The organism is Sphaerisporangium sp. NPDC005288 (assembly GCF_040607475.1).
Lineage (GTDB): Bacteria > Actinomycetota > Actinomycetes > Streptosporangiales > Streptosporangiaceae > Sphaerisporangium > Sphaerisporangium rhizosphaerae.
This window is the reverse complement of record NZ_JBEXGT010000038.1, coordinates 1-105,494: the sequence shown is the minus strand read 5'-3', so window position 1 is coordinate 105,494 and position 105,494 is coordinate 1. Positions and strand designations below refer to the sequence as shown.

The window sequence follows — 105,494 nt, the reverse complement described above, 5'->3', positions numbered from 1 at the left end:
GGATCCTCCAGGTCCATCGCCTCAGATGCCTGGATCACCGTACTCGTCACAGGTGTCTCCTTGATCAGGAGTTACACCGTTGGTCTTACAGTCCCACACCCGACGCAACCGGATCATGTGAGCGGCATGATTGCAGTCGTTGCCGACACAAGGAGTTCGAAGGTCCGATCGGTGAAGGAACGTCGGTGGACGACCTCGGCCCGGGGGCGTCTTCTGGGCGACCATCTGGGTGACAGCGACCACGGACGGGACCGGACACCGATGGACGGGCGTGGACCGTACGCCCAGATCAGGGCCGGTATCCGCCCTGGTCAGGTCCCTGCCCGCATCGCCTTACAAGCGAGGGGTCACTGGTTCGAACCCAGTAGCGCCCACCAGCCAAAACGCCCCGCTCCTGATCACAGAAACGGGGCGTGGGAGACAAGCTGGGAGACTACGGGTTTTCGGACATCGGGAAGATCCCGTCCATCGCCCTGGCCCCCTCCTGGATGACCGGGCTGATCTGGTGGCGATAGACCGTTTCGGTGACGACGGTGTTGGAGTGTCCCACCAGCCGGGAGATGTCCTCAATCGGGATGTCGTGGTCCGACAGCAGAGACACGAAGCTGTGCCGTAGCTCCCTGGGTGCCCAGTCCTTTCCGTTGAGTCCGGCATCGTCGAGCACCTTCCGGAAGTCACGGCGCATGTTGTGGGCGGTCACGGGGGAGCCGCTGCTGGTCGAGAAGATCAGTTCGCGCGTGCCGCTCTGGGCTTGGTGCAGGGTCTTCAGCGCCTCCACGCAGCGTCTGGGCAAGGCAAGGCTGCGGCGGGATCTTGGTGTCTTGGTGTCGCCCTTCTTGCGTACCGAGCGCCAGACGTAGATGGCGAAGTCGGTGTGGTCCCAGCCGGCCTCGCCGACCGGCCGCCACGTTTTGGCCTGCTGGTCGTAGGTGACGACGTGGCTCCAGGCGATCGCCCGTACTTCTTCGGTTCGCGCTCCGGACAGCAGTGAGACCACGATGTAGGCGCGGATGCGCGGTGGGGCGGCGTCGGCAGCTCGGAGAAGGGCGTCGGCTTGGGCGAGGGTCAGTGCCTTGGAGGGTCGGCCTGCTCGTCCTTCGGGTATCTCGCACAGTTCCACGACGTTGCGCTTGACCTTGTCGCGACGCATGGCGTTCTTCACCGAGCGGTTGAGGACGTTGTGGATCAGCTTGAGCGATCGGGTTGAGAGTTCGCCGGTTTTGCTCTGCAGCCATCGGTCCACGTCTTCCACGGACAGCTCGCGGAGCTTGCGGGCGCCCAGATGGGGGATCACATGGTTGCGGGCGTAGGTCTGGTACATCCTTATGGTCGATGTGTCACGTCCCTGAAGGCCGTTTTCCAGCCAGTAGACCACCGCGTCTTTCACGGTGTAGTTGGGCGGCGGGACGGGCTGGCCGTCCTTGTACTCCCGGATGATCTCTTTCAGTTTGTTCTTGGCTTCGGTCTTGGTCTTGCCGGTGGCCTTCTTCACGATGCGCTTCCCAGCGGCGGTGTAGCCGACCGTTATCGCCGCGACCCAGCGTTGACGGGCCTCCTCCCAGAACACGCTGCCGTCTCCAGGGCTGCGTCGGGTGGTCATGAGTTCTGCGCCTCCTGTTCCAGAAGCGCGATGTAGTCGGTGATGGCTGAGGAGGGGATGAGCCGGGTGCGGCCCTGGGTGACCGAGCGGAGCCGCCCGGCCCTGATCAGTAGAGCGCGATCGCCGCGCGGACGTCCGGATCGAGGATCGGTGGCGGTGCGGCCGGCACGGCGTCGTCGGGTGAGCGTGTAGGAGCAGGCCCTGCTGCGGTTCTTGAGGCGGGCGCATGGTCGGCCGTCCGCTCGGTGGCGGTGGGGCGGCCGTCACGCAGGAGGCGGATCAGCAGCTCGAAGGAGCCGACCGCGTTACGACGGGCTCTGCGCCGAAGGACGGCCCGGAATCGGATGACTGGAAGAAGGCCCAGCGGCAGAGGACGGCCCTGGGTGCGGTACCGCCCTCTGCCAACAGGTTGTGCGGAGTTATGCGACTTTCGTCTGCAGGTCATCGGTGTCGGCCCGGATTTCGGCCGTCACGATGGCCGAATCCGTGGCAGCGTCCGGTTCAGCGGCGGTGCCAGGCGCCGACGACCGGTCCAAGGAGCGGGCGTTCACGTCGGCTGCGCCCGGTGTCGGTTCGGACATGTCGAGGGACGGGTCGTCGTGCTCGTCGTGCGTTTCCGGTGCGGTGGACGCCGCCTCGGATCCGGCGTCCTCGGTGGTGGTCTCGTCGGGGAGATCGTCGGAGGGGTTGTCACCGCGGTAGGGGACGCCGTTGGCGACGGCCTTTTCGATCGGGCTGGGCTCGTAGCCGTGTGAGGCGCCGATCTCGGTGATGAACCGCAGCCAGATGCCGGCGTCGGTTCGGGTGCAGGGGGAGTACTTGTCCTCGCGCCAGGTGTTGCGCCGTTCGCCGTCTCCGGTGATCTCGCGTTCGTAGGCGGTCGCGATCGGGGCCAGGGCGATCATCCACAGGCCCTGCTGGCTGCTCTTGGCGACGTTCAGGGCGGTAGGGCTGCCGAAGGTCTCGAACAGCTGCGAATGGCGGGCGCCGGCCAGTGCGCGGCACAACGGTTCTGGCATGGTGACGAGCTGCTCGGTCACGAAGCGGGCGATGGTGGCCGCGACGTTCTTGGGTGGGGTCTTGTGCGCCAGGAACTCGCGCAACCACTGCTGGCGCACCGTGGCGGCGGCGGCCCACGCCTTGTTCCCCTCGACCACGATCCTGCGCTCGACGGTGGGCTTCACCGCCTGCGTGGTGGGCGCGGGTTCCGCCGGGGGCGGCGGGCTGGTGGTGCCGGTCTCGGCGAACACGTGGCCGTAGCGTTCCGGGTCGAGGCAGTACTGGTTGGGGGATGCGCCTATCCAGGGGGCGAGCCAGGCGCCCCGGCCCGGGCAGGTGGCGTGCGCGTCGGTGTCCATCTTCTGGTCGCCGTTCAGCAGGTGGCCCAGCGGCACGGCGCCGTCCGGCCTGTCGTCGGTGACCGTGACTCCGGCGGCCTCCAGGTCGGCGATCATCTTCGCGCGGCGCGTTTTGGCCTCGCGTTCGTCCAGCAGGCGTTGCACGGTGTACTTCAGCGGCCCGTACCACCTGCGGTGGATGGCCTCCAGCGCCTCGGGGTCGTCCTCGAACGGCTTGAGCAGCGCGAGTTCCTCCAGCGTCCACTCGTAGTCCATCCCCGCGGCGAGCTGCTTGGCCGCGCCGCCCAGACCGCCGGCCCGCACGCCGGCCTTGACCTCGCGGGAGGACAGGCCGGTCACCCTGCGGATCTCGGTCCGGGTCATCCCGGCCTGGGCAGCCGAGAACAGCGCTTGCGCCTCCTCGTGCACCGACAGGCTGGTGCGGAACCTGCTGGTGATCAGCATGTGCAGGTACTGCAGGCCCTCGTCGTCGGCGGTGTCGGTGGAGAAGAAGTACGGCACGGCCGGCAGACCGACCTTCAGCGCGGCATCCAGGCGGACGTTGCCGTCCACCACCCGGTACCCGCCGTCCGGCTCGACGGTGATCTCCAAAGGGGTGATGATCCCGGCTGCGGCCACCGACCGGCAGAACTCCTCACTGGCCTGCCGGTCTTCGCGGACGTTGCCGGGGTGGGCCACCAGCAGTTCGACCGGGATCATCGGCCGCTCGGTATAGACGGGTTCCGCACCTCGCGGGCCCTCACCTTCAGAAGCGGGTGCGGCCGGGATGTCGACATCGGCGACCGTGACATCCACGATGTCGGGACTGACGGCCACTTCGTTCATGCGCCCTCCACAGGCTCTTGGAGCCGGGCCGAAACGACCGCCACTGTCTCTCGCGGCGGCCGGGGGACACGAGGTCCGGTCCCTGCCCGGCTCGAGACCCCTGCGACGCACGTCGCCGGGAACGCAACCCGGCGGTCCCGGCACGGCCAAGATGTTGTCCGACGAAGGAGGAGAAGATCTGTGGCCGTACCGGGGCGAGCGCAGCGAGAGCCGGTTGCGGGCGCGGCAAGGGCGTCGCAGCCTCACAAGCCGGGCAGGGGACCTGGGCTCACCGGCGCATGCTCTGGCCGGCGGGATCGGAAGGGACATTGCCGGGGAACTCCGATGACGGCGGGTTCCCCTGCTCCGAGCTGAGGTTCCGGTCATCGCGCGAGACGATCAGCGGCTGCCGGTGAATCACGGCGAAGACGGGAGTCGAGGGACCGACGAAGGCGCCGGTGATGTTGAAGCCGATGTACTCCTCGGCCTCCTCCTCATCCATGCCCCAGCCCATGAGGACCCGGACACAAAGCGACAGGTCGTACAAGGCGACGACCCGCCGGGAGTTGCCGAACCAGCCTTCGGCCGTGCCGATCAGCGCGTCCTCCAGGCCATCGGCCAGCAGTGCTTCGCCGTCGCTGCACTCGGCCAGTCGCTTGCGGATGTGGTCGAAGGAGAGGTCAGTCATGCGCCCCTCCGCCTTTACGTCGGCGGCGGGATCGATGTCCCTGGCCACCGGCGCATCCCTGCGGAGCGAGAGCCAATGGCAAGCCGCTTCTGATGTCGAAGGGCTGCCCGGTCATCACCGCAGCTTTGAGCTGTTCCCGCCGGGGCGAGGGAGTGAAACAGCCGGACCCTCCGGTGACCGGCCACGGCCCAGCACACCCGGTGCACCGGGCCGCGCTGGAGCTCTCGACGGTGGATCGATGGATTCGCTACACCATGACCGCGAGCGTCGTCCTGCTGGACGTGATCGCAGCCGTGGTCTCCTACAAGCACATGTACCAGCTGGTACTCCGTCACGGTGAGAGTGCGTGGAGCGCGGCACTGACTCCGTTGTCGGTGGACGGCATTCTCAACGACGACTGAATCCTGGCTCTGGCACTTATTTCGTGATCTTCCGGCGGGCGGTGCCTGACTTGCTGATCATGCCCGGGTGACGAGCTCCGACTTACTCACGGTTCTCTTCCCCCACCTGTCCTGCCTGCAGATCGACCAGGTGGCCCGGTCGGGGAGATCGATACGGATCCGAGCCAGAACCCGCACCTCACAAGGCGGCATGCCCGCAGTGCGGGACGATCTCCCGGCGAGTACACAGCAGCTACGAGCGGCGGGTGTGCGACACCGCGGTCAGCGGCCAACAGACCCTCCTGTGCCTGCGGGTGCTGCGGTTTTGGTGCGGCAACCACGTCTGCGGCAAGAAGACCTTCGCCGAGCAGGTTCCCGGGCTGACCGTCCGCTACGGCCGCCATAGCGTGCAACTGCAGCGACTGCTGCAGACGATCGGCCTGGCGCTGGGCGGCCGAGCCGGAGCCCGCCTCACCCAGCACCCGGCCCGCAGGTGCTGGGAGTGGACGACTTCGCCCTGCGCCGCGGTCACACCTACGGCATGATCCTGATCGACATCACCACCAGCCGGCCGATCGACATGCTCCCCGAATGGTCATCGCAGGCACTCGCCGGCTGGTTGAGCCAACATCCCGATGTGCAGGTCGTCTGCCGAGACCGGGCCGGCTGCTACGCCGACGGCGCCACCCGCGGCGCGCCACAGGCGACCCAGGTCGCCGACCGCTGGCACATGTGGCGCAACCTCGCAGACGCCGTCGAGCGCACCATCACCAAGCACCGCTCCAACCTACGTGGCCTCGCCCCCGTCACCCCGCCCTCCGACATTCACCTGCCGAACTCCACCGCCGTGCAGCCGACGCTCCAGGCCCAGGACACCGAACGGCGAGTCGGCCGTCTGGCCGATCGGACCCGCCACCGGCATCCCCAGGTCCACCAGCTACTCGCCCAGGGACTCGACCTGCGAGCCATCGCCCGTGAGCTCCGCCTGGCCCGCAACACCGTTCGCCGGTTCGCCCGCGCGAGCGACCCCGAAGAACAACTGGTGAACAACGGCACCGGCAAACGTCCTCGGGCGGTGGAGGAGTTCGCCGTCTACCTGCACCACCGCTGGGAGCAGGGCTGCACCAACGCCGAACAGCTCTACCAGGAGATCAAAGCCCTGGGCTACCGAGGTAAACCCACCACGCTGGGCCAATACCTGCAGCCGTGGAGATCCCAGGTCACCATCGCCCTGCCGCCACCGCCGCCGCCTACCGTCCGGCAAGCGACCGGATGGTTCCTGCGCAACCCCGACACCCTCGACACCGGCGAGCGTGAGCAGCTACAGGCTTTGATCGCAGCCTGCCCGGTCCTGGCCGCTCTCCGCAATCACATCCGGGCCTTCGCCCATATGATGCTGCGGCTCGGTGGCGACCACCTCGAGCAGTGGATTAACAGCGTCCAGGCCTCCGAGCTGCCGGAGCTGCATTCTTTCGTCACGGGGCTGCGGCGCGACTTCGACGCCGCCAAAGCCGGTCTAACCCTGCCTTACAGCTCAGGGAAGGTCGAAGGCCACGTCAACCGCATCAAGATGCTCAAACGCCAGATGTACGGCCGCGCCAACCCCGACCTCGTACGCAAACGCGTCCTCCTCGCCGACTGAAGAGGGTCACTTCACGAAATCAGTGCCAGAGCCAGGATTCAGCCGTCGTCGAGATTCCGCAGGCACTGGCCACCCGGCTGGCGGCTCATCTCACCGGAGGGATCGTGATCAGTATTGGTTCGGTGCCGGACAGGGGACCGACCCAGGCCTGTTCGCCCCATCGCCTCTGACGCCCTCGATCATCTCTCTGAGACGCTCACCTCGCTAACCCGTGATCAACACGCGGCCCGTTTCTGCCGTATTCCGGTGGCACCCCTAGATGGTCGAACCGGCGGTGCAGGTCACGGCGCCGCCCGCGGAAGCCGGGGAACGGCGCCGCCGCGGCAGCCCGGCGATGTCGCTGGCGCTGACAACCCGGGGCGCGGCGGCCGGCGGCTCGCTTGGCCGGGACGTGGCCGGGCCGGGGGCGGAGGTACCAGCTGACGTGGTGTGCGTGCTGTCGGGAGCGCTGGGCTGCTGACCCGGCGCGTACATCGCACTCGGCGCCAGCAGCACACGACCTCTCCACAACGGCCCACTTCTCCCGCACGTTGAACCATGCGGCCTTCTACTGCACTCTCATCTCTCGCCGCTCTTTGTCCCTCGTCGGCGCGGGCGGACCCATACCTGGCCAGGACCCGATCAGGCCGGCTCGAGCTCGATCAGCTGCACGTCGCGCCGCGCGGCCCGTCGTACAGCCCGCTGGAGACCGTGCGCGAGGACCGGCTGCTGGCCCGCGACCTCGGCCTCCGCATCGCCGTCCACGTCGCCAGCGGTCCCCTCGCCGAACACCCCGTCCCCAGGCCTGGACGACCAGGTGGGCTCGCTGCGTCCCGGCAAACACGCCGACCTGGTCCTCCTGCGCACCGACGCCGTCAACCTCTCCGGCGCCCGCCGCGACCCCGTCGCCAGCGTCGTCACCGCCGCCCACCCCGGCAACGTCGACACCGTCCTCGTCGCCGGCACCGTGGTGAAACGCGACGGCCGCCTCCTCACCCCGCACACCTCCGCCACGACCGCCGCGCACCACGCCGCCGACCGCCTGTCCGCGTCCCTCCGGGAATTCGGGGATCCGGCGCGATGACGCACCGCACCGCGCCGTCCGTCCCTGGTCCGCTCAGACGCGGCCCGCGCCGATCCTCTTCAGCCACTGGTCGCAGTTGCCGCACGCCCTGCGCGCCTGCCACTTGTCCTCGGACCAGTTGTAGGTCTCGGCGTGGAAGAACAACTTGCCGCGCGGGATCTGGCTCACCAGCGTGTAGGTGGTGGTGAGCAGGTACTGGTTCATCGCGTCCACCTCGGCGCACGCGTCCGTGCCCCAGTCCTCGCGCTGCTTGGTCGCGCCGACGAGTTCGGCCATGAGCGCGTGCTGCTGCTCGGCGCGGGTGTAGCCGCCGCTGTGTCCGACGTAGGTGACGCCTCCCACCGTGTCGGCCATCCCGACGACCACGGTGCCGATGTTGTTCCCGACGCCGCTGTAGCCGTTGCGCGTCCGGACCGCCACATCGCGAGCACTCTGGATCATCCGGTCCGTGGCCTTCTTGGCGGCCGCCTCGTTCGCCGCCCGGACCTCCTCGTCGTGCTTGTCCGAGTAGAACAGGAAGCCGCCGTAGTCGTTGGTGAGTAGCCACTCGATGAATTCGGCACGCGCCGTCCCCTCCGCGACCTTATTGACCTTGACGGCGGTCTCCAGGGCGCGCAACCGCTTCTCCACCGCCTCGGCGTACGGCTTGACCTCGTCCCTGATCGTCAGCGGCCTGATGTACCTGGCTAGGTCGGTACGCGCCTGGTAGGCCCAGTCCCCGACCCCGGTGGCAGGCACCAGCTCGTCGAAGGGATTGTGCGTGGTGTGCGTCTGCTCGGCCATCTCGTCCTCGTCTCCACGTGTTCTCGAAGCCCGGCCAATCCTGTCGCCCCCCGATCGACAAGCGATTGGAGAACAATGGCCAACGAATCGAACTCCCGTCCCAGGTGAAGGCGCTTTTTTTGCTTCCCTCAAACGGTCTGTCCGTAATCGGTGACATGTCATCGCGGCCGCCTCGGACAGTGACATGCCTGTGGCCATCCCAAGGGCCGAGAAGACGCTTTCCGGCACGACGGAAAACGGGTTTCGCCGTGTCACGGGAATGCCACCGCAGTGGACTGGCCCACCGGCCCGGACGGCATCGCGACCACCACCAAGACCGCGCTCGCTTGTCCAGCGCGAGCCGATCCAGCCGGAAGAACCGCTCCAGCTCAGCCGGGGAGGGCTCCACCAGGAACCGGCCGGTACGGACCGATGTTGATCCCGCCGATGAACACCGCCGGTGAACACCGCCAGCGAGTACCGCCCCAGCTTGTCCTTGATCTCGGGTCGTACGGAGCGCGCAGCCGGTTCCATCTGGCGCTGCTGCTGGCCGATGCCGATGCTAAGTCTGTCAGCGCTCCGTCTCTGCGACCCAGTCACACCAGTAACGATCTACGGCTGGAGTACTGGTCGCGGCCCCCTCAAGGCATGCAGGCGGCAAAGCAAACACGGCTTAGGCGGCCGCAGTGTCCCCGCCGCGGCGCGACAAGGCAGTGATTAAGGCCCTCCGCTGGGTCGGCTCGGGTTCGGTGAACCGTTGATCTTGCCGCCTGGTGGGTGATATAGGTGGATTGGTGCGACTCCAAGGTGCGGCGGTAACAGCCCGCCGGTTCCACCCGTAGTGGTGGGACGACTCGGTGTGATTCCGGGCCACGCGGTGACACCCCGCCACCTCTCGGGCCCTGCCCACGGCCCCTGATTCTTCATGCGGCGAGGACCGTCCTCCCGCTGTCGAGAGGTGGTGTCGGATGTTCACCGGACATATCCAGGAAGTCGGAACGGTGGTGGCCGTCGACCAAGCTCGTATCGCGGTCAGAGCGCCCAAGACCGCCGCGAGCGCGTCGGCTTCGATCTGCCTGAACGGTGTCGGGCTGATAGTCGTCCAGATCGAGCACGAGACGGACGTACTGGAAGCCAGGCTTACGGCGGAGACCCGCCGCAGATCGACCCTCGACCAGATTCAGCCCGGCACGCGGGTCAACGTGGAGGCGCCTTTGGTGCTGGGCGACTCGCTGGGTGGTCACCTGGTCCAGGGCGCCGTGAATGCCGTGGGCAAGGTCGTGAGAGTCGACGACGAGGGCGCCACACGGCGGCTGTGGATTAAGCCGCCTGAGCGTTTCCTGCCGCTGGTCGTCCCGAAGGGGCAGATCGCGGTCGATGGTGTCAGCCTTACCGTCGCCGAGGCGTCCCGCGACCGGTTCTCGGTGGCGCTGATCCCCACGACATTGCAGGCCACCGCGTTGTCGGAGCTGTCGGCCGGCGACCGTGTGAATCTGGAGCCCGACCTGCTCACCCGCCTGGTACGGCGCTGGCCGTCCAACCCGGGACAGGCGGTGACCGAAGTGATCGCGGCGCTGCCATGGGCGGGACGGGTCTCGGGCGGGCAAGGCGTGCAGAAGGCGGTGACACAGCTCGCGTCCGGAGGAGCCGTGGTGATCTGGGATCCCGACCGGGAAGGGGAGGGCGACGTGGTGTTCGCGGGGGCGCGGTTGCGCCCGGAGGCGTTCACCTTCCTGCTCACCCAGGTCTGCGGCCATCCCACCGTGCCGTGCGCCCCCGAGGTTCTCGACCGTCTGGAGATCGGGCCCATCCCCGGACCCGGTGATCGGCATGGCACCCGGCCTCACGTCCCGGTGGACCTGGCCACCGGGACCGGAACCGGGGTGTCGGCGGCCGAACGCGCCGCGACCGTCCGCCGCCTGGCTCACCCGGAGTCCAGACCGTCCGACTTCCTCCGGCCCGGACATGTCTTCCCGCTGACCGCACGCCCTGGAGGGCTCGCCGAGCGCGCCGGTCACACCGAGGCCACTGTCGCCATGTGCGTGGCGGCCGGGCTAGCGCCGGTCGGAGTGTGCTGCGAGGTCATGAACCCCGACGGAACCATGGCGAAGGCAGCGGAGCTGGAGGTGGCCGCGCTGCGCTGGGGCCTGCCTCTGCTCGACGTGGACGACGTGAGGAAGAACCTGTGATCACGGCGGGCCGCGACCTCTACGACGATCCCCGCTTTTTCGAAGGCTACCGCCGGCTCAGGAATTGCGGCGCCGGGATCAATGACGCCATCGAGATCCCGGCCATGAGCCGGATGCTCCCTCCCGTAGCAGGCGCCGCCGTCATCGATCTGGGCTGCGGGGCAGGGACACTCGCCCGTCGGCTGGCCGACGCGGGAGCGGCGCACGTCTTGGGGGTGGACTCCTCGCAGCGGATGCTGGCGCTGGCCACCCCGCATCCGCGAGTCCGCTACCTGCACGCTGACCTGGACGAGCTCACGCTGCCCGTCCGCTGCGCCGACCTGGTCGTCAGCAGCCTCGTCCTGCACTACGTTGCCGACTACCCGGGGTTGGTCCGGCGCGTCGCGCACTGGCTGCGGCCGGGTGGACGATTCGTATGCTCGATCGAACACCCCATCTGTACGGCCACCGATCCGATGACCGGATGGCGGCAAACCGGCGAGGGCACGGTCTGGCCGGTCGACGACTATGCCTCGGAAGGGCTTCGGACCCAGAACTGGATCATCGAGGGCGTGGAGAAACACCACAGGCGGATGGCCACGCTGATCGGCGGCCTGCTCGACGCCGGCCTGGAACTGACCGGTATCGACGAACCCGTTCCCGGTCCCGCCGCTCTCCACAGCCATCCTCACCTGGCTGAACATCTCAGACGCCCGCCGCTGCTGCTGCTGGGGGCCCGCCGCGGGCACGTCGATCTCACCGACGGAGAGGAGTGACGAGTGCCATGAACGCCAACCCGTACGAGACGATCGGCTTCGGCTACTCCCGCCACCGGCGCCCTGACCCCCGTATAGCCGCTCAGATCGAGCAGGCCTTGGGCTCCGCTACAACGGTGGTCAATGTAGGCGCCGGAACCGGCTCCTACGAGCCCCGCGATCGGCAGGTCACGGCCGTGGAGCCGGCCACGGTGATGATGCGCCAGCGTCCTCCCGGATCAGCGCCGGTCATCCAGGGATACGCCGAGTCCCTTCCGTTCCCTGACAAGTCGTTCGACGCCGCAATGGCCATCCTCACTGTCCACCACTGGACCGACGCGGCCGCCGGCCTCGCCGAATTGTGCCGGGTGTCCAGCCGGCAGATCGTCCTTACCTGGGACCCCGCCGTCACCGCACGATTCTGGCTGGTCGAGGAGTACCTGCCGGAGATCGCCGAAGCCGACGCCCGGCTCACCTCTCTCGACGTCGTCCAGACCTGGTTGCGGCGCGACGGCGCACGGGTGAGCATCGTCCCGGTGCCGGTGGCCGCCGACTGCGCCGATGGATTCCTGGGCGCGTACTGGCGACGCCCACACTGCTACCTCGACCCCCACATTCGCGCCGCCATCTCGGCCCTCGCGAACCTCGACCACAACCTTGTCGAGCGCGGAATGCGACGTCTCAAGGTCGACCTCGCCACCGGCCGCTGGCATGAACGTCACCAGGATCTCCTCGACGCCGACACCTTCGACCTCGGCTACCGCCTCGTCACGGCCCACTCACCCACCGCGCCGATCAGCCGGACATGAGCCGCGTCGCTGCCGTGCGGAGGGCCGGCGCCCAAGCGGACTCGCCGGCCTGGACAGCGGATCACATCGACGGGAACGGGGAACAGCCGCGCCGATCATTGACGCTTGGGCGCAACATCCGACTCGATGGTTCCTCCAGAACGACATGTTCGATTCGCTGCGCCGCCGGCGCGGCACGTCGATCCCGGCCGAGCAGCCACCGGTCTCGGCCACGCTCGCCGCCATGGACGCTGACGGCGTCGACCTCGCCCTGATCAGCGCCTGGTACGGCCCGGTTTGACGACTATGACACGTTGGTCAACGGCATCCCCAGTTGCCGGGTGGGGGCGTCGTCGGCCAGCCCGACCAGGGCGTGCGCTCCGGCCAGCCGCACCGCCGGGGAGTCATGGCCCAGTCGGCCGACGGCGGTGGCGAATCGGTTGTTGTGCAGCTTGGTCGCCTCGCGCTGCTCGGCCTGCTCAGCCTGCTCGGCCAGCACCTGCGCGGCCTCGGCGACCTTCTGCCGCCCTACCAGTTCGCCGGGCACATCTACGGCCAATCGGCTACGAGGACAAGACCGCGGCTGAGTTAGATGATCGGACTCCGGGCGAGCGGCTGGCCGATGCGCAGCTTCTGATGCTCCAGGCGATCTACCACGAGCTGCGCCACGGCCACGACCAGGCGGCCGCGCAGGGTGAGAGCTCCGGGGGCCGATACGGGCTGGGAATCGGCACATTGCAGGGTTGATGACCCCTGGCACCCTGATGGCGGGTTCGCGAAGCAGCAGGGAGCAGGAGCGCTCCGCCGCTCCGCCGCGGGCGCGTGGAAGGAGACAGCGATGACAGATCCCTGGAGACCCTCGATCAAGAGGGTGTACATCGAGTACCTCGGGCCGCCGTTTGCTCATGAGGTCGCGGCGATGGGCGCCGACGGGCTACCGAAAGCAGTCGTCAGCGCATTCGACGGCGCTCACGTGGCCGCCTTGGTAAGAGTCGCCAGTACGGCGGCGACGGCGGGCGGGTCGGGTGGTTCGCGCTAGGTGACGGCGAAGATCTGGCGGCGGAAGTTGGTCAGTTCGGTGGTGTGGATGTCAGGTCGGCGGTGGGCTTGGAGCGCGAGTCCGGGCAGGGTGGTGACGCCTTTGCCGGCGGCGACGAGGGCTTGCACGACGACCATGTCGTCTTGCACAGGCGGGACATGACGTCGAGTTCTACGTCCGGCCGGGCCGCGCGGCGACGTACGGAGACGCAGTGCACCTCGACCTGCTCGATACGCGGCGCCGGGTGTGGTGGCAGCGCGTCGTCGAAACGTGGCCGGTGCGCTACCGCGAGGCGCTGGAGCCGGACCACGACTTCGACCTGATCGTGCTCAGCGTGCCGCACCACCGCCGCGCGGAGGCGACGGCCTTGCTGTCCCCGCGTGTCGGCCAGGCCACGGTGCTGGTCTTCGGCAACGTCTGGACCGAGCCGCCGGCCGCGATCGGCGCACTCCCTGTCGACCAGATCGCCTGGGGCTTTCCCCAGGCCGGTGGCGGTTTCGGCGCGGACGGCGTGCTCCGTGGGGCTCTGCTGCCGTCGGTCATCTTCGGCACCCTCGGCCGACCCCCCACCGACCGGGAGCAGGCCGTACGCCAGGCGTTTCGTGAGGCCGGGCTCCGGCTCAAGGAGCAGCCCGACTTCCGCGGCTGGCTGTGGGTCCATTTCGTGGCGAACGCCGGTCTGCACTCGCAGGGCCTGCGACTGGGTTCCCTGTCCAAGCTGGCCGGGGCAACGGGCGACCTACGCCAAGCGCTGCTGGCTGTCCGCGAGCTTCTGCCGCTCCTCAAGGCGCGAGGCCTTGACCTGCGACGTCACCGGCGCGGTGTGCTGCTGTTCCGGGCGCCCACCTGGCTGACGGCCCCCGCGCTCGCCTGGCTGACCGCTCATGTCGCACCCGTGCGCGTCAATTTTGCGGGCGCACTCCGACCCCGACGCCCAGGAGCCGCGTGAGGTCTGCCGCGACACCCTGACCGAAGCACGACGGTTGGGCATCTCGGTACCGCGACTGGAAGCGGCCGAACCGAACTTCGCCCGCGAGGGGACGGGTCGAGTCTGAATTCACCGATGTCGCCGGTCCCGGTGGTCCATTGCGGCTCCCTGGTCCGCCGCATCCCAGAACCAACCCGGTCGCACCGGTCGCCCAACCGCCCTTCACACACGGCTTTACGTGATCATCGACACCGTGGCCCGCATCGAAGCGTGGCCGGCCCGCCGCGGCCACACACCGGGCGCCCTGTTCCCCGCGCTGCCCACATGGACGGGCAGCAGGTCCGCAGCAACATCCTCGCTCAGCGCATCGCCCAGGCCGGCGCCTCGCACCGCACCGCACCCCGCACGACTTCCGCCGCACCCAGGTTGCTGCACGGAAGAGCGGTTTCTTGAAGTGATCCGAGCCTGATGCCCACGTTGAGCGGTCCCATGCAGCCGAGATGATCGCGGCCGCTCTTCCCGGCCTGGCCGTCGGAAAGGCCGCGGTTGACGCACACCATGCAGGTGTCTTAACATCAAGCATTCCAATTTTTGGAGTAATTGGAGCGTTATGACACAGACATCACCCCATGTGATCATCATCGGTGCGGGCACTGGCGGACTGTGCCTGGCGCAAGGACTGCGGCAGGCCGGGGCCAGTGTGGCCGTCTACGAACGTGACCGCACTCGCACCAACGGGTTGTTCGGTTTCCGGGTCGGTATCGACCCCGACGGCAGCCGGGCCCTGACCGCCTGCCTGCCCGCCGAGCTGTTCGAGGTTTTCTTGGCCACCAAGGCCGAGACCCCCCGGTTCTTCACCATCGCCACCGAGCGCGGGGCGGAGTTGCTGCGCATGGGTGACGGGGACAGCCCGGAGCCCGCCGACCCGATCGACAGCGAGAAGTCCATCAGCCGGATGACGCTGCGCCAGGTGTTGCTGACCGGCATCGAGGACGTAGTCCACTTCGGCAAGACCTTCACCCAATACGAGCGCGGTGACGACGGCACCGTCACGGCGCACTTCGCCGACGGCACCAGCACCCGGGGCGATGTGCTGGTCGGTGCCGACGGCAGCTCCTCCGGGGTGCGCCGGCAGTACCTGCCGCATGCCACGATGCAGCTCCTCGACGCCCAGTGCGTCACCGCCAAGCTGCCTCTGGACGAACAGACACGGCACCTGCTCACTCCCGAGATGCTGCGCGGGGTGACGCTGGTGAACGCGCCCAAAGGGTACGGCTGCATCATCCACGTGATGGAGTTCAAGTGGGACCGTGAGGGCCACCTCAAGCACGGTATCGGCGGCAACGACGGCGAACTGCTCCGCCGCTGGCCGGGCCTGAAATACGACAACACCCGCGACTACATCATGTGGGGGTGGTCGGCGCCCAGCCGCCTGCTGCCGGCCGGCTTCATGCGTCTGCCCGGCCCGGACCTGCAGCAGATCGTGCTGGAGCACACCACCGGCTGGCATCCCCGCTTCCGGGCGTTGTTCGCCGCGGCCGATGCGAGCACGGCCTTTCCGCTGCAGGTTCGCACCACCGCCCCCATCCGGCCGTGGCCGAGCACCAACGTCACACTGATCGGCGACGCCATCCACACGATGACCCCCGGCTTGGGCGTGGGCGCCAACACCGCGCTGCGCGACGCGGCGATCCTCGCCCGCCACTTGATCGCGGCCCACCGCGGCGAGCAGTCGTCCGTCGAGGCCGTGGCCGCCTACGAGAGGCAGATGCACGGCTACGCCTGGGACCTGGTGGCCAGGTCCAAGAAGCAGTTCGGCGGGGCCCTGCCGCTGGACAAGCCAGTGGTGGGCCGGGTGCTGCTGGCGGCGATGCGCACAGGGCTGCGCGCCTTCAACCACCTGCCCGCAGCCAAACGCCGCTGGCAGAAATCGATGGAAGACACCCGAGGGCACGGCCGCGTGCCCTCCGTAGATCAGGAGCGTCGATGATCGTGGTCACCGGAGCGACCGGCAGCGTCGGTCGGCACGTGGCGGCCGGGCTGCTGGCCCAGGGGCACAAGGTACGCGCGCTGACCCGCGACCCCTCACGAGCATCCATCCCCCGGGAGGCCGAGGTCGTCCGTGGAGACCTCGGCGAACCGGACGGGCTGGCCGACGCGCTGCGCGGTACACGCGCCGTCTACCTGATGGCGATGGGCGGCGCCCCGCAGCGCTTGGCCGAAGTCGCCGAGCGGTGCGGGGTGGAGCGCATCGTCGTGCTGTCCACCGGCGACGTGCTCGACGACGTCGAACGCCAACCGGACGCGGTCGCCGAGATACATGCGGCGTTCGAGCACGCCGTGGCGAGCACCGACATGCAGTGGACGTTCCTGCGCCCCAACGAGTTCGCCGGCAACAGCCTGCAATGGGCGCCGCAGATCAAAGCCGGCGACGTGGTACGCGCCCCACATCCACTGGCCCGTACCGCACCGATCCACGAGCGGGACATCGCCGCGGTCGCGGTCCGCGCGCTCACCCAGGAGGGTCACCAGGGCGCCACGTACGTCCTGACCGGCCCGCACGCCATCACCCACACCGACCAGCTCGACCTCATCGGCGCCACGATCGGGCGCACCCTGCGCATGGAAGAGATCCCCGCGGACCAAGCTCGCGAGCAGATGACCCGATACGCGCCTCCCGCGATCGTCGACGCCGTGCTCGGCCAGCTCGCCGCCGCGGTGCACCGACCACCGACGCTGACCGACACCGTCGAACGGGTCACCGGCCGGCCCCCGTACTCCTTCGCGGACTGGGCCCACGAGCACGCCGCCGACTTCCGCTAGCCACCCGCTACCCTGGCCTCCACCTCACCTGTCGATACCTGACGAACCCCGGGGGTTGGCGTTGTCCGGCGACACCACGCAAGGCGGTACCCACCAGCAGCTGGTCACCGAGCTCATGCGAGCCCTCACCGACCTGCAGACCGCCTCCGACCAGGTCGACCAAGCCGTCAGTACCGCCCTCGGGCTCAACCGCACCGACGCCCGCTGCCTGTCGTGCCTCATCACCCGCGGCCCCATGGCGGCGGGCGACCTCGCCACCACCGCCGGCATTGCCCCCACCGCGCTCACCTTCGCCATCGACCGGCTCACCCAAGCCGGCTACACACAACGGCAACGCGACCCCGCCGACCGCAGACGCGTCCTCATCACCGCCAGCGACAAGGCACAGCGCCTGGCGAACCAGATGTGGAGCCAAGCCATCACCGACACCCAGGACCAGCTGTCGAGATACACCGCCCAGGAGCTGCAGCTGCTGACCGACTTCATCACCGACCAGATCCAGCTCCAGCGACGCCAAGCACAGCGGCTCACCAAGGACATCTGAGCACGCTCCTACGCGACCCCGGCCGGAGAAAACAGCATGAGCCTGGACCCGACGGGGAAGGGCCGCAAGCGCTGGGTCACCCGGTGGAAAGCCGCGCTCAACGCCTTCGCCATCGCCTTCGAAGGCCGCCTGTCCCCAAACCCCCGATAGCGCCAATCAAGATCGAGTTACACCGTTCACTGGGCTCTGTCTCGTAATCGGTGGTGGCGCTCAGTGATCTTCAGTGCAGGAGAATGCGGTGGCGCAGGAGGTCGAACCCAGCGCGGCCGTGCATCTGCCGCATGATTCTCTTCGTTCGAGTGTTGACGCCCTCGGTTCGGCCGTTGTGATGGGGTAAGGCGAGGCCGGCGTTCACGGCCTCGCGGTCGAGCTCGAGGCCGTTGGCGAAGCCGTGCAGGTGAGGCAGGTTGGCGGCCCGGGCGTCGGCGAGCCAGGCGGCGAGCTTGGCGTCGTTTCCTGCGGCCGGGGACAGGAGTTCGGCGAAGTCACGGACCAGACGGGCGAGGTCGGCCAGTTCGGGGCACGCACCCAGGAGTTCCTGCAGCAACGTGGTGTCGTCCTCGCGCAGCTTGTCGGGGCGGGTGAGCAGGAGCCGAGCCAGACGGCGGGATGTGATGACGGGCCGATCGCCCTCGGCCCGGCCTTGGGAGAGGTAGCGGTAGAGCAGGTTGAGGCTGCCGGTGTACCCGAGTTTCTTGATCTCACCGAACAGCTTGAGGACCGGGACGGCCGGCTCGGTGGCGCGCCGCTGGCGCAGGTGATCGCGGTAGGGATCGACGAGGGTGGGCCGGTAGCGCGGAGCGCGGCGCAGTGCCTCGGGCTGGCGGGTGCGGGCGTAGCGCTTGACGGTGTTGAGGGACAGATTGAGTCGGCGGGCGCATTTCAGCAGGCCAACTCCCTTGCCTAGCAGGTCGTGGATCTGCTGCCAGCGCTCGCGTGTGGTCTGCTCCCGGGCGCCGGCGGGACGGGCCGGGTTGACCGTGGCCCAGCAGGAGCTGTGGGAGCGGACCTCGGCGAGGGTCTTGTCGCACAGGTTCTTCCACAGGTGCCACCTGTCGCTGACCTGCGTCGCGTCGGGCAACGCCCGTCGTATCGCCTCGCCGTAGGCACCCGACCCGTCCCGGCAGACGATCTCCACCCCTGGGTGGGCACGCAGCCACGCCTCAAGGGCGTCGGCGCCACGGCCGGGGAGAACGTCGATGCGCTCGCCGGTGTCGGCGTCGGTCAAGATGGTGGCGTATCGGTGGCGGCGCTTGAGAGCGAAGTCATCGACCCCGAGCACGCGGGGAACCCGCGGTAGCGGCAGCGGCAACCGCATGAGCAGCCGCAGCGCGGTGGACCTCGACATCGCGACGTCCAGTGCCTGTGACAGACGAGCCCCCGCCCGACCCGCGAGCTCTCTGACCACGGCTCCCAGCCGGCCGGTGAGTCGGTTGGTGCGGCGCTGGTAGCGCTCCAGCAACCCCGGCACCTGTTCACGGAACGTCTGCCCTGAGCACCCCAGCGCCGGACAGACCAGGCGCCGTACTCTCACCGACACCACCACTGACCGCCCATCGACCGGGACGTCCGTGACCGTCCGGCCGCAGAAGCCGTGCACACGCGCCGTCGGCACTCCGCACACCGGGCACGGCACAGGCTCATCCCGAGTGCGGGCCATGACCCGAATGAGGTCGATGTCGTCCACCACATCCTCGATGACCAGGTCAGAACGCCCCGAGAACACCACACCCACCAGATCGTTGATCTTCAGCACGCCTCAGGCTGGCAGGCGATCACTAAGCGCCACCACCGATTACGAGACAGAGCCGTTCACACTGGACAGACCCGGGACGCGGCTGGCGGGTGGTAGGCCGTTCAGCGCGGTGTGGCCGCGGTGGTGATTGTAGGTTTGGAGCCAGTGTGGGAGCGCTTGGCGGCGTTCGGTTTCTGATCGGTAGGGGCGGGTGCGTTTGTGGATGATGCCGGCCGCGGTCAGGGTGTCGCGCCAGAGGCGGGAGCGGTAAGCCGAGCCGTTGTCTGTCATGACCCGGGTGCGACGCGTGGGCGGGCAACCTCCTCTGGCACGGTGACGGGGTCGTGCTCTCCGACCTCGACCAGGTCTGCCATGGACCGCGCGAGTGGGACTTGGTGCCCACTGCGGTGAACGCGCTAGGCTTCGGCCAGACGCCGCCTGAGCACCTACTGACGGCCTACGGCTTCGACGTGACAACCGCAGAGGCTTTCCCGCTACTGCGACAGGCACGCGAACTCGTCATGCTAACCGGTGTCCTGCCCGCGCTGGCCAGCCGGCCGTCCATCGCCGGGGAGTTCCGTCGCCGTATCGCCAACTTGTGCGGATCGGGCTCGGACCGATGGGCTCCATACAGGTAGCTGCCGGCATAGCGCAAAGTTACGCAGCGTGGTAGCCGAGGGATGCGCTGCCTGTGCGAGGAGCAGGGGCTCGGCTCCCGCGGCCCGAACGAGCGGTCGTCGCTCGACTGGGAGAGCGGACATCCTCAAGGAGCGACTGCTTCTGGTGTGCCGGCCCTTCCAGACCAGCCAAGTGAAGGCGGGTTTCGTCGCCCACACTCACTGATCCACGGCGGGGAGGCCTTCGAGGGTTCTGGCGCGGTCGATCATGTCTTGCATGGTTTTCAGGGTTTCATCCGAGAGACCGGCGGCGCGCAAGGCGACCTCTTTGACTGCGTCGTCCGTCAGCGCCAGGTCCACTTTGGTGGCGGGGGCGGTGGAGTTGCCGGTGTCTTCGTCGTCGAAGAAGTACAGGACCGAGACGCCGAAGAATGCCGCGAGGGCGGCGAGGTGGCGTTTGGTGGGGTTGTCCTTGATGCCCTTGCGTAGCTGCCATACGTAGGCCTGTGAGATGACCTTCTCGCCAGCGGCGGCGTTAATCGCGTCGGCGACTTCGACGTTGGTGTAGGGCTTGCCGCCCTTGGGGTGGACCGTCTGGAACAGGTGCTCCAGGCGACGGGCCAGAGGGCCGGGGTCGGAAGGCGTGGCGCTCATCGGTGGTCCCACTCCCTCGGGTGTGTGGTCGGGTGTCGCGGCGCTGGACGCGCTCGGCGTAGACCATGGTACTGATCAACGAGGATACGTATACGTGGGTATATCTTAGCCGGTCATGCGAGCGCCTGCGATGAAGGTCTGGTACCGGTAGGTGCCTGGGGCCATGGAGTCGAAGCGGAGCTTCGCGCCGGTGAACGGCGCATTGAAGAAGCGCTGGTCGCCCGCCGGCAGTGCCGGGAACAGCCCATCCTGGTAGGTCGAGGTACCGATCAGGATCGCCCTGGACCGCGAGTAGTCGGGGCGTTCAGCGCTCATCGCGCTCTCGGAGGACCTCCTCCAGGAGCGGCAGCACACCAGCGTCGTTGATCCGCTGCACGTCGAGTTTCACGCTTCCCGACGGGGAGGTCACCGTGATGGTCACATCGGCGCGGCGGGTCTGCAGCCATACCGTAAGCGCCTTGGCCAATGCGACCCCCGCGCCACCTGAACCGAGCGCCACCGCGAGCATGTCGAACGCCCCGCCCAACTCGCCCTCACGGGGCGGCCGCTGTATCAGACGCACCATACCGGTCAACGCTCGCTGGCCGCCGAGCCAGTCCTGTAGCGCGGTGAACTCGACGGCGTCATCGCCGCCAGACACGCGGATGTGCGCCTCCATCGGGTACCTCCACCCGTAGGCTCTCGCCCAGCCGGGTGGAGAGATGACCCTGCTAGAGCCGCCCCGTCGGCATGCATAAATCTTTTCAGGAAATAGCTTTTCTGTGAAGCAACTTGGTCTCATGAGCATTACCGGCCCCGCGCAGCGCCCAGGATCGCCGCGGATTCACCTCATGAAAGCTGATCGGCCCACCCGAGCATCTGCCCGCGGCCGATGACAGCCTTGCCGACTGGATCGAGCGGTACCTCGACCTGGCGGTCCGCGGTGTCCGCTCAGACGAGGTCGCGGGCAAGATCGCGCGGCATCTGGAGCGGTTCCGCACCTGGTTCCATGCCGGGATCGGGCACGACCGCATCTCAGCGATCACCGCCCGCGAGGTGAGCGCCTGGCGCGACCACCTCGCCGCCCACGGTCAGAGTAACCAGCAGGATAGCGACGTCGCCGTAGCGGGCATGGCGCCGGCGACGGTCAACAACCATCTGGCCTACCTGTCGGCGCTGTTCACCTGGATCGCCGCGCACGCCCCCGCCGGGCTGCTGCCCGAGGGAGATCCGACCAAGCGGGTCGACCTGCTGCGCCTGCCCGCCCCCGAAGTCCTCGCCCTGGCCAGCGGGCAGGTACGGACCGTCAAAAACGTCCTGGACCGCATCGAGACCTACCACCAGCTCACCGGCCGCCGACACCGCGGCGGGCCCACCGCCCTGCACCGGCATGCCCGGCCGCTGCGCGACCGCGCGATCGTCCACGTAATCCTCGGCACCGGTCTGCGCCGCGCCGACATCGCCGGCATGGACCTTGCCCAACGGCGGCGCCCTCGGCTTCACCGCGGGCGGCCTCATCAGCGGGCCTACCAACTACAGCTTCCGGATCGTCGCGGCCAACGGTGGGCTGGAGGCCGCGCCCTCCACTCCGGCCAGGGTCCGGCAGCAGTACCTCGCCGCATCTCCGAAGCTGACCGACAAGGAACTGATGGAGCTTCGCAAACGGGTCAAGGAGGCCGGTTACCTCTTCAAGCGGCTTCCGGACTCGGCGTTCGGCGTCCGGCCACAGAACGCCGGTGATTGCCAGTGCCTGCAGGGAGCGCGGCCGTGACGAAACACCACACGCCGTAGCGCGGCGCAGCACCGCGACTGCGGGAGTCGCGAACGTGCGGCTCCCGCGGTCCCTCGGTCTTGCCCGAGGGGCCGGCCGTGCGAGGGCATGCCACCATGAGCGGCAGGCGTATCTCGAGGAGGAACCATGATCACAACAGGGCGGTGGAAGCCCTTGTCGCGAGCGCCGAGATTACGTGATCTGGTATGCGCTGCGGTGGCGGTGGCGGTGTTGTCCGGATGCAGGAGCCAGGCGGTCAGCTGCGGGCCATGTGGGGGAAACGGGGTGCAGCTCACGGTGCATCAATCGATCCTGCGATCCGGCTACACCTATGAAGTGTGTGACACCCGTGGTCTCTGCCGGAAGAGGGATGTGGTCGTTCCTCCCTCGTCCCGCGCCCCCACTTCTGCCGGCAGGACGGCCACCCCGGCCGAAAGTCAGGTCGCCATCGCCCGCGTCGATTTTCCGGGAAAGGCCACCGACTACTCCCGCGTGCCGGTCCGCGCCGTCGTCAAGGACGGAAAGGGGCGGATCGTCGGCCGCGGACAGGCCACCTTCCCCGAATACCCGCCGATCAGGACCGAGGAGTGCACCTGTTACGAGGCGCTCGTACAGCTGGACGTCCATCCCAGTTCGTGACACCCGGCTCCGGGGTGACGCCGTGTGGACTCATCGGCCCGTGGTTGGTGGAGGTCTTCAGCGCATCCACGCAGTGTCCGGGCGGAGGCTGGGTTGCGTCCACGGAGGTGGTGTACGAGGTTCCGCTGGTAGTCAGCGTGGCGTCGTGAAATGAGGACGGCCATCGCGTGATCCTTCGGGTTGCTAGACCAAGATCGAAGGAGAAAGGCGATGGCCGTGGATAACTGTCTCGCCGCCATGGTCCGACGCCCCAGATCTCGCGAGAAGATCGAGGTCGAATCTGACGTACACCTGGCGGACCGCCGGCCCCGACAAGCGCCGATGGCTTCGAGAGGCCTTCGCTCAAGTCGGCTATGACCATCGCCATCTGTTCCCGGATCACGGGGACAACGACAAGTACGACCAGGCGACCAAACTTGGCAAGCGGATCCGAACCGCCCGAACCGCTGCTGAAGCAGAGCTGGTGGCGCAGGGGCACGACAAACAGGCATGGACCGAAGACGACTGGCACACGCTGGAAGAGATCGCACGACCGGACGGCCTGCGGCCCTGCGTGATCTTCACGTTTTCGAGTCCCAAGCGCCTACTTAGTGGTCGGCACATTAAGATGGCCAGCTCACCGGATTGGGTCCCTGTAGTGTCATGTGACGATCTCTTCTCTCTCACCTTCTCCGACAACTCGTGACGGCGGCCTGTGAGGCTGACAGGATGGTGGGGCCTTCGTCGTTAACTGCTATCAACGGCGCTTCCAAAGCGCACGCCACATAAGGTATCCGGGCCCGAACAGACAGGTCAGGCTGATCCCGAGGAAGAACAGCGGGCCAATGGGATCGAAATAACCCGGTCGGTGCACCACGACTCCGTGCCCTGTATCGAGAGCCGGCACGCGGGATCCTTCAGTCAGCTCAGGCGCATAGTAACCGTTGATCCATACCCTCGCCCGAGCTGTCTGGCCATCGTCGGATCTATAGGAGCCCCACCAGCGGCAGGGGCCGCGCCCCCTGCACTTCAATTCCTCGGCGACGAAGGACCCCATCGTGCCCTGGCGCAGGGCGGCGCGTGCCTCCCATTTGATGCCGTCAGAGGCGGCCAAACCGAAAACCACCGCGAACATCGTTGCTAGTGGCACAAGCAACCCAATGGCGATTACCAGGCATCCAGCACCGCAGCCGTTTCGCTCCTCCATGCCGCCGACTCCCGTCCGTGCGGAAAGGAAATGCCTGACCAGGGCAACGTAGGGTGAGGCGTCCAGGTTCCGCCGATTCTGACGGCGATGGTCCAACCTTCGCCGTGAATCATGTGGGAAGCTGCGCGGGACCGCATTGGATGATGCCTTCGTAGTTGCAGTTCTAGTTGCGGTCCTGTCCCGTACGACGCCGTTTCAGGTCGACCGGCGCAGGCCGTTGGTCCATGTGGGACTGATCGGGACGGGCAAGATCCGAGCTGCACAAGCCCTGCCGGCTGGTCTTGGCGACGGTCTGAGCGGCAGGGTCGCCGAAGGTCTGGAACAACTCCGAGTGGCGAGCTCCGGCCAGTGCCTGCGGGAAACGTTTATACCTACGTATATGAACTGGTCAACGGCAGACCGGTATCCCCGCTGACTGTGGGTCGACAACGTCAGCCGGCGGGTATTCGCCGATGCACGTCAGAGAGCAGGTTGTGCATGGCGCCGCGGAAGACCTCCGCCTGCAGCGGGCCGATGAAGGCGGTGTGCCCGAACACTTCCAGGACCACGAGGCCGTGCAGGTGGCCCCAGGCGCTGATGAAGAGGGCGGCGGCCTGCGGCGGAAGTCCGCCGACCGCTTCGGGCGGCAGCTGCTCGAAGCGGGCACGGAGTGCGAGGCTCAGTGGTGGAACCTCGGTGCGGGCCAGTTGCTCATCGGTGAACGCACCGAACAACTCTCGGCGGAAGACGGCCGCGATCCTGCGGGCACCGGCGGTCGTGCGGCCATCGGTGGGCGCCTGGTAGTCAAGCAGCGGTGTCCCGTAGATGAGCTGAAACCGTGCGGGGTTGTCGAGACCCCATCCCCGGAACGCTTCCGCGGCGGTGATGAACGTCGGCAGGTCGCCGTCCGGCGGTGCGGTGTCGAGCGCCGCTTGGACGGCGTCGGCGAGGTGGTGGTACGCCTCGGTGATCAGCGCTGTGGTCAGCTCATCGCGGCTGGGAAAGTAATGGTAGAGCGCCTGCACGGTCATCCCGAGGCTGCGGGCGACCGATCGCAGGGACAGGCCGGAGGGGCCGTGCAGCGCGATGTGCTCCTGCGCCGCGTCGAGGATCTCACGGGTGGCGGCGGCCCGCCGGCGCAGGCGCAGAGGTACCGGGCCGGCGTCAGGCGCCGTGGGCTCGTCCGTCATGCCGACACCGTACTGTCTGCCTGACACTGCTAAGCAAATCTGGCACTGCCAAATTCGGGCGAACGTCATTAGCGTCGGTCCCGGCCGCTTTCCACGGATCACCGGCTGTGCCACGGCCGGTGATCGAGAACCGAGGCCGCCCTTTTCCAAGGAGGAATCCGTGCACTTCACGGTCGTCAAGTTCACCGTCCGCCCCGAGCGGGACGCGGCATGGCTCTCGCTCGTCGAGGACATCACCCAGGCCACCCGGGCCGAGCCGGGCAATGTCTTGATCGAGTGGTTCAAGAGCGTGGACGACCCGCACCAGTACGTGGTGGTCGAGGGGTACGCCAGCCCCGAGACGGCCGAAGCGCACACGAACTCTGAGCACCTCAAAACGGCGATCGCCGAACTGCCGGACATGATCACCAGCACCCCTGAGATCATCGGCGCCCACATCGAGCAGGGCGGCTGGAGCCCGATGCCGGGTGCCGTCCCGCGCCAGCGGTAAGGAGGCGAAGCTTCTGGGACGGGAGCGTCCGCCCGCTGTCAGCCGCCCCGTTCCACATTCCCGACGTTCGCGTCGGAGACCAGAAAGGGCGCCACTCAGGTGGGGTCCCATCCCCAGCGGCAGCCGTCCGGTGCCGCCGTACAGCGCCTCCCGTCCGGGCCGTGGACGTCATGCGGTCAGCACCGGCCGGCGCTCACCCCGGAGCGATATCCCCTCACCACAAGGAGTCCTCATGGCCACTGGAGCCGCCGCGTCTCCTCCCGCCGGCCGTCCGTCCCCTTGGGCGGATCGGATCGGGCGCACGCTGATGGCCGTCGACGCGGCCGCGACACTCGTCGCGTTCGCGGGCGGGATCCTCATCATGACCAGCGTTTCCGACGACCGCGTCATCACCGAAGCCTGGCGGACGCTCGCCTACGTCGTCTTCGCGGGACTGTGGATCGTGCTCGCCGTCGCACCGCGCCGACAATGGGGACTGTGGGAGCTTCTGCTCTTCCACAAGGGCGCGATCACCGTCTACTGCTTCGTCATGTGGGACAAGCCCGACGCGGCACAGACCGCGTTCATCGACCTCTTCGTCCTGGTGACGACCGCGGTGGCGTACGTGCTCTGCCGCGGCTGGACCAGTTGGCGGACCGGTGCCGCCGAGCCGGCCCGCGGGGGACTGTAAGACGAACGGCTCTGTCGCAGATGCACTGGACAGACCCCACCCCGGCTGCCCGCCGTGCCGCGGTCCCGTTCGAAGCACTCGCCGTGTTCTTCGCGAACGTGAGAGTAGCCGGCCGATCGCTCTACGGTCGTGCCGGCTCAATGAGTGAAAGTTGCAGCCGGTGGGCCGCCGTCGGTGCAGTTGGGGTCGCTTGGCCCGTCACGTGCGGCCCGCTCGCTTGACCGGAGGCAGGGGACTCGATCACGCTCCGCTGACCCTGTGCGTCCCGCGCACGCGACTTTCGAGGAGTTCGGATGCCTGGCTTGCTCCGCCGTCGGCGGGCCGTCGTGGCGCTGTTCGCCGCCACGGCCCTGGCCGCTACGGTGATCAGCGCCGTGACGGTCGATTCGGCATCGGCGGCTACTACCGCGACCGTGAATGTTAGCGCTAACAATACTCGGGGTGCGATCCCGCCCGCCGGACATGGCGTCAACGTCGCCGTCTATGACGGGAACATGAACCATTCGGCCATACCTGGGCTGCTGCGGGACGCCGGCTTCACCGCCGTCCGCTACCCGGGCGGGTCGTACGCCGACATCTACCACTGGAAGACCAACACGGCCGACGGCGGGTACGTCGCCCCCAACACCGACTTCGACACCTACATCGGCACGGTGCGCTCGGCCGGCGCGCAGCCGGTCGTCATCGCCAACTACGGCACCGGCACCGCGCAGGAGGCTGCCGACTGGGTGCGGTACGCCAACGTCACCAAGGGCTACGGCGTCAAGTACTGGGAGGTCGGCAACGAGGTCTACGGCAACGGCCACTACGGGTCGGGGTGGGAGCAGGACAATCACTCCGACAAGAGCCCGAGAACATACGCCAACAACGTGGTGCAGTACATCTCGGCGATGAAGGCCGTCGACTCCACCATCAAGGTGGGCGTCGTTCTCACGACCCCGGGGAGCTGGCCGGACGGCATCGTCGGGTCAGGCGACAGCGCCGACTGGAACAACACGGTCATGTCGATCGTCCAGGACAAGGCCGACTTCGTCATCGTCCACTGGTACCCGGGCGCCTCCTCGGCGGCCGACAGCCTGACCAAGGTGTCGCAGATCTCGACGATCACCGGCTCGCTCCGCTCCCTGATCTCCAGATACGCCGGAAGCCGGGCCTCTTCCATCGGGATCGCGGTCACCGAGCTGAACCCGAGCTACCAGCTCAACAGCGCCACCGCCGCGTTGTTCGCCACCGACAGCTATCTGACCTGGTTCGAGAACGGGGCGATGAACCTGGACTGGTGGAATCTCCACAACGGGACCAGCCAAAGCCCCGGCAGGAACGACGACGGGACCGTCGACTACCACGACGAGGGCATCCTGTCCTCCGGCGCCTCCGGTGAGCCGGCGACCAACACGCCGTTCTCGCCGTACTACGGCCTGGCCATGGTCGGCAAGGCCGGATCCCCGGGTGACGCGCTCGTGCAGGCTTCCTCGTCCAACGCGCTGCTCGCCGCGCACGCGGTGAAGACCTCCAGCGGCCTGAACGTCGTGCTGGTCAACAAGGACCTCAACAACTCCACCACGGTCTCGCTGTCCTACTCGGGGTTCTCTCCCGGCGGCAGCCCGACCATCGTGCAGTGGCAGAAGGGGAACACCTCGATCAGCACCACCACCGGTTCCTCGGCGACGTCGATCACCCTTCCCCCGTACTCCATCACCGTCCTGAAGGCCGGCGGGGGCGGCCCCAGCCCGACACCCACGCCCACCCGGACGCCGACGCCGACCCCCACGCCGACCCCCACGCCGACCCCCACGCCGACCCCCACGCCGACCCCCACGCCGACCCCCACGCCGACTCCGAGCTCGGGACAGGGGTGCACGGCCACGTACAAGGTGGTCAACTCCTGGCAGGGCGGGTTCCAGGGCGAGGTGACCGTGACCGCGAACCGGGCGGTAACCGGGTGGACGGCCACCTGGCGTTACGCCAACGGCCAGACGATCACCCAGCTCTGGAACGGCACCCTCAGCCAGTCCGGAGCCGCCGTCACCGTGGGGAACGCGAGCTACAACGGCACTCTGAGCTCCGGCGCCTCCACCACCTTCGGCTTCACCGGAACCGCCAACGGGACCAACGCCGTCCCCTCGCCCATCACCTGCACCGCGAGCTGAGCCGGCCGCGATGACGCCAGGCCCCGCCGTCGGAACCTTCCGAGGCGGGGCCCCGCGTTCTCGCCGTACGCGCCGGCCCGGTCGCCACAGAAGATCAACGCCGGTCGACGCTGGAATCGCTTTCACGGCGGCCGGCGCGGCGTCCCATCGGCCGCCGCGCCGGCCGCCACCCTGGCCGTCGTCGGCCTTGCTTGGTCGCATAGTGGGCGGCGGCGCTGCGCACAGCACCCCACCGAGCCCATGCGCCTCGGTGATGTCGATCCCGCCGCCCTCCGAAAATACCTGGCCGGCAGGACAGCCGACCAAGCCGACTCCACGGAACCCGAGGCACATCAGAGCCTCCATCAATCCCGGCGCGGATCCGCGCTGCCTGAGCCGTACCGCCGGGATCTGTGAATCGGTTCGACGCGTCGTTTCGCACGGGCGCCGTGTCTGCACCTGTCGCGTTTCGTAGGTCACCGCCCTGCAGGGCTGATTTGTAGTGTCGTGGTCGCTCTTGAGCCCGGAATGGCCGGCAGCCTCCGTCAACGGTCATTGCCACGCCGGCCCACTGAAACTTTCAAGAACACGCCAGGTCGCGGTCGCGCCCTATGGATCACATGTTCGAGCAGTGGACGGACTTCGGCAAGGACCTTACGTCCTACCTTCTGCGGGACATGTCCGCAGATCAGCGGCGGGTGGAGATGTTGAGCTCATGTGTCCGACCTCTGAAGGCTCGGGGGAGGGGGTTGGCGAAGCGCGTCGACGCTGTCACGAGCCCGCTGGGTGTCAATGATCAGCGGAGAGAAACTTTCGCACAAAGTTGCCCTTGTGTCGCCTTGAAACATGTCATTAGTCTCGCGGCAACGTAGAAGCGCTTCGACGACCTCGAAGGGTAGATCCCCCCATGCGACTCGAGTTGAATCGCAGAGCCTTCATCGGTGCCGCGGCTATGGCTCCGCTGCTCGCCGCCTGCAGCGGCGCACCCCGGCAGAAGACCGGAACGAACACCAAGACGGGACTGCAGGCGGCGCTTCCTACCCATGTGCCCAGCACCGCCGTCACGCCGGACATTCCGTCAGTGACGGGGGGCGCCGGAGCCGTGACCGATCCCGGCTTTCTGAAGTACCCGTCCAACCGGATCGCCACTGTCAGCGGAGTTCCGGGCAAGGGCGGTGTCTACACCGCCGTCACCCCGCTCTGGGGAACGGTGCCGCCGGCGGGGAACTCCTTCTACGAGGCCGTCAACAAGGCCCTGGGCGTCACGCTCAACATGAAGCCCGCTGACGGCAACAACTACGCCACCATCATCCCGACGATGACGGCCGCCAAGCGGCTACCCGACTGGATCCAGCTGCCGAACTGGTGGAACTCCAACTTCAACCTCGGCGGACTGGCCGGAACCCAGCTCGCCGACCTGACGCCCTACCTGGCCGGCGACAAGATCAAGAAGTATCCCAACCTCGCCGCCCTTCCCACCGGCGCGTGGCAGGCCGGCGCGTGGGGCGACAAGCTCTACGGCATCCCCGGCTTCTCCACGGGTTTCGCCGTCCCCGGCGCCATCTTCTACCGGCGCGACGTCTTCGACGCGAAGGGCATCACCGCCGACCAGGTCAAGTCCGCCGACGACCTGATGAACCTGGGCAAGGAGCTGACCGACGCCAAGCGCGGCGTGTGGGCCTTCGACGATGTGTGGACCTACCTCTCCATCGCCTGGAACATCCCCTCGGGCTGGGACGTCCAAGGCGGCAAGCTGGTCCACAAGTACGAGCTGCCGCAGTTCCTCGAGGCACTCGACTGGCACTACAGGCTGGCGAAGGCCGGCTACCTCCACCCGGACGCGATCGCCGGCCGGGAGGACGCCACCCGCTTCTATGCGGGAAAGGTGCTGATGCACGGTGGCGGTCTCGGCACGTGGAACCTGACCGACCATCAGTCGGGCACCGCCGCCGACAAGAACTACCGCCGCGGCACCTTCGACTACATCGCCGCCGACGGCACGAGCCGGCCCCGCATGTTCATGGGCGCCTCCACGAGCATGATCAGCTACCTCAACATCAACCTCAAGCCGGCGCAGATCGAGGAGTTGCTGGCGGTCGCCAACTACCTGGCCGCTCCGTTCGGCTCTATTGAGTACACGCTGGTCAACTACGGTGTCGAAGGCGTCCATCACACGATGAAGGACGGGGTGCCGACCGCGACCGAGGACGGCAAGAAGTTCGTCCAGGCGCAGACCTTCCCTTTCCTGGCCTCGCCGCCCTCGGTGCTCAGCAACCCCGGCGTCGACTCCATCACCAGGGACTACGCCGCCTGGGAGGCCGCCAATGTCAACGCTCTGTACAAGCCGGTCTTCTGGAACATGAACATCAGCATGCCTCAGCAACTGGCGTCGGCCGGTGCCGCGCAGGCGGTCGAGGACACCATCAAGGACTGCTACCACGGCAAGAAGAAGCCCTCCGACGTGCAGGCCGCCATCGCCACCTGGAAGGCCGGCGGCGGTGACCGGCTCAAGCAGTGGATGACCGACAACGTGCTGAACAAGTACGGCACGGGTCAGTGAGCACGCCCGGACCGCTGAGAGCGTCTCTGACATTGCGGGAGAAGCTGCGGCGCGACCGGACCGTGCTGATCATGGTCATACCCGCGGTCGTCCTACTGCTGATCTTCAACTATGTCCCGATGGTCGGGGTCGTCACCGCCTTCCAGTACTACGACCCGCTGATCGGGATCTGGAGCAGCGACTGGGCCGGCTTCGAGCAGTTCCGCGCGATCTTCGCAGACCCGCTGTTCTGGGGCGCGCTGAACAACACGCTGTACCTGAGCTTCGTCTCTCTGGTCCTGTTCTTCCCCGTCCCGATCGTGCTGGCGATCCTGCTCAACTCGGTTCTCAGCGAGCGGGTGCGCAACTTCATCCAGTCCGTCGTCTATCTGCCGCACTTCTTCTCATGGGTGCTGGTCATCACGGTCTTCCAGCAGATGCTGGGCGGCGCCGGCGCGCTCAACCAGTTCCTGCGCTCGCACGACCTGCAGACCTGGGACGTGATGACCAACGCGGACACCTTCGCGCTGCTGGTCACCTTCCAGGGCGTGTGGAAGGAGGCCGGCTGGGGGATCATCGTCTTCCTGGCCGCGCTGGCCGCCATCGACCCCGGCCTCTACGAGGCGTCGGCCGTGGACGGCGCCGGGCCCTTCCGGCGGATGTGGCACATCACCTTGCCCGGCCTGCGTGGAGGGATCGTGCTGATGCTGGTGCTCCGGCTCGGTGGAGCGCTCTCGGTCGGCTTCGAACAGTTCCTCATCCAGCGCGCGGCGGTCGGCCATGAGGCCGCGGAGGTGCTCGACACCTATTCCTTCTACTACGGCATCTCCACGGGCAACTACAGCTTCGGCGCGGCGGCCGGTCTCTTCAAAAGCGTGATCTCCCTCCTGCTCATCTGGGGCGCCAACAAGCTGGCGCATTTCTTCGGCGAGGACGGGTTGTACCGGAAATGACCAAGGTGTTCACCATCGAAAGAGGCAGGACCGCCGCAGCGGCGACTCCCCGGGCACGGAGGACCTCACGCCCGCCCTGGCAGGAACCCCCGACCATCACCGGTCAATCCGCCAAGGGCGTCACCCTCGGTGGTGTCCTGGCGCTCGCGCTGGGCCCCCTGTGGATCATCGTGGTGACCAGCCTGTCCACACCCGGCGCCATCAACCGGGCCGGCGGCTTGGTGGTCTGGCCGGACGGCCTGAGCCTTCAGGCCTACCGGGAGATGCTGACCGACCCCACCGTGCGCACCGCACTGGTGGTGAGCCTCGGCATCACCGTGATCGGCACGGCGCTGTCCATGGTCGTGTCCATCCTGTGCGCCTACGGCCTGTCCCGGCCGCACTCCCTCGGGCACCGCTTCGTCCTGGTGCTGCTGATCGTCACGATGTTCGTCGGCGGTGGCCTGATCCCCACCTTCCTGGTCGTGACCGGGTTGGGCGGCTACGGCCAGTGGTGGGCGCTGATCCTGCCGGGTGCGGTCTCGGTCTGCAACATCCTGGTGCTCCGCTCCTTCTACGCCGAGACCTCCGGCGACCTGATCGACGCGGCCAGGATGGACGGGGCGGGAGACTGGCGCATTCTCCGGTCCGTCGTGCTGCCCACCTCGCGGGCGGTGACCGCAGTGATCGCGTTGTTCTACGCCGTCGGCTACTGGAACTCCTTCTTCAACGTCATGCTCTACATGCCGACGGAGAGCGAGAAGTGGCCGCTGCAGTACGTGCTGCTGACCTACGTCAATCGTGGCGTCGGCCTGCCTGGCACGGTCAACTCCGGCTTCGGCATGGCACACGCGCAGACCGCTCCTCTGTCGCTGCAGATGGCGGTGGTGGTGCTTACCCTGGTGCCACTCCTGATCGTCTACCCCTTCATGCAGAAGCATTTCCGCACCGGTGTGCTGACGGGCGCCATCAAGGGATGAACCGTACGGTGACCATACGCGATGTGGCCAGGGCGGCGGGCGTCTCCACGAGCACGGTCAGTTACGTGCTCAGCGGCAAGCGCCCGGTGTCCGCCGAGACCAGGCGCCGCGTCGAGCATTTCGTGGCCGAGCTCGGATATCACCCCCACGCCGGCGCCCGGGCGCTGGCCAGTAAACGCTCGCACATCATTGCGCTGGTGGTGCCATTGCGCACCGACGTGTATGTGCCGGTGATGATGGAGATAGCCACCTACGTCACCATGACGGCCCGCAAGCACGGCTACGACGTCTTGCTGATCACCAACGACGAGGGTCCTGACGGGATCCGCCGTTCCTGCGAGGGGACCTACGAGAGCACCGCGGGCGCGCTCGGCCACATCCTGTCCGACCGGCCCGGCACCACCGGTTTCGTGGTGCAGAACGAACGAGCGCTCGGGCCGCTGCTCCACCTGCTGCGGACCCGCGGGCGAATCGTTCCCGACAAGGCGTCGGTGATCGCTCTGTGCCCCGAGCGACTGGCCGATCAGTATGCGCCGGCCCTCACGGCGGTCACCGGTGCCGCGAAAGAGCTCGGCCGCATCGCCGTCGAACAGGTCATTTCACGCATCTTCGCCTCCGGGCGCGACCGGCGACCGGACGACGAACTCGTGCTGCTCGCCCCCACCCTGACCGTCCGCGAGAGCACCGGTCCCGTCCGTCTCAGCGATCCCTCTTAGGAGCACCTCCGCATGCCCCCGCATCCCCGTTTTCCCAGGCCGGTGCACACGCCTGCCGAGCGCGTCCCGCTCTTCCCGCGCGACGGCGCGCGGCTTCGCACCCTCCAGGAGCAGGCATGACCGCAGACAGGCTGACCGCCCGGCTCGGCGGCCTCGCCTTCGGTGGCGACTACAACCCCGAACAGTGGGATGAGCCCGTCTGGAAGCAGGACGACGATCTGATGCGCGTGGCCAGAGTCAACCTGGCCACGGTGGGGGTCTTCTCGTGGGCGCTACTGGAGCCGGAGGAGGGACACTACGATTTCGCCTGGCTCGACGCCCACATCCAGCGCCTGCATGCCAACGGAGTCGCCGTCGACCTGGCCACGCCCACGGCTTCCCCGCCGCCCTGGTTCACCTTGGCCCACCCCGACGCCCTGCCGGTGGGACCGGACGGCGCCCGCCTCACCCACGGCAGTCGTGACACCTACTGCCTGGCCGCTCCGGCCTATCGGCAGGCCTCCCGCCGCATCGCCGCCGCGCTCGCGCAGCGTTTCGGTGACCACCCGGCGGTCGTCCTGTGGCACGTGCACAACGAGTACGCCACGTTCTGCTGGTGCGACCACGCCGCCGCCGCCTTCCGCAGATGGCTGCGCGCCCGGCACGGCTCGCTCGAAGCCCTCAACGAGGCGTGGGGGACGGCGTTCTGGAGCCAGCACTACACCTCCTGGGAGCAGGTGCTGCCGCCGCGGGCCACCCAGTGGCATCGCAATCCCGGCCAGTGCCTGGACTACCACCGCTTCTGGTCCGACGAGGTCGTGGCCGCCTACAGGGAGCAGCGTGACGCCATCCGCGCGCACAGCGACCGGCCGGTGACCACCAATCTGATGCTCCCCGCGTATCAGAACCTGGATCTGTGGGCCTTCGGTCGCGAGGTCGATCTGGTCGCCATCGACCATTACCCCAGCGCGCCCGGCATGGGAGCCGCCGCCGACACCGCCTTCGGCGCCGACAGGGCCCGGTCCCTGGCGGGAGGCCGCCCGTGGCTGCTGATGGAACAGGGCACCAGCACCGTGTACGACACCGACCGGGTCCTGACCAAGGAGCCGGGGGACATGCTGCGGCACACCCTCGGCCACATCGCCCGCGGCTCGGAGGGCGCCCTGTTCTTCCAGTGGCGCCAGTCCCGCGCGGGAGCCGAGCAGTGGCATTCGGCGATGGTCCCGCACGCGGGAGCCGACAGCCGGATCTTCCGTGAGGTCCGGGCCCTCGGCGAAGCGGTCGCCCGCCTGGGCGAGCTCGCGGGCTCGACCGTCACCGCTCAGGCGGCCGTCCTCCACGACGCCGACGCCTGGTGGGCCATGGACGGCGACGGCCTGCCCTCGCCGGATCTCGACTACCATGGCGCACTGCGCCGCGCGCATCAGGCTCTGTGGGAGAACGGCGTCACCGCCGACCTCGCCCACCCCGCACACGATCTGGGCCGCTACCGGCTGGTCATCGCCCCCGCCCTGTACCTGCTCTCCGACGCGGGCGCCGCGAACCTGCGCCGCTACGTCCAGGGCGGCGGGACGCTGCTCGTCCAGCACTTCAGCGGTGCCGTCGACGAGCGCCCGCACGCCCGCCTCGGCGGCTACCCCGCGCCGCCGCTGCGCGAGGCGCTGGGCATCCGTGTCGAGGAGTACCGGCCACTGCGGCGGGACGAGCAGATCGTCCTGTCCGACGGCGCCCGCGCGAGCGTGTGGAGCGAGGCGCTGCGCGCCGAAGGCGCCGAGCTGATCGCGGCCTACACCCACGGCATGCTCGCCGGCGCGCCCGCCCTCACCCGGCACCGCTTCGGCGGCGGCCAGGGTTGGTATCTTTCCACCCGCCTCGACGACACCGGCTACGCCGAACTGATCACCCGGCTGCTTGGCGAGGCCGGCGTCGCCCCTGAGACGCCCGGCCTGCCGTGCGGCGTCGAAGCCGTCACCCGCCACGCCGCCGACGGCCGCCGCTGGCGGTTCCTGATCAACCACACGGCTCAGGCCGTAGCCCTGCCCTGGCCCGGCCACGACCTGCTGACGGACGGGCCGGTGGACGAACTGCCACCGGGCGGCTGTGCCGTGCTGAGGCAAGAGCCGGATGGGACCGGTAGCTCACCGTGACCCTGTCACCGCTCTGTCGGCAGTGTCGCTTCGCCTCCGATGAAAGGACCCACGGGGTGTCAGACCATACCCCCAATCCGGTCATCGCCGGATTCCATCCCGATCCCAGCGTCTGCCGCGTCGGCGACGACTACTACCTCGCCTGCTCCAGTTTCGAGTACTTCCCCGGCGTGCCCATCTTCCACAGCCGTGACCTGGTGCACTGGACGCAGATCGGCAACGCGCTGGAGCGGCCCGGCCAGCTGCGCCTGCCCGCCGGCACGTCTTCCTCGGGCGGGGTCTACGCGCCCACGAAGCCGGTCGGCGGACTCCTGCACCACAAAGGAACGGCCCGGCTGGCTGACCCTCCGTGCACGAGGCGCATCCCTGGACGACGCCGACGTGGCCTTCCTCGGCCGCCGCGTCCAGCACCTGAGATGGCGCGCGCGCACGCTGATCGACCCCACGCGGGGGAGCGGCGGCCTCACCGTCCGGCTCGACGAGCGACACCACTACGAGATCGAGGCGGCCGACGGGCGGGTGCGCGTCATCGCCCGCATCGGCTCGCTGCGCACCGTGGCGGCCGAGCGGGCGGTGCCCGCCGGGCCGCTGGCACTGGGCGTTCACGCGGACGACCTGCCGCCCAAGGACGCCCGCTCCGGGCCGGACTTCGCCTACGAGGGCAGGGCGTGAACAACGCCTTCACCGGCCGGTCAGGCGTCGGTCAGCCGAAGTAGCGGGGCCATGCTCCTCAGAAACCCGGGTGAAAGTTTCTCGCGAAACCGTACTATCGAACATCCGTTGCGGGAAGCCGTGTCGTACCGGCGCCGAGCGGCCGTGCCGTTCCACCGAACACGCAGCTTCCCCTGTCCGCGTCGGTGCTCGCGGGCGACTCGGGCCGGCGCCGGAGGACGGGCGCGGGCCTGGGATCAGGCAAGAAACTTTTCCAGGCTTGCTCTATAGTTCCCTTGAGGTGCTGGCTGTGAGCCTGCCGCCCCTCGTCTTTCTGGGCCCGTCGTCCATCTGGGCACGTCGCCGACGGTACGGTTCTCGCGGCCCACCGTGGATGAGGAAGGGTTAACGTGACGGACAACCGAACGGGCGAGCCGGCGGACGAGCAGGACGAACGAGGCGAGGCCCCCGGTTCGGTCACCATCGCCTACATCGCCGAGTCCGCGGGTGTCTCGATCCCCACAGTGTCCAAAGTCCTGAATGGACGGTCGGGAGTCTCGGGGCAGACCCGTGCCCGTGTCGAGGAACTGATCAACCGGTACGGCTACCGCAGACCCTCGGGCAGCCGGGGCAACGTCGTGGAGCTCGTGTTCCGCGAGCTGGAGAACATGTGGGCCGTGGAGATCATCCGCGGCGTCGAGCAGGTGGCCCGCAAGAATCGCGTCGGAGTCATGATCTCGAAGCTCGGCCTCCATGACACGCCCGCGATGTCCATCGACGACACGGTCGGCCGCCGCCCTCGCTGCGTCCTGTCGGTGGCGCAGTTGTCGCCGTCCGAACGCGAGAAGCTGAAGACGAAAGGGATCCCGTTCGTCGTCTTCGATCCGATCGACGAACTGCCGGACGATGTGCCCTTCGTGGGCACCACCAACTGGCGAGGCGGCCAGGCGGCCACCCGCCATCTGCTCGAACTGGGACATCGCCGCATCGCGATGATCAGCGGCCCGGATCATACGTTCTGCCGGGCCCGAACGGCCGGCTATCTCTCCGCACTGGCCACGGCCGACGTCCCCGCCGATCCCGGGCTCTTGGTCCGCACCCTTCTCACGCGCGAACATGGGGGTGCGGCGGCGCGTGAGCTCCTTTCCAGGCCCGACCGGCCGACCGCGATCTTCGCCGCGAACGACCTGCAGGCGCTCGGCGTCTACCAGGCGGCTCGCGAGCTGGGACTGTCCATCCCCGGGGACCTGAGCGTGGTGGGCTTCGACGATCTCCCGGTCGTGGGATGGGTGGACCCTCCGCTGACCACGGTCCACCAGCCCCTCAGCGAGATGGCGGCCGCGGCCACGGAGCTGGCCCTGGCTCTTGGCCGCGGGGAGCCGACTCAGCAGGTCGGCCTGGAGATCGCGACCACCCTTACGATCCGCGAGAGCACGGCGCCGCCGAAGGACTGAGCCGCCGAGCGGGAGCTCGGCGCGGCACGGCCTGCCGCGAGATGGCCAAGTTGGTCTAGCCAGGGTTGATCGGGGTACCGCCGATGACAGGCTGGGCGGCGCGGATGCTGCGCGGACCGGCCCCGAGTTCGCGGCGGCACGCCTTGTTGAACGCCTGCAGGTCGGAGATGCCGACGGAGAGCGCGACCGCGGGGATGGACAGAGTCGTGGCACGCAGGAAGTGGCGTGCCCGTTCCATGCGGCGGGCACGGAGGTATCCGACCACGGTCTCCCCCGTGGTGGCGCGGAACAGCCGGGTCAGGTGGTTGTGCGAGATGCCCGCGGCCTTCGCGATCTCCGCAACCGTCAGCGGCTCCGCCATCCGGGTCTCTATCAGCGACAGCGCCGTCGCGACCGCGGGGTGAACCGTCTGCGTGCTCCGGGCCTTCGGCGGGGCCAGATGGGCGACCCGCCACAGGGCGGCCCACACTTCGGCGGCCGCTCGTGCCGGAGTGTGCGGCCAGGCGGCCAACGCCTGACGAAGCTGCGCCGTGAGAGCGGCAAGCTCGGCACCCGCGTCCTGGATCACCGGAATGCGGGCCGGCGAGCCGGCCGGCTTCAGGCACAGATGCACGTAGAGGTGCTCGGAGCGCCCCCGGTAGTGATAACGCACCTGCGTGCCGGGCGGAATGAGGCTGACCCGGCCGGGGCGGATCAGGTGTGCGGTGCCGTTCAGCGTCAGGTCCGCTTCATAGCTGTAAAGGTGCAACTGCCACAGGTTCGGCAGCGAGAACACGTCCACGTGGCCCGCCGGGCCGTGTACACCGATGCCGACGGCGGCGAGAGCGGGGGGCTCGTCGAGATGCGCGAGGACGGAGTGCACCGGCATGTTGTACCACGGGCCGCAGATGGTGAGAATCAACCACTTGAGGGTGAACGGGGCCCACCTGATGGGCCGTGGTTCGCGCCTAGAGTGGCGGCCATGAGGAACAGGCAAGCCCTGCTCAGCTCGGTCGAGATGGCGCGCTTCGTGGCGCGCGGGTCACTGCGCCTGGACGCGGTGGTGCCGGCGGAGATGAACGCCGAGGGGCTGGCGGTGCTGGCGGACGGCGTGCCGCAGGTGCCCTTCGGCACACCCCTGTCCGAGGCTTACGCGGAAGGTTCGTTCGTCCGCCGACTGCTGAGGATTCCGCAGGTCGCGGGGGCGCTGCGCAGCCTGGTGGGCCCTGAGCCGACGGTGGACCACCACTTCGTGCACGTCCGCGAACCCGGCGGCGGGGACGCGCAGCCGCTGCACGGCGACGCCATCATCGACGTCCGGCCGGACGCCTTCGACGTGCAGCTCATGTACTACCCGCAGGCGGTGACGCTGGAGATGGGCGGAACCCTCAGCGTGCCCGGCAGTCACCTGCGCCGGATCAACGAATCCGACACTGGCCGCTATCAGAACCTGCGCGGCCAGGACCGGCTGGTCTGCCCCGCCGGCACGGTGGTGTTTCTGCACCACGGGCTGTGGCACGGCGGCCGGCGCAACTCCAGCGGCATCGCCCGCTACATGCTCAAGATCCGCTTCAACCCGACGGTGCGTCAGCGGCGCCTGTGGGACACCTCGGACCTGGACGATCCGCGGGTGGTCGCGGAACTGGACGCGACGTTCCCCTGGTACGAGCCGGCGACGGGCCGGCTGGAGCGGTACAACCGCGTCCTGCTCTGGCGGGCGCTGACCGGCGACGACCGTTTTGACATCGACCACTGGGTGACCAGGGTCTCCAACCGCCCGGAAGAGGTCACGGCATGACGGACACGCCGACTCACACCCCGGTGCTCCGGCAGCAGGTGCTGGTGCTGTATCTGGCCAACTCCGCCCTGGACTCCCATGTCGTCGGCTGGGCGCGGTACGACGGCACCGGCCGTACCTCTCCCACCACAGGCGACAGCGACGAGCCGCCGTACGAGTCGGGGATCGCGGCTCTGCTGGACGGCTGGCGGCTCATCCAGGCCGCCCAGCTGATCCCGCCCTACCCAGGCCACGAATACGATGTCTCCTTCCTCAAGCACGAGTTCTTCTTCGAACGGATCGTCGACGTCCACCCGCTTCCGGTCTGACCGGCCCCGCCGCGCGCTTTCCGCCGCCGGAGCGGGTCGGTCCGCCTCGCGCCGGTCGACGGAAACGGCTTGAGAGTTACGGCCCGTCCGTCCCAGAGCCGAGGTGTCCCGGCTCGTGGGCGGGGCCGGGTGCCGAGGTGATCGGCGGTCCTCGCCCGGCGAGCGATCGGCTGCCGCGCCCTTCGGACGCGGCACCCGTCATGGTGATCGTCAGGTGGTTCGGTGGTTCCTGATCCGCATGGCGCGGGGTGCTTCCGACGCCGATGAGTGATGTCGCCGATCGGGGTCAGGGGCTGGTGCACGTAGCGGTGGGGGTGGCGGCCGTGCCGTTGGCGGTGAAGCCGAAGGTGGTGGAGGATCCCGCCGCGATGGTGCCGTTGTAGGAGGTGTTGCGGACCGTCACGGTGGAGCCCGATACGGTCTGGGTGCCGTTCCACAGGCTGCTGATGGTCTGTCCGCCGGGCCAGGTCCACTTCACGGTCCAGCCGTTGACCGGCGAACCGCCCGCACGGACGGTCACCGTGGACTGGAACCCGCCCGGCCAGCTGTTGGTGGTCTCGACCGTCGCCGAACACGCCCCCGGAACCGGCGTGGGAGTAGGAGTCGGCGTGGGCGTGGGCGTCGGGGTGGGAGTAGGAGTCGGCGTGGGCGTGGGCGTCGGGGTGGGAGTGGGGGTCGGCGTGGGGGTGGGGGTGGGGGTCGGGGCGCTGTTGAGGGCGTTGAGGGCGGCGTTATAGGCGGGTTTGGGCTGGTAGCTGGCGTCCCACATCATGGGTGCGCCATAGCCGGGGAACGTGCCGGGAATCCAGGTGTGGCCGTCGTCCACGCCCCACTGGGAGACGCCCACGCAGCGGGGGACCGCCAGGCAGGCGTTCACGACCGTGCCGTAGTCGGTGCCCTGTTGCTGCAGTTCGGAGTTGTCGGCCGGCATCTGGATGCGGTCGTCGAGCTCGGTGACGGCGACGTCGAGGCCCAGGCCGGCGAAGCGCTGCATGTTCGCCAGCAGGGACGTGGGGACCTGGCCCTCGATGAAGTGGCTCTCGAACCCGATGCCGTTCAACGGGACGCCCTGGGCCAGAAGCGACTGCGCGAGCGAGTACAGACCGTTGCTCTTCGCGTTGATGCCCTCGATGTTGTAGTCGTTGATGTACAGCTTGGCGTTGGGGTCGGCCGCGTGCGCGGTGCGCAGCGCGTCGGCGATGTAGCCGGTGCCCATGGCCTTGTAGAAGACGTCCTGGCGCAGGGTGCCGTCCTCGTTGAACGGTTCGTTGACCACGTCCCAGGAGTAGACCTTGCCCTTGTAGTGGGTGGCCACGTTGGTGATGTGATTCTCCATCGCGCCCTGCACCTGGTTCGTCTGCAGGGCGGTCACCCAGGAGGGGAGCTGGTTATGCCACACCAGCGTGTGCCCGCGCACCCGCATGCTGTGCGACTGGGCGAAGGACACGATCTGGTCGCCGGCGCCGAAGTTGAACGAGCCGCGGGAGGGTTCGGTGGCGTCCCACTTCATCTCGTTGCCCGGCGTGACCATGTCGAACTGCGCCGCCGCGAGAGCGATCTCGCTGCTGATGCCGAGGTCTCCTCGCGTCAGCGCGGTGCCGAAGTACCGGCCCTTCGCTTCGGCCGCCGCCTTCAATGTCGTCGCCGCCTCGGCCGGCACGACCGCGCCGATCATCACGACGGCGGTCGCGGCGACGACCGACGCGCCGGCCAGGCGGCGAGAGCCGGGCCGGCGAAAAGAGAATCTGCTCAAGATGTCAGGCCTTTCCATTCTCGAACCGCCGAACCTCCGGCGACCGACTCGTTCCAGAAGCCTTCGCCGGGGCGGCCCCGATTCTCGACTGAATGCTGTTAGCGCTAACAAACGGGTGCCGAGCACTCCATTCTTTCGGCCGGTGAAAGACGCCTGCCACCGGGCTGAAGAGGTCGGGCGTGAGCCGTCAGATGCTAAGAGGGGCGGATCGCGAGCGTCAACGTCGCCCTCTGTTGCCGATGCCGAGGAAGTCCAGCCGAGCGACCCGGCTCCGTACCTCAGCCGGGAGATACGCCGGATATCTGCTCGTACACGTCCGCCCACAAGGCGTGAAATTTTCACCATGTGCGTCGGCCACCTCCCGGCGCCGGGGCTTTGAAATAGTTCTTGGAGCGTCCGACCAGGGGGGAACTGTATCGGTGGGCCGGCCGAGACGCCGGTGATCGCCGTGCCCCCCTCACCGGGCGTCAGGTGGCGGTGATGGTCCAGAGGTTGTTGGTGCTTGGGGGTCCACATGCCGACGGTGGAGCCGGTGGAGGTGTCGCCCATGCCGTCCAGAGCGGTGCCGCGGTTGATGCTCTGGTGGCGGCCGTCGCCGGTGTCGTCGGCCCTGGCAACAAGATCAGCTGCGGGTCCACTTCTGGTTGTTGCCACCGTGGCAGGTCCAGAGGATCACCTTGGTGCCGTTGGCGGTGCCGGCGGCGTTGGCGTCCAGGCATTTGCCGGACTGCACGCCGGTGATGCTGCCGTCGGTGTTGAGGGTCCACTGCTGGTTGGTCCCGCCGTTGCAGTCCCAGATGACGATCTGGGTGCCGTCCGCCGTCCCCTGGCCGTTGGCGTCCAGGCACTTGTTGCCGTAGACCCTGAGCTCCTTGGCGGAGGTCGGCGTCCACCGCTGGTTGGGTTGGCCGTTGCAGTCCCACAATTGCCCCTGCGCGCCGTTGGCCTGAGAGGCGCCGGTGACGTCCAGGCATCTGGCGGCGTTGACATTGCGCAATGGACCGGCCGTGACGGAAGGGGTCTTCATCGGCCCGTTGAAGGTCAGCTTCACCACGTACGCCGGCGCCGAGTACGGCTGGCTCGGCATGCCGATGTGCAGGCCGGCGGCGTCCTGGGTGCGGCTCGGCAGGTTGAGGTAGGTGCCGGCGGTGTTGCCGATCAGTTCGGCCTTGCTCAGGTTCGACAGATCCATCCGCCCACCGGCCAGCGAGGCGAGGTTGAGGGTGGAGCCCGGCCAGCCGAGTACGGTGGCGTACAGCACCGTGTTGTCCTTGCTGCGGGTGTAGCGGATGTCCTGTGCCGTGCCGGCCCGTGGCTCCACGAAACTGCCGCCGCCCATCTTGGTCGGCCCTTCGCCGTAGGTGGTCCAGGCGCGCGTGGAGTAGACCGACTCGCCGTTGCGCCGCAGGTAGGTTCCGATGGCGTTCAGCAGGTCCTTCTGTGTCTGCGGGATCGAACCGTCGGCCCTGGGGGAGATGTTGAGCAGCATGTTGCCGTTCTTGCTCACCCGGTCGATCAGCGCATGGAGCAGCGCGGCCGAGCTGTAGTACGAGATCCCGTTGGTGTAGGACCAGGACGGGTTGCTGACGGCGTCGTCGGTCAGCCAGTAGGGATCACGGATGTCGGCGGGGCCGCCGCGCTCGTAGTCGAACATCTCGCCATTGGTGTTGAAGCCGTCCTTGTAGGCGGCGACGACCTCTTTGCCCCACGCGTTGGCCTGGTTGTAGTAGTACGAAAGGAAATTGAGCCGCTTGGACTCGTCGACGAGATAGAGGCCGCCGTCCTGCCAGATCATGTCCGGCCGGTACTTGTCGACGACCTCCTTCAGCTTGTCGTACCACAGCTGCTGCTCCGCAGCCGAACCGAGCTGCCCGTACAGTTTCTTCAACGTGGTGGTCGGCTGCGTGGGCACGTGGTCGTAGTAGCCGGTGAAGTTGTACAGATGGTGCAACGTGACCAGGAACTTCAGGTTCTTGGCACGGATCGCGTCGGCGAACAGCTGCACCAGGTCCAGCTTGGGCCCCCGGGCGACCGAGTTCCACTCGTTGACCTGGCTGTTCCACATGGAGAAGCCGTCGTGGTGCTCGGCGACCGGCCCGGCGAACTTGGCCCCGGAGTCGGCCACCAGCTGCGCCCACTCGCCGGGGTCGAAGTTGCCGCCCTGTGACGTGAGCAGGGCCCCGGCGAGCAGAGCGGTACCGGCCAGAGCGGCCCGTCTGCGAAGCCGCAACAGTCTGACGGGGGACATGTCGGCTCCTCGTGACAAGAGTAATCGTATCGATTCGACTGGTGCCGCGATCACGCGCTCGCGGCCGGTGCACCGCATGGACGGGCGGTGCACCGGACGGCGTTCCGCGCCCGATCGCTCAGGCGGTCAGTGCTCTGGCTTCAGCCCGACAGCGAGGTGACAGCCGGAGAACTCGCTCGCAGGAGCCGCCCCCATGCCGGTGCGGAATCCCGACGGGGTTCGGCGGGTGCCGTGCCCGCGTGGTCACGGCACCCGCTCGTGCGGATCGTCAGCTGGTGCCGCCGGTCACGGTGGTGCCGGATTTGGTGATGTAGTACGTGAGCTGCTTTCCACTCCAGAAGTGGAAGGTGAGGGTGACGCGGCCGTCGTTGACCTCGGCGAAGAATTCGGGCTTGAGAAGGATGGTGCCGGCGCTGTAGTCGGGCTGGAAAGAGCTCCAGAACTCCTTGTACGACGTCCAGTCGGCCGGTCCGGCCCCGCTGCCGTCGGCGTACTTGGCCTCCATGGTGGCGAGTTGGTCACCGCGGAACTGGGTGGGAATCGCGAAGGACGACGTTGTTCCGGTGGCGCTGGCCTGCGTGGGGGTGTCGGAGGAGATGATGCTGATCTGCCACGGCGCGCCCTGGGAGAAGCGGGCCTCGATCGTGGCGTTCACCCCGTACGCCTGGTTACCGGCGAGCCGGGTGAGCGCCGCCGACGTGAGCGTCAGCGTCGTGCCCGACACGGTGTAGTCGGTGCCCTGGGCCAGAGCGGTGCTGCCCTGCCGCAACCCCTGGAACGTGGTGCCGTTGAGGTTGAGCGTGAGCGTCCGGCTCGGGATCGTGCCGGTGTGGGGCACGTACACCTGGTCGGAGGAGGCGGTGCCGGAGCGGGTGGTCCAGCTCGCCTTCATCATGTCGAACACGCCCTGGTCCCGCCATCGCAACTGGTTCCTGTCCAGGAACGAGCCCGCGTCCCAGAGCATGGTGGTGAGGTTGCGGGCGCGGGCGTTGTACCCCACGGCCTCGATGTACTTCAGCAACTCGCCGCGCTCGATGATGCCCGGGCGGGTGTAGTCATAGCTGAGCAGTGCCCACTCCCCGATGATCACCGGGATGCCGCGGGAGACGAACGTGGTGCGGACCCGGTCGAATGAAGCGGTCAGGTCCTGCTCGACGTTGCTGTCGTACTTGGTGCCGCCGGCGATGTTCACGCTGAACGGCCACCAGCCGTAGAAGTGGACCGTCGCGGCGAGGTTGGGATCATGCAGAGCGGTGAAGGTGGAGCTCAGCGCGTCCAGGCGGGGCTGTTCGCTGCTGGTGTGCAGCGTGGGCAGCACCAGGACACGGGTGGCGTTGGCTCCGCCGGTCTGGCGTACGAGGCGGACGAACGCGGTGTTGAGCGTGTTGGTCAGCTGATCGCCCTGGGCGTCGTCGGACGTGCCGGCGAACTGCGGCTCGTTGATGCTCTCGAACAGCAGCTTCGGGGAGTAGTCGCGGAAGGCGCCGGCGATCTGGCGCCACAGGGCGGAGTAGCGGTTCATCACCGTCGTGGAGTCGGTGGGGTAGGTGTTGATCCACTGCCAGGAGTCGTGGTGCAGGTTGATCAGCACGTAGAGGCCCTCGGCCAGGGACCAGTCGACGACCTGGCGGACGCGGCTCAGCCACGCCGAGTCGATGGTGTAGTCGGGCGCCGCGCCGTGGTGGTTGCTCCAGGTGATCGGGATCCGGATGCTCTTGTACCCCTGGGAGCGCACCTGGTGGAGCATGGCCTGCGTGGTGAGCGGGTTGCCCCACGAGGTCTCGTCGGGGATGGCGTCGAAGGTGTTGCCCAGATTCCAGCCGGGCTGCATGGCGGCCACGGTGGCCATCGCGTCACCCGGCTGCGGCGAGGGTGATGGACTCGGCGATGGCGATGGCGATGGCGACGGACTGGGCGATGGTGACGGACTGGGCGACGGCGTAGCCGACGGTGACGGACTGGGCGAGGGCGACGGTGAGGGGCTGGCCACTCCGCCGGTGCACTTGACCCCGTTCAGCGTGAAGGACGTCGGCGCGGTGTTGGCGCTGGACCACGACCCGTTGAAGCCGAACGAGACCGTCGCGTTGGTGGCGATGGCCGCGTTCCAGCTGACGTTCGCCGCGGTGACCTGAGCTCCGGAGGAGGTGACCGTCGCGTTCCACGCCTGGGTGACCTGCTGGCCCGAGGGGAAGGTCCACGCGAGCTTCCAGCCGTTGATGGGATCACCCAGGTTGTTAACGCTAACATTCGCGGTGAATCCGCCTGGCCACTGTGATGAGACGGTGTAGGTGACGCCGCAGCCCGCGGCGGCGTTCGCGCTCACGGCCGTCATCATCCCCGTCGGCACGAGCGCGGTCAGCGCGGCGAGGACCGCCCCGATCCGCAGGCGGACCCCCCGTAAGCTGTGCAGTTTCATTGCTCTCCCTCGATGGCGTCAGCCTTCAACGGCGCCGATCGGCGGTCCCTCGATGAGGAGCGGTCGGCTCCAACCGCCGAACCACCTTGAGTGTGGAAAGTTCTTGGCCGAATATCCAGAAACATAAAGTAGGGGTCGACCATGTCTCCGGCCACCCGCCATCGGCGCCGCCGACCTACACGGGGGGCCCGGAAACCTGAATCCTTCACCTCGCCCGACCGTCGATCGGTCGGATGACTCGATGACCATTGCCTTTGTGGGCGATGCCGGCTTGGCGCCGTTGGATGTGCAGAAAGTTGTGCGCCGAGTCTCCCTGAATGTTTCAAAGCCACTGTGCGCATGACGGTCGTCCCGCGTCCCATCTCGCCGCAGGCCGGCCGACCGGGGGTCGATCCTCGACCTGAACGCGCAAGTCGCCGTCGCGGGCGACGGGTTATCCTTGCGCCGTGAACGGGCCTTCGCGCGGTGCTGACCGCGGGGGCGATGACGAAAGGGGCCAGGTTGTCCTACGCCGAGTCGGGCGGACCCGTCAGCGACCCGGAGCACCAGAAAGGCGACCCGACCCGCCCCGTGACCATCTCCTACATCGCGGAGACGGCCGGAGTCTCGATCCCGACCGTGTCCAAGGTCATCAACGGCCGTCCCGGCGTGGCCGCCGACACCCGCGCCCGTGTCGAGGCGCTGATCAGCGAGTACGGCTACCGCAAGACCAACCGCAGGAACGTGATGGAGCTCGTCTTCGGTGAGCTCGAGGACATGTGGGGCATGGAGATCATCCGCGGCGTCGAGCGGGTGGCCCGTGAACAGCGCGTCGGAGTCGTGCTGACCGAGTTCGGGCCGCCGCAGGATCCGGCGGGACATCCGATCGGCGACACGCTGGCCCGTCGCCCGGCCTGCGTCGTCACGGTCGCCCAACTGTCGCAGGAGCAGCGTGACGAGTTGCGGGCCAAGGACATCCCGTTCGTGGTCTTCGACCCCACGATCGAACTGCCGGACGGCGTCCCGTACGTCGGCGCGACCAACTGGGCGGGAGGCCGGTCGGCGACCCGCCATCTCGTACAACTGGGACACCGCCGCATAGCGATGATCGCCGGACATGACCGGATCCTGTGTTGCCGTGCCCGGCTGGACGGCTATCGCTCGGCCCTTGAGGCCGCGGGCCTGACCGTGGACACCGACCTCGTCGTACGCGCCGAGCTGACCACACAGGGCGGACGTGTGGCCGCGCTCGGCCTGCTGAGCGGACCTGAGCGACCCACTGCGATCTTCGCCTGCAACGACCTGCAGGCGCTCGGCGTCTACCAGGCCGCCCGTGAGCTGGGGCTGCGGATACCGGCGGACGTGAGCGTGGTGGGCTTCGACGACCTGCCCGTCGCCGCGCTCGTCGATCCTCCGCTGACCACCGTCCACCAGCCGCTCGCCGAGATGGCCGCCGCCGCCACCGAGTTGGCGCTCGCCCTGGGGCGTGGTGAGGAGACGCCGCAGACCGGCCTTGAGCTGGCCACGACCCTGACGGTTCGGGAGAGCACCTCCTCGCCGGCCGATCAGTGACCGGCGGGCCCAGCTTCACCGGGCTCAGAGCGCATCGAGCTGAAACTTTCAGATCATTGACCGCGAAAATTTCTGTCGAATCGGGGAGTTCCGACCGTCCCTGAGCCGTGAAGCGCCGCTGTGGCGCGCTACTTCGGCCGCACGGGGCGACGACCTCACCGCAGCGGGACTCCTTGACACCATGGCGGTCCACGGTGATCGTGGCGCCGACGCCATCGAATCGATTCCGTGAGGCGCGCTTGCGTCCATGACCGCCCGTGCCTGCCGTACCGCAGGCCTCTCCTCGGCTCACCCCCCAGGGCTCACCTCCCGGGCCCACCGAACATCCGCGCGTCGAAGAAAGGACCACACATGTGGACTGCGGATCGGCGTACATTCGCGCCGATGATGCGCACTCTTGTCAGAAGAGCGCTCAATGTGATGTCGGTTCTCGGCCTGGTCGCGGTCGCCCTGGCGCCGGCCGACGCCTCCTACGCCGCCACGGTGCAGGTCGCGCCGGTGTCGGCGTCGGACTCACCCGCGACGATCATCGCGAAGGCCGCCGATGTCGTGCCGGCGCCGCGCCAGCTGGCCTGGCAGCGGCTGGAGCAGTACAACTTCCTCCACTTCGGCATCAACACCTTCACCGGCAGAGAGTGGGGCACCGGCACCGAGGACCCGAACGCCTTCCAGCCCACCGGTCTCAACACCGACCAGTGGGCCGCCTCGATCAAGAACGCCGGGTTCAAGGGGGCCATCCTCACCGCGAAGCACCACGACGGTTTTCTGCTCTTCCCCTCCAAGTACAGCAACTTCGGCGTGGCGTCGTCCTCCTGGTCCGGCCGACAGGGTGATGTGGTCAAGAGCTTCACCGATTCCATGCACAAGTACGGGCTGAAGGCCGGTCTGTACGTGTCGCCCGCCGACCTGCACGAGAACCTGTCCGGCGGGCGGTTCGCCAACGGCAGCGCCTCCAGGCAGGTGACGATCCCCGCCGACTCCTCGGAGGTCGTCAACGGAGTGACGTTCCGCTTCAGTTCCGACGACTACAACGCCTATTTCGAGAACACCCTGTACGAGCTGCTGACCCGCTACGGCGGCATCGACGAACTGTGGTGGGACGGCGCCAACCCGACCGGCCGCACCCAGCCCTACAACTTCAAGGACTGGGCCACCATGGTCCGCACGCTGCAGCCCAACGCGGTCATGGAGAACGACGGCGGGCCGGACGTGCGCTGGGTCGGCAACGAGAACGGCTACGCGCGCACCTCGGAATGGTCGGTCGTGCCCGCCACCGGCGATCCCGCGACCGGCGCCGACTCGGTGCTGGGCGTGCCCGGCGGCAACGGCGCCAGTGATCTTGGCAGCGACGGCGTGCTGTCCCAGCGCAAAGCCGACGGGACCAGCGCGTGGAACATGCTGCGATGGTTCCCCGGAGAGTGCAACGGCACCCTGTCGGCGCGCCACAACTGGTTCTGGCAGCCCGGCGAGACCTGGAGACCCCCGAGCGAGCTGCTCGAGATGTACTACGCGTCGGTGGGACGCAACTGCAACATGCTGCTGAACCTCTCCCCGAATCGGCAGGGGCTGCTGGACCAGACGGCCGTGGACACCCTGACCCAGTTCGGCGCCATCGTGTCCTCGACCTTCGCCACCAATCTCGCGAGCGGCGCCGGCGCGGCCAACGACAGCGGCACCTCCGCCACCACCGGGCACACCCCCGACCTGGCGGTGAACGGCGACCTCGACACCTCCTGGCAGCCGACCGGGACCACCGGCGCGCTGGTGCTGACCCTCCCCTCCTCGCGGACCTTCGATGTCATCTCCACCCAGGAGGACCTGCGCATCGGCCAGCGCACGAGGTCGTTCGCCGTGGACTCCTGGAACGGCACCACCTGGACCCAGATCGCGGCCGATACCACGATCGGCCACAAGAAGCTGATCCGCCTGACGGCCCCGGTCACCACCAGCCGGGTCAGGCTGCGCATCACCGGCTCCCGGGCCGCCCCCGGCATCGCCGAGTTCGGCCTGCACCTTCGGCCCGCCGGCAGCACATCGCCCGGCTCCACGATCCGGGGCGTGGCCTCGGGCCGATGCCTGGACGTCAACGGCGCCTCCCAGACCAACGGCGTCCAGCTGCAGATCTGGGACTGCAACGGCGGCGCCAACCAGAACTGGGCCTCCACCAGCGCCGGTGAGCTGCGGGTCTACGGCAACAAGTGCCTGGACGTCAACGGCGCCGGCACCGCCGACGGCACGCCCGTGATCATCTGGGATTGCAACGGGCAGAACAACCAGAAGTGGCGCCTCAACTCCGACGGCACCATCACCGCCGTCGGCGCCGGCAAGTGCCTGGAGGTCTCCGGTTCCGGCACCGCCAACGGCACCAAGGTCCAGATCTGGTCGTGCACCGGCCAGAACAACCAGAAATGGACACGACCCTGATCACGTGACCGGTGGCTCTACCCGGTCACCGCGGCCGGGTAGGTCTCGCCGGCCATTGGCGGCACGCAGTCGCCGTCATCAACGTCTCCTGCGACGCGACGCCGGCCATCCACCTCCGGCGATGCCGCGTGTCACCGGACGCCCGGCATCGCCGGCACTCTCCCAACTCCCGGAAGCGACAACCCGTGAACCTGTCATCACTCCGCGGACACCGGCGGCGCGGAATCGCCGTGCCCCTTGAGTCTTGAAGCGCGCGACTGCGGATTAGTGGTGTTCTGGGGCATAGAGCAACCCTGTGGCTAGTCGTCGTACCGCTTCGCGTAGGTGATGACGTGCAGGTCTACTGACCGCGGATTCTGGTCACCACGCACGCCTGTTATCTCCACCCAGGAGTAGCGGTGCCCGGACGTGCGCACGCAGAGCTTTGGGCGCTTCTTGAGTGAACTGCCGATGACGTACTTGAAATACGCGGTCAAGGACGCACATGTCTCGACCGAGGCCGCTGTGTTGGCCGGGGCAAACACCATGTCCATCGAGTAGGCGTAAGCAGTTAAGTTGCCCGACCCCTCCTCGAGTCGCAGGTCATGGGCATTAGAGGAGCAGCTGTCGTCAACCAGCCAGTTTGGGGCGTCACTGTCCAGGTCGGCGCAGTAGCCTGCGGTCAGGGTGAGGTTGCCCTCGTGCAAGATCTGCCCGCCGTCCACTGGTGGCACCACCGTTGGCGTCTCGGTTACTTCGCTGGTCGCTTCCGCTTTGGGGGTATCTTCGGCTTCAGCGGTAGCTGTGGGGCTCGGGCTGGACGTCTCAGACGGCGACGGTGTCGGTGTTGCCAGTGTTGGAGATGCCGGAGCTACGAGCGTTCCCTGTCCTGTCGACGACGAGTTCCGGGTGAGTAGCAGTACGCCAACGGCTCCTGAAAGTACGAGTACGAGGCAGATCAGCGAAAGCATGGTGATCACTAGCGTCTTGGACGTGTTCCGCCTCGGCGGTTGCGGCCCCATCGGTTGCGCCGGCAGATAGATGGTTTGCCGTGGCTCCTTCGGTGGCGGCTGTTCGCGCGGCTTGGGTGGCGGCTGTTCCCGTGGACTCAGGGGTCTTTCCGTGGGTGGTCCGTATTGGTAGCCGCTGTTTTGGTCTTGATCTTCCGGGTCTCGCTCTCGCATTGCCTCGCCTTCCAAGTGGCTTCACTGCCCTGTGTGGACGTTCTTGGAGAGGCACTGGTTTACGCCTCGTGATGACGCAGTCGCCTAAGGTTGCTATGTCCGCATTTATTGGCATGTGCGCCAATGGGCGCGAACTTCGGCCCGGTCTCTGTGTCCACGGGAAGCTCGCAAGGTGATGTTCAAGGCGGCGCTTCGCGCCGCGCGGCCCGGGCTCCACTCGCACGCTGCGCGTGCGGCTTTCGGCCGTTCTCACGCGCGGCCAACCTGGGCCGCATCGCAAGAATCAGCCATCCCCAAAACGCAGGTAGCGCCCACCAGCCGAAACGCCCCGCTGCTGATCGCAGAACCGGGGCGTGGGTGACTAAGGGTTTCGGGCATCGGGTGATGAAGCGTGGTGGACGTGGCCGTCCAGGTGTCGGTGGGTGCCGTGCCTACCGGGCCTTCATACCGGGCATCTCCTCCGGGTCACCGGTGGGGCGCGTCGTAGGATGGGGCGTACAGGAGCACGGGCCGCAGGCGCCTGACCTGGCCGGACGCGCGTCCCGCCGTCGAGGCGGAAGGCGGTGTGTGAGAGCCCCTGGCGGAGTTCGGAATGCGCACGGGGTCGGCCGACCGCGAGTGGGCGCGACGACAGGCTTCCCCGAGGTGCCTGAAGGAAAGCACACGATCGCCGTTATCGGAGACGCCGACAGGACGTGACGGAGGCCTTCGGATGAGCCCGTATCGAGGGACGGAGCTGCGGTCCTCGTCGGCGTGGGGCGGCCTGGCCGTCATCGCGGCGTGCGGCGGCCGGGTCACTGCGGTGTGCGGAGGCCGGGTCACTGCGGCGTGGGGCGGCCGGGTCGCCGCTGTGTCGGGCCGGGTCAGCGCTGCGTGGGGCGGGCGGGCGGAGGCGGCTCGACGGCGATCTGTCTTTGGAAGGCACGCGGATGCGGGGCGTTCGCCCATTTCGACGGGACGGGAAGCGCCTCCGTGACGGGCAGCGGGATGGTCGTGCGAGACGCCCGCGAGGACGGGCCCGTTGAGATCCCGGGCGATCTTGCGGCGGCACTGCATCCTGCCGTGTGTGAGGCCGCCGACCGGCTGAACGCCGTCGCGGCGGCCGTCTACCTCCTGACGGCCGACGGCGCCGAACTCAAGGCCGCGATGATCGGCGGCAGCCCACCGTCGGTCTTCACGCTCCCGGGCCGCATGGCGCTCGACGCTCCTTACGCCTCCGCACGAGCCGTGTCGGACGGGATGGTGGCGGTCCTGGCCGATCCGGATCCGCGGGCCGACGACCGTTCGGAGGGCACGCCCTATCCGTACACCGTGGCAGCGGCCCCCCTCTGGGCAGGAGAGCACCGCTTCGGCGCCCTGACGGTCCTCCGGCCCGAGGACAGAGGCGGCTACGCCGACGAAGATCGCGCGGCGCTCAGGACGATCGGCGACCGGCTCGCCGTCGTGCTCGACGCCCTCGCCGCCCGTCGCGGGCCGATCACACCCGGGCATCTGCCCGTGCTCGTCCCCGTGTTCGACACGGCGAGGGCCCAGCCGTATCCGGCGAACGCCGGTGAGGCCGCCCCGGGCGCCGGGTCGCCGGCCGGATCGGCCGGCCTCGCCGTCTGGGGAGTACCGGGTGTCCCCGGATCGGCCGGCCTGAGCCTCATGTATCCGCTGCAGCGGCTGGCCGACATGCTGAACCGGGCGACAACCATGGATCACGTCGTCGGAGCGGCACGGTTCTGCGTCATGTCGCCGTTCCACGCCCGGGCAATGGTGCTGGCCTCGGTGGGCGACGGGCGCCTGTGGGTCATCGGGCACAGTGGTGACTCCTCCGACCTCGTGCACGAGCTCCACGGCTCAGGGCTGCACGCCCACACGCCCGCCGCCCAGGCGGTCGCGGGACGTGCGCTCTTCGTCTCGGGTGACCCGGACCGGCCGGCCGCCGAGGGCCTCGATCATGAGATGTACGCCGCCGCCTACCTTCCGCTCATCGGGAGCAGACATGTCATCGACGTGCCGTTCACCGGGAGCGACCACGTGGTCGGCGTCTGCTGCCTGTCCTTCGGCGGACCTCGGCGCTTCGCCCCCGAGGAGAGGGCCGTCCTCACCATGATGGCCGGGCGGCTGGGTTCGGCCGTCGAACGCATCGAACTGACCAGGAAGCGGCAGGCGTACGCCGAGTGCCTGCAGAAGAGGCTGCTCCCGCCCGTACTGCCGAACGTGCCGAGACTCACCACCACGGCCCGCTACCAGCCCGCCGCCGCCACCTACGAGGTGGGTGGCGACTGGTACGACCTGATCGAATCGCCGGACGAGCGCGTCGTGCTGGTCATCGGTGACGTGGAGGGCCATACCTTGGAGAGCGCCGCGGTCATGGGCCAGCTGCGCAGCGCGTTGGCGGCGTACGCGACGGAGGGCCATGGGCCGGCGGCGCTCCTCGAGCGGACCGGCGCGCTTCTCTCCCGGCTGGGCACCGACCTGCTCGCCACGTGCTGCGTCGTCGCCCTGGACACGGCGGACGGCCACGCCGAGGTGGCGCTCGCCGGCCATCCGGCACCGCTCCTGCGATGCTCCGACGGCGTCGTCCGTACCCTTACGGCCCCGGCCAACGTGCCGCTCGGAGTGGCCGCGCCGACTCCCTACCGTGCGCGGGAGCACACGCTGACGGCGGGGTCGGTGCTCATGCTGTACTCGGACGGGCTGGTCGACCCGCGCGTCGAGGACCCCGGTGATGGTGCGGCCGCGACGTTCCGTTCCGCCGCCCTCGAGGCGGGTGCCGATCTGGAGAAGCTGGCCGACCGCCTCCTCACCGAGGCACCCGATCCGCGGCGCCGCCGCGACGACGTGGCGCTGCTCCTGGCCCGCTACGAAGGCGCCGAAGACGTGCCCCGCACGGGGCATCTGCACATCGAGGCACGCGACTTGCGGGGGGCCAAGGAGGTCCGGGGCCTGGTGCATGACCTGCTGTGCCAGTGGGGCCTGACGGAGGTGTCGGAGGACCTGCAGCTCGTCACCTCCGAGGTCGTCACCAACGCGCTCATCCACGCGGGCACCGACGTCGACGTGCGGCTGCGCGCGTTCGCCGATCGCGTCCGCCTCGAAGTACGGGACTCCGACAGCGATCCGCCGGTGCCTTCCCCCTTCTCCCTGTCCGAGGAAGGCAGCGCTGAGGCGGAGCACGGACGCGGCCTGTTCCTGGTGGACGCGCTGGCCAGCGCGTGGAACAGCTCGCCGAGCGGGCGCGGTAAGACGGTCTGGCTGGAGATCGCCATCCCGGCCTCGTGACGGGCGGGACCTAAGCCCACTGGCCCGCGAGGGTCACGAGGTCGGGCGCGGTCACTCGCGGGGCGGTCATCGTGCCCGGATAGGGCAGACCGCGCCGGTTCAGCCAGGCCCCGGTCAGGCCGGCGCGCTGGGCGCCGTCGATGTCCCAGGGGTGCACGGCGATCAATGCCGCCTGGTCCGGCCGGAGGCCGGTCGCGCCGACCGCGTACTCGTAGGCGGCCCGGGCCGGCTTCCAGGCGCGGGGAGCGCTGACGTCCAGCCGCGCCTCCACCAGGTCGAGCAGCCCCTCGCGGGCGAGGATGCCCTCGGTCATCGCCGCGGCGCCGTTGGTCATGGTGAACAGCCGGATGCCGCTTTGGTGCAGCAGGCGCATTCCCTCAGGGATGTCGGGATGCACCCGCAACCGCCTGAACGCGCCCAGCACGTGATCGACCGCCGTGCCGGGGTCGAGGTCGCCGTCCGCGGCACCCCTGCTCACGAGCAGTTCCTTGAGCACCTCGGCGGCGATGGCGGCGAAGTCGGCGTATCCCCCGGCCACGGTGAGCGCGAATCCGTCGCGCAGCACGCTCGCGAACCAGGTGTCCATCGAATCACGGGGAAGGCCGGCCTCCTCGAACCGGTCGCGCAGCGGCTCCATGTCGGTGAGGGTCTCGTTCACATCGAAGATCACTGCCTGGGGCCTGGTCACGGACGGCTCGGTCATGATCTCTCCTCGAAGGTCGAAGGTCGAAGGTCGAAGGCAACGTGGTCACGCGCGCAGCACGATGACCTGGTGACGATGAGCTTGTCACCTGATACGTGTGACCTTCCTGCGTCGTATGCGTCGGAGTGCGGACGCGCCGAGGATGAGTGCGGTGAGCATGAGGGCGATGCCGCCCGCGCCGAGGGTCTCCACCCAGGAGGAGAGCGTGCCCTGGACGGTGACGGCGGCGTGCACGAGCGGGTCTCCGCTGGTGGCGCCGGAGTAGACGCGCAGCTCATACCAGCCGTAGTAGATGACGTACAGTCCGGCGGGCAGGAGCAGGACGCCGCTGATCCGGGACAGGTAGGGCAGCAGCCGTCGCAGGCGCGCCACCGCGGCGGCGTGGGCCAGCGCGATGGTCAGCGACAGCAGGGCGATGACCAGTGCCATGCCGAGCGCGTAGGCCAGGAAGATCGCCAGCCCGCCGGGCAGGCCGCCGCTCGCCACGGAGGCGGAGACGACCGCGAGGAACGGCCCGATTGTGCAGGACAGCGACGCCACCGCGTACGACAGGCCGTAGCCGTACAACGACACGACCGAGGTGGTGGTAGGACGGCCGGTGGCCAGCCGGGGCACGCGCAGCAGCAGCTCGCGACCGGCCAGCAGCCATCCGCCCAGGCCCAGCAGGAAAACGCCGATGATGATCGTCACCCAGGGCAGGTAGCGGCCGACCGAGAGGGCCAGCGGGGTCACGACCAGCCCGAACAGGCCGAAGACGGTGACGAACCCGGCGCTCATCGCCGCCGACAGGACCAGCGCCCGGCTTACCGGGCGGCGGGGGGAGGATGTGTCGCCGGTGATGAGCAAGGTGAGGTAGGCCGGCAGCATCGCGAACCCGCACGGGTTGAAGGCGGCCACCAGACCGGCCGTCAGCGCCAGCGCGAGCGGCAGGCCGGTGATCATCGGCGGCCTGCCCCGCTACGGGCGTCCGGCGGCATGAGGGGTCTCATCCGGCCAGGCGCTGGACGAGGTCGGCCAGTTCGGCGGAGTCGAGCGGGCCCGACACCTTGGCCGTCACCCCGTCGGGTCTCATGAACACGTACGTGGACTGCCGGCTGATGCCGAGCTTGGTCCACACCGTGCCCTTCTCATCCGACAGGTGCACGATGGTGCCGGTGCCGGTGCCGGTGCGCTGGACGAACTCCTTCATCGCCGCCTCGGTGTCCAGACCGGCGACCCCGACGAACCTCACCTGGGTGAACCTGGCCGCGGTGGCCTTGACCGCGGGCGCCTCGGACAGGCAGTTGGGACACCACGGCGCCCAGAACCAGAAGACGACCGGCTTGCCCGCCAGGCTCGCCCCCTCGAACTTCTCACCCTTCAGGGTCGTCGCGCTGAACCGCAGCGCGTCGGGCACGGCGACCCGGCCCGTCGCCGCCGCCGCCGACGACGCCGCCGCCGATGCCGACGTGGCAGGCGGCAGGGCGGCAGACGGTGGAGAGGCGCCGCCGACCGGATCGGCTGCCCGACTGCCGTTGAGGCCGCCACACGCGGACACCAGCAACGCCGCTGACAGGGCGACGACCGCCACGCGGGCTCCGCGAACTGGGATCATGCGACCAGATTAGGTACAGGAACAGCGCCGAAACCTTACGAGCCGATGACGACGCCGGCGGCAGCGCCTGCGACGCCATCCGGGAGCCGGTCCAGTGCGTTGACGCATCTTCGCTGAGGAAAGCGGCGGGCCTGGCCGAGGGGGCCCGAGGCCCTGACACGCCGGCGGACGCCGGAGTGAACATCTCCGCACACGGGCGCATTTAAGGAGGGGAACGCCAAGATTAGTGACCTTTGGCGGCGTCTCCGGGAAGTCCGGTTGGATCAAGGGCACCAACGGCGACCGCTACAAGGCCAAGTGCAGCTTCTACCAGGACCACAAGTACGTCGCCGGCATCACCACTCGCACGATCAAGCTCTGAGAGCGGGCCAGTACGTGTCCGTTGGATCTTGATCGTTCAACGGTCCTCCCGTTCCCGCCGCGGCCGATCACGGACGTGTGCGCCGATCACGGGCATGGTGCCGGCGCGACGACGGCCGCACCCGCGGCCTGCGGCGGTCGGCGACGGTTCGGCCGGGGGAGCGCACCAGGTATCCGGAAACTGTCGGCGCTAACGTGGCAGCTCGCCGGGTGCGTATCTCCGGGCGCGATCGACCGGCCGGCGGTGCTGCAGGTCTACCATGGCACCCTGCCGGCCGTGTTCGTGAAGGTGCCCGTGGGGGTTCCCGGGGGCGCGGTCGCCGCCGCGACGATGGCTCGCGCCCCCTCCTCCACCGTCTGCCGCCCGCGGTGACCGTTCAGGTCGGTGGCCGTGTAGCCGGGGTCCACGGCGTTGAACCGGATTCCGGGCAGGGCCTTGGCGTAGTGGATGGTGAGCATGTTCAGCGCCGCCTTCGACGACGCGTACGCAGGCGCCGGCACGTAGTCGGGCGCGAGCGAAGGGTCTTCGTTGACGGCGAGTGAGCCGAGCCCGCTGCTCACGTTGACGACGACCGGGTGCGACGCGGCTGCGAGCAGCGGCAGGAACGCGTTGGTCACTCGTACAGGTCCGAAGACGTTCGGCTCGTATACCGCCCGCAGCACATCCGCTGTCAGGTCCTGTGCCGTGGCGCGCGGCACGGAGACGCCCGCGTTGTTGACGAGGACGTCGACCCGGCCGGCCTCCTCACGTACGGTCGCGGCCGCGGCACGCACCGACGCCTCTGCGGTGACGTCGAGGAGCAGGGGGCGTGCGCCGAGGTCGGCGGCGGCCCGCTCGGTCCGCTCCGCGTCCCGGCCACTCACGTAGACGGTGTGTCCCAGTTCGACGAGCCGCCTGGCGGTTTCGCGGCCGAGGCCCTTGTTGGCGCCGGTGATCACTGTGATGGTCATGCGGCCACCATGGCCCGGTGACGCCGGGACAGACAGAGTACCCGTCGACGGGGGGACTGCCTGTACCAGGCTGTCTTTCGGATGATGGCGGACAATAGGCGGTATGAGCAGTGCACCCACCGGACCCGCGGACCGTGCCGACCTGGGCGCGGCCCTGCGCCACTGGAGGGACCGGCAGCCGCCCGGGGAGGTCGGGCTGCCGTCGGGCGGGGTGCGGCGCGCGCCGGGCCTGCGCCGCGAGGAACTGGCCCAGCTGGCCGGGCTGTCCGTCGACTACGTGGTCCGCCTGGAACGCGGACGGGCCACGTCCCCGTCGGCCCAGGTGCTGGCTGCTCTGTCCCGCGCACTGCGCCTGTCGGTGTCCGAACGCGATCACCTGTACCTGCTCGCCGGCCGGCGCCCGCCCGGCGCGGGACAGGTCTCGCAGCACATACCGCCCAGCGTGCAGCGGCTGTGCGACCAACTGGCGCGCACCCCGCTCAGCGTCTACGACGCGTCCTGGACGCTCCTCACGTGGAACCCGCTGTGGGGTGCGCTGACCGGCGACCCATCGATGCTGCGCGGCCGGGAGCGCAACATCGTATGGCGCCATTTCGCCGGCTCCTCCTCACGTGTCGCCCACCTGCCCGGCGAACTGGTCCGGTTCGAGGCGGCGCTGGTGTCGGACCTGCGGTCCTCTCTTGCCGCCTACCCGGAGGACGAGCCGCTGCGCACGCTCGTGGACGACCTTCGGGAGCACAGCCGGCGTTTCGGCGAGTTGTGGGCCGCGCACGCGGTCGGCAGGTACGGCATCGGGGACACCAAGCTCGTGCACCACCCGGACGTGGGTGCGGTGACCGTGGACTGCGATGTCCTCACCGTGCCGGGGTCCGACCTGCGCATCGTCGTCTACTCCGCGCCGCCCGGCACCACGACCGCCGCCCAGTTCGAGCTACTGAACGTGGTCGGGACCCAGCCGATGACGAGCCGGCGCCCTACCTGACACGCGGCCGCGTCATCCCGGGACCGTCTCCCACCTCGGCGGAGGCGGGGTGTCAGTGGTGCTGACCGGCGCGTAGGACGCCGAGCAGCGCGAGGCGGTCGGCGGTGTCCGTGCCGGGCGCGGGAACGAAGATCGCCAGGATCGATGACCTCCGGCCGCACGACCCTTGCTCCGGCTGAGCACCCCGCCGGCCCTTACGGCCGCGACGCCGTCACGTGGGGCGCTCACTCGCGTGCCTTCCGCATGATGAGCGGGGTCATGGCGCGCTCGGGGAGGTAGGCCACCTCTCGCCATCCCCTTTTCCGGCCGAGGCCGAGGGCCGCCGCGGCGGCCGGATGGGTGGCCAGCCAGCGTGGTCCGCCGCACGCGACCGCCAGCAGGGAGTCGTGCAGACGGGTGCCGATGCCCTGTCCTCGCGTCTCGGGCAGCACGGCCAGCTCCTTGAGGGTGAAGTCGTCCGCGCTCGGATGCCCCGCCAGGGCGGCGAGGCGGGAGGCCAGGTGCCCGTAGGCGAAGCCGCACACCTGTTCGCCGTCCAGGGCGAGGGCGAGCACGAAGCCCGGTTGGTGCAGGTCGACCAGCATGCGGACCGCTACGCTGCGGGCGAAGCCGTGCGGCTCACGCCAGGGTGCTCCGGTGAACACCCGGCCGCCCACTTCGGCCACCATCGACTGGTAGGTCGCGGCTTGCGACCCGCTCACCAGGCGGATGTGCGGAGGCGCGGCGCCCGATCGCCCGGCCGGATAGCGCTGCAGGGAAGCTTCGTCGGGCGCCGCGGTCACACATGCAGTCTCCCATATATGCGAAGAACTCGCTATTGCATCTATTTCGCAGCCGAAGGAGAGCCTCGTTGATCTCCTTCGACCGCCGTCACCTCCGGGGAACGCGCTCTTGTGATCCGAGCTCGTCGTCCCCACTGTCGAGCTCACCGATCTGCCGCGAGGGTGCGCCTTCCTGCCCCGCCGCACCCGGGCCGGCGCCGCGTGCGAGATGGTGCCGGAGATGTCCGCAGGGAACAGCCGGGTCGCCCGCCACCATCCCGTGGATGGTCGCGGTGCGTAGGTCAGGTGGAGCGCTTGACCAGGCCGAGGACGACGTCGATGGCCAGGAAGGCCAGTAGTGAGATGCCGAGCAGGGGGATGAACGCGCCCACCGCGATCGCGACCACTCCTATGGACAGCAGTACGGGCACGGGCGCCGCGCGCCAACCGCCGCGCGTGTAGGGGGCGGCGAAGCCTCTGGTGGGCCGCCGTTGCCACCACATCCGGTATCCCAAGATGATCATGGAGATCAGCGCGAGGGCGAGTGCGGCCAGGACGATCTGGTTGGCCAGGCCGAACAGCACACCCATGTGCCCGTCGATGCCCCAGCGGGTCAGCTTGGCGGCCAAGGGGTAGTCGGCGAAACGCAGTTCGCCGGTCACCTGGCCGCTCGCCGGGTCGACCGCGACCTGGTCGTTGCGCTGAGGCCACTGGCGGTCCATCTCCTTGACCGTGAAGGCGCCGCCCGCCTTGGCGGGCCAGGCGATCTCCAGCGGCCCGGACAGCCCGGCGCCCGCCGCGGCTCGCACGATGCGGTCGGCGTCGGCCTCGGTGGTGGGCCCGTCGCCGTGCCCAGAGTGGCCGGAGTGCCCCGGAGCGGTGGCGGGCAGGGACGGGGTTGACCAGCTGAGCGCGGTCTGGAGCTTGTCGACGTTCGCTCCCGCGTACTTCGACCAGGTCAGGCCGGTCGCGGACAGGAACAGCAGGCCGACGGTGATCCACAGGCCCACCGAGCCGTGCCAGGACAGGGTCCGCCGCAGACCCTTCGCCGTGCGGTCGGGGCGCAGGGTGCGGCGACGGTGGGTCAGCCACAGCACGACACCGCCGAGCGCGACGACCCACAGCCAGCTCGCCGCCAGTTCGCTGTACACGCGTCCGGGCTCGCCCAGGTGCAGATGGCGGTGCAGGCTCGAGATCCAGGCGCGCACGGGCAGCGCGCCGGAACTGCCGTAGCTCGGCAGCGCGCCGCGGACCTGGCCGGTGTACGGGTCGACGAAGACCGCCAGCTGGGTGCTCTCCGGCAGGCCCTCCGCGTTGAGCAGGACGCGGGTGGTCTCTCCCGGTTCGGAGGCGGGCCGCACGGCGCCGATCGCCCCCTGCGGATGCGCCTGCCGGGCGGCGGCGATCTGCCGCGCCAGGGGGAGCGGCGCCTGGCCGGCGGGCGGAAGCGGAGCGGTGAGTTCGTGGGCGTGCACGACCTTCTCCAGCTGGAAGGAGGAGGCGTACAGCAGGCCGGTGGTGGCGGCCACCAGCAGGAAGGGCGCCACGAGGATGCCGGCGTAGAAGTGCAGGCGCAGCAGCAGCGCTCGCGTGGCCGGCCAGGCGGTGGAACGGGAGCGTTCGGGAGCAGGCTGAAGCTCGCGCACGTCAGAGGTCATGAAAGGTCTCCGTTCACGGAGGCGCGCACAGGTGGACGCGCGCCTCGGCGGGGTTCGTCATGGGGACGTCGCGGTGCCCTGGCCCGCGAGCACGGCCGCCGTGGTGGCGGCCGGCACGCGGCGCGGAGCAGGCGACGACCGGACACCGGCCGGGACGGCCCGCGCCGGTGAAGGTCTCACGGGCACGTGGCCCGGATCAGATGACGACGACCCCCGCCGGCGGCCCGCGCCGGGAGACGGCCGAGGCGAGCAGCCGGGTGAGGAACAAGGACGCGCCGTCCCCGTGGCGCCGTGGCACGAGGCGTGGTGCGGACGGCGTGGCCACCCGCACCAGCAGGGTCACCACGGCCGCGACGAGCAGGCGCAGCAGCGTGGCCAGCGCCGTCTCCCCGCGTTCCAGCCAGTGAGCCGACAGCAGCGCGGTCACGGTGTGCGCCAGCAGCATCGCCACACCCACGGCCAGCCCGCCGTGCCCGTGACCGTGAACCGGTGGCGGCCGCATCGCCGCGGAGAACAGGTGGTGCAGGCCGTACTGGGTGACGAACGCCGCGGCGAGCAGGGCTCCCAGGCCCCGCTGCCGCCGGGAGAGCACGTAGGCGCCACCCGTCACCAGCGCCGTCGCCCCGACGAAGACCGCCACGTCGATGGCGGCGCCGCCGGCCAGCGCGTGCATGCCCAGCGACACCGCCACGCACACCACCGCGAACACGGTGGCGCGCAACAGGCGCAGAACGGGCATACCCCTCATCGTGACAGAAATCCATGATCCTGCCGAGTGGCTGAAGCCTTTGTCACCGCCGCATCCGGTAGGGATCCGGTCATGGCGGGCCGGCGGACGCCATGACCGGCCGGACGGCGTGGGCGGCGCTGATCGCGTTGTACACCGCCAGCTCGGTCGTCGGCCCCTCCGCCAGCAGAAGACCCGTGCACGCCCCCTGGTCGCCGAGATCCGTCACTCTCGTCCCGATCGTCATGGTCGGATACCACTCCGGTGAGCCGGGATGCGAGGCCAGCTCCTCCAGTCCGTCCACCCTCCGCAAGGTTCCGGGCCGGTCGGGGTAGACGAGCACGGTCGCCGTCGCCCCCGTTCCGCCTCCCCGCGCCGAGACGGCGCCCAGGTCCGAAACGGCGTCGAGCAGCGCGGGTGCACGGCCCAAGGCCATGTCGACCATCGCCTCATAGACGTTGACCCCGAGGGAGCGGCACATCGCCTCGCCCGCGAGGCACCCGCCGATCCGGCCGTTGATCTCGACCAGTTCGGGCCCTTTCACCGTCCAGACGAACTCGACGTGCGCGAACCCGCGCGTGTGCCCCACCAGGGCGAGTACCTGCGCCACCCACTGTTCGACGCCGGCCAGATCGGGCTCGGGCAGCATCGCGGGGAACGACAGCAGCTCCTCACGGCCGAACCAGCGCGCCGACGTCAGCCGCCCGGAGACGCCGAGCAGCCGGGTACGGCCCTCCCAGCTCAGCGTCTCGGCACTGTAGAGCGGTCCGGTGATGTACGGCTCGGCGAACAGGCCGCCCACGAAGGACCGTCCGGCCGCCTCGGCGAGCGCGAGCTCCAGTTGCCCGGTGGTACGGGCGAGCCATACGTTGCGCGAGCCCGTGCCCGCGGAGTCCTTCAGGACGGCCGGCAGTCCGACCGCCTTCTCCACCATGGTCGCCGTCGCGCCGGGCGAGACCGGGACGGCCGCGTTCACTGACGGGTTCCGCTCGTGCAGGAGGCGGCGCACCGCGAGCTTGTCGCGGAGCACGCGCGCCGTTTCGCGGTTCGGACCCGGCAGGCCGAACCGGGCGGCCAGCTCGGCTCCGGGCACCATCCAGGTGTCGGTCGAGCAGATCAGGCCGCGGAGTTCCGGCAGCGATGCCAGCACCGCCGAACACCTGGTGAGGGCGCGCGTGTCGACATCGACGATCTCCAGCGCGTCCGTCGGCAGGCGCTGGAGTTCGTGACGGTAGATGTCCCGGTCTCCCGTCAGGAGGCATAGACGTTCCCCGGCCTTGCCGGCCGCCGCCACCATGCGACTCAAACCGAAGGTCAGCGCTTCCAGTACGGCGATGGTCACCCGGCCCTCCCGTCAGATCTCGCCGGCGAGTTCCGCGGGCACCAGGCTGAGCATGGCGGCCAGGGGCTCGTCGCCGGCGATCGCGGTGCCGGCCACGGGGTCGCCGCCGGCGAGGTGGGCGAGGTGCCTGATGGCGTGGGCGGCGACGTGGTCGGTGGTCACCTCGCTGGGGCGGGGGGCGTCGGGGCGGTCGCCGAAGGCGATGCTGAGCTCGTCGAGCGGGGTGGCGGACGCGCCGGCCGCGGGATCGGGGTAGGCGGCGTAGGTGAGGACCAGCCCGTGCCCGGGGGTGTGGCGCCAACTGGTGGAGTGCAGCAGGGTGGGATGCCCGGCGAGGGTTCTGGCCAGGTCGCAGGGGACGGTGGCGCCGTCGAGCGGTGCCGTGGAGCGCCGGTAGGCCCAGCCGCGGTCGCCGAACCGGAGCAGGATCACTTCCACCGTGACCTGTGGTCCGTTCATCCGCCCGCCTTTCGCGTGATGAGAGCGCTCATGGCGATCTGTCGCCGAGCGTGCATGACGACATCCCCTATGAGGCAGTCTGACAGAACTGCACTCCAATCGCTATTGCGACTGACTCGCATCTGGGGGGTGTCGATGTGCCGGGCGCGATCGGCCGATCTCCGTGAAGGTCCAGCGGCCGGACGGTGCTCTGGGTGTGCTGTCCGACGAACGTTCACCGGGTCGTCCCGGCGCGGGACGCTAGCGCGGCGCCAGGATGCGCAGGTGCAGCATCGCCGCGAACCGCTGCTCCGGGTCGTCCAGGTCGATCTCGCCGACCTCGGTGACGCGCCTGAGCCGGTAGCGCAGGGTGTTGGCGTGGATGAACAGGGCGCCGGCCGCCTTCGCCACGTCGCCGTGGGCGTCCAGCCAGGCCTCCAGGGATTCGACGAGGCCCGCGTTGTTCCGCTCGTCGTACTCCATCAGGCGGGCGATCGCGCCGCCCGGCCGCTCGTCGCGCGCCGCCGCGAGGTCGCGCAGTTCCAGGATCAGCGCGAGCGTCTGGACATCGTCGAGCCGGGCCACCCGCAGGGTGGTGTGGCCCTCCCGCATCACCCGGAGCACCCGGTCGGCCTGGGCCTTTCCCCGGACGATGCCGCTGATCTCCGATCCCGCGGGGGCGACCGCCACGATCGCGCGCAGGCCGCCGCCGACCCGGTCCACGAAGTCGGACGCCAGCCGGACGGCTCGCTGTTCGGGGCTGCCCGTCGGGACGACCACGGGCAGCAGGCCGTACACCGTGCCGCCGACGGTCCCCATCGCCGACGACGGCACCGTCGCCGACAGGTGGACCGACAGCGCGTCCGCGAGCCGCTCCAGATCGGCCGCTCTGCTCTGGTCCGCGCGGATGTGATCGTCGTCGGCCAGCAGGCCCGCGCTCACGATGACGAGGCGGCGACCGGCCAGGCCGAGCCGCACGAGCGCGTCCCGCGCGCCGGCGCCCCCTTCGAGGACCGTCCCGATCAGGTCGGTGCGCAGCCTTCGCTGGACGTCGGCGCCGGCGCGGATCCGCAGCAGGTGCAGCGCGACGAGTTTCGAGGCGTCGAGCAGCGCCCCCGTGCGCTCGGCGTCGAGGTCGCCGTCCATGGCGGCCCAGATCGAGCCGAGGATCTCGTCGCCGGCGCGAACCGCGATGGCGACGCGCTGGACCGTCATCCCCTCGTATCCCAGAGCCTCCGGCGTGACGACGACGGGCCGCTGGTAGCGGTAGAGGTCGCGGAAGACGCCCAGTTCCGTCAGCCGCGTGGCGTACCGCTCGGGCACCTGCCGGCCGATGACCGTCTCCACGCGGGAGGGGTCCGCCTCTTCCTGGCGGCCGGAGAAGGCGAGCACCCGGGAGTTGCGGTCCTCGATGGTGATAGGGGCGTCGAGGAGCGCGGCCACGGCGTTGGCCACCGCGAACAGGTCACCGGACGGGAGACCGCCGAGCGACTCGTGCTCGGTGACACCGATGTCCCCTTCGGCGAGCATGGCGCGAATGAGGGCGGTGAGCTGTGCCCACGTGGCACCGCGACGCAGGCCGATCAGGGCCACGCCGCTCGCCTGGACCGCATCCCGCACCTCGGCCGTCAGCGCGACCGGAGCCCGGACGACGAGCCCCACCGCCTCATGGTCACCGAGTGAGCGGAGCAGGCCGGCCAGCGTGCCGCCGGCCGGGTCGACGCCGACCCCGAGCACGAGTGAGCGCGGCGGGAGCACGGGTTCGTCGAGCGGGTCGAAGATGACCAGCCCGCTGATCTCGCCCGGCCGGCCGGCGTCACCGGCGACCGGTTCGAGCAGCGTGGTCCCCAGGTCGTCCAGCACCCGCCCGAGGCCGGCACGTGGACGCTGGCTCACGCCCGGCAGTATAGGCGGCCACGCTCCCACGCGACCGGGCCGGCGGGGATCGAAGGACGTGCGCGCCGCGCGGTTCGGGGCGGGGACGGTGTGCGCGCCGCGCGGTTCGGGTCGGGGACGGCCGTGAGGGGTGCGCGCCGCGCGGATCGGGTCGCCGGTCTCAGAAGGCGATCCACTCGGTCGAGGTCGTCACCGTGTCGAGCAGTTCGGGGATGGGCGTGACGCCCAGCCCCGGGCTGGTCGGTACGGCGATGTGGCCGTCCTCGATGACGAACGGCTCGGTGATGTCCGTGCGGTAGAAGCGGTCGGAGGCGGAGATGTCGCCCGGCAGCGTGAAGCCGGGCAGGGCGGCCAGGGCGGCGTTGGCCGCACGGCCGATGCCCGTCTCCAGCATCCCCCCGCACCACACCGCGACCCCGTGGGCCGCGGCCAGGTCGTGGATCCTGCGGGCCTCGAGGTAGCCGCCGACGCGACCGGGCTTGATGTTGATGATTTGGCAGGCGCCGAGCGTGATCGCCGCGGCGGCGGTCTGCGCGGAGACGATGGTCTCGTCGAGACAGATCGGCGTCGCCAGCCGCCGTGCCAGCGCGGCGTGCCCGAGGACGTCCTCCTCCTCCAGCGGCTGCTCGATCAGCAGCAGGTCGAACTCGTCCAGCTTGGCGAGGTGGCGTGCGTCGCGAAGCGTGTAGGCGGTGTTGGCGTCGACCTGGAGCGGAACCTCCGCGCCGAAGCGCTCGCGTACGGCGGCCACCGGGACCAGGTCCCACCCAGGTTCGATCTTCAGCTTGATCCGCGCGTACCCCGCGTCCAGGTATTCCCCGACGGCCGCCAGCAGCTGCGGGACCGTGTCGTGGATGCCGACCGACACGCCGCTCGGAACCCGGTCGGCGACGGCGCCGAGTTCACGGCCGAACGAGCGGCCGATCGCGCGCAGCTCCGCGTCGAGGATGGCCATCTCCACGGCGGCCTTGGCCATGCGATGCCCTTTGAACGGATGGAGCAGGCCGGCGACGGCGGCCGCACCCGAGCGCGCGATCGCCTCCCGCCCCTCGGGCGAGGCCAGCTTCGGAAACAGCCAGCGTCGTAGCACGTCCGCCTGCGAGTCGGCGTACTCACTGGAGTAGAGCGGGTCGGCGAGCGCGACGCATTCGCCCCAGCCCTCGGCGTCGTCGGTCACGGCCTTGAGAAGGAGGATGTCGCGCCCGGTCTGCGTGCCGAAGGAGGTCCGGAACGGTGACACGAGCGGCATGGAGATACGGCGCATCTCGATTCCGCGCAACTTCATGACGGTTCTCCAGGTCCTGTGCCGTGTCAGGGGCGGGCGAGCTCGACGAGATAGCCGAGGTCGAGGTCGAAGTCGACGACGCGGCCGCCGGAGGCCATCAGCGGCTCCAGCTCGCCGCGGAGCCGGAGGCGCCAGGCCGCGGCGGCGGCCCCGTCGCCGGCGCGCAGGGCCGCGATGTCGGCCGGAGCCGCGACCCTCCTGCTCGACGCGCCGGCGACCGGACGCCCGAACGGCATGCCGGAGCAGGCGGCGCGGGCCCGCGGTGAGAGCAGTTCCCAGCGCACCAGCAGCCGGTCGGTGTCGTCGCCGCCGTTGATCGCGTCGTGCATCGCGCCGTAGAAGTTGGTGAGGTACTCCACGGGGAGCGCCCCCAGCTTGACGATGTTGAAGTAGGCGTTGCGGCCGACCAGCGGATCGAAGGTCCACTCGATCGTGACGATGCCGCGGGCGAGCGCCCACGCGCGCTGGTGGAGCTTGAGCGCCCTTCCGACACCGCGACCGGCCAGCCCCGGCGTCACCCCGGCGATATGGCTGTGCAGGGTGCGTGCCGCCGGCTCCGCGTGGAAGCCGATGCAGACGCCGATGAGCCGGTCGCCGGCGTAGGCGCCGGCGACGTAGTTGCCCGCCTTGGTCAGGGCGCGCAGGAACTCGACCGTGATCAGCGGGTTGTCCGGCCGGCCCCAGATCCCGACGAGCAGGCCGATCACGGCGTGGGCCTCGTCGAGGTCCCGGAGCTCCCGGACCACGACCGCCGCCTTCGCGGCCCACCTCGCCGCGTCCTCGGCCGCCAGGTCGAGGGAAGAAGCCTCGATGCTCACGTGCCGTCCTCCCGGAGTTCGGCGACCAGCTCGCGCACCAGCACGGTGCGGTCGAGCAATCTGGCGACGACGACGTGTTCGTGGTCGGCGTGGGCGCCGCCGCCCACCGCTCCCAGACCGTCGAGCGTCGGCGTCCCGACCCCCGCGGTGAAGTTGCCGTCCGAGGCGCCGCCCACGGTCGCGCCGGACACGGGCGGCAGACCGAGCCGTTCCGCCACGGCGACGGCCCGCTCGAACAGCGAGCGGCTCGCCGGCTCCTCCAGCGGTGGCCGGTTGACGCCGCCCCTGATCTCGATCGCCGCGCCGGGGAGGTTCGGCGTCAGGGAGCGCAGCGCGCGATCGACCCGGAGCTGCTCGTCGTGGCTCCACGCGCGCACGTCCAGGGCGAACGAGCCGGACGCGGGCACCGTGTTCGACGTGGTGCCCGCGGCGATCACGGTGGGGGTGACCGTCGTGCCGGCCGCCGGGTCACCCAGAGCGCTCGCCGCGATCACGAGGTGGGCCAGCTCGACCGTGGTGTTGACGCCCTTCTCCGGTTCCAGTCCGGCGTGGGCGGCGCGACCGGCGACGTGGACCTCGTACCGTGACACGCCTTTGCGGCCCACCTTGAGCGCGCCGCCGTCGGCCGACGCCTCCAGCACGAGCGCCGCCGTGGCGCGACGGGCCTCCTGCTCGATCAGCGCGCGCGAGGTGGGCGACCCGAGCTCCTCGTCCCCGGTGACCAGCAGGGTGACGCCGGTGCGCTCGGGCAGATCGGCGAGGGCGTGGATCGCCATGACCAGGCCGGCGAGCATGTCCAGGCAGCCAGGGCCGCGCAGCACGCCGCCGGTGATCGCGTACGGATGGGTCGCCAGGGTGCCGAGCGGCCAGACCGTGTCGTGGTGGGCCAGCAGCAGCACCTGGCGCTCGCCGTCGCCGAATCGCCACCGCAGGTGCGAGCACCCGTCGATGGTGATCCGCTCCGGCTCCGCGCCGAGTCGTCGCGCGCCGATGCGGGCGACCAGGTCGGCCGACCTGGCGACCGCGGCCTGATCGGAGGAGGGCGACTCGCACTCGACGAGTTCCCTGAGGTCGGCGAGGAACATCTCCAGGCCGAGCGCGCCACGCGAGGTACCGGGCATGGTCAGCCGAGCTTCTTCGGGGTCGCGCGGGCGCCGTAGTGGACGTACTCCTCGCCCGTGGGCAGCGAGTAGAACCTCACCGGCGCCCACGACTCCATGCCGCTGAGCCGGACGCCGTACACGCCCTGCGAGACGGGGATCATCTCGTAGGTCTCGACGGGAGTGTCGTCGAGTTCGGCCAAGGGGCCCATCAGAGTGGTGCGCAGGGTCGGCTTGCCGTCGTCCTGGAACACCTCCATGCGCACCGACTCGCGCTCGTACGTGCCGACGTACGGCGCCACGTCGGCCGTCACCGGCTCGGCGGGCGGCTCGAACGGCTCGGGCATCCGCACGCCGGTGAGCTCGGTGAAGATCTCCTCATAGAGGTCGACATAGAGGTCGTGGGTGTTGCCGCCGTTGGTGTTGAGCGCGACCGCGACGCCGGCCTCCGGCAGGACGCGCAGGAACGCCGCCTGCCCGATCGTGTTGCCGTCGTGCCCGTAGGCCCGGTGGCCGTGCCAGTCGCAGCGGAACCAGCCCAGGCCCCACGAATCGCCGAGCAGGTGCTCCTCGGGGCATTCGGTCTGGTAGGCCGACATCGCCGCGGTGCTCTCCTCCGACAGCACACGTGTGCCGTCGGCGGCGAGCCCGCCCACCAGGTGCATCCGGGCGAAGGCGAGCACGTCGGTGACGGTCGCCGTGATCAGGCCGGCCGGGCCGACCGCGCGGGGCAGGCCCCACACGGGCGCGACCACCGGCTCCTCGCCCCCCTTGACGTGGCCCATCGCGTGGGCGAAGACCATGGCCTCCTCGGGCAGGGTCGAGGTGTGGGTCAGGCCGAGCGGAGAGAAGAGCCTCTCCTTGATCGCCTGATCCCAGGTTCGGCCGGTGACGACCTCGATGATCCGGCCGAGCACCGAATAGCCCGCGTTGCAGTAGGACCAGGTGGCGCCGATCGGATGGTTCTGCGCGGAGTCGGCCAGCAGCGCGACGTACTTCTCCAGCGCGTCGTCACCGCGGCCGGTGTCGGTGAACAGGTCGCCGTCGATGCCGCTGGTATGGGTCAGCAGGTGCCAGACGACCACGCCCGCGGTGGCCTCCGGATCGCGCAGCCGGAACTCCGGCAGGATCTCCGCGACCGGGGTGCGGAGGGCGAACCTTCCCTCGTCGACGAGCTGCATGATGACGGTCGCGGTCCACACCTTGGAGATCGAGCCGATCTGCCAGACCGAGTCCGTGCTCGCGGGCTGACCGGTGCCGGCGTGCAGCACACCCGTCGCCGCGGTGACCAGTTCGTCCTCCGCGCCGTCGGCGCCGAGCCGGAGGATGCCCAGCTGGGCGCCGGGAATGCCATGCTTCGCGGCGAGCTCGTCGAGACGGTCCTGCCAGTGGGCCTGGTCGATGGTGGTGGTCACGTCTGCTCCTTCAGGGGCGAGGTGGGGGCGTGTCGCCCGTTTCCCGATGAGGTTCGGCGCACGGCTCCGGGCACAGCGTCGAGGAGGTGGCGGGTGTAGTCGTGCCGCGGCGCACCGAGCACCCGCGCGGTGGGGCCGTACTCGACGATCTCTCCGGCGTACAGCACGGCCACGTGGTCGGCGACGTACCGGACGACCGCCAGGTTGTGGGAGATGAACAGCATGGACAGCCCCAGCTCGCGTCGCATGTCGCGCACGAGGTTGAGCACGGCGCCCTGGACGGAGACGTCGAGCGCGGAGGTGATCTCGTCGGCGAGGATCACCTTGGGCCGGGCGGCGAGCGCGCGGGCCAGCGCGACGCGCTGACGCTGGCCGCCGGAGAGCCGGACGGGAAGGTCGCCGGCGCGTGCGGCGTCCAGGTGGACCAGCGCGAGCAGGCGCGCGATCTCCGCCTGCCGGGCCTGCTTGCCGAGGCGTTCCGGCATGGCCTCCGCGATGCTCTCGCCCACGGTCATCCGCGGGTCGAGCGAGGAGTACGGATCCTGGAAGACCATCTGCACCGGGCGCACCCGGCCCCGATGGGGGACCGGCCGTTCGTCCAGCAGGATCCGGCCGCTCGTCACGGGCGCCAGGCCGACGGCGGCCCGCGCCATCGTCGACTTTCCCGAGCCCGACTCGCCGACCAGGCCCACGACCTGGCCGTCGGCGACGTCGAGGCTGACGCCCTTCAGCACGGTGTGCGCGCCGTAACGTACGGACACGTCGCGAAAGCTGAGGAGACTCATGCGGTGACCTCCGCGGTCTCGGCGGGAAGCGGCCGCCCGGCCTTGTGGCACGCCACGCGGTTGCCCGCCGCGTCGGCCTGGAGCGGGGGTTCGGCGGCGCGGCAGTGGTCGTCCGCGAGCGGGCAGCGGGAGGCGAAGGCACAGCCGGCCGGAACGTCGGAAGGGTCGACCGGCGACCCGGGGATGACGGCGAGCGGCCGCGTCAGGTCGGTCTCCATGTCCGGCACGGCCGCGACGAGCGCCCGCGTGTACGGGTGCCGGGCGAGGGTCCGCAGGTCGCGGGCCGGCAGTTCCTCGACGATGAGGCCGGCGTACATCACCAGCACCCGGTCGCACACCTCGGTCACGACCGAGACGTCGTGACTGATGAGCAGGAGGGCGGCGCCGGTGTCGCGGCGCACCTCGGCGAGGAGTCCGAGGACCTGCCGCTGCACCGTGACGTCGAGGGCGGTGGTCGGCTCGTCGGCGATGATGAGCCGCGGCGTCCCCATCAGGCCCATGCCGATCATCGCCCGCTGGCGCATTCCCCCGGAGAACTCGAAGGGGTACTGCCTCGCGCGCCGTTCGGGCTCGCGGAGCCTGACCGCGCGGAGGCGGTCGACCGCACGGGCGAAGGCCGCCTTGCGCCCCAGCCCCTGGTGGAAGCGGCCCACCTCGGCCAGTTGCGGTCCGACCCGGTGAGCCGGGTTGAAGGACGTCATGGGGTCCTGGAAGACGACGACCATCGACGTGCCGAGGCGTTCGCGCAACGAGCGGGGATCGCCGGCGGCCATGAGGTCCTCTCCCGCGAAGACCAGGTGATTCGCCTCGACGCGCGTCGGCCGCTCGAGGAGCCGGGCCACCGCCAGCGCCGTCACCGACTTGCCCGAGCCGGACTCGCCGACCACCCCGACGGCCTCGCCGTCCCGGATGGCGAACGTGACGCCGCGCACCGCCTGGATCGGGCGCCGGGCGCCGGGAATCGTCACCCGCAGGTCGTCCACCGACAGGATCGAGCCGGCCACAGGGTCCGGCGCCGCGACCGTGCGCTCGGGGTCCTCGCCGGCGGCCTTCCGGACGGCGCGTACGCGCGCCATGCCGGGGACCACGTCGATGCCGAACGCGGCCGCGAACGCCTCACCCGTGAGGTTGAACGCGAGTCCGGCGAGGATGACGGCGATGCCCGGCCCGAGCGCGGCCAGGGGATGGACGTAGATGCCGTTGAGCCCGTCCTGCATCAGCTTGCCCCAGTCGTAGGACGGAGCCTGCACTCCGAGCCCCAGGAACGAGAGCCCGGAGAAGGTGAGCAGCACCCCGCCTGCGGCCATCGTCGCGTTGACGATGAGCGGTTCGGCGATGTTCGGCAGCGCATGGCGGAGAAGGACACGGAGCCGGCTCACGCCCGCGATACGGGCGGCGGCGATGTAGTCCCGCTCCGAGACGCCCGCGAGGAGCGTGTGACACAGCCGGGCGAACGCGGGCGCCCCGGCGAGACCCACGGCGAGTGCCGCCCCGCGCGCGCCCACGCCGAAGACGACGGCGAAGAACAGGACGAGCAGCAGGCCGGGGAAGGCCACCAGCACGTTGACGGACGAGGTGACGAAGCGGCCCACCCGCCGTCCGGCCAGCATCGGCGCGGCGCCCAGGACGACGCCCAGCACCATGCCGATCGCCGTCGCCGCGAGGGCCAGCGCGATCGAGAGCCTGGTGGCCACCAGCACCCGGAACAACAGGTCCCGGCCGAGGTTGTCGGTGCCGATCCAGTGCTCGGCCGAGGGGCCGGCGAGCAGGTTGCCGGTGTCGGTGGCCGCGGCCCGGCCCTCCCACAGGACCGGGGCGAACACGGCGACCAGCAAGACGATGGCGAGCAGGCCGAATCCGGCGAAGCCGACGGGCCTGAGCAGGACGCGTGCCGCGCGCATCTCAGCCGTCTCCGATCGTCGAACGCGGGTCGAGCAGCGCGAGCGCCACGTCGACCAGGGTGTTGATCAGCAGGACTCCGATCCCGTAGACCAGGACGGTGCCCTGGACCAGCGGATAGTCCTTGGCGACGATCGAGGAGACGATCGCTCCGCCGAGGCCCGGCCAGGCGAAGACGTTCTCCACCAGCACCGTTCCGGCCACCAGCGAGCTGAGCAACAGGCCCCCGAGCGTCAGGGTCGCCGTCACGGCGTTGGGCAGGGCGTGCACCAGATGGACCCGCGACGGCGTGAGCCGCTTGGCCCGCGCCGTGCGGATGTAGTCGGCCTCCATCACGGCGAGCATCTCCACGCGGACGATGCGCGACAGCACCGCGGAGGGACCGATCGCCAGCGCGAGCACCGGCAGCACATAGGAGTCGAAGCCGGCCCGGCCCGCCACCGGGAAGAGATCGCTCTGCACCGCCAGCAGATAGACCAGCCCGACGCCGAGCAGGAAGTCGGGGATCGCGCCGAGCACGACATTCGTTCCCGTGAACGCCAGCTCCGTACGCCGCCCCTTCCCGCGGCGGGTGATGACCGCCATCACGACGCCCACGGGCACGGCGACGACCATCGACACCAGGAACGCCGCCACCGCCAGCTCGGCCGTCGCGGGCAGGCGCTGGGCGATCATCTCGCCCACGGGAAGCCGGGTCGAGATCGAGATGCCCAGGTTCCCCTGGAGCAGGTGCACCAGGAAGTCGGCGTACTGCCGCCAGAGCGGGTCGAGCAGCCCGAGCTCCTGCTTGCGCGCCAGCACCAGTTCCGCGGGAGCGGTCGGTCCGAGCGCGGCGCGCACCGGATCACCCGGGACCAGGTGGATCATCAGGAACGCGGCGGTCACCAGGACCCAGAGCGAGGTCAACAGGCGTCCCGTCCGCCGCAGCGCGAAGCGGAGCCATCTGTGCGACCACAGACCGCCCACCCTGCTCCGGAGGCCGGTCGCGGGCGGGACGGCTGCCGGCGTCAACCTCTGCATCGTCAACCGAGCATCCGGATGCTGGTCGGGACGATGCTGCCGATGATGGAGAGCTTCGCGCCCTTGAGGAAGGTCGGGATCACGTTGTTGGCGAACGGCACCAGGTCCGCGGCCTTGTAGAGCGCCTGCTCGGCCGCGAACCAGTCCTTGCACCCGTCGGCGCCGTTCGCGCCCATCGCCTTGGTGGCGAGGGTGAGGTAGTCGGCGTTGTCGATGGCGGCGAAGTTCGTGCCCTTCGGGGCCTTGGCGCCGGAGACGAACGGCATGATCTGGTCGGGGGCGCTGACGTTGACGGGCGCCCAGGCGATGTCCCAGTCACCGGTGCCGAAGAGCGCGCCGGAGAGCTGGGTCTGGTTCTGCTGGGTGGCCTTGGCGTCGATTCCCACCGCCTTCCAGGCCGCCACGGCGAGCTCCGCGGCGGCGCTTCCACCGCTTCCGAGGGAGTTGTCGTAGATGAGGGAGACCGAGAGCTTCTTGCCGTTCTTGGCGCGGATGCCGTCCGATCCCTTCGTCCAACCGGCGGCGTCCAGGGCGGCGCCCGCGGCGGCGGCGTCGAAGGACGGCACGTTGCCGGTCACGGCGTCGCCGGCGCAGCCCGACGGCGCGAGGGCGGCCAACTGGGTCGCGGGCACGCCCTTGCCGGAGGTCAGCGCGACCTGAAGCTGCTTGAGATCGAGCGCCTGGGTCAGCGCCATGCGCACCGCCGCGTCGGCGGTGACGTGCCCGTCCCCGTGGTTGTACCACTGCTCACCGATGATCGCCTGCGTGCCCACCGAGGTCAGGCCCGCCTTGGCGAGGCGGTCGGCGTCGGGGCCGGTGATCATGACGGCGTTGATGGTGCCCCCGAGCAGTTCGTTGGCGGCGGTGGTCTCGTTCGCGACGATCTTGACGACCACCTTGGCCGGCATTCCCTGCTCCGCCGTGGTCGCGCCGCCGGGCCCCCACGTGTAGCCCTTGCGGAGCTCGTAGGAGTAGTGGTCCGACGGGACCGCCTCGGTGAGGACGTACGGGCCGGTGCCGTTCGTGCCGGCCTTGAGGGTGGCGCGGTTCTTCATGCCGGCGTCGCAGACCATCGGCAGGTTCGAGAAGGAGTTCAGCGCGAACGGAGCCGGTGCGGCCAGCTTGACGGTGACCGTCGAGCCCGAGGCGGAGGCCTTCGCGCCGGCGGGGACGAAGACCCCCAGGAACGGGCTCTTGTTGGCCGGGTCCTCCACGTAGGCGATGTTGTCGACCACGGTCCGAGCCGTGAACGGTGTGCCGTCGGAGCACGTCACGCCGTCCATGATCGTGAAGGTGAGCGTGGTGCCGTCGACGGTCCACGACTTGGCGAGCTGCGGGCGGATCGTGCCGTCCTCCGCGACGGCCACCAGGTTGTCGTAGGCGAACTGCGTCATGCCGAACAGAGCGCTCACCGCCGAACCCTGCGGGTCGAGCGCGCCCGGGTCCCCCGCGAGGTCGAGGGTGAAGGTCTTGCCGTTGACGCCGGCGCCCGCGGCGGGCGAGGCGGAGCCGGAGGTGCCGCCGCCGCAGGCGGCCAGACCGACCGGACCGGTCAGTGCCAGAGCGAGCGCCGCGAGGGCCCTCGTACGTGTGGGGGTCATGCGGTTCCTTTTCTGGGGGGCGAGCGGGAGCCGTCGGCGTTATCAAGCGTTCTCAGGCGCGGGCGACCACACGGCCGTAGTGGATGTACTTCGCCAGACCCGCCGCGTCGCGTCCGATGAAGGCGAAGACGAGGTGGATGCCGTGGCTCGGCTCCAGCGAGATCAGCGAATCGCCTTCGAAGTGCACGAGCCGGCTGCGCTCGGGCTTTCCGCCGATCTCGGCGATGACGTCCTTGGGCACCCGGTCGAGCCAGATCGCGCCGTCGGCGTCCTGACCGACGGTGATGTCGTAGATCGTGTCCGCGTAGCGGCCCAAGTAGGGCGCCGGGTCGATCGGCTCCGGATCGGCCGGCGGCACCGGACGGCCCGGCAGCGTGATGCCGGTGAGCTCGCCGAGCAGGTACGCGAGCACGTCGTTGAAGACGCCGAAGAAGTCACCGCCGTTGGTCAGCAGCGCGATCGCGACACCGTGCTCAGGCACGAACCGCAGAAAGGCCGCCTGGCCGATGGTCCCGCCGTCGTGGCCGATGACGGTGTGGCCGTCGAGCTCGTCCATCTCCCAGCCCAGGCCCCACGAGCCGCCCATGCCGCTGAGCCGGGGCAGCTTCACCTGCGGCTGCCGCATCGCGGTCACGGTCTCCGGCCTGAGCACGACCGAGCCGTCGGGCGCCGTGCCGTCCGCCAGGTGCATGGCGACGAAGCCGAGCAGGTCGCGAGCCGTCATGGCGAGCATCGAGCCGGCGGGGGCGTTGGACCTCGCGAGCGCCCAGGTCGGCGCGGCCACCGGCGCGCCGTCCTCGCCCGGCACGTGGCCGACGGCGGCCCGGTGCAGGATCGCCTCGTAGGGGCTCGGAGAGACGTGGGTGAGACCGAGCGGAGTTGCCAGGCGCTCGACCAGAACCGCGTCGAAGGGCTTGCCGCGCAGCACCTCGACCAGGCGGCCGAGCACCACGAAGCCGGTGTTGTTGTAGGAGAAGACCTCGCCCGGCTCGAAGAGCTGCGGGATGTCGTGGATCGAGGCGAGGTACCTCTCGATGGCGTCGTCGCCGCGGCCGGTGTCGGTGAAGATGTCGCCCTCGAAGCCGGCGACGTGGCACAGCAGCTGGCGGGTGGTGATCGCCGCGGCCGCGGCCTCGTCGCCGACGGTGAACTCCGGCAGGTAGGCGCGCAGCGGCGCGTCGAGGTCGACCAGCCCGTCGTCCACCAGCTGCATGACCAGGGCGCTGGTCCACAGCTTGGTGATCGACCCGATCTGGAAGACCGAGTCGGTGGTCGCCTCGACACCGGTGGTCACGCTGAGGACCCCGCCGGCGGCGGCGAGCACCCGGCCCTGGGTGAGAACGGCGACCGAGGCGCCTGGTACCCCTCGCTCGCCGACGATCCGGGCGAAGTGCTCGTCGAGCCAACTCTGGACGCTCTCCGGCGACATCATGCAGCTGAGGCTAGGGGGCAAAGCTGTCGCCGTACTCGTTCGATCGGACAACCCCTCGCTGCCGAGGTTGTCCGATCGGACAACCTCGTTATTTCCAGACCTGGGCGGCCACCCGCCGGAAGTTTCCGCCCAGGATGCCTCGCACGGTCTCCTCCGGGTAGCCGCGCTTGACGAGCTCGTGCTCGATCAGCAGCGTGACCTCCGGCTCGACGAACTCGATCACGCCCCAGCGGGTGTACTCCTCCGGGAAGAGATCGGGGTTGGCCTCCAGGTCCGCCTGCACGTCGTCGGCGTCGAAGGAGAAGTCGCTGCCGATGCCGACGTGCTCGGGCCCGACCAGTTCGACGGCGTAGTCGATGTGGGCGATGAAGGCGTCGAGGGTCGCGGTGTTGGGACCCAGGAAGATGCCGACGCCGGGGATGCCGATGACGCCGCCGGTCGCGGCGCACTCGCGGGCCTGCTCGTCGGTGATGTTGCGGGCGTGGTCCCACAGCCCGCGCATCGCGGAATGGGAGTAGATCATCGGCTGCTCGGAGACCGCGGAGAGGTCGAGCCCGGTCCGGGTGCCGCAGTGCGAGCCGTCGACCAGCATGCCGACCTCGTTCATCCGCCTGACCAGGTCACGGCCGTACGCCGTCAGGCCGGTGTCGGTCTTGTCCAGGCAGCCGCCGCCGGCGGCGTTGCCGTTGTTGTAGCTGGGCAGCAGCGACTTCACACCGAGGTCGTAGAACGTCCGCACCATGTCCAGGTCTCCGGCGAGGGGGCCCGAGTCCTCCAGGTCGAACGCCACCACGATGCGGTCGCCGGAGACCGCGGCGTCGATCTCCCCGATGGTCGTCGCGATCTCCAGGGCGGGGTGGGCCTCGATCGAGCGGGTGAAGTGGTCGATGTACGACAGCGAATCCTCGCGGGAGTGCGGCGCGTAGCCGACGTTGACGCATACGTACGCACCCCCCGGACGGCGGTACCGCAGGATGTCGCTGACGTCGGCGTCGAGGGTGAGGGGCAGGCAGGCGTGCTGCTCCCAGAAGGCGCGGCGGGCTGGAGTCATGGCCACATCCTGTCCCAGCCCGCCCGGCGACGCCCCCGGCGGGCGCGATCCTGTCCCAGCCCGCCTGGCGATGCCCCCGGCGGGCGCGCGATCTCGTCCCAGACCGCCCGGCGAGGCCGCGCCCCGTCGATCCGGTCGTGATCACGCGCGCTTCCATGGGGCGCGGTAGCGTGGAGATCAGGTACGTCGAGCGGCGATGGCGCTCACGGTCCTGATATGTCGGGCGCGACGTCGGAGGTGATCACGGTGCATCCGGTCCCATGACGGCCCCATCCCGGGGCGTCACGGAGCCGAAAGGTGACCGTATGAGCAAGACCGACAAGACCCGGCCCTGGTGGGTGCGGATCGCCGACGCGCCGATGGTGACCTGTCGTGCCGTTCATGATCATCGGTTCGGGCCGTGCACGCTGCCCGACGAGATCACCGCCGGCAGCGTGGACCTGGACCACCGTACGGGCGGCTGTCACTGGCGCGCCGCCTTCTTCTTCTGGGTCTGCTATGGCGGCTACGACGGTAGCCGGGAGTGGGCCTACTTCCGCCGGCAGGAGCGCCGCCGCGACCGCCGCCAGGCCCGCCGCGAACTGCGCGCCTACCGCGGCGAAGACTGACCGAGCCCGCGCGGGCGATCGAAGGTCCGGGACCGGGGAACCCAGATCCCGGACCATCGACGCGGAAGCCTCGGCCCGCAGTGGTCGCACATCCCCGCGCGACCGCACGACGCCGCGATCGCCACCCGCTACGAAGTGCCGTCCCCTCCGGCGTTTCCGGCCTAGCGACGGCCCCATCGGGCCAGAGCCCGAACGACACTGGGGATGTCCTCCTGGCGGGCACGCACGAGCGCGACGAGCCCGAGCACAAGCCAGGGGAGAACCGTGATCACGGCAGCGAGAACAAAGGGCACGACAGATCACCTCTCGAAACCGGTGCTGTCGCTAGAGCCTGCAATGCATCGCGCACGAGACCGCGCGCCCACAAAACAGATCCCAGCGTCCAGATTGGTGAGTCGACGATCTCACATCTCACGTCACCGCTGTCAACCCGCGAACGATGAATCACAGGCTCACCATCGCGTGCATGATCGCCGTGGCGTCGGCCGGCGACGGGACCGGTCGCTCGTGGCCGGCGAGGACCGACCGACCGCCGCCCTCCCGTGGACCGCGCGGTCGCAGCGGGTCGGCGGTGCGCCGCGCCGGCCCGATCCGCCGGTCCTGCGCAGGGAGGCGTTCGTGCTCCGCCGGGTCCGGTCAGGGGGCGCGGGCCGCGATGCCGGTCCGACTACCCTCGTGGGCGTGGAACCGCTGCTCGACACGGTGCTCTCCGCGCACCGTGCGTACCTCCTCGGCTGGGACATCGGCATGCCGGGGAGTCCTGACCTGCTGACCTACCGGAGCGAGGTGCCGCACGCGCCCCTCAACGGCGTGCTGCGCGCGCGTGGACGCGCCCCGCGGGATGCTCTCGCCGAAGCCCGCGACCGCCTCGAGGGCGTCCCTCGGATCTGGTGGGCCGGGCCGGACAGCGACGAAGGCATGGGTGACGCCCTGGTGTCCCTCGGCGCGGTTGAGGTGGCCCGTATGCCGATCATGACGGTGACGATCGACCGGGCGGCCATCGCGCCCCCGCCGGCCGGGCTGCGCATCGCGGAGACCCACGACCTGCCGGAATTCGTGGCGGCCTACGCCAGGGTCTCGGGAATCCGCCCGGACGGCATCGCCGCCGCCGTGGACCGCGAGAAGGCGTTCTCCGGAGACGGCTCGGTGATCAGACTGGCCGGCCGCCTCGACGACGGCCGGATCGCCGGCACCGCCGTCGCCTGGCTGAGCCACGGTCTGCTCACCTTGTACTTCGTCGGCACCCAGCCCGAGCACCGCCGACGCGGCATCGGAACCGCCATGAGCGGAGCCGCGCTCGCCCTGGCGCGTGAGCGGGGCGTACGGACGGCCGCCCTCGTCTCGAGCGCCGCGGGAGAACCGATCTACCGCCACATGGGCTTCCGCACCTTGGACACCTTCCAACTCCTGTCTTTCTGACCTCGGGCTGAGCCGGCCGCCCGCGTCCATGGATGCGTCCTGATGGACGTTGGTGGCCGTGTGGGAAGGGTCTCGGCGGTCGTGGGGGAGGGAGCCGGCGACTCGCGATCCCGCGGAGCGTCTGGTGTTGGGCCGGGGCCGAGGGGGTGTCGCGGGCGGCTTGCTTCACCTAGCGTTCTGCTGCGGGTGCGAGGGTGATGCCGCGCGCGCGGCGCCGGAACGGCAAGGAGGGCGATCGGTGTGACCGGTTCCGGTACGGGCCTCGGCCTGGGGCGGACGCCCGCGTGGCGGTACGCCGTCGGGATGTTCGGCACCTCGATCCCGATCAGCATGATCAAGGGGTCGATGATCCTCTACTACGTCGACATCCTGGGGCTGGACGTCCGCGCCTACGGCGTGGTCATGGTGGTCTACGCGGTCATCGACGCCTTCGACAACCCGCTGCTCGGGCACCTGTCGGACCGTACGCGAAGCCGGTTCGGCCGGCGCCGGCCGTGGTTGCTCGTCGGCGCGCCGATGCTCGCGGCGTGCATGATCGCGTTCTTCTCCGCGCCGGCCTCTCTGCGAGGGGCCGGTCTCGTGCTCTGGTTCGCGGTGTTCGCGATCTTGTGTGAGGCCTTCGACTCGATGCTCAACGCGAACTACGGCGCGCTGCTGCCCGAGTTGTACCCCCAGGAGCGCGATCGCGCCGTCGCCAACTCCCTGCGCCAGGGTTTCCAGCTCCTGGCTCTGGTGATCTCGCTCGCGGTCACCCCGGTGCTCACCACGCAGGTGTTCGGCACCGAGGACTCCACCGAGGGGTTCCAGACCACGGCGGTCATCTACGGCGTGGTGGCGCTCGCCGTGATCGTGTTCATGGCGCTCGGCGCGCGGGAGAATCCGCGCTACTCCACGCGCGAGCGGCCGCTGCTGCTGCGGAGCCTGTGGTCGATCGTGCGCGACCCGATGTTCTGGACGGTCGGGCTCACCGGCGCCTGCTACGGGATCGCCATGGCCCTGGTCCTGTCGGGCGTCCAGTTGTACGTGCGGTACTCACTCGGGCTCCCGGTCGGCTACGCCCTGTTCCTCCAGGGGGCCGTCATCCTGGTCTCGGCGGGGGGCCTCGCGGTGTGGACGCGCGTCGTGGCACGCCGCGGCGCCCTGTGGACCTGGCGGCTCGCCTTCGCCGTCCTCGCCGCCGGCTTCGCGGCGCTGTTCTTCGCCACCGGCCTGCTCACGGCGATCGCCGCGGGCGTGCTCGTCGGGGCCGGGTGGTCGGGGATGCTCGCCACCAACGACCTCATCGTCGCGCGCGTGCTGGACGCCGACGCCGGACGCAACGGGCAGCATCGCGAGGGGCTGTTCCTGTCCGCGTTCGGCTTCTTCACCCGGCTCAACGGGATCGTGACCGGACTGGCGCTCACGTCGCTGGGAGTGTTCTTCGGCTACAACTCCGGCGATGATCCCGGCACCAGCACCGGGATGGCGTTCCGGGTGTACCTGTGCGTGTACCCGTTCGCGCTGACCGCGGCTGGCGCGGTCGCGGCGCGGTTCATCTCGGTGCCGATCGAGCCGCCGCCCACGGCGGCCGCCGGTCCGGTGGACGAGTCCGCCGCGGAGGGGACCCGATGACCCGCCGCGTCGTGATCACGGCGGACGACCTCGGCCGTGAGCCCGGGACCACGGAGGTCATCGCCGCGCTGCTGGCCGATGGGCATGTCAGCGCGACGACGCTCATCTGCTGCTCGCCCGCCGCCGAACGGGCGGCGAGCGAGACCCGCCGGCTCGGCGTCGTGCCGCGGGTGCACGTGACGCTCACCAGCGAGCGGGGGGTCCCGCGCTGGCGGCCGCTCGCCGGCGCGGCGAGCCTGGCCGACGCGGACGGGACGCTGAGTGACGACCCGTTCGTGCTCGGGGCCCGCGGCGAGGCCGGCGACGTCATCGCGGAGGCGGACGCGCAACTGCGGTGGATGCGCGAGCGGGGCCTGCCGCCCGAAGGGGCCGACTCCCACGCGGGCACCCTCTACGGCCTGCACGGCCGATCGTGGCTGGCCGAGACGCTGGAGTGGTGCGCGCGCCACGGCCTGGCCTTCCGGCTGCCCCGCGACCCGGAGCCGTACGTCGGCGGGCCGCTCCCGCCGCCGCTCGCGGCCGAGCACGAGCGCGCCGTCGCCCTGGCCGACGCGCTGGGCGTGTCCATCCCGCAGACGATCGCGACCAACCGGCGCACGGCACACGAACTCGGTTCCTACGAGCGGCTCCGGGACGACTACCTCCGCCGGCTCGCGGCCCTCCCCGAGGGCACGAGCGAGTTGTTCCTGCATCCGTCCCGGCAGGACGCGGTCGCGGGACCGGACGGCATCGTGCGGGCCTGGGAGGCACGGCTGCTGCGCGACCCGATGTGGCACGACGCCATCGACGGCGAGGGCGTCGAGATCGCCGGAGACTGGTGGACCTGATCCCAAGCGCAGGCCCGCTTCACGATGGGTGAAGCTCGGCCCGGGGCGCGCTCCGGGCCGGAGATCGCGGCGCGAGCCGTCACCGGCCGCCGGCGGCACCCGCAGCGGATGCCGCCGGCGGAGAACCGGCACTTCGGTCCGATGCCGTCAGGCCCGGGCCCACTTCTGGTTGTTCTGGCCGGTGCACGACCAGATCTGGACCTTGGTGCCGTTGGCGGTGCCGGAGCCGGAGACGTCCAGGCACTTGTTGGCGCCGACGGCGGTGATGGTGCCGTCGGAGTTGAGGCGCCACTTCTGGTTGTTCTGCCCGTTGCAGTCCCAGATGATCACACTGGTCCCGTCGGCGGTGCCCGCGCCGTTGACGTCCAGGCACTTGTTGCCGTAGACCCGCAGCTCACCGGCGCTCGTGGAGCTCCACTGCTGGTTGGCCTGGCCGTTGCAGTCCCAGAGGATGACACCGGCGCCGTTCGTGGTGGAGGCGCCGTTGACGTCCAGGCACCGGCCCGACGCCGCACCCTTGAGCGCGCCCGTCGCCGGCGGGTTGCCCGTGGGGGTGACCGTGGGGGTCGGCGTCGGCGTCGGCGTGGGGTTGGTGCCGCTTCCGAACTGGGTGAAGAAGTTCCACACCACCGGCCTGGTCCAGGAGTTCTCGCCGGGCTCGAGGTCGCCGGACTTGCCGTCCACGGGGTTGGGGGTGTGACCGGCGTCGAACGCCGCCCACGCGACCGGATACCCGGCCCGGCACCCCGAGTAGTACGTGACGATGTGCGTCAGGCTGCCCTGCGCCGGCTCGGGCGGGTTCTGCGCCGTGCAGCCGTTGTTCCTGACGAACCTGTCGCGCAGCGACCGGCCGTTGGAGATGTTGAGCACCGGGTCCCGCAGGCCGTGCAGCCCGATGTAGGCGATGGGCTCGGTGCCGCCGCTGCACCCGCTGAGCTGGCCGCCGGAGTACACCGCCACCGCGCGGAAGACCGTCGCCCGGTTGCAGGCGAGCGAGTAGCTCATGCCGCCGCCGTAGCTGAAGCCCATGGCGAAGCGCTGGGAGGTGTCGACGCACAGGTCCGACTCGATGCGCCGGATCATGTCGTCGACGAAGGTGGTGTCCTCGCCGCCGGAATTGGCCCAGCCATTGTTGATGCCCTGGGGCGCGACGAAGATGGCGGTGTTGTTCGACAACGCCCTGGTCCCGTAGTACGACCAGGGATAGCCGCTGGTTCCGCCCGAGTCGACGTCATTGGCGGTTCCGCCGTTCCAGTGGAACCCGAAGACCAGCCGGTAGGGATTGTTGTTGTTGTAGTTGTCGGGAATCCGCAGGATGAAGCTGCGGTTCTTCCCGCTGGAGCTGATCGACTGGCTGCCGCTTCTCAGCGTCGGAGCCTTGCCGCATCCCGCGGTGGCGGCGAGAACGCTCTGTCCTGTGGCCGGTGTGGAGGCGCTGTCACCCAGCGCCATCTGCGCCGACGTGGTCAGGACGAGCAGTGCCGCGGCCGCGAAGGCGGTGAGGAGTGACCGTTTCCTCGACATCACGCGAATTCCTTTGCCGTTGTCATGATGGCACACGGAACAGGGGAAGTGATTTCCTCCACCTTTCCGGTGGTGGTGGCGCCGGCCGATCGGAGTTCGTCTCCGACCCGGTGAATATCGAACCGACGTGGCGCGCCGTGTCCTGCCGGCCGAAAATCGACCGGCCCGGCGACGCATAAGATTTCTCACCAGGTTCTGAGGTGTCCTGCTCGCCAACGCCGCGCGATCGCGTCTCCCTTCTTTCCGGTGGCCGGAGGCGACGGTGCAGCGGAGCAAATATGACCGTGACGACGCCTGTCAAGGACGGGCCCCTCCGGCGTCACGGGCCCTCGCGGGGGGATGACCCGCCGCTCGCGCACGTGGCCAGGGCGAGCGACCCCGGCCACCCCCGGCGCGTCGGCATGAAACTTTCAGCGTCCGGCGTCGAATCGGTTCGCCGTCGACCGTCCGCGCCGACAACGCCGTGCGCGCCAGGACACTTCTCCTCCCGGTCTCAGGAAAGAATTCCGGGAGATCGGTTTATGAGTATGAAACATTCGGCCTTCATCGCGCGGAGACGGCAACGTCGTCGGCGAGACAGGACGGAAATTTCCGCTGATCAGCGGAGTGGTGCCGCCCACAATGGCCGGTGGCCGAAGTGAACGTGTGGAAATAAGCGTTCTTAAGGTCTTGACGAGTCTCGCCGTGCGGACCGTAATTGGTGCCCAAGCACGGAGAGGAGCGCCCGTGACCGGGTTCCCAGGTCGTGTCGTCTCGCGCCGGCGCCGCGACACCGCGAGCAGAGCGACAGGATGGTGGCGGCTTCTCGTCGCGGTCGCGATGGCGCTCGGCACGGCCGTGGTCCTGCCGGGGCCCGCGGACGCCGCGACGATCGACACCACGGCGTACTACCAGGTGGTGTCGCGGTCCAGCGGCAAGGCGCTCGCGGTACAGGACGGCTCGACCGCCGACCAGGCCCAGATCGTGCAGTACACCACAGGGACCGCGACCAGCCAGCAGTGGCAGTTCGTCGACTCCGGCGGCGGCTACTACCGGCTGCGAGCCCGTCACAGCGGCAAGGTCGTCGACGTCGCGGCCCGCTCGACCGCCGACGGGGCGAAGGTCGTGCAGTACACCGACAACAACGGCGCCAACCAGCAGTTCAAGCCGGTCGACACCGATTCCGGCTACCTCAAGCTCGTCAACCGCAACAGCGGCAAGGTGCTGGACGTCTACGGCCGGTCCACCGCCGAGGGCGCGGTGATCTCCCAGTACACCGACAACAACGGCGCCAACCAGCAGTGGCGCCTGGTGCGCGTCGACGCCGCCCCCGCGCACAACCCCGCGCTGCCCGGCTACAACGCCGACCCGCAGGTGCGCTACCTCGCCGGCCAGTACTGGATCTACCCCACGAGCGACGGCTACGCCGACTGGGGCTCCACGAAGTTCATGGCGTACTCCTCTCCCGACCTGGTGAACTGGACCGACCACGGCGTGGTGCTGGACCTGGCGAATGTGAGCTGGTGCCACGCCAGGGCGTGGGCGCCCACCATCGCCTACCGCGACGGCACGTACTGGCTGTACTTCAGCGCCTGTCAGCAGATCGGCGTGGCCAGGTCCACGAGCCCGTCGGGGCCGTTCACCGACGCGCTCGGCCGCCCGCTGGTCAGCACCGGTCAGTACGGCGAGCAGGAGATCGACCCGGACGTCTTCATCGACGACGACGGGACCGCTTACCTGTACTTCGGCTCGGGCAACGCCGAGGTGGCCAAGCTGAGCGCGAGCATGACGGCGTTCGCGACCGCTCCCGCGCGGATCACGCCGGCGAGCTTCCGCGAGGCGTCCAACGTGTTCAAGCGCAACGGCACCTACTACCTCATGTACTCGGAGAACGACACCCGCAGCGAGGACTACCGCGTCGACTACGCCACCTCGGCGTCCCCGCTAGGGCCCTTCACCAAGGCGGCCGGCAGCCCCGTGCTGTCCAAGGACACCGGCGCGGGCATCCTCGGCACAGGCCACAGTTCGGTGGTCAAGGTCCCCGGTCGTGACGAGTGGTACATCGCCTACCACCGCTTCCGCATCCCCGGCGGCGACGGCACCCACCGGGAGGTGTGCATCGACGCGATGACCTTCGCCTCCGACGGCTCCATCAACAAGATCCGCCCCACCCTCACCGGGATCGCCCCGGTCACTCCGTGAGTTTCCGTCATCCGTCGTGCGGAGAGGCCGTCAGGACGGCTGGACGGTGTCCGTCTGAGCCTCAGGGCCGCTGATCGTCCAGCCGGGCGCGTGGGACACCAGGTGCAGGTCGTCATCGCTGATCGCCTGCCCGCAGGTGCGGCACACCATGGCCGGCCGGGCGCGGTGCCCGTGGTGCTCCAGAGCCATGGGCGGGTCATCGGCCGCCCGGCGGTCACCCCAGGTCATGAGGCCGACGAGCACGGGGAGAAGCTCTCTGCCCGCCTCGGTGAGGTGGTACTCGAACCGGGTGGCCTGGTACTCCCGCTTCTCGAGGATGCCGTCGGCGACCAGCGACTTGAGCCGGACGGCCAGCCGGTCACGTGGCGCCCCGGTGTTGCGGGCGATCTGGCTGAACCGCCGGTTCCCGAAAAGGATCTCTCGCATGGCCGGTAACGACCAGCGGTCGCCGGCCACCTGAAGCGTGGCCGCCATCGAACAGGGTCTTCCTGGCACCACCGGGGACTCGGCCATGATCAAGGCTACCAAGCCACGGTTTGCTATTCAAACCGTGGAGCGATAGCGTGACGCCACGGTCTGGAAATCAAACCGTTCGGACCGTGATCACCGCTCGCGCATCGTCGCGGCGATGCCCCACCTGTCCATGGTCGCCGGGCCCGGAGACGTCACCGACCTGATCGCGGACGCCCCCCGCCACGGCTGACAGGCGGCGACACATCGGTGCGACCAATGAGGAGGAAGTGGAATGCCGGAGAAGACGATCCTGGTGACCGGGGCGGGAAACGCCGGATCGGTGGGGAGGAAGGTCGTCGAGCGCCTGCGAGGCCGCGGACTGCCGACCCGTGCGCTGGTCAGGCAGGACGACGAACGCGCCGAGACCCTCCGCGCGACAGGAGCCGAAGTGGTCGTCGGCGACCTCACCCGGCCGGCGGACGTCGCCCGTGCCCTTGAGGGGTGCCACCGGCTCTACTTCGGGATGAGCGTGTCGAGCTCCTACCTGGAAGCGACGACGGCGGTCGCCGCCGCCGCACGCGAGCACGGGGCCCTGGAGGCCTTCGTCAACATCTCGCAGATGACCGTCTCGCAGATGACGATCACGAGTGGTTCTGAGTCACGCCAGCAGCGACTCCACCTGCTGAGCGAGCTGATCCTCTCGTGGTCGGGCCTACCCGTCGTCCAGGTCAGGCCCACCATCTTCATGGAGAATCCGCTGTTCCGGTTCGCGGTCCACTCCGCGGCGGACGGGATCGCCATCCGGTTGCCGTTCGGCTCCGGGCGCACATCGCCGGTCGCCACGGACGACGTCGCCGACGTGGTGTCCGCCGTTCTCGCCGAGCCCGGCCCTCACCTGGGCCGGGTGTACGAACTCACCGGACCGGTCTCCAGGACCATGGACGGTGTCGCGGAGGAGTTCGCCAAGGTGGTGGGCCGGCCCGTCACCTACGTCGACACGCCTTTCGGCGAGTGGGCCGAAGGTCTGGCGGCGGCGAGGCTTCCGGAACATCTCTTCGAGCACATCGCGACCATGACGAGGCTGCATCGCGAGAACCGCTACGACCGGGTCTCCACCGATATCGAGACCATCCTCGGCAGGCCACCTCTTGACGTCCGGGACTTCGCCGAGAACAACCGCACGATGTTCCAGTAGTTCGTCTCCGCCGCTCCGGCGCCGGCCGTCCCTCGGAGATCCTCCCGGCCCCCGGCGCCGGCCGGCGTCACTCAACGTCGTCGCAGTCGGATCCTCGCGTTTTCGTCGGTTCCCAAGCCATGCCGCGCATGGTGTTCGTCCAGTTCGATGCTCGAACTGCAGAAGCTGAGGAGATCGTCATGTCATCATCCGTTCCACGGCCGGGCAAGGCCGGGCCCGTGGTCACCCAGCACCGCACCTGGATCCCCCTCGTCGTCACCGGGCTCATCATCGGCGCCGCGTTCATCGCGGTCTATGTCGGCCTCCAGCGATCACCCACGCCCCACGGGCTTCCCGTGGCCGCGGTCGGCGGGCGGCTGGTGAGCGCGGCACAGGCCAAGCCGGGTGACTCGCTGAAGGTCACGCAGGTTTCCGGCATCGACGAGGGCGCCGCCCTGGTGCGAAACGGCGACGCGGTCGCCGTGGTGGGCGCGACCTCCCCGACCACACTGCGGCTGGAGTACGCCGGCGCGAGCGGGCTCAGTGAAAGCGGGGCGGCCCGGCAGGTCGTCGCCGGTCTCGCCCGCGGGGCCGGACTCACCGTTCAGGAGACCGACATCGTCCCTCTGGCCGCCTACGACTCGCGCGGGCTGTCCGCTTTCTACGTGGTCTTCGGCGTGACGCTCTCGTCGTTCGTCCTGGCGCAGGGCCTCACCGGTGCCGTCGCGACCGTTCGCCTCCGTCACAGGCTCTCCGCGATGGCCGGCTTCGCGGTGGCGATCGGTGTCGTGGCGGCCACGATCGCGGGCCCCATCTGCGGCTCGCTGACGCCGTCGTTCCCGCTCCTGGCCGCTTCTCTCATCCTGCTGTCGGCCGCGAGCGCGTTCGCGACCAAGGCGCTCGGGGCATGGCTGGGCCCGGCCGGAATCGGCCTGGCCGTCCTCACCCTCACGACGATCGGCAACGCGACCAGCGGAGCGACCATCGGGTTCGACCTGCTGCCCGGATGGGCCCAGGCGGTCTCCGCGAAGCTGCCCCCCGGCGCGGCCGTGCGCGCCATCAACGACTTCGGCTACTTCGGCGGATCGCACGCGGGGTCCGCGCTCGCCGTCCTCGCACTCTGGTTCGCCGCGGGCCTCGGCCTGGTGCTCCTGCGGCAGTGGACGACCGTCCGCCGCGTGAGAGTGAGCACCGTCGCGGCCGAGCCCCTGGTGACGGCCGGATGAGCAGGGAGGGAACCGATGCGCTCGTCGGCCGCCGAAGCGTCAGGGGGTGGCTACGCCGATCTTGGGGGCGATGATGGGGGCGAGGCGGGCGGCGACCTTGAGGTGGCCGGCGTCGTTGGGGTGGCCGTCGCCGTCGGCGTAGTCGGTGCCGGTCGTCAGCCAGCCCTCTGTGGGGATGTAGTAGACGTTGGCGTCGCCGGAGTTGTTGAGCGCGGTCACGGCGGCCTTGGTCTCGGTGACGTACCGCTTCTTGAAGGTCTCCATGGCGAACAGCGCGGCGGCGGGGTACTTGGCGCGGATGTTCCGCAGGAAGGTCGTGTACGCGGCCTGGAAGGCGGCGTTGGTGACGTGGTGCCCGATGTCGTTGGTGCCCAGGTTGATCACGACGGCGTTGGCCTGGTACCGGCTGAAGTCCCACGCGGTCGTGCCGGTGCTGCCGAGGTCGAAGAACTGGGAGCCGAGCCCGACGCAGCCCTCCTGGGCGACCAGGCAGTAGCCGGAGCGGGCGATCTGGGTGTGCCGGACGCCGAGGCGTTCGCCCAGGACCCAGCCGTAGGCGCTGACGGCGAGCTTGGAGGACAGGTAGCCCGCGGTGATGGAGTCGCCGACGAACTCCACCAGCTTGCCCGGCGGTGCCGGGGTGTTCACGGTCGAGGCGCCGCTGTCCAGGACGAGTCCCTGGAAGACGACGTCACCGGAGCGGTAGGACACCCAGAGGGTGTGCGTGCCCGCCCGCAGGGGCGTCGGGGTCAGGTTGACGGTGCCGGAGACGCCCGCGTAGAAGACATCGGCGCCGCCGTCGATGCTCACGTAGATGTTGACCGCGGACCGCTGCTTGATCTTGACGGTGGTGCCGGTGAAGGACGTCCGGATGTAGGCGCCGGCCCACTGGGGGACGTGGGCCGAGTCCCAGCGGCCGACGTAGGTGATGTTGGGGTCGCCCGGCTGGCCGTCACCGGTGACCACTCCTGAGGGCGTGGGCGATGGGCTGGGCGACGGGCTGGGTGACGGGCTGGGCGACGGGGTCGGGGTCGGGGTCGCCGGAGGGGTCGGGGTCGCGGAGGGGGTGGGGGTCGGCGTCGGGGTCGCCTGGGCGCCGGTGCAGGTCACGCCGTTCAGGGCGAAGGACTGCGGCACCGGGTTGGCCGTGTTGTTCCACGAGCCGTTGAAGCCGAACGCGACGCTCGCCCCGGTGGCCAGCGCCGCGTTGTATCCCGCGTCGGCCGCCCTGACCTGGGCGCCGGACTGGGTGAGCGTGGTGTTCCACGACTGGGTGACCGTCTGCCCGGCGGTGAAGGCCCAGGTGAGCGTCCACCCGCTGATCGGGTCACCCAGGTTGGTGACGGTGACCGAGGCGCCGAAGCCGCCCGACCACTGGTCGGTCACCGCGTACGCGACGCGGCATCCGGTGGCCGCCGAGGCCGTGGACGCGCCCCCGAACAGAGCCGACAGGACCGCCGCGACGGTGAGGAGGGTCGTCACCGGACGGATGAAGCGCTCGCGCGAGGTGGGCATCACGGCTCCTGACGGGGATGGTCCTGCCGTCGCAGCATCGGAACCTCGCCGTGGCCTGTCAACGCCGCCCGCCCGCGCGGACGCTGAACGCGGAGGTAGAGCGCCCGGCCCGCGGGGGCCGAGATGAAAGCTTCACGAGGCTCCTTCGCCCCGGCTCGCCGCGCCCGGCCCGCGCATCACGCCGTCGGGGCCGCCCGGCGGCGGACGGCCGGGGGACGGCCGGGGCGGGCGTTCAGCGTGTCGACTCGCGGATCACCAGCTCGAAGGGGGCGACGTACTGGCCGGTCGGGCGGAGGGGGGAGCGGATGCGCTGAGCCAGCAGCTCGACGGCCCGCTCGGCCATCCACCGGTGGTCGGGTGCCACGGTGGACAGCGACGGCACGGCGAACCGGGATTCGGGGATGTCGTCGAACCCGATGAGGCGCACGTCGCCGGGGACCCGCAGACCGCGGTCGGCCAGGCCGCGCAGGACGCCGAGGGCGACGGTGTCGGTCACCGCGACCACCCCGTCGATCGCCCGGCCGGAGCCGGCCAGGCGATGGGCCGCGTCGCGGCCGGCTTCCATGCTCGCGTCGTCCAACGGGAAGACCAGGGGCGGGCGGACGTCCAGGCCCCGTTCGGCGAGCGCGGCGCGATAGCCGCGGTAACGGCGGGTCGCCATGTTCACGGCGTTCCCACCGTGCCCGGCGTTCCCGGCGTTCAGGTCGTTCTGGCCGTTCTGGTCGTTCACCTCGTCCACGGCGTTCACGGCGTTCAGGTCGTTCCGGCCGTTCAGGTCGTTCACGTCGTCCAGGACGCTGCCGGTGACGAGGGCGATGCGGCGGCATCCCTGGTCGGCCAGGTGGGCGGTCGCGGCCTTCGTGCCTTCCTCGTTGGGCATGGCGACGTGGTCGAAGCGGCCGCCGAAGTCCTGCTCGCCGAGCATGACCAGGGGGTAGCCGGCGTCGGCCAGCTGCTGGTCCACGCGGCCGAGCGCGACCGCGCTGAGGATCAGGCCGTCGAAGTGCAGGGTGCGGGAATGGGCTATCGCGTCGGCCTCTCCGGCCGCCGCCGCGCCGGTCTGTTCGATCGACACGTGGAACCCTCGCCGCCTGGCCGCGCCGATCACGTGGGCGGCCAGGTGGCCGAAGTAGGGGAGCCCGATCTCGGGGACGGCCAAGCCGATGACGCCGGTCCGCCCGGACCGGAGGGTGCGGGCGGAGACGTTGACGCGGTAGCCCGACCGGTGGATGGCCTCCAGCACCCGCTCACGGACCGGATCGCTGACTCCGTCACGGTTGTTGACCACGTTGGAGACGGTCATCTTCGACACCCCGGCCAGCCGGGCGACGTCTTCCATGGTCACCATGCCGTGCCCCGCGTTCTGCCGGTGAGGGTGGACTCCGGCTGCCGTGCTCGGTCGAGGCCGTCGTCGCCGCAGTTTATCGCGGATCGTCCTTCGGCTCCGAGCGCCGTGAGGGCGGGGGAGGGCCGGCGGCGGCGCGCCCGCGGCCGGTCACGCCGTCCGTGCCTCCACCGTGACGAAGGAATGGGCCGGCAGGTGCACGCGCAGCCCGGAGGCCGTGGCGGTGACCTGCTCGTGGACGCGCGGTGCGATGGTGCCCGGCGCCTCGGGGGTGTTGTGGTCCTGCGGCCTGCCGGAGGTCAGGATGCGGGAGGAGACCTCGGTCAGCGCGCCGCCGCGCAGGTCGAGTTCGACGTCGGCCGTCTCGGCCATGTCAAGGTTGGACAGCGAGATGAGCACCCGGCCGTCCTTGCGGCTGGCCGACATCGAGACGGTCGCGAGCGGCGCCGAGTCGACCTCGCGGACGGGGACTCCGCCCGGGAGGTCGACCCGCAGCGAGGCGGCGTCCTGGTGGCCCTTGTTCATCTCGAACACGTGGTAGGTGGGCGTCAGGACGAGCGCGCCGGAGTCGGGGTCGGTGAGGATCATGGCCTGGAGCACGTTCACGGTCTGGGCGATGTTGGCCATCACCAGGCGGTCGGCGTGCCGGTGGAAGATGTCGAAGTGCACGCTCGCGACCAGCGCGTCGCGGAGGGTGTTCTGCTGGTACAGGAAGCCGGGGTTGGTGCCCGGCTCGACGTTCCACCAGGTGCCCCACTCGTCCAGCGCCAGGCCCACGTTCTTGCCGGGGTCGTAGCAGTCCATGATGGAGGAGTGGCGGGCGATGAGCTCCTCGACGTGCGCCGCCTTGACCATGGTGCGGTAGTGGTCGTCGGCGTCGAACACCGTGGCGTCGCCCTTGTCCTCCCAGGTGCCGGGGATCGTGTAGTAGTGCAGCGACAGCGCCTGCATGAAGGCGGCGGGGCGGTAGGCGCAGCCCAGGTCGCCGAGCTGCTTCATTAGCGTCTCGGTCCAGGTGTAGTCGTCAGAGTTCGCGCCCGCGGCGATGCGGTACAGCTTGTTGTCGCCGTGGTCGCGGCAGTAGGTGCCGAACCGGCGGGCCTCTGCCGCGTACTGCTCGGCCGACATGTGCCCGCCGCAGCCCCATGCCTCGTTGCCCAGCCCCCAGAAGCGCACCCGCCAGGGCTCCTCACGGCCGTTGGCCTTGCGGAGGCGCACCATCGGCGAGTCGCCTTCGCGGGTGATGTACTCCACCCAGTCGCTCATCTCCCTGACCGTGCCCGAGCCGACGTTGCCGCTGATGTACGGCTCGGCGCCCAGCAGTTCGCACAGGGCCATGAACTCGTGCGTCCCGAAGTGGTTGTTCTCCTCGACGTTGCCCCAGTGGGTGTTGACCATCGCCGGACGCCGGTCCTTGGGGCCGACGCCGTCCATCCAGTGGTACTCGTCGGCGAAGCAGCCGCCCGGCCAGCGCAGGTTCGGGATGTTCAGGGCGCGCAGCGCCTCGACCACGTCCAGGCGGATCCCGCCCGCGTGGGGAATGTCGCTCTGTTCGCCCACGTAGAAGCCGCCGTAGATGCAGCGGCCCAGGTGCTCGGCGAAGTGCCCGTACAGGTGCCGGTTGATCGCCGGGCCGGGGACGTCGAGGTTGATGATGGCGGACACGACCTGGTCGGTCATCGATGGGCACCCTTGCGCTTGGGGGAGGTCGGGTGGAGGCCGCGGATAGGACGGTTCCCGCTCGGCGCGGCCGGTGGGAGAGGCGGTGAGGCGTACCTCACTTTACCGATCCATGGATCGGTAAAGTGAGGCAACAGTATCGAGCCGTCTCGCGGTGTCAAGACCCCGGCCGGCGCGGTCCCGGCAGAGGCGCCCGGCGCCCGGATCAGGACGACGGGGCGGGGCCCGTCGAGTCGCGGACGCTGAGAGTGGTCGCCAGCTGGAGGTGCCGGGAGGCGGGCTGGACGCCGTCGGCCATGGCCAGGACGGTCTCGACGGCCATCCGTCCCATGCCGACGAGCGGCTGCCGGACGGAGGTGAGCCGGGGCGTGATCCACTGGGTCTGCGGCGTGTCGTCGAACCCGGTGACCGAGAGCTCGCCCGGGACGGTGATGCGCAGCTCCTTGGCGGCGGCGAGGATCCCGACGGCGATCTCGTCGTTGCCCGCGACGACCGCGGTCGGCCGCTCGCCGAGCGAGAGGACCTCGCGGCCGTGCCGGAATCCCGCCTCGACGGAGAACGCCTCGTGGCGGATCAGCGCGCGGTCCGGCGTGATGCCGGCCGAGTCGAGCGCGGCCTGGTACCCGTGGAAGCGTTCCACCGAGGGGGCGGAGCCGGGCGGGCCGCCGATCCAGGCGATCCTGCGGTGGCCGAGCCTGATGACGTGCTCGGTCGCCGAGCGGCCGCCCGCCCAGTTGGTGGAGCCGATGCTGACGACCCGGGATTCTGTGGTGTCGATCGGGTCGATCGCGACGACCGGCATCTCCAGGTCCTCCGCGGCGACGAGCACCGAGCCGGGCACGGCGATGGCGAGCGCGATGATGCCGGCGACGCCGGACGCCTTCTGCTCCGCCATCCAGGTGCGGGCCGCCGCACGGCTCGTGCTGATCGGCTTGTGGGCCGGTAAGCGGAGCAGGAGTTCGGCCTGGGCGGAGGTCGCCGCCAGGAGGATCCCCTGGAGCACCGTCCCGGCGTAGCGGGACTCCACGATGTCCAGCATGGTGACCAGGGCCCGGTCCCGTGTCCGCTCGTGCCGCGCCGCCGTCGGCATGTAACCGATCTCGGCCATGACGCCGAGGACGAGCTCGCGCGTTTTCGCCCCCACGTCGGTGCGGCCGTTGAGGACCTTCGAGGCGGTCCCCGGCGAGACGCCGGCCAATCGGGCGACATCCGCCAAGGTGGCTCGCTCGGAACGGCCTCGCCGTGGCATCGCGGCTCCCTTCGGTCTACGAAACTATTTCGAATCTACCATGAATCGGCTCGCGGTACCTGCCACGTGTTTTCTCACCTTTGACCGTTGACAGGCGTTAGGCGCCAACCTACTGTCCTACCAACACCGAACATGTTGCGAAATCTTTTCGGAACGTCTCCAGAACGAGAGGAGAGGCCGATGCGGCTCTCCCAGAAGGTCGGGCTGCTCTCCGCGGTCCTCGTGCCGATGGTCGCGCTGGCCGCGTGCTCAGGCGGCGCGGGTGGCACGGGCGGCGCCGGCGGCGCCGGCGGCGCGGACGGTGGCGGCGCCGCCGGCGGCGAACAGGTGAACCTCACGGTCTGGAGCTGGGACGGCACGGTCGAGCAGGCTGTTCCCGGCTTCCAGGCCGCGAACCCGAACATCAAGGTCAAGGTCGTCAACGCGGGCTCGTCCACGGACGAGTACAAGGCGCTCGACAACGCCATCCAGGCCAATTCCGGCGTACCCGACCTCGCGATGTTCGAGTACTTCGCGGTGCCCTACTTCGCCATCCCCGGCAAGCTGGCCGACCTCGCCGAGTTCGGCGTCGCGAACTTCCAGAAGGACTACGTCCAGGCCGCGTGGAACGACGTGACGGTCAACGGCAAGGTCTACGCCCTGCCGTCCGACTACGGCCCGTCGGCGATGTTCTACAACATGGCCACGCTCAAGAAGGCCGGCATCGACGAGCCCCCGGCCACGTGGGACGAGTACTACGAGGATGCCAAGAAGGTCCGCGCGCTCGGCCGCGACTACTACATCGCCCAGGACACCGGAGACCTGTTCTTCCTGCTCTCGCTGATCTGGCAGGCCGGCGGCCACCCGTTCACGGTGAACGGCGAGAAGGTGCACATCGACTTCACCGACCCGGGCACGACCAGGGCCGTCTCCTTCTGGCAGAAGATGCTCGACGAGGGGCTGCTCAACAAGAAGATCACCGGGTGGTCCGACGACTGGAACCGGGCGCTCAACGAGGGCACCCTCGCCACCCAGACCATGGGCGGCTGGCTCACCTCGACGCTGCCCGAGCGCGCGCCGAAGAGCGCCGGTGACTTCAGGGTCGCGCTGATGCCGCAGTGGAAGCAGGGGGACAAGGCCGGAGCGGAGAACGGCGGAAGCTCCTTCGGCATCCCGGCGGCGGCCGAGCACAAGGAAGCGGCCTTCAAGTTCCTGGAGTACTTCACCCACGGCGGCGGTCTGTCCACCCGCGTCGACGCGGGCGCCTTCGTGCCCAACACCTCGGTGCTGAACAGCGACGCGTTCAAGGGCAAGGCCAACAAGTACTTCGGCGACCAGAAGGTCGGCGCCGTGCTGTCGGAGGCGTCGGAGATCGTCGGGACCGGCTGGCAGTACCCGCCGTTCTTCGAGTGGGCGCGCTCGATCTACGGCGACATCGCATCGCCCTACTACACCACCGGCAAGGGCTCGCTCGCCGAGATCCTCCAGCAGTGGAAGCAGCGCTGCGTCCAGTACGGCAACGAGCAGGGCTTCCAGGTGGACTAGCGGATCCTCACCGCACGGACGGGGGCCCGGTGTGCGGCGACGGCCGCCGCCGCACACCGGCCGGTGCGCGAGGAACGCCGGGCGACGCAACGGATCGGAAGGAACACGGGCATGGATCAGGAACGTCGGCTCGACGTCAGCGCTTCGGCCATGGCGTCGCCGGCCGCGGCACGGCGTCCGGCGCCGGCTCGCCGGCGCCGCAGGTCGCAGATCGGACTGGCGTTCATCGCGCCCTTCGCAGCGCTGTTCGCGCTCGTGTTCATCGTGCCCATCCTGTACGCCGCCTACCTCAGCCTCTTCCGGCAGAAGCTCATCGGGGGCAACGCGTTCGTCGGCCTGGCCAACTACACCAAGCTGGTGCAGGACCCCCAGTTCTGGGACGGGGTGGGACGCGTCGTCCGGTTCACGCTCGTCCAGGTGCCGATCATGCTGATCGTCGCCATGGCACTGGCGCTGGCGCTGGACTCCCTGCGCGTGCACGGCGGCAAGTTCATGCGAGTGACGATCTTCCTGCCCTACGCGGTGCCGGCGATCGTGGCGACGCTCATGTGGGGGTTCCTGATGGGCGTCAAGTACGGCCTGTTCGGCAGCCTGAACGACGCTCTGGGCACCGACTTCGATCCGTTCACCCCGGGCACCACGCTCACCTCCATCGGGGTGATGGTCACCTGGGCGTTCACCGGCTTCAACATGCTCATCTTCTACGCCGTCCTGAAGGCCGTCCCGCGCGAGCTGTACGAGGCGGCCGCGATCGACGGGGCCGGCGAGCTCCAGGTGTTCCTCGCGATCAAGCTGCCGGCGCTTCGCGGATCGCTGGTCGTCACGATCATCTTCTCGATCATCGGCACGTTCCAGATGTTCAACGAACCGCAGATCCTGCCCTCGATGGTCGCCAACAGCGGCGTCACCACCTTCTACACGCCCAACCTGTACGCCTACAACCTGGCGTTCACCGGGTCGCAGCAGGGCTATGCGGCCGCACTCGCGCTCGTCATGGCGGCGATCACGATCGCCGTCGCCTACGCCGTCCAGATCAGAGGGTTGAGGAATGCGTTCGACCAGTAGCCGGCGAACCGGGGCCGGGAAGGTCTCCGGCACGCCGATCCGTCATCCCGGTCGTGGCCGCCGGCTCTACACGATCGAGAACCCCAGGAAGAGCACCGTCCTCACGGTGATGACCGCCCTGTTCACCCTGTACTGCCTGCTGCCGCTGGTGTGGCTGGTCATCAACGCGACCAAGTCGCAGCCCGACTTCGTCTCGACGTTCGGGCTCGCACCCGGCCGCGGGTTCGCCCTGTGGGACAACATCGCCGGGGTGTTCACCTACCAGGACGGCATCTTCTCCCGGTGGCTGCTCAACACCGTTGTTTATGTCGTCGTGGGTGCGACCGTGTCCACCTTCCTGGCCGCCCTCGGCGGGTACGCCCTGGCGAAGCTCGACTTCACGGGCAAGCGGGTGTTCCTGTTCGTCGTGCTGGGGTCGATCTCGGTCCCCGGCATCGCCCTGGCGATCCCGCAGTTCCTGCTGTTCGCCCAGCTCGGGATGACCAACACCCCCTGGGCGGTGCTGATCCCGTCCTTCATCAACCCGTTCGGGTTGTACCTGATGTGGGTGTTCGCGGCCGAGGCCGTGCCGAGCGGCCTGCTGGAGGCCGCGAAGATCGACGGCGCCGGGGAGTTCAGGACCTTCGTCCAGATCGCGCTCCCGCTGCTCGCCCCGGCGAGCGTGACGGTCCTGCTCTTCTCCTTCGTGTCGATCTGGAACAACTACTTCCTGCCGCTGATCATGCTGAAGGATCCCGCCTGGTATCCGCTGACCGTCGGGATCAACCAGTGGAACAAGCTGGGCTCGACGGCCGGGAACGGCGCCCTCATCCAGAACCTCGTGATCACCTCCTCGCTGCTGACGATCATCCCGCTCATCGTCGCGTTCCTCAGCCTGCAGCGGTACTGGCAGTCGGGCCTGTCGCTCGGCGCCATCAAGGGCTGAGAGCGACACGCCGCCGGCCCGCGGCGCCGGCCGTTCTTCCGCGCACCATCCCGCCTAGAGAAGTGAGACCATGACCAGCGACGGTGTGTACGAACCCCGGTACCGGATCGACGGCCGGCTGTGCGACGAGAGCGCCTTCCCGCACGTCTGGGCCAAGTGCATCGGCGCCGGCCGCGCGAACGAAGCGCTGCGCGCCGACTGGCAACGACAGTTCGCCGAGGCCGCCGCCGCGTTCGGAGTCGAGTACATCCGCTTCCACGGCGTCTTCCACGACGACATGTTCGTCTACCGGGGAAGCTACGGCAGCGGGTTCGGCCCGGACACGCCTCTCGACGCGCCGGTGTACACATTCAGCTACGTGGACAAGGTGTTCGACTTCCTGCTCGACTGCGGTGTCCGCCCGTTCGTCGAGCTGGGCTTCATGCCGCGCGACCTGGCGACGGCGACCGAGACGGTGTTCTGGTGGGGCGCTCACTGCAGTCCCCCCAAGGACATGGCGCGCTGGGTCGAACTGGTCACCCGGTCGGTCGAGCACTGGGTCGACCGGTACGGCCTGGAGGAAGTGCGACGGTGGCGGTTCGAGGTGTGGAACGAGCCGAACCTGGTTCCGCACTTCTGGACCGGGACCAAGACCGAGTACTTCGAGCTCTACCGGCGGACCGTGACGGCGATCAAGAAGATCGATCCCGCGCTGAAGGTGGGCGGCCCCGCGACCAGCGTCTTCGTGCCCGACGACCGCTACAAGGGCGAAGTTGAGGACCGCCCCGCGATGCGCGGGACGGCCGCCGCGGCCGACGTGGACGCGCTCGACTGGCGCCCGGTGTGGATCGAGGACTTCATCGCCTGGTGCGCGGAGCGCGAACTGCCGGTCGACTTCGTCTCCACCCACACCTACCCCACCGACTACGCCTACGGCGCCGACGACCAGGCGGTGGCGATCACCCGGTACGCCGACGCGACGTTCGACGACCTGACCCTGCTTCGCAAGCTCGTCAGGAACAGCCCCTACCCTGATGCGGAGATCCACATCACCGAGTGGTCGACCTCGCCGTCGGCCCGCGACTTCATCCACGACACGCTGTTCGCGGCGACCTCCATCACCCGGTCGTTCCTGCAGTGCGCCACCCTCGCCGACTCCATCGCCTACTGGACCTTCACGGACGTGTTCGAGGAGGGCGGCGCCGGCATCGGACCGTTCCACGGCGGGTTCGGCCTGGTGAACGAGAACGGCATCCACAAGCCCACGTGGCACGCGTTCGCGATGCTCGGCCGGCTCGGCGACCGCCTGCTCCTCGCGACGCCCGACGGAGTCGTGACCCGTGACAGCCGGACCTCGGCCACCTCGGCGGTGTTCTTCAACTACCCCGACGACATGGCCATGAAGGGCGTCGGCTCGGAGAACTCCTACGCGGCCACCCGCGCGCGGGCCGAGATGGGGCCGGCCCGCAGGATCCACCACACGATCGGCGAACTGGAGCCGGGCACCACGTTCCTGGTCGAGATCCTGGACTGGGAGCACGGGAACGTCGCCGAGGCCTGGTACCGGCTCGGATCGCCCCTCAACCCGTCGCGGGCCGAGACCGAGCACCTGCGCGAGGTCGCCGACTCCCTCCTCAGGTACACGCTGACCGTGCCCGACACCGGGGTGCTGACCCTCGACGTCGAACTCGGGCCATGGGCGGTGATGTCGCTGCGGCAGTCGTCCTGACCGGTCAGTGGCGGGCGTGGGCGTCGAGGATGTGGGCGACGGCCTCGGTCACCTGCTTGGCGAAGGGGATGTTCAGCCATTCGTCCGGTACGTGCATGTTGGAGTCGGCGCCGAGCGCGCCGGTGACGACGAACTGCGCGCCGGGGTAGCGTCGGCTGAGCATCTCCATGAACGGGATTCCGCCGCCGAGGCCGAAGCCGCGGCACGGCGCGTCGAACACCTGGTCGCCGATCTCGTCCAGGGCCGCGGTCAGCCAGGGGGCGGACGCCGGCGCCTGCCAGCCGTCCAGCAGCATGAAGTCGTGCACCTCGGCCTGCGCGCCGTAGGGCACGTCGGTCGTGAGGATCCTCGCCAGCGCGTCCCGCGCGGCCACGGCGTCGACCGTCGGGGGAGTGCGGAAGCTCAGCCGCAGGGAGGTCGAGGCGCGGAGCACGGCTCCGGCCGCCGCGGGGTCCGGGAGGCCGGCGGCGCCGATCACCGACAGGGTCGGCCGCCAGGTGTTGTTCAGGATGAGTTCGACGTCGTCGTCCGAGACCGGCCGCATTCCGTCGACGAGCGGGAAACGGCGCGCGCTGACCCCCGGCTCCAGCGCGGCCAGCGCCTCGGCCTCGGCCCGCCGGTCCGGCGGGATCGGCACGTTCATCTCCGGGATGGTGACCTCACCGGTCTCGGAGTCCTCGACGCGGTCCAGCAGTCGCCGCATGACGCGGAAGGAGCTCGGCACGATGCCGCTCGCGATCCCGGAATGCGCGGCGGTCTCCAGCACGCGCACGGTCAGGGTCGCCTGCACCACGCCGCGCAGGCTCGTGGTCAGCCACAGCCGTTCGTAGTCGCCGCCGCCGCCGTCCAGGCAGACCACCAGGGAGACCTCGCCGAGACGGCCGGACAGATGCTCCAGGTAGGCGGGCAGGTCCGGGCTGCCGGACTCCTCGCCGGTCTCCAGCAGCACGATCGCCCGGGCGTGGTCGCCGCCCGCCGCCCGCACGGCGGCCAGCGCGCTGACCGCGGCGTAGCCGGAGTACCCGTCGTCGACCGAGCCGCGGCCGTACAGCCGGTCACCGCGCAGCACCGGCCGCCACGGGTCGAGCCCGTCGGACCAGTCGCCGAGCGGGGGCTGCTTGTCGAGGTGACCGTAGAGCAGCACGGTGCCGCCCGCCGCGCCGCCGTCGGTCGCGGGGATCTCCGCGACGAGCAGCGGGGCACGGCCGTCGAGCTGGACGACCTCACACTGAGCGCCCGGCAGGCCACGTGAGGTGATCCAGTCGCGCACGTGGTCGGCGGCGGCGCGCAGGTGGCCGTCGCGCTCCCAGCCGGCGTCGTAGGCGGCCGACAGCGCGGGTATCGCCACCAGCCCGGAAAGGCTGGACATCAGGTCTTCGTCCCAGCCGTCGGCGACCGCCTCATGTACTTTCTCGGCATCCACCGCCACATCATGGCACCCGGCCGCGCGGCAGACCGCCGCCGGGTGCGACCGGCCCAGCCCGGTCCTCGGCGACCCGGACGGCCGGGCCCGCGCCCCGGCGACGCGGATGGCGGAGCCCGCGCCCCGGCGACCGGGATGAGCGGCCCGGATGGCCGGGCGCGAGCGGCCCGGCCATCATCGCTCTTCCTCACGGGCAGCCGGTGGAGCCCTTGTCGTGGCGCGGGGCGCGAAGGCGGCCGATCGCGTCGGCCGTGCCCTCGGCGAACCAGATGGTCCTACCGGCGCCCGCGGTGATGCCGAGAGGACCCGCGGCGGGGGTGGGCACCGCGAACCGCGTGATCCTCCCGGCCGGCGTGATCCGCCCGACGCAGCCGGCGGCCCGCTCGGTGAACCAGAGGTCCCCGCCCGGGCCTCGGGTGATGTCGAGAGGCTGACGACCCTCGGGGAGCCGGAACTCGGTGATCCGGCCGCTCGGCGTGATGCGGCCGATCCGGTCGGCGGCGCGCTCGGTGAACCACAGAGCATGGTCCGGGCCGGTGACGATGCGGTGCGGGCCGCTCCGCGGGGTCGGAAGGACGAACTCGGTGATCAGCCCGGTCAGGGTGATGCGGCCGATCCGGTCGCCGCCCGGGTCGGTGAACCACATCGCGCCGTCCGGGCCGGCCGTGATGGCGTGGGGGGAACCGCCTTCGGTGGGCAGCGGAAACTCCGTGATCTCACCTGCGGGGGTGAGGCGCCCGATCTTGCCGGCCGCTCCCTCGGTGAACCAGAGGCTTCCGTCCCGGGCGGCGGCGATGCCCTCCGGGCGGCTGCCGGGGGTCGGGATCGGGACTTCGGTGACACCGCCGTCACCGGTGATCCGGCCGATCTTGTTGCCGAGGAACTCGGTGAACCACATGGCTCCGTCCGGTCCGGCGGTCACGTCGAGCGGAGCGCTGTCGGGCGTCGGGATCGGGAACTCGGTGAGGGTGCCATCGCCGCGGATGCGCCCGATGCGGTCGCCGGTCAGCTCGGTGAACCACACGGCTCCGCCCGGGCCGGCGGCCAGGAAGGTCGCGCCGGAGCCGGGAGTGACGGGAAACTCGGTCACGACCGGGGTGCGGTGCGTCCCGGCGCGCGCCGGACCGGTGGTTCCGGCGTGCAGTGGCCCGGTGGTTCCGGCGTGCGCCGGACCGGTGGTTCCGGCGTGCAGTGGCCCGGTGGTTCCGGCGTGCGCCGGACCGGCGGTTCGGGCGTGTAGTGGCCCGGTGGTTCCAGCGTGCGCCTGACCGGTGAAGGCGGTGGACGGCGCGACGGCGAGGACGACCCCGGCGATCGTCCGCAGGGCTCGTCCGCCGAATGTCCGCGAATGCATGAACGGCTCTCCTTGTCGGGTGCGGTCGGGACGGGCCCACGGCACGGCGGCTGCCCGCCGGCCCGCGCGGCGGACCCCGCCAGGGATGGTGCCGCCTGACGTCGCGTCAGGTGCAACCGGGAGAACTCGGCGCTACCGGGCCTTGTACCTGACGTCGCGTCAGGTAATAGCGTCGACCGGGGTGATCACATGGACGAACGGTGCTGGAAGATCGGTGACCTGGCCGCGGCGACCGGCCTCACCGTCCGCGCTCTCCATCACTTCGACCGGATCGGCCTGCTGGTTCCGACGCTGCGCACGCCGGCCGGGCACCGGATGTACACCGGCGGCGACGTCCGCAGGCTGTACCGGATCCTCGCGCTGCGCCAGCTCGGGATGCCGCTGGCCCGCATCGCCGAGTCGCTCGAGGGTGACCCCGGGGACCTCGGCCTGGCGGCAGGCGCCCAGCTCGCGCACGTCGAGCGGACCATCGAAGCGCACCAACGGCTGCGGGTGCGGCTCACGGCCCTGCTCCAGGCCATCCTTCGGGCCACCGAACCGTCCATCGACCAGCTCATCGAGACCATGGAGGCACTGGTGCGGGCCAACGACTTCACGCCCGAGCAATCGGAGCAGGCGAAACGGCGGCACCTGGAGCCCGGGTTCCCCGGCAGGCTCGCCGAATGGCGACGACAGGGCGGACAGATCGTCACCGAACTCCAGGCGCACGCCGCCGACGGAACCGACCCCGCCGATCCCGCCGTACAGGAGCTGGCACGGCGATGGACCTCGGTGATCCGGGACATGGCGGACGGGGATCCGGCCATGATGTCGTCGATCTACGCCCGGATCGCCCGGAAGGGGCCTGAGGAAGCGACCCAGGGCGTGCTGACCGCGCAGGTCTGGGACTACCTCCAACGGGCGTTCGCGGTCGGCTTCGGCGTCTGAACTTCCTGGCCCTCTCCTGAGCAAGATCGAGTCGGCCGGGCGCGCATCTCCGGCGGAGCAGGTCACCAGGGGACCTCGCGGGGGCGGGTCCCCGGCCGGGGCAGAAGGCGGCGGCGCGGTGAGCTCGCCGGCCTCAGGGGGCGGTCGCCGCGCGGAGGGCGTCGTCGAGGGTGGGGTGGATGTCGAACGCCCTGTCCAGTGCGGTGACGGCCAGCAGTCGCGTGAGGGCGGCGGGGACGCCGGCGAGCATGAACCTCCTGCCCTGGGCCTCACCGCGGTGTAAGGCGAGGACGAGCTCGCTCATCCCGATCGAGTCGCAGAAGGTGACCGCCTCCAGATCGACGATCACCACCCGGACCTCGGGCGATCCCTCTATGTGGTGCAGTTCCTTCCGCAGGACGGGAGCGGAGTCCAGGTCGAGAGCGCCGGCGGCGTGGAGGACGACGGCATCGTCCCGCCGGGCCGACACGGCGGTGAAAACGCGATGGGGACATGACTTGGAAGTCATGGTGGCTCCTTCGTGGAGGTGAAGCCGGCGTCGCCCGCCTGGGCGACGCCGGATGGCACATGCGCCCTCGCCGCCGCCGTGAGCGATCGCGGTGAGGACCCGGCCGCGACCCTCCGGCCCCGCGATCGGTCCATGCCCCGGCGTATGCCCTGAGGGCGAGAAGGGAAACGGCGACCCCCCGGCCACCAGCGAGAACGGCCACCGGGCACCGAGGCAGGCATCGAACCGCGAGGCGGGCCTCGGGCCACGGCCATCGGCGTGGCGCCGCCGCGTCGGCCGTTTGGCCGCCGGAGATCGGGTAGGGGAGCCGGTAGTCGCGACAGAGGGGGGATGGGTCATGCAGCCGAATGACGCCGACAACGGACGGGCCCAGGAGCTTTCCGACCCGCACGAGCCGGGATCGCCGGAGGGCATCAGCGCACGCGAGGTAGACGAACGCAGCGACCTGGCCAGGTGGATCAGCGGGACGCACGCCTTCCCGGCCGGGCGGGACGAACTGCTCGAGCGGGCCCGTGAGCAGGCGGCTCCCGAGGGCGTCCTGTCGGCGCTGCGCGCCCTGCCCGACCGGAGGTTCGAGAACATGCAGGAGGTCGCGGAGCAGCTCGGCATCAGCGGTGGCGGCTTCCACGCGTGACCTCACCGGACGCGGGCGCCGCGGGGGGGGGGGCCGGGGGGGGGGGCGCCCGCGCGGGGGCGGGGGCCCGGGGGGAGAGCGGGGGGGGGGGGAAAACGGGTAGAATG

91 protein-coding genes and 5 pseudogenes are annotated in these 105,494 nt (G+C 69.7%); 46 read left to right on the top strand and 50 right to left on the bottom strand.

Translation table 11 applies throughout. From position 1 onward, the window contains the following. Positions 1-433: 433 nt before the first annotated feature. From ABZU32_RS30275 to ABZU32_RS30265, 3 genes are all read right to left on the bottom strand, one after another. Positions 434-1,600, bottom strand: a complete 1,167-nt coding sequence (locus tag ABZU32_RS30275) for a tyrosine-type recombinase/integrase (RefSeq protein ID WP_354927365.1) — start codon at positions 1,598-1,600, stop codon at positions 434-436. Positions 1,601-2,019: 419 nt separating this feature from the next. After that, positions 2,020-3,783, bottom strand: a complete 1,764-nt coding sequence (locus ABZU32_RS30270; protein WP_354927363.1) for a ParB/RepB/Spo0J family partition protein — start codon at positions 3,781-3,783, stop codon at positions 2,020-2,022. Between the two features lie 268 nt (positions 3,784-4,051). Then, the gene (locus tag ABZU32_RS30265) at positions 4,052-4,450 is read right to left on the bottom strand and encodes a hypothetical protein (RefSeq protein ID WP_354927361.1); all 399 of its coding nucleotides are present in this window, start codon (positions 4,448-4,450) and stop codon (positions 4,052-4,054) included. Between the two features lie 230 nt (positions 4,451-4,680). Here ABZU32_RS30265 and ABZU32_RS30260 point away from each other — a divergent pair, with 230 nt between their 5' ends. The 3 genes and pseudogenes from ABZU32_RS30260 to ABZU32_RS30250 all read left to right on the top strand — a co-directional run bounded on the left by ABZU32_RS30260 (position 4,681) and on the right by ABZU32_RS30250 (position 6,472). After that, positions 4,681-4,851: a DUF2637 domain-containing protein gene (locus ABZU32_RS30260; protein WP_354927359.1), complete on the top strand. Its 171-nt coding sequence runs from the start codon at positions 4,681-4,683 to the stop codon at positions 4,849-4,851. Positions 4,852-5,048: 197 nt separating this feature from the next. Beyond that, positions 5,049-5,375 (top strand): annotated as a pseudogene (locus tag ABZU32_RS30255) (hypothetical protein); the annotation flags it as partial. Beyond that, on the top strand, positions 5,333-6,472 hold the full coding sequence (locus ABZU32_RS30250) for a transposase (RefSeq protein ID WP_354927357.1): 1,140 nt from the start codon (positions 5,333-5,335) through the stop codon (positions 6,470-6,472). The pseudogene ABZU32_RS30255 and the gene ABZU32_RS30250, both read left to right, overlap by 43 nt. Positions 6,473-7,093: 621 nt before the next feature. On the opposite strand, the gene ABZU32_RS30245 is transcribed toward ABZU32_RS30250, so the two are convergent. Then, positions 7,094-7,243 (bottom strand): hypothetical protein, encoded by a 150-nt coding sequence (locus tag ABZU32_RS30245; RefSeq protein WP_354927355.1) that lies wholly within the window; start codon positions 7,241-7,243, stop codon positions 7,094-7,096. 13 nt (positions 7,244-7,256) lie between these two features. Here ABZU32_RS30245 and ABZU32_RS30240 point away from each other — a divergent pair, with 13 nt between their 5' ends. Continuing rightward, positions 7,257-7,535 (top strand): amidohydrolase family protein, encoded by a 279-nt coding sequence (locus ABZU32_RS30240; RefSeq protein WP_354927371.1) that lies wholly within the window; start codon positions 7,257-7,259, stop codon positions 7,533-7,535. Between the two features lie 33 nt (positions 7,536-7,568). On the opposite strand, the gene ABZU32_RS30235 is transcribed toward ABZU32_RS30240, so the two are convergent. Continuing rightward, on the bottom strand, positions 7,569-8,318 hold the full coding sequence (locus ABZU32_RS30235; RefSeq protein ID WP_354927353.1) for a hypothetical protein: 750 nt from the start codon (positions 8,316-8,318) through the stop codon (positions 7,569-7,571). A 947-nt stretch (positions 8,319-9,265) separates the two neighbouring features. On the opposite strand from ABZU32_RS30235, the gene ABZU32_RS30230 reads away from it, so the two are divergent. From ABZU32_RS30230 to ABZU32_RS30215, 4 genes are all read left to right on the top strand, one after another. Continuing rightward, positions 9,266-10,486 (top strand): riboflavin synthase, encoded by a 1,221-nt coding sequence (locus ABZU32_RS30230; protein WP_354927351.1) that lies wholly within the window; start codon positions 9,266-9,268, stop codon positions 10,484-10,486. Beyond that, a complete protein-coding gene (locus tag ABZU32_RS30225) occupies positions 10,483-11,241 on the top strand; it encodes a methyltransferase domain-containing protein (protein ID WP_354927349.1) in 759 nt (252 codons plus the stop codon). The genes ABZU32_RS30230 and ABZU32_RS30225 overlap by 4 nt, the downstream gene beginning before the upstream one ends. Positions 11,242-11,249: 8 nt before the next feature. Further along, on the top strand, positions 11,250-12,029 hold the full coding sequence (locus ABZU32_RS30220) for a class I SAM-dependent methyltransferase (RefSeq protein ID WP_354927348.1): 780 nt from the start codon (positions 11,250-11,252) through the stop codon (positions 12,027-12,029). A gap of 145 nt (positions 12,030-12,174) precedes the next feature. Next, positions 12,175-12,309, top strand: coding sequence for a hypothetical protein (locus ABZU32_RS30215; RefSeq protein ID WP_354927346.1), 135 nt, complete (start codon positions 12,175-12,177; stop codon positions 12,307-12,309). A gap of 3 nt (positions 12,310-12,312) precedes the next feature. Here ABZU32_RS30215 and ABZU32_RS30210 read toward each other — a convergent pair whose 3' ends face one another. Together ABZU32_RS30210 and ABZU32_RS30205 are read right to left on the bottom strand one after the other, a co-directional pair. Next, positions 12,313-12,567: a hypothetical protein gene (locus ABZU32_RS30210; protein ID WP_354927344.1), complete on the bottom strand. Its 255-nt coding sequence runs from the start codon at positions 12,565-12,567 to the stop codon at positions 12,313-12,315. Between the two features lie 476 nt (positions 12,568-13,043). Further along, positions 13,044-13,196 (bottom strand): hypothetical protein, encoded by a 153-nt coding sequence (locus tag ABZU32_RS30205; protein WP_354927342.1) that lies wholly within the window; start codon positions 13,194-13,196, stop codon positions 13,044-13,046. Between the two features lie 47 nt (positions 13,197-13,243). Here ABZU32_RS30205 and ABZU32_RS30200 point away from each other — a divergent pair. The 4 genes and pseudogenes from ABZU32_RS30200 to ABZU32_RS30185 form a co-directional block, all read left to right on the top strand. Then, positions 13,244-13,996, top strand: a pseudogene (locus ABZU32_RS30200) (ketopantoate reductase); the annotation flags it as partial. Positions 13,997-14,585: 589 nt separating this feature from the next. Further along, positions 14,586-15,965 (top strand): NAD(P)/FAD-dependent oxidoreductase, encoded by a 1,380-nt coding sequence (locus ABZU32_RS30195; RefSeq protein ID WP_354927340.1) that lies wholly within the window; start codon positions 14,586-14,588, stop codon positions 15,963-15,965. Beyond that, entirely contained in the window at positions 15,962-16,798 is an 837-nt protein-coding gene (locus ABZU32_RS30190; RefSeq protein WP_354927338.1) for an NAD(P)H-binding protein, read from the top strand. Before ABZU32_RS30195 ends, ABZU32_RS30190 begins: the two co-directional genes overlap by 4 nt. Before the next feature lie 61 nt (positions 16,799-16,859). After that, positions 16,860-17,342: a MarR family transcriptional regulator gene (locus ABZU32_RS30185; protein ID WP_354927336.1), complete on the top strand. Its 483-nt coding sequence runs from the start codon at positions 16,860-16,862 to the stop codon at positions 17,340-17,342. 220 nt (positions 17,343-17,562) lie between these two features. On the opposite strand, the gene ABZU32_RS30180 is transcribed toward ABZU32_RS30185, so the two are convergent. From ABZU32_RS30180 to ABZU32_RS30155, 6 genes and pseudogenes are all read right to left on the bottom strand, one after another. Next, the gene (locus ABZU32_RS30180) at positions 17,563-19,068 is read right to left on the bottom strand and encodes an ISL3 family transposase (RefSeq protein WP_354927369.1); all 1,506 of its coding nucleotides are present in this window, start codon (positions 19,066-19,068) and stop codon (positions 17,563-17,565) included. Positions 19,069-19,137: 69 nt separating this feature from the next. After that, positions 19,138-19,374: pseudogene (locus ABZU32_RS30175) on the bottom strand (integrase core domain-containing protein); the annotation flags it as partial. Positions 19,375-19,913: 539 nt separating this feature from the next. Then, positions 19,914-20,348: a helix-turn-helix domain-containing protein gene (locus tag ABZU32_RS30170; RefSeq protein ID WP_354927334.1), complete on the bottom strand. Its 435-nt coding sequence runs from the start codon at positions 20,346-20,348 to the stop codon at positions 19,914-19,916. A gap of 105 nt (positions 20,349-20,453) precedes the next feature. Continuing rightward, entirely contained in the window at positions 20,454-20,663 is a 210-nt protein-coding gene (locus tag ABZU32_RS30165; protein ID WP_354927332.1) for a hypothetical protein, read from the bottom strand. Beyond that, positions 20,653-21,006 carry a hypothetical protein gene (locus ABZU32_RS30160; RefSeq protein ID WP_354927330.1) on the bottom strand — a complete coding sequence of 118 codons (354 nt, stop codon included), beginning with the start codon at positions 21,004-21,006 and terminating at the stop codon, positions 20,653-20,655. The genes ABZU32_RS30165 and ABZU32_RS30160 overlap by 11 nt, the downstream gene beginning before the upstream one ends. 356 nt (positions 21,007-21,362) lie before the next feature. Beyond that, positions 21,363-21,809 (bottom strand): hypothetical protein, encoded by a 447-nt coding sequence (locus tag ABZU32_RS30155; RefSeq protein ID WP_354927328.1) that lies wholly within the window; start codon positions 21,807-21,809, stop codon positions 21,363-21,365. Here ABZU32_RS30155 and ABZU32_RS30150 point away from each other — a divergent pair. Both ABZU32_RS30150 and ABZU32_RS30145 read left to right on the top strand, forming a co-directional pair. Further along, the gene (locus ABZU32_RS30150; protein ID WP_354927326.1) at positions 21,802-22,098 is read left to right on the top strand and encodes a hypothetical protein; all 297 of its coding nucleotides are present in this window, start codon (positions 21,802-21,804) and stop codon (positions 22,096-22,098) included. The genes ABZU32_RS30155 and ABZU32_RS30150 overlap by 8 nt on opposite strands. Positions 22,099-22,383: 285 nt before the next feature. Beyond that, on the top strand, positions 22,384-22,737 hold the full coding sequence (locus ABZU32_RS30145; protein WP_354927324.1) for a hypothetical protein: 354 nt from the start codon (positions 22,384-22,386) through the stop codon (positions 22,735-22,737). 736 nt (positions 22,738-23,473) lie between these two features. Here the strand turns inward: ABZU32_RS30145 and ABZU32_RS30140 are convergent. Both ABZU32_RS30140 and ABZU32_RS30135 read right to left on the bottom strand, forming a co-directional pair. Continuing rightward, entirely contained in the window at positions 23,474-23,923 is a 450-nt protein-coding gene (locus ABZU32_RS30140; protein WP_354927322.1) for a hypothetical protein, read from the bottom strand. 431 nt (positions 23,924-24,354) lie between these two features. Beyond that, a complete protein-coding gene (locus ABZU32_RS30135; protein WP_354927320.1) occupies positions 24,355-25,092 on the bottom strand; it encodes a TetR/AcrR family transcriptional regulator in 738 nt (245 codons plus the stop codon). 160 nt (positions 25,093-25,252) lie between these two features. On the opposite strand from ABZU32_RS30135, the gene ABZU32_RS30130 reads away from it, so the two are divergent. From ABZU32_RS30130 to ABZU32_RS30080, 11 genes and pseudogenes are all read left to right on the top strand, one after another. Further along, positions 25,253-25,582, top strand: coding sequence for a putative quinol monooxygenase (locus ABZU32_RS30130; protein ID WP_354927318.1), 330 nt, complete (start codon positions 25,253-25,255; stop codon positions 25,580-25,582). Positions 25,583-25,814: 232 nt separating this feature from the next. Next, positions 25,815-26,252, top strand: coding sequence for a hypothetical protein (locus tag ABZU32_RS30125; RefSeq protein ID WP_354927316.1), 438 nt, complete (start codon positions 25,815-25,817; stop codon positions 26,250-26,252). 494 nt (positions 26,253-26,746) lie between these two features. Further along, complete coding sequence (locus tag ABZU32_RS30120; RefSeq protein WP_354927314.1) at positions 26,747-28,402, top strand: cellulose binding domain-containing protein; 1,656 nt, start codon at positions 26,747-26,749, stop codon at positions 28,400-28,402. 931 nt (positions 28,403-29,333) lie between these two features. Further along, positions 29,334-30,941 (top strand): hypothetical protein, encoded by a 1,608-nt coding sequence (locus ABZU32_RS30115; protein WP_354927312.1) that lies wholly within the window; start codon positions 29,334-29,336, stop codon positions 30,939-30,941. Between the two features lie 32 nt (positions 30,942-30,973). Then, the gene (locus ABZU32_RS30110; protein ID WP_354927310.1) at positions 30,974-31,873 is read left to right on the top strand and encodes an ABC transporter permease subunit; all 900 of its coding nucleotides are present in this window, start codon (positions 30,974-30,976) and stop codon (positions 31,871-31,873) included. Further along, positions 31,870-32,832, top strand: coding sequence for a carbohydrate ABC transporter permease (locus ABZU32_RS30105; protein WP_354927308.1), 963 nt, complete (start codon positions 31,870-31,872; stop codon positions 32,830-32,832). The genes ABZU32_RS30110 and ABZU32_RS30105 overlap by 4 nt, the downstream gene beginning before the upstream one ends. Positions 32,833-32,840: 8 nt before the next feature. Next, positions 32,841-33,548 carry a LacI family DNA-binding transcriptional regulator gene (locus ABZU32_RS30100; RefSeq protein WP_354927306.1) on the top strand — a complete coding sequence of 236 codons (708 nt, stop codon included), beginning with the start codon at positions 32,841-32,843 and terminating at the stop codon, positions 33,546-33,548. Between the two features lie 116 nt (positions 33,549-33,664). Further along, complete coding sequence (locus ABZU32_RS30095; protein ID WP_354927304.1) at positions 33,665-35,674, top strand: beta-galactosidase; 2,010 nt, start codon at positions 33,665-33,667, stop codon at positions 35,672-35,674. Between the two features lie 56 nt (positions 35,675-35,730). After that, a pseudogene (locus ABZU32_RS30090) lies at positions 35,731-35,967 on the top strand (family 43 glycosylhydrolase); the annotation flags it as partial. Next, positions 35,864-36,346 carry a hypothetical protein gene (locus tag ABZU32_RS30085; protein WP_354927302.1) on the top strand — a complete coding sequence of 161 codons (483 nt, stop codon included), beginning with the start codon at positions 35,864-35,866 and terminating at the stop codon, positions 36,344-36,346. The pseudogene ABZU32_RS30090 and the gene ABZU32_RS30085, both read left to right, overlap by 104 nt. A 389-nt stretch (positions 36,347-36,735) precedes the next feature. Continuing rightward, complete coding sequence (locus ABZU32_RS30080; protein WP_354852437.1) at positions 36,736-37,779, top strand: LacI family DNA-binding transcriptional regulator; 1,044 nt, start codon at positions 36,736-36,738, stop codon at positions 37,777-37,779. 55 nt (positions 37,780-37,834) lie between these two features. On the opposite strand, the gene ABZU32_RS30075 is transcribed toward ABZU32_RS30080, so the two are convergent. Continuing rightward, complete coding sequence (locus ABZU32_RS30075; RefSeq protein ID WP_354927300.1) at positions 37,835-38,560, bottom strand: helix-turn-helix transcriptional regulator; 726 nt, start codon at positions 38,558-38,560, stop codon at positions 37,835-37,837. Between the two features lie 180 nt (positions 38,561-38,740). Here ABZU32_RS30075 and ABZU32_RS30070 point away from each other — a divergent pair, with 180 nt between their 5' ends. Both ABZU32_RS30070 and ABZU32_RS30065 read left to right on the top strand, forming a co-directional pair. Next, the gene (locus ABZU32_RS30070) at positions 38,741-39,556 is read left to right on the top strand and encodes a phytanoyl-CoA dioxygenase family protein (protein ID WP_354927298.1); all 816 of its coding nucleotides are present in this window, start codon (positions 38,741-38,743) and stop codon (positions 39,554-39,556) included. Then, on the top strand, positions 39,553-39,864 hold the full coding sequence (locus tag ABZU32_RS30065) for a hypothetical protein (protein ID WP_354927296.1): 312 nt from the start codon (positions 39,553-39,555) through the stop codon (positions 39,862-39,864). Before ABZU32_RS30070 ends, ABZU32_RS30065 begins: the two co-directional genes overlap by 4 nt. A 286-nt stretch (positions 39,865-40,150) precedes the next feature. Here ABZU32_RS30065 and ABZU32_RS30060 read toward each other — a convergent pair whose 3' ends face one another. The 3 genes from ABZU32_RS30060 to ABZU32_RS30050 all read right to left on the bottom strand — a co-directional run bounded on the left by ABZU32_RS30060 (position 40,151) and on the right by ABZU32_RS30050 (position 45,714). Then, complete coding sequence (locus tag ABZU32_RS30060; protein ID WP_354927294.1) at positions 40,151-41,617, bottom strand: endo-1,4-beta-xylanase; 1,467 nt, start codon at positions 41,615-41,617, stop codon at positions 40,151-40,153. Between the two features lie 622 nt (positions 41,618-42,239). Continuing rightward, the gene (locus tag ABZU32_RS30055) at positions 42,240-43,865 is read right to left on the bottom strand and encodes an alpha-L-fucosidase (protein WP_354927292.1); all 1,626 of its coding nucleotides are present in this window, start codon (positions 43,863-43,865) and stop codon (positions 42,240-42,242) included. Between the two features lie 268 nt (positions 43,866-44,133). Beyond that, a complete protein-coding gene (locus tag ABZU32_RS30050; protein ID WP_354927367.1) occupies positions 44,134-45,714 on the bottom strand; it encodes a cellulase family glycosylhydrolase in 1,581 nt (526 codons plus the stop codon). Between ABZU32_RS30050 and ABZU32_RS30045 the strand changes: the two genes are divergently transcribed. Then, positions 45,695-45,997 carry a hypothetical protein gene (locus ABZU32_RS30045; protein WP_354927373.1) on the top strand — a complete coding sequence of 101 codons (303 nt, stop codon included), beginning with the start codon at positions 45,695-45,697 and terminating at the stop codon, positions 45,995-45,997. The two genes, ABZU32_RS30050 and ABZU32_RS30045, sit on opposite strands and share 20 nt — an antisense overlap. On the opposite strand, the pseudogene ABZU32_RS30040 reads toward ABZU32_RS30045, so the two are convergent. Next, positions 45,925-46,197 (bottom strand): annotated as a pseudogene (locus ABZU32_RS30040) (cellulose binding domain-containing protein); the annotation flags it as partial. The gene ABZU32_RS30045 and the pseudogene ABZU32_RS30040 overlap by 73 nt on opposite strands. Before the next feature lie 585 nt (positions 46,198-46,782). Between ABZU32_RS30040 and ABZU32_RS30035 the strand changes: the two are divergent. After that, the gene (locus ABZU32_RS30035) at positions 46,783-47,832 is read left to right on the top strand and encodes a LacI family DNA-binding transcriptional regulator (protein ID WP_354927290.1); all 1,050 of its coding nucleotides are present in this window, start codon (positions 46,783-46,785) and stop codon (positions 47,830-47,832) included. A gap of 384 nt (positions 47,833-48,216) precedes the next feature. Beyond that, positions 48,217-50,256, top strand: coding sequence for a lectin (locus ABZU32_RS30030; protein ID WP_354927288.1), 2,040 nt, complete (start codon positions 48,217-48,219; stop codon positions 50,254-50,256). A 299-nt stretch (positions 50,257-50,555) separates the two neighbouring features. Here the strand turns inward: ABZU32_RS30030 and ABZU32_RS30025 are convergent, their stop codons facing one another. Then, on the bottom strand, positions 50,556-50,960 hold the full coding sequence (locus tag ABZU32_RS30025; RefSeq protein ID WP_354927286.1) for a hypothetical protein: 405 nt from the start codon (positions 50,958-50,960) through the stop codon (positions 50,556-50,558). 1,431 nt (positions 50,961-52,391) lie between these two features. Here ABZU32_RS30025 and ABZU32_RS30020 point away from each other — a divergent pair. Then, positions 52,392-54,689 (top strand): SpoIIE family protein phosphatase, encoded by a 2,298-nt coding sequence (locus ABZU32_RS30020; protein ID WP_354927284.1) that lies wholly within the window; start codon positions 52,392-52,394, stop codon positions 54,687-54,689. 10 nt (positions 54,690-54,699) lie between these two features. On the opposite strand, the gene ABZU32_RS30015 is transcribed toward ABZU32_RS30020, so the two are convergent. The 3 genes from ABZU32_RS30015 to ABZU32_RS30005 all read right to left on the bottom strand — a co-directional run bounded on the left by ABZU32_RS30015 (position 54,700) and on the right by ABZU32_RS30005 (position 56,986). Beyond that, the gene (locus ABZU32_RS30015) at positions 54,700-55,392 is read right to left on the bottom strand and encodes a haloacid dehalogenase type II (protein ID WP_354927282.1); all 693 of its coding nucleotides are present in this window, start codon (positions 55,390-55,392) and stop codon (positions 54,700-54,702) included. Between the two features lie 84 nt (positions 55,393-55,476). Next, the gene (locus ABZU32_RS30010) at positions 55,477-56,334 is read right to left on the bottom strand and encodes a cytochrome c biogenesis protein CcdA (protein ID WP_354927280.1); all 858 of its coding nucleotides are present in this window, start codon (positions 56,332-56,334) and stop codon (positions 55,477-55,479) included. A 43-nt stretch (positions 56,335-56,377) separates the two neighbouring features. Further along, on the bottom strand, positions 56,378-56,986 hold the full coding sequence (locus ABZU32_RS30005; protein WP_354927278.1) for a redoxin domain-containing protein: 609 nt from the start codon (positions 56,984-56,986) through the stop codon (positions 56,378-56,380). Positions 56,987-57,212: 226 nt separating this feature from the next. Between ABZU32_RS30005 and ABZU32_RS30000 the strand changes: the two genes are divergently transcribed. Further along, entirely contained in the window at positions 57,213-57,347 is a 135-nt protein-coding gene (locus ABZU32_RS30000; RefSeq protein ID WP_354927276.1) for a hypothetical protein, read from the top strand. 254 nt (positions 57,348-57,601) lie between these two features. Here ABZU32_RS30000 and ABZU32_RS29995 read toward each other — a convergent pair whose 3' ends face one another. Next, positions 57,602-58,297: an SDR family NAD(P)-dependent oxidoreductase gene (locus ABZU32_RS29995; RefSeq protein ID WP_354927274.1), complete on the bottom strand. Its 696-nt coding sequence runs from the start codon at positions 58,295-58,297 to the stop codon at positions 57,602-57,604. A gap of 103 nt (positions 58,298-58,400) precedes the next feature. Between ABZU32_RS29995 and ABZU32_RS29990 the strand changes: the two genes are divergently transcribed. Then, a complete protein-coding gene (locus ABZU32_RS29990; RefSeq protein ID WP_354927272.1) occupies positions 58,401-59,279 on the top strand; it encodes a helix-turn-helix transcriptional regulator in 879 nt (292 codons plus the stop codon). A 224-nt stretch (positions 59,280-59,503) separates the two neighbouring features. Here ABZU32_RS29990 and ABZU32_RS29985 read toward each other — a convergent pair whose 3' ends face one another. The 16 genes from ABZU32_RS29985 to ABZU32_RS29910 all read right to left on the bottom strand — a co-directional run bounded on the left by ABZU32_RS29985 (position 59,504) and on the right by ABZU32_RS29910 (position 78,507). Next, positions 59,504-60,061: a GNAT family N-acetyltransferase gene (locus ABZU32_RS29985; protein WP_354927270.1), complete on the bottom strand. Its 558-nt coding sequence runs from the start codon at positions 60,059-60,061 to the stop codon at positions 59,504-59,506. A gap of 281 nt (positions 60,062-60,342) precedes the next feature. Beyond that, positions 60,343-61,698: a PepSY domain-containing protein gene (locus ABZU32_RS29980; protein WP_354927268.1), complete on the bottom strand. Its 1,356-nt coding sequence runs from the start codon at positions 61,696-61,698 to the stop codon at positions 60,343-60,345. A 196-nt stretch (positions 61,699-61,894) separates the two neighbouring features. After that, complete coding sequence (locus ABZU32_RS29975) at positions 61,895-62,437, bottom strand: hypothetical protein (protein WP_354927266.1); 543 nt, start codon at positions 62,435-62,437, stop codon at positions 61,895-61,897. A 79-nt stretch (positions 62,438-62,516) separates the two neighbouring features. Beyond that, positions 62,517-63,767: an ATP-grasp domain-containing protein gene (locus tag ABZU32_RS29970; protein WP_354927264.1), complete on the bottom strand. Its 1,251-nt coding sequence runs from the start codon at positions 63,765-63,767 to the stop codon at positions 62,517-62,519. Positions 63,768-63,779: 12 nt separating this feature from the next. Next, positions 63,780-64,226 carry a hypothetical protein gene (locus ABZU32_RS29965; protein ID WP_354852479.1) on the bottom strand — a complete coding sequence of 149 codons (447 nt, stop codon included), beginning with the start codon at positions 64,224-64,226 and terminating at the stop codon, positions 63,780-63,782. A gap of 240 nt (positions 64,227-64,466) precedes the next feature. Further along, positions 64,467-66,101 (bottom strand): helix-turn-helix domain-containing protein, encoded by a 1,635-nt coding sequence (locus ABZU32_RS29960; protein ID WP_354927262.1) that lies wholly within the window; start codon positions 66,099-66,101, stop codon positions 64,467-64,469. Positions 66,102-66,261: 160 nt separating this feature from the next. Beyond that, positions 66,262-67,386 carry an o-succinylbenzoate synthase gene (gene menC / locus ABZU32_RS29955; RefSeq protein WP_354927260.1) on the bottom strand — a complete coding sequence of 375 codons (1,125 nt, stop codon included), beginning with the start codon at positions 67,384-67,386 and terminating at the stop codon, positions 66,262-66,264. Between the two features lie 26 nt (positions 67,387-67,412). After that, on the bottom strand, positions 67,413-68,204 hold the full coding sequence (locus tag ABZU32_RS29950) for a GNAT family N-acetyltransferase (protein ID WP_354927258.1): 792 nt from the start codon (positions 68,202-68,204) through the stop codon (positions 67,413-67,415). Continuing rightward, positions 68,201-69,325 carry a M20 family metallopeptidase gene (locus ABZU32_RS29945; protein WP_354927256.1) on the bottom strand — a complete coding sequence of 375 codons (1,125 nt, stop codon included), beginning with the start codon at positions 69,323-69,325 and terminating at the stop codon, positions 68,201-68,203. Before ABZU32_RS29945 ends, ABZU32_RS29950 begins: the two co-directional genes overlap by 4 nt. A gap of 2 nt (positions 69,326-69,327) precedes the next feature. After that, positions 69,328-70,719: a serine hydrolase domain-containing protein gene (locus tag ABZU32_RS29940; protein WP_354927254.1), complete on the bottom strand. Its 1,392-nt coding sequence runs from the start codon at positions 70,717-70,719 to the stop codon at positions 69,328-69,330. Next, a complete protein-coding gene (locus tag ABZU32_RS29935; protein ID WP_354927252.1) occupies positions 70,716-71,480 on the bottom strand; it encodes an ABC transporter ATP-binding protein in 765 nt (254 codons plus the stop codon). Before ABZU32_RS29935 ends, ABZU32_RS29940 begins: the two co-directional genes overlap by 4 nt. A 20-nt stretch (positions 71,481-71,500) precedes the next feature. Further along, complete coding sequence (locus ABZU32_RS29930; protein ID WP_354927250.1) at positions 71,501-73,405, bottom strand: dipeptide/oligopeptide/nickel ABC transporter permease/ATP-binding protein; 1,905 nt, start codon at positions 73,403-73,405, stop codon at positions 71,501-71,503. Between the two features lies 1 nt (position 73,406). Next, positions 73,407-74,423: an ABC transporter permease gene (locus tag ABZU32_RS29925; protein WP_354927248.1), complete on the bottom strand. Its 1,017-nt coding sequence runs from the start codon at positions 74,421-74,423 to the stop codon at positions 73,407-73,409. 2 nt (positions 74,424-74,425) lie between these two features. Continuing rightward, positions 74,426-76,024 carry an ABC transporter substrate-binding protein gene (locus tag ABZU32_RS29920; RefSeq protein ID WP_354927246.1) on the bottom strand — a complete coding sequence of 533 codons (1,599 nt, stop codon included), beginning with the start codon at positions 76,022-76,024 and terminating at the stop codon, positions 74,426-74,428. 52 nt (positions 76,025-76,076) lie between these two features. Further along, a complete protein-coding gene (locus ABZU32_RS29915) occupies positions 76,077-77,456 on the bottom strand; it encodes a serine hydrolase domain-containing protein (RefSeq protein WP_354927244.1) in 1,380 nt (459 codons plus the stop codon). Positions 77,457-77,544: 88 nt separating this feature from the next. Next, entirely contained in the window at positions 77,545-78,507 is a 963-nt protein-coding gene (locus tag ABZU32_RS29910) for a membrane dipeptidase (RefSeq protein WP_354927242.1), read from the bottom strand. A gap of 305 nt (positions 78,508-78,812) precedes the next feature. Between ABZU32_RS29910 and ABZU32_RS29905 the strand changes: the two genes are divergently transcribed. The 4 genes from ABZU32_RS29905 to ABZU32_RS29890 all read left to right on the top strand — a co-directional run bounded on the left by ABZU32_RS29905 (position 78,813) and on the right by ABZU32_RS29890 (position 82,972). Next, entirely contained in the window at positions 78,813-79,115 is a 303-nt protein-coding gene (locus tag ABZU32_RS29905; RefSeq protein WP_354927240.1) for a hypothetical protein, read from the top strand. Positions 79,116-79,796: 681 nt separating this feature from the next. Then, positions 79,797-80,534 carry a GNAT family N-acetyltransferase gene (locus tag ABZU32_RS29900; RefSeq protein WP_354927238.1) on the top strand — a complete coding sequence of 246 codons (738 nt, stop codon included), beginning with the start codon at positions 79,797-79,799 and terminating at the stop codon, positions 80,532-80,534. A 240-nt stretch (positions 80,535-80,774) separates the two neighbouring features. Further along, positions 80,775-82,145 carry an MFS transporter gene (locus tag ABZU32_RS29895; protein ID WP_354852505.1) on the top strand — a complete coding sequence of 457 codons (1,371 nt, stop codon included), beginning with the start codon at positions 80,775-80,777 and terminating at the stop codon, positions 82,143-82,145. Next, positions 82,142-82,972: a ChbG/HpnK family deacetylase gene (locus ABZU32_RS29890; RefSeq protein ID WP_354927236.1), complete on the top strand. Its 831-nt coding sequence runs from the start codon at positions 82,142-82,144 to the stop codon at positions 82,970-82,972. Before ABZU32_RS29895 ends, ABZU32_RS29890 begins: the two co-directional genes overlap by 4 nt. 147 nt (positions 82,973-83,119) lie before the next feature. Here ABZU32_RS29890 and ABZU32_RS29885 read toward each other — a convergent pair whose 3' ends face one another. Continuing rightward, complete coding sequence (locus ABZU32_RS29885; RefSeq protein WP_354927234.1) at positions 83,120-84,496, bottom strand: lectin; 1,377 nt, start codon at positions 84,494-84,496, stop codon at positions 83,120-83,122. Positions 84,497-85,222: 726 nt separating this feature from the next. On the opposite strand from ABZU32_RS29885, the gene ABZU32_RS29880 reads away from it, so the two are divergent. Then, positions 85,223-86,677: a family 43 glycosylhydrolase gene (locus ABZU32_RS29880; protein ID WP_354927232.1), complete on the top strand. Its 1,455-nt coding sequence runs from the start codon at positions 85,223-85,225 to the stop codon at positions 86,675-86,677. A 30-nt stretch (positions 86,678-86,707) separates the two neighbouring features. On the opposite strand, the gene ABZU32_RS29875 is transcribed toward ABZU32_RS29880, so the two are convergent. Further along, a complete protein-coding gene (locus ABZU32_RS29875; RefSeq protein ID WP_354927230.1) occupies positions 86,708-87,151 on the bottom strand; it encodes a helix-turn-helix domain-containing protein in 444 nt (147 codons plus the stop codon). A gap of 271 nt (positions 87,152-87,422) precedes the next feature. On the opposite strand from ABZU32_RS29875, the gene ABZU32_RS29870 reads away from it, so the two are divergent. Continuing rightward, a complete protein-coding gene (locus ABZU32_RS29870; RefSeq protein ID WP_354927228.1) occupies positions 87,423-88,325 on the top strand; it encodes an NAD(P)H-binding protein in 903 nt (300 codons plus the stop codon). A 179-nt stretch (positions 88,326-88,504) separates the two neighbouring features. After that, positions 88,505-89,530, top strand: coding sequence for a hypothetical protein (locus tag ABZU32_RS29865; protein WP_354927226.1), 1,026 nt, complete (start codon positions 88,505-88,507; stop codon positions 89,528-89,530). 39 nt (positions 89,531-89,569) lie between these two features. On the opposite strand, the gene ABZU32_RS29860 is transcribed toward ABZU32_RS29865, so the two are convergent. The 4 genes from ABZU32_RS29860 to ABZU32_RS29845 form a co-directional block, all read right to left on the bottom strand. Beyond that, positions 89,570-91,045 carry a cellulose binding domain-containing protein gene (locus ABZU32_RS29860; protein WP_354927224.1) on the bottom strand — a complete coding sequence of 492 codons (1,476 nt, stop codon included), beginning with the start codon at positions 91,043-91,045 and terminating at the stop codon, positions 89,570-89,572. Between the two features lie 232 nt (positions 91,046-91,277). Then, positions 91,278-92,393, bottom strand: coding sequence for a LacI family DNA-binding transcriptional regulator (locus ABZU32_RS29855; protein WP_354927222.1), 1,116 nt, complete (start codon positions 92,391-92,393; stop codon positions 91,278-91,280). Between the two features lie 147 nt (positions 92,394-92,540). Continuing rightward, entirely contained in the window at positions 92,541-94,070 is a 1,530-nt protein-coding gene (locus tag ABZU32_RS29850) for an alpha-L-arabinofuranosidase C-terminal domain-containing protein (protein ID WP_354927220.1), read from the bottom strand. A gap of 205 nt (positions 94,071-94,275) precedes the next feature. Further along, positions 94,276-95,286 carry a LacI family DNA-binding transcriptional regulator gene (locus tag ABZU32_RS29845; RefSeq protein WP_354852546.1) on the bottom strand — a complete coding sequence of 337 codons (1,011 nt, stop codon included), beginning with the start codon at positions 95,284-95,286 and terminating at the stop codon, positions 94,276-94,278. A 213-nt stretch (positions 95,287-95,499) separates the two neighbouring features. Between ABZU32_RS29845 and ABZU32_RS29840 the strand changes: the two genes are divergently transcribed. From ABZU32_RS29840 to ABZU32_RS29825, 4 genes are all read left to right on the top strand, one after another. Then, positions 95,500-96,843, top strand: coding sequence for a sugar ABC transporter substrate-binding protein (locus tag ABZU32_RS29840; protein WP_354927218.1), 1,344 nt, complete (start codon positions 95,500-95,502; stop codon positions 96,841-96,843). A 111-nt stretch (positions 96,844-96,954) separates the two neighbouring features. Next, complete coding sequence (locus ABZU32_RS29835; protein ID WP_354927216.1) at positions 96,955-97,908, top strand: sugar ABC transporter permease; 954 nt, start codon at positions 96,955-96,957, stop codon at positions 97,906-97,908. Then, the gene (locus ABZU32_RS29830; protein ID WP_354927214.1) at positions 97,892-98,833 is read left to right on the top strand and encodes a carbohydrate ABC transporter permease; all 942 of its coding nucleotides are present in this window, start codon (positions 97,892-97,894) and stop codon (positions 98,831-98,833) included. Before ABZU32_RS29835 ends, ABZU32_RS29830 begins: the two co-directional genes overlap by 17 nt. Before the next feature lie 70 nt (positions 98,834-98,903). After that, entirely contained in the window at positions 98,904-100,541 is a 1,638-nt protein-coding gene (locus ABZU32_RS29825) for a beta-xylosidase (protein ID WP_354927212.1), read from the top strand. 4 nt (positions 100,542-100,545) lie between these two features. On the opposite strand, the gene ABZU32_RS29820 is transcribed toward ABZU32_RS29825, so the two are convergent. Beyond that, the gene (locus ABZU32_RS29820; RefSeq protein ID WP_354927210.1) at positions 100,546-101,964 is read right to left on the bottom strand and encodes a M20/M25/M40 family metallo-hydrolase; all 1,419 of its coding nucleotides are present in this window, start codon (positions 101,962-101,964) and stop codon (positions 100,546-100,548) included. A 187-nt stretch (positions 101,965-102,151) separates the two neighbouring features. After that, a complete protein-coding gene (locus ABZU32_RS29815; RefSeq protein WP_354927208.1) occupies positions 102,152-103,318 on the bottom strand; it encodes a virginiamycin B lyase in 1,167 nt (388 codons plus the stop codon). 189 nt (positions 103,319-103,507) lie between these two features. Between ABZU32_RS29815 and ABZU32_RS29810 the strand changes: the two genes are divergently transcribed. After that, a complete protein-coding gene (locus ABZU32_RS29810; RefSeq protein WP_354851862.1) occupies positions 103,508-104,245 on the top strand; it encodes a MerR family transcriptional regulator in 738 nt (245 codons plus the stop codon). A gap of 133 nt (positions 104,246-104,378) precedes the next feature. Here the strand turns inward: ABZU32_RS29810 and ABZU32_RS29805 are convergent, their stop codons facing one another. Next, the gene (locus tag ABZU32_RS29805) at positions 104,379-104,753 is read right to left on the bottom strand and encodes an STAS domain-containing protein (protein WP_354927206.1); all 375 of its coding nucleotides are present in this window, start codon (positions 104,751-104,753) and stop codon (positions 104,379-104,381) included. Positions 104,754-105,090: 337 nt separating this feature from the next. Here ABZU32_RS29805 and ABZU32_RS29800 point away from each other — a divergent pair, with 337 nt between their 5' ends. After that, complete coding sequence (locus tag ABZU32_RS29800; protein WP_354927204.1) at positions 105,091-105,387, top strand: DUF2795 domain-containing protein; 297 nt, start codon at positions 105,091-105,093, stop codon at positions 105,385-105,387. Positions 105,388-105,494: the final 107 nt, after the last annotated feature.

What these genes read in the sequence shown, in the direction of transcription:
- ABZU32_RS29925 (WP_354927248.1), bottom strand. Translation starts at nt 74,423, where the DNA reads ATGCAGAGGTTGACGCCGGCAGCCGTCCCGCCCGCGACCGGCCTCCGG.
- ABZU32_RS29855 (WP_354927222.1), bottom strand. Translation starts at nt 92,393, where the DNA reads ATGGTGACCATGGAAGACGTCGCCCGGCTGGCCGGGGTGTCGAAGATG.
- ABZU32_RS30115 (WP_354927312.1), top strand. Translation starts at nt 29,334, where the DNA reads ATGGCTCCGCTGCTCGCCGCCTGCAGCGGCGCACCCCGGCAGAAGACC.
- ABZU32_RS30195 (WP_354927340.1), top strand. Translation starts at nt 14,586, where the DNA reads ATGACACAGACATCACCCCATGTGATCATCATCGGTGCGGGCACTGGC.
- ABZU32_RS29995 (WP_354927274.1), bottom strand. Translation starts at nt 58,297, where the DNA reads ATGACCATCACAGTGATCACCGGCGCCAACAAGGGCCTCGGCCGCGAA.
- ABZU32_RS30215 (WP_354927346.1), top strand. Translation starts at nt 12,175, where the DNA reads ATGTTCGATTCGCTGCGCCGCCGGCGCGGCACGTCGATCCCGGCCGAG.
- ABZU32_RS30190 (WP_354927338.1), top strand. Translation starts at nt 15,962, where the DNA reads ATGATCGTGGTCACCGGAGCGACCGGCAGCGTCGGTCGGCACGTGGCG.
- ABZU32_RS30265 (WP_354927361.1), bottom strand. Translation starts at nt 4,450, where the DNA reads ATGACTGACCTCTCCTTCGACCACATCCGCAAGCGACTGGCCGAGTGC.
- ABZU32_RS30135 (WP_354927320.1), bottom strand. Translation starts at nt 25,092, where the DNA reads ATGACGGACGAGCCCACGGCGCCTGACGCCGGCCCGGTACCTCTGCGC.
- ABZU32_RS30275 (WP_354927365.1), bottom strand. Translation starts at nt 1,600, where the DNA reads ATGACCACCCGACGCAGCCCTGGAGACGGCAGCGTGTTCTGGGAGGAG.
- ABZU32_RS29840 (WP_354927218.1), top strand. Translation starts at nt 95,500, where the DNA reads ATGCGGCTCTCCCAGAAGGTCGGGCTGCTCTCCGCGGTCCTCGTGCCG.
- ABZU32_RS30095 (WP_354927304.1), top strand. Translation starts at nt 33,665, where the DNA reads ATGACCGCAGACAGGCTGACCGCCCGGCTCGGCGGCCTCGCCTTCGGT.
- ABZU32_RS29965 (WP_354852479.1), bottom strand. Translation starts at nt 64,226, where the DNA reads ATGAACGGACCACAGGTCACGGTGGAAGTGATCCTGCTCCGGTTCGGC.
- ABZU32_RS30160 (WP_354927330.1), bottom strand. Translation starts at nt 21,006, where the DNA reads ATGGAGGCGCACATCCGCGTGTCTGGCGGCGATGACGCCGTCGAGTTC.
- ABZU32_RS30125 (WP_354927316.1), top strand. Translation starts at nt 25,815, where the DNA reads ATGGCCACTGGAGCCGCCGCGTCTCCTCCCGCCGGCCGTCCGTCCCCT.
- ABZU32_RS30220 (WP_354927348.1), top strand. Translation starts at nt 11,250, where the DNA reads ATGAACGCCAACCCGTACGAGACGATCGGCTTCGGCTACTCCCGCCAC.
- ABZU32_RS29885 (WP_354927234.1), bottom strand. Translation starts at nt 84,496, where the DNA reads ATGTCGAGGAAACGGTCACTCCTCACCGCCTTCGCGGCCGCGGCACTG.
- ABZU32_RS29990 (WP_354927272.1), top strand. Translation starts at nt 58,401, where the DNA reads ATGAGCAGTGCACCCACCGGACCCGCGGACCGTGCCGACCTGGGCGCG.
- ABZU32_RS30030 (WP_354927288.1), top strand. Translation starts at nt 48,217, where the DNA reads ATGATGCGCACTCTTGTCAGAAGAGCGCTCAATGTGATGTCGGTTCTC.
- ABZU32_RS30105 (WP_354927308.1), top strand. Translation starts at nt 31,870, where the DNA reads ATGACCAAGGTGTTCACCATCGAAAGAGGCAGGACCGCCGCAGCGGCG.
- ABZU32_RS29805 (WP_354927206.1), bottom strand. Translation starts at nt 104,753, where the DNA reads ATGACTTCCAAGTCATGTCCCCATCGCGTTTTCACCGCCGTGTCGGCC.
- ABZU32_RS29865 (WP_354927226.1), top strand. Translation starts at nt 88,505, where the DNA reads ATGTCATCATCCGTTCCACGGCCGGGCAAGGCCGGGCCCGTGGTCACC.
- ABZU32_RS29975 (WP_354927266.1), bottom strand. Translation starts at nt 62,437, where the DNA reads ATGCCCGTTCTGCGCCTGTTGCGCGCCACCGTGTTCGCGGTGGTGTGC.
- ABZU32_RS30015 (WP_354927282.1), bottom strand. Translation starts at nt 55,392, where the DNA reads ATGACCGAGCCGTCCGTGACCAGGCCCCAGGCAGTGATCTTCGATGTG.
- ABZU32_RS29910 (WP_354927242.1), bottom strand. Translation starts at nt 78,507, where the DNA reads ATGACTCCAGCCCGCCGCGCCTTCTGGGAGCAGCACGCCTGCCTGCCC.
- ABZU32_RS30045 (WP_354927373.1), top strand. Translation starts at nt 45,695, where the DNA reads ATGGCGGCCACGGTGGCCATCGCGTCACCCGGCTGCGGCGAGGGTGAT.
- ABZU32_RS30235 (WP_354927353.1), bottom strand. Translation starts at nt 8,318, where the DNA reads ATGGCCGAGCAGACGCACACCACGCACAATCCCTTCGACGAGCTGGTG.
- ABZU32_RS30065 (WP_354927296.1), top strand. Translation starts at nt 39,553, where the DNA reads ATGACGGACACGCCGACTCACACCCCGGTGCTCCGGCAGCAGGTGCTG.
- ABZU32_RS29825 (WP_354927212.1), top strand. Translation starts at nt 98,904, where the DNA reads ATGACCAGCGACGGTGTGTACGAACCCCGGTACCGGATCGACGGCCGG.
- ABZU32_RS29800 (WP_354927204.1), top strand. Translation starts at nt 105,091, where the DNA reads ATGCAGCCGAATGACGCCGACAACGGACGGGCCCAGGAGCTTTCCGAC.
- ABZU32_RS29850 (WP_354927220.1), bottom strand. Translation starts at nt 94,070, where the DNA reads ATGACCGACCAGGTCGTGTCCGCCATCATCAACCTCGACGTCCCCGGC.
- ABZU32_RS30005 (WP_354927278.1), bottom strand. Translation starts at nt 56,986, where the DNA reads ATGATCCCAGTTCGCGGAGCCCGCGTGGCGGTCGTCGCCCTGTCAGCG.
- ABZU32_RS30010 (WP_354927280.1), bottom strand. Translation starts at nt 56,334, where the DNA reads ATGATCACCGGCCTGCCGCTCGCGCTGGCGCTGACGGCCGGTCTGGTG.
- ABZU32_RS29875 (WP_354927230.1), bottom strand. Translation starts at nt 87,151, where the DNA reads ATGGCGGCCACGCTTCAGGTGGCCGGCGACCGCTGGTCGTTACCGGCC.
- ABZU32_RS29945 (WP_354927256.1), bottom strand. Translation starts at nt 69,325, where the DNA reads ATGCCCGGTACCTCGCGTGGCGCGCTCGGCCTGGAGATGTTCCTCGCC.
- ABZU32_RS29980 (WP_354927268.1), bottom strand. Translation starts at nt 61,698, where the DNA reads ATGACCTCTGACGTGCGCGAGCTTCAGCCTGCTCCCGAACGCTCCCGT.
- ABZU32_RS30270 (WP_354927363.1), bottom strand. Translation starts at nt 3,783, where the DNA reads ATGAACGAAGTGGCCGTCAGTCCCGACATCGTGGATGTCACGGTCGCC.
- ABZU32_RS30050 (WP_354927367.1), bottom strand. Translation starts at nt 45,714, where the DNA reads ATGGCCACCGTGGCCGCCATGCAGCCCGGCTGGAATCTGGGCAACACC.
- ABZU32_RS30070 (WP_354927298.1), top strand. Translation starts at nt 38,741, where the DNA reads ATGAGGAACAGGCAAGCCCTGCTCAGCTCGGTCGAGATGGCGCGCTTC.
- ABZU32_RS30230 (WP_354927351.1), top strand. Translation starts at nt 9,266, where the DNA reads ATGTTCACCGGACATATCCAGGAAGTCGGAACGGTGGTGGCCGTCGAC.
- ABZU32_RS30140 (WP_354927322.1), bottom strand. Translation starts at nt 23,923, where the DNA reads ATGGAGGAGCGAAACGGCTGCGGTGCTGGATGCCTGGTAATCGCCATT.
- ABZU32_RS29890 (WP_354927236.1), top strand. Translation starts at nt 82,142, where the DNA reads ATGACCCGCCGCGTCGTGATCACGGCGGACGACCTCGGCCGTGAGCCC.
- ABZU32_RS29815 (WP_354927208.1), bottom strand. Translation starts at nt 103,318, where the DNA reads ATGCATTCGCGGACATTCGGCGGACGAGCCCTGCGGACGATCGCCGGG.
- ABZU32_RS29835 (WP_354927216.1), top strand. Translation starts at nt 96,955, where the DNA reads ATGGATCAGGAACGTCGGCTCGACGTCAGCGCTTCGGCCATGGCGTCG.
- ABZU32_RS30120 (WP_354927314.1), top strand. Translation starts at nt 26,747, where the DNA reads ATGAACCATTCGGCCATACCTGGGCTGCTGCGGGACGCCGGCTTCACC.
- ABZU32_RS30055 (WP_354927292.1), bottom strand. Translation starts at nt 43,865, where the DNA reads ATGTCCCCCGTCAGACTGTTGCGGCTTCGCAGACGGGCCGCTCTGGCC.
- ABZU32_RS29930 (WP_354927250.1), bottom strand. Translation starts at nt 73,405, where the DNA reads ATGCGCGCGGCACGCGTCCTGCTCAGGCCCGTCGGCTTCGCCGGATTC.
- ABZU32_RS29870 (WP_354927228.1), top strand. Translation starts at nt 87,423, where the DNA reads ATGCCGGAGAAGACGATCCTGGTGACCGGGGCGGGAAACGCCGGATCG.
- ABZU32_RS29905 (WP_354927240.1), top strand. Translation starts at nt 78,813, where the DNA reads ATGAGCAAGACCGACAAGACCCGGCCCTGGTGGGTGCGGATCGCCGAC.
- ABZU32_RS29920 (WP_354927246.1), bottom strand. Translation starts at nt 76,024, where the DNA reads ATGACCCCCACACGTACGAGGGCCCTCGCGGCGCTCGCTCTGGCACTG.
- ABZU32_RS29915 (WP_354927244.1), bottom strand. Translation starts at nt 77,456, where the DNA reads ATGATGTCGCCGGAGAGCGTCCAGAGTTGGCTCGACGAGCACTTCGCC.
- menC (WP_354927260.1), bottom strand. Translation starts at nt 67,386, where the DNA reads ATGAAGTTGCGCGGAATCGAGATGCGCCGTATCTCCATGCCGCTCGTG.
- ABZU32_RS30165 (WP_354927332.1), bottom strand. Translation starts at nt 20,663, where the DNA reads ATGAGCGCTGAACGCCCCGACTACTCGCGGTCCAGGGCGATCCTGATC.
- ABZU32_RS30170 (WP_354927334.1), bottom strand. Translation starts at nt 20,348, where the DNA reads ATGAGCGCCACGCCTTCCGACCCCGGCCCTCTGGCCCGTCGCCTGGAG.
- ABZU32_RS29810 (WP_354851862.1), top strand. Translation starts at nt 103,508, where the DNA reads ATGGACGAACGGTGCTGGAAGATCGGTGACCTGGCCGCGGCGACCGGC.
- ABZU32_RS29860 (WP_354927224.1), bottom strand. Translation starts at nt 91,045, where the DNA reads ATGCCCACCTCGCGCGAGCGCTTCATCCGTCCGGTGACGACCCTCCTC.
- ABZU32_RS29830 (WP_354927214.1), top strand. Translation starts at nt 97,892, where the DNA reads ATGCGTTCGACCAGTAGCCGGCGAACCGGGGCCGGGAAGGTCTCCGGC.